We start from the raw sequence: 115,343 nt of genomic DNA, 5'->3' as shown, positions 1-115,343 counted from the left end.
CGGCGGCGACCGTCGTCCTGGGAATGATCTTCCTGCCCGAAACCTTCCGGCGCAATATCGACGCATGAGGCGTTTTCCCAGCAGACGGGATCATCTGCTGGCATGGAAAACGCGGTAAAGCAAAGGCCTGGAGGTTCCCTGCCGGCGCACCCTGATCCTTCCAGATTGTCGAGGATCAAGGTGCACCGCCGGTCCGACAGCTACTCTGGCGCCGTTGACAAGGGAGACAGTTTCATGACCGACGCCAAGACCATCCTCAGCCTGCCGACCCGGTCGGGCCTCCAGCTCCATGTCCGGCCTGCGGAGGAAAGCGACGAGACGCTGCTCGCGGCCTTTTTCGACAAGGTCAGCGACGAGGACCGACGCTTCCGCTTCTTTTCCGCCGTGCCCCATGTCGGTCATGAGCAGCTCGATCCGCTGATCCATGCCGATCATTTCCGCAGCGAAAGCATCCTGGCGTTCGATGGCGCCACGGGCGAACTCGTCGCCTCCGGCATCCTGGCCTGCGACAATGCGATGGACACGGCCGAAGTCGCCGTATCGGTGCGCGGGGATTATAAGGGCCGGGGCGTCGGCTGGGCGGTGCTCGACCATCTGGCCGGCGAGGCGCAGAAGCGCGGCGTGCGGCGGGTGATCTCGATCGAGAGCCGCGACAATCACGGCACCATAGAATTGGAGCGGGAAAAGGGCTTTGCGGTCGAACCGGTGGAAGGCGATCCGACGCTGGTCATCCTCGCCAGATCATTTCGCTGAACGGGCAAACCAGATGCCGCGGGAGCGGCGTCCCGATGGGGCGCCGCTCCCGCGTCCAAGTCAGAAGCGATAGCCGACGACCAGCGCAGCCTGGTGGCGCTCGGGCTTCACGTCGAAGACGCGCTCATAGCTCGAATAGCGATATTCGAGGCGGGCAAGGAAACCCATCACATTGGTTTCGACGCCAGCGCCCAGACGATAGCCCTGAAGGTTGCCCGAGGCGGTCTGGATCGTGGCGCCGTTCTGATAGGAACCCTTGGCGCGGGCGTTGGTGTAGCCGCCCTTGGCATAGAGCATCACATTTTCGGCAACCTGGCCGCCGATGCGAATGCCGGCATAGAGATCGCGGCCGGTGCGCGCGCTGACGCGATCGCCGGCGACGAAGACGTCGGTGCTCGAATCCTTGGTGTCGGAATCGGCATATTCGCCTTCAATGCCGAACACCGCGCCCCGCAGGTTGACGTCATAGCCGATGACGCCGCCATAGAGCAGCCCGGTGTCATGCGCGTCCGCGCCGAGATCGGCATGGTCGGCACCCACGACGGCGCCGACATAGGGGCCGGAGAAGTTGGAGCGCACCGCGTCCTGCGCGAAGGCGGGAGAGGCGAAAGAAGCCGCGACGGCGGCGATGGCGATGATCTTCTTCAAGTCAATATCCTTCGAGAAGCTTCGAAATCCTGAGGGTGCCGCACTTAGATTTCGAATAGTCCCGCGTAAACCGCCGGTCGGTCTTCATTGGTCGCAACAGCTTGTCCTTGTTGCACAATTGCACCAGCAACGTCGCCGATAAGCCCGTATGACGGACGATCCTTCTCATCGGATCGTGAGGCCGGGATTTTTTTATGAAAGGACGGAACCATTATTGCTGTTGTTCGTGCAGGCGGATTCCCATGCCGCGCTGACCCTGTTCGTGGGTCGCCCCGGACGTGCGCGCTATCGGGACGCTCTTTTCGTGGCGAACCAGATGACGTGCCGTGGCCCCTTGCCGTTGCTGCGGGCGCGCACGGCAACCTCTTCGACCGTCAGGCCAGCGCGGGAAAGGCGGCGGGTGAAGCTCGCATCGGGAGCGGCGGACCAGATCGCCAATATGCCGCCGGGCCTGAGCGCGGCGATCGCAGCCGCGATCCCCTGCGCCGAATAGAGACGGTCGTTCGCCTGGCGCACAAGGCCGTCCGGCCCATTGTCGACGTCGAGCAGGATGGCGTCGTACAGCCCCCGCGCCGCGCCGATCAGATCGGCCACATCAGCCTGGACCAGCCGCACGCGCGGATCGTCCAGGCAACCCGCGGCCAGTTCCGCCATCGGCCCGCGCGCCCACTGGATGATCTCCGGCACCAGTTCCGCCACGGTGACGGTTGCGGTGCCGTCGAGCGCCGCCAGCGCCGCCCGCAGCGTGAAGCCCATGCCATAGCCGCCGATCAGCAGATGCGGGCGCGCCCGGCCGCGCAGCCGTTCGCAGCTCAGATTGGCAAGCGCCTCCTCCGACCCGCTCATCCGGCTGCTCATCAGTTCGTTGCGGTCGAGCACGATCATGAAATCCCCGCCTCGCCGATAGAGGGTCAGTTCCTCCCCGCCGGGAACCTGCGCCGTTCCGATGAATTCGCGTGCCTGCATACCAACTACTCCCGGCGGGTCCGCCGCCAGCGGGGGCTTTACGGCAATGCGGCGCGGCGTCAAAGGAGCGAGATGCGATATTTCCTCGATACAGAATTCAACGGCTTCGGCGGCGACCTCATCAGCCTGGCGCTCGTCCCCGAAATTGGAGACCAGGATTTCTACGTCTCGCTTCCCCTGCCGGCCGAAATCCATCCCTGGGTGGAGAAGAATGTGATTCCCTATCTGCGCTTCGTGCCGCCGGGCGTCGACCATCAGTTGAACCGGGTGGAGGCCGCCCAGCATCTGGAAGCCTATCTGGCGCATGACCGCGATCCGCTGATCATCGCCGACTGGCCCGATGACCTCGCCCATTTCTGCGCCCTGCTCGTGACCGGCCCGGCCGAGATGATCAGGCTGGACGGGCTGCGCCTCGAACTCATCAACGGCGCGGGGTTCAGCGCCGCGTCCAACAGCCGGATGCCGCACAACGCCCTCCATGATGCGCACGCGCTCAAGGACTTCTACCTGAACTGGGCCGTCTGAACGGCGCGCTGGCGCGGTTCCTTTCTTTGACAGCGGGTGCAGGACGGCGCATGGGCGGGGCATGCACCTCGCCCGTTTCGACACCGACCTGTTCCTGCGTGACCATTGGCAGAAGCGCCCGCTGCTGATCCGCAACCCGTGGAGCGCGTGGCGCAATCCGCTGGAGCCGGACGAGCTGGCCGGCCTCGCCTGCGAGGAGGGCGTCGAATCGCGCCTCATCACCCGGCAGGCGGATCGGCTCGCCATGGAAAGCGGCCCGCTGCCGGAGGATCGTTTCACCGAACTCGGCGACGCCTGGACTCTTCTGGTGCAGGCGGTCGACCATCATGTGCCCGATGTCGCCGCGTTGATCCAACCCTTCCGCTTCATACCCGACTGGCGCATCGACGATGTGATGGTCAGCTATGCTACCGACGGGGGCGGCGTCGGGCCGCATTTCGACCAATATGACGTGTTCCTGGTGCAGGGCCTGGGCAGGAGGCGCTGGCGCGTCGGCCCGCGATGCGATTCCGCAACGCCGCTTCTGCCGCATGACGACCTGCGCCTGATTCCCGATTTCGAGGCGACGGGGGACTATGTCCTCGAACCCGGAGACATTCTCTATGTCCCGCCCTGCTTCGCGCATGACGGCGTGGCGGTGAGCGGGGACTGCATGACCTATTCCATCGGCTTCCGCGCGCCGTCCCGCGCCGAACTGATCGAAAACTGGTGCCGGCATCAGGCCGACGACATGGTGGACGAGGATCGCTATGCCGATCCCGACCTCATCATCCAGCCCAATGCCGGTGAGATCGCGGCGTCGGCCCTCGACCGGATGCATGCCATGGTGCTGGAGGCGCTGTCCGACCGCCGCGCCTTCGCCCGCTGGTTCGGCCTTTACAACAGCCTGCCCAAGTCGGCGGACATGGACTGGCGGCCGGATGAGCCGGCGGACGAAGCGACCGTGCGCGCCCTTCTGGCTCAGGGCGTGCCGCTCAGCCGCAATCCCGCCAGCCGCTTTTCCTTCATCCGCCAGGGTGAGCCGGAACTGCTGCTGTTCGTGGACGGCCATGGCTTCGATTGCGACGGCGACACGGCGCGACTGGCCGAGGGGCTGTGCATGGAACCGGCCATGGTCGTGGATGCGGAACTCGCGGCCTCCGCCGCCGTGGTCACGCTGCTTGCGGCGTTGATCGACCAGGGCAGCCTGGCGTTCGATGCGGACTGATCCGTCATGGCGCTGATCCTGTTCAACAAGCCTTATGGCGTGCTCTGCCAGTTCAGCGACGAACGGACGGGCCCGCCCCGTCCGACGCTGGCCGCCTATATCGACCGCCCCGGCTTCTATCCGGCGGGCCGGCTCGACCTCGACAGCGAGGGATTGTTGCTGCTGACCGACGACGGCCGCCTGCAGGCGCGGATAGCCGACCCGCGTTTCAAGGTGCCCAAGACCTATCTGGTGCAGGTGGAGGGCGACCCGGACGGGGCGGCGCTGGCGGCGCTGCGGCGTGGCGTGCGCCTGAAGGACGGCCTGACCCTGCCGGCTCAGGTCGAACGCATCGACGCGCCCCCCCTCTGGCCCCGCGATCCCCCGGTCCGGTTTCGCAAGAGCGTGCCGGATTGCTGGCTGAGCCTGACGATCCGCGAAGGACGCAATCGACAGGTCAGGCGCATGACGGCTGCCGTGGGGCACCCGACTTTGCGGCTGGTGCGGTGGCGGATCGGGGACTGGACGCTCAACGGCATCGCGCAGGGACAATGGCGCGAGGCGGCGGCCGAACAGGGCAAGGTCCGACCAGGCGCGCAATAGAGTGTCCCGCCCATCCGATATAACCGGATCGCCGCGCCAGCGCATATTCCAAGCAGGAGCAATCCTCTGCCGATGCGATCGGAGCGAAATCCGGTCTAGTTCAAGCTAAAGGGTATGCGCAACGTCGTGCGAATATCGCTGGCATCGTCGGTTGCGCCCATTTCGACCGTCCAGTTGATCGTCGTTCGTGCATTGACCCGATAGCCGACGCCGAAGAGGAAGCGTCCGATCTGCAGGTCGCGCGTCTTGCTGCTGATCGGCTCCCCGATCGTTTCGACCCCGTTGGAGATGGAGATCGGGCGAATGCGGCTTTTCGTCGCGAACTGCCATGTATGGGCATAGGCGAAACTCAGGGAAAGCTGTGGATTGAGGGCAATGCCGACGCCCAGCGTGGCATTGGGCGCGCCCCCTGGCTTCACCCGCTCGATCAGGGCATCGCTGATCCGCCGGCCTATATTCTTCCCGAAGTTGAAGGTGTAGCCGATGGAGGCGAAGAGTGTGGCGGGGTCGCTCGGCAGCAGCAGGGTCAGGTTCGGCGCCACTGCCCAGAAACCGGCGCCGGTGGCCGATTGCGTCGCGTTGCCCAGTGCGTTGCGGGAAACTTCGAACGGGTCTCTCCCGGTGGGGATGATGCCCTGCACCCCCGCGATCAGGAAGGGCCAGCCGCCCGATCCGTCGGTCAACTGATAGCGGGCGAACAATTCGATGTCGCCAAGGCCCGATCCGTCGGTCGAGCTATCGACGGTGCCAACGCCCGACTGCGGCGGATTCTGCACCAGCGGAACCAGCACGGCCGTGTCGTCGCGATAGACGAAGGGCAGCCGCGCGCCGACCTCCAGCCGATTGCTGAGGCCAAGGCGCGCCGTCATCGCCGCGGTCAGAACATCCTGCCGGCTTTCATTGATGTCGAACACGCCGACCAAAACCGACTGCGGCACCTCTATGCCGCGAAAGACGAAGCGGTTTCGGTCGGTACGGGCATATTCGACGCTGGGTTCGATGGTGATCCGGCCTGCCTTGGTCATGATGCTGCCCTGATCTGCCAGAACGGCGACTTCGGGCGGATCGGTCCTGTCCTCCGGCGGAGCGCCGACCTGCTCGACGGATTGGACGGAGGCTCCTGCATCGGTGGCCTGTGGCGCGCCATCCTGCGCACCGGGCCCCAGCCCCGTCCCCCGCATGCGGCCAAGCAACTGGTCCTCCAGCCGCTCCAGCCGCGCCCGCTGCTCGTTCAGCAGCCTCTCCTGCCGCGCAAGTTCCAGCCGCTGCGCCTGGAGCTGATCGCGCAGGGCGGCAAGATCGGGCGCACCGCCCTGCTGCGCCAGCGCAGGCGTCGCCGTCGCGGGCAACGCCAACACCAACGCCATCAAAAGCTTCGCGACGTTCCTTCGCATGCCCCCCTCCCTCAATAAGCTATATTCCCGCCCGCACGGCATCCAGGACGACGGATTCTATGCGCAACATCATGTTGCCGACCGGAACGGCGGCATCGCCCAACGCGATGTTGACGTTCGCGATGGTATCGATGGACCGGTTGTCGAGCGTGTTGGCGATCAGCACGCCGGTGTTGCTGCCGGCCAGATGCTGGATCTCCAGATCGGGGCCTTTCAGCATGACCGCCGCACCGCCTTCCGCCTGCGCCACCGAAACCGCGCCCAGAGCCGCCGAGCTCACCGGTACCGTCACCTGCACGCCCGAATGGCCCGGGTCCGTGACATGGAGGACGGTGCGCAGCGCCAGGCTGCTGTCGACAAAGGTCGCAATCTCCACGCCCAGCGACAATCTCATGCCGTTGGGCAGGTCGAAACCGCCGCGCATGTCGCTCAACGACTCGTCGCTGACCGGCGTCGCGCCGAAGGGATTGGCCAGCGCCTGGCCATGGATCGCCAGCGTCAGGGTGAAGGCCGACGCCGTCAGGAAGGGTCGGGAAAGCCAGCGGGGATGGTGGAGACGAGGTTCGGCCATCTCTATGCGTCCTTACAGTTCCGGCGGGAAGGCCTGGGGGCGCGTAAGCGCCAGCGCCTGAAGGCTGACCGGCTCCATCAAGGCGGTTGCGCGGGACCGGGCGACCAGCGCCCAGTCGCTGTCCTTGCCGAAACTTGCCTTTGCGGCTTCCGGCCGGTCGTTGACGACGAACAGTATCCGGTTCCACATCGCCTGGAACCTGCGCGCCGAGATAAGGCGGATGCCGAGCGACGGATCGCCCACCATCACCTGCCCGTTCTCCACACCCTTCACGACGACGAAATGCAGATAGCCGTTCATGTCGATGAGGGCGATGCCCGGAATGCGGGTCGCCGCAATCTGTTGCAGCGTCACCTGATAGCCGTCGGACCCGATGCCGCGCGCGGCCAGATAACGCTTCATGTCGAGCAGGGAGAAGCCCTGCTTGCGGATCTGTTCCCGGTCGCCGTCCCGCCACATGCCAAGGAAGATCGACTGTTCGGTCTGAACATCGCCATAGTGGAAATGCAGCAGCGTCGCGAGTGCCGCCGATCCGCAACTGAAGTCATAGCGTTGCCGGACCACCGTCAGGAAACGCCGTTCCACCATGCTGCGCACCGGCAGCACATAGTCGTTGCGCCCGAGACCAAGTCCGCTGCCCGCCCCCGGTGGCACGGCGCAGCCCGACAATGCGAGCAGGGCGGCGGCCCCGATCCTATTGCTGGATCGAGACATTGACGTTCATCGCCGTGTTGATCGACACATTGTTGCCGGTGTTGGCGGTCAGGATCGAAAGACCGGTCATATTCTGGAAGGATTGGCCGTCGATCGCGATCTGACCGGTCACGGACTGGCCGTTGACGCTGTTGCCGGCGACGATGCCGCTGTTGTTGGCGGTCGCGATCATATCCAGATTGGCCATGCCTGCGGCGGACCGGAGCGCGGCGCTGTCCACCGCCGGGACCTTGCCGAACGGCCCCTGTTCAGAAGCCGGCGCAGCGCCCGCCCGCTCCGCCAATGCGCCGGGCCCCGACCCCGCGGCCAAGCCGGCCCACAGCAGAGGCATAAGGAAAGTGCTGGGCATGACATCCTCCGTCGATCAGGAGAGCGGAGCGGGCGGCGGGGTCATGTTTCGCCGCCCGCTCCCGCCCCGGCGGAAAGCGGGCCGCCTTGGAAAGCCGGCCCGTCCTCCATCTTCCGGAACCTTATTGCAGGGTCAGCGTGCCGATCGATGCGCTGACGTTGATGCTCGCATTCTGCAAGGCGCCGACGCCCGTGTTGAGGTTCTGGGCATTGAGACCGGCGAAGTTCGACATCGCCCCATTGTCGAGCGAGATGCTGTTGTCGATCAGGGGGCTGCCGCCCGCGCCGCCGGAACCGGAATTACCGCCGCCCAGGCCGGAACTGCTGCCGGTGCCGGCGCCGCCATCGGCTGGCACATTATAGCTGACCGAATTGCCGGTCACGAGGCCCGCCAGCTTCGACTGCGCCACGACCGAGGAATAGCTCCAGCTCGCCGTCCCGCCATTATTGGCGGCGCTGCTGCCATATTTCGCCACGGCATATTGCGAATTGTCGGACTCGTCGTTGACGACATCGCCATTGGCGGCGATCGAACCCCATGCAGCGTTCGCATTGGTGCTGTTGTTGGAGTTGTCGCTATTGTCGCTATTGTCGACATCGCCGACGACGCCACCCTTGGTCGCGACATTGCTGCCGACGACATTGGTGCCGCCCTTCGATGCAAGATATGCGACGCTGCTGTTCGTCGAATTGTCCGATTCATCATTCGTGACCGTGCTGCCATTATTGGCGGCATTTGCCCCAAAGGCGGCATGAACCGATGAGGAGGAATCCGTCGAACTGTCGGATTCATCGTTGGTGACCGTGCTGCCGCCATTGGCCGCATTGCCGCCGAAGGCTGCTCCTGCAGCGGATGCCGTCAGATTATGCGTACTGTTGTCGGACGAATCGTTCGTCGTATTGCTGCCGTTGTTGGCGCTGCCGTGACTGACGACATTGCTGCCATTGTCGACGTCCGCCGGACTGTCCGCATGGGCGGGGGCCGCGAGCACGCAAAGCGACAAAGCGCCCGCCGATGCCGTCAATAGCAAGGCTTGTTTTACCATAGCATCCTCCTGTTCGATATTGCTTTGCTGAACCCGACGCGACGTTCCTGTAAGACAAGGGGTGAAGTCGGGAACGTCCAGACATGATGATCCCGATGCCGGAGACGCGCGTCTTCCAACAGGACTCATCATCATTTGGGCGTTAACCGGAAAATAAGATCAACGGTCGGCCAAGAACAGTGCGATTTGGCACAGCGTAAATTTACGGGAATGGAACATTCAGCCCTTTATTTCGATTTTTCATCGGCTAAACGGCGTTCGCCTCACCTCCACAGGCGGGAATATGTCCCTTCGACGATGATACCCCTTTTTGCTTAGGTAAAATTACGGGCAAATTGGGGGCCGCTTGCATAAGCTATTGCGATTGGCATACAACCAAGGTCGCAATAGGGGATTTGCGCACGGGGGCATCTGCTTCTTGTTCGGCTTCGCCGGTTGTGATTGCTGCGGGGACAGTTGCAAAGCCGGCTCCAACCCGCCAAGAAATCTTGGGTCGCGCCATGACCACTCCGCCGAAGAGCGGGGCAAGGAGGCGGAGATGAGAAAGGCAGACGATCACGACCTGCTCACACAGCGCGAGATCCAGATATTGAAGCTGGTCGCCCAGGGATTTTCCGCGAAGGAAGTCGCCCAGACCATCGAGATCGCACCCCGGACGGTCGAGGGATATATCGACATGATCCGCCTGAAGCTGCACGCACGCAATCGAACGCACATGGTGACCAAGGCCATCGCCGCGCGCCTGATCACAATCGATTTCGGAGCGGATGGAGAAAATTCAGGCGCGCCCAAAGGCGCAACCTTCCTCTACGGTCCGGAGCGGACTGTCCTTGATGTCGCGCTGGAAGGGGAATTCGACGCAGAGAGCGACCGACGCTTCGGACTGACAAGCACCGTTCCACCATCGCATAACCTGTCCTGCTGACCGGAAATTTTTAAACGGAGGGTAATCCAGCCTCCCCTGCGACGGCAATGGACGAACCGGAACAGTCCAATATCTCCCACAAGGTCCGCGCGGCGAAATAGCGCAGGCCGCTGCCCGGCTGCGACATCGCGCCAAGCAGGCGCATCGTGTTGGCGGCCGCATCCTGAAATTCGATACAGGCAGGATCGAAGCTGCATTCGACAAGACGCGGCGGTTCGCCACCACGATAGATCAACGCGGCATGGACGAAACTGCACCGGATGAAACTATTGCCATCCAGTTCGATCGATCCGGAAAGATGCTGTCCTTCGTAGATCATCCGCCTGCATCCGTGCCATCATGCATATTCCGAGATTTGGCAGGTTCGCCATGCGAAATGCATCCTGAAAACTGGCCATGAAAGCTTGAAAATGCTGCCGGTTGCCTTATCGGCAGGAAAGATAGCGTTTCACAGGCGTTCCTGGCTTGCAAGGGCGGAGGCGGGCATTCTTTATCGCAGCAATCCCGACCTGGGATCGATGGAAAAGAATATCTGCCATCCCAGCCTGTGCCGCAGCCACTTCCAATAGGCCGCGAACTTACCCATATGGCGCCAATTACCATCCCTTTGATAGGCAAGATATTGAGGTATGGCGACTTGCAAGACATGTCGTCGGCAATCTTCCGGACTTGGTGGCGCCGTCCTGAAATAATCGTCGACGAATTGCCACGCCAGAATCCGCAAGGATCTGTTCAGTGCGTCGGATATTCCGGGCGGTGGCTGATGGTCTTCGGGCATGCGCCGGTAAATGGACGCTTCGGTCACGAGCGCGACGAACCAGGACGACAATGCCGTCGGATGAACATCATCCACGAACAGCCTGCGCACAGTTTGCGCCGTGGCGTTCGTGCCGATGCCGGCGACTTCCTCATCGGCCGTCGCCCGCTGCACGAGCCAGGCCATGGCCGCCGCAGCCGGTATGAGTTGGATGCGGTCCGACCGCCCTTGTGCGGCGAGCAACCGGTTGATCCGCATCACGACGCAATACCAGACCGGCGCCATGGCCGCTTCGACATCGATCCACCGGCGCGGATCGGCCGGATCGTCAATATTCAACCAGGATGACAGGAGAAAGCTGCTTCCTTTCCCATTATGGGAGATGAAGCGGTCATGCACCTTCGTCAGATTGGCGATGCTGTCGTTCCAGACGATATTGCCCAATAGCGTATGTTGCTCTGTGACGATCAGCATATCGAAGGGCGATCCGGCATCTGCGGCATGGCGCAGATCGTCCAGCAATCCCTCGTCTATCCTCATGGCGATGGTCGATCCCGCCTTGTTGCGCGTCTCCACATGCATGCGCATGTCCGAGCGGTCCATGACGCGCCTCAGATGGGCGGGATAGGCTCCATCGGTAAGGCTGTGGCCGGAAAGGAGAATATGATGCGGAGCGGTGGGCATCATGAGGACGGCAGGCTGGGGCTTCCCCTCGCCATCATCACCAGAGCAGGCAGCCAGGAACAGGAGGCCGAGGAGGAGAGATCTCCTCCTCCATCGCGGCCCGTCATCACCCCGGGCCGTCACTGCCGTTCGCCAGGCGCCGGGACAACCATTTGCGGTAAATGGGCAGGATGACCGGTCCTTCGATCATATAGCGGCGCCACAAACGTCGTGGGTTGGACAGAAAGCGGAACAGCCATTCCAGGCTCATCGCCTGCATCCACCCTGGCGCGCGCACTTGTTCGCCGGTCAGGAATTCCAGGCTGGCGCCGACGCACAGCGCCGTCCCGACCGCTTTTCCCGTTCGCGCCACATGCCAGGCAAGCATTTCCTGCTGCGGCGAGCCGACCGCGATGATCGCGAACCGAGCCCGCGCCTGGACCAGAAAGTCGCGCGCCTCGGCAAAGGCGGACGGATTGGCGGCGAATCCCATGGGCGGGTTGAGATGCAGGAAATCGACCGCCGGAAGCTTTTCCCGCAGCCAGGCGATCAGGGACGTCGATCCACCGACGATGGCGATCCGGTCTCCGGGACAGAGCGCACCGGCCATAAGGGCCGCCGTCAGGTCGCTGCCCGGCGCGGCCGGCAGCTTCACGCCCGCATTGGCGGCAAGGCGGGACAGGATGCGGCTGTCGCACAGGCAGAGCCAGGCCGACCGATAGGCAGGCCAAAGATCGGACCGACGGCGCTGGATGCGCACGACATGATCCACATTGGGCGTCACCACATAGGCGAAGGGCGAGCCGGCGGGGCGTTCCAGGATCGCCGCCAGCGCATCCGCGACGGAAAGATCGCAGAAATCGAAGTCGAGAAAGCTGATCTTCCCGCTCGCCGCCGTCCGGGAACCGGTTGCCGGGAGGAGCGGCATATCCGTTGCAGATAATAGCGTCGCCATGACAGCCCCTTCCCTCATACGGCCGTTCGTCAACGCCAGCCGCGACAGTCCTTATGGGACACCACTATGCCCATGCCGCGCGCTGCAATGCTTTCCGGCCAACTACGTCCGGATTTTTAGGGGGGACGCTTGCCGAATATTCGCAACCCGACGAGCGGATTAGTCTCGTCGCAAGCTTGGCTGAAGGGGACAGATCATGAAATCGCCAGCCTCCCGGTCCCGCCTGATGCTGTGCGGCCTGACCCTGGCTGCCGCGGCGTCCGGCCACCGCCCTTCATGGGCGGCGTCCGAGGCCATCGATACCGCATCGGTGCGGGAGGACGCCCAATATCGGATCAATGCCGGCGACGAGCTGGACATCATGGTCTGGGGCGAGGAGCGGATGCAAAGGCTCGTCCGCGTCCAGCCCGACGGCTCTTTCTCCTTTCCGCTCGCCGGGCGGATCATGGCGGCGGGAAGCACGACGGGAACGGTCACGCAGGCGATACGCAGCCAACTGGCGGAAAAATACCGCAACGGCGCACCCGACGTCACCGTGTCGGTGCGCGATTCGGCCGGCATGCGATTCTATGTCATCGGCAAGGTCCGCAATGCCGGCAGCTATGCCGCCGGCAAGGGCGTCGACATCGTGCAGGCCCTCAGCCTGGCGGGCGGCCTGGCGGAATTCGCAGACGTCAAGGGCGCGGTCATCCTGCGACAGACGCCCGATGGCCAGGTCGTCGAACGCATCCGCATCGCGCAGATCCTGAAGGGCGGCAGGCGCCTGCGCGCGGGCGCCTTGCCCGAACCCATTCCCGTCCTGAAAAGCGGCGACACACTCGTCATCCCATGAGCGGCGCCGCGAAGTTGCTCCGCGCATCCCGCAAGGGCGCGGCGGCAGCTTGCATGTTCGCCGGCAGCCTGTCCTGTCCTTCGGGGGTGGTGGCCGATGTCCGACCCGGCCTTGCCATGGAGGGCAGCCTCGCCCTGGCGGACAATCCGCTGCTGATTGCAGGACCCGACCGGGGGGCGGCGGTCGTGGACGCGGGTATCAGGCCCGCCATCGAAATCAGCGACATGACGGGATTGAACGTCACGCTGAGCGGCTTGCTGGCCGGGCGGCATTACAGCCGCCGCTATGAGGATGTCGTCCACGGCAATGCGCAACTGGCGGCCGACTGGCGGAAGAATGAGTGGCTAACCCTGTCCGCCCTCGCCCTCTTCAGCCGCGAACCGCTGATCGATCGGCTCGCCACCGACATCGACGCTTCGGTGAAAAGCACCGGAGTACGGGAGGGCCGGCTGGGCAGGCTGTCGATGCGCTGGAATCCCGACAGCCACACCCGCATCCAACCGGAAATGACCTTCGAATCCGGGCATTATCCCGGCATGGCGACCCTGCGCGATACGCGATCGACGATATTCGCCCTCAGCGCAATCCGAAAGACCAGCGCCTATACCACGCTCGGCACGCGCTGGAGCTATATGCGCAGCAGCGTCGACGGAGCCCCTGACAGCAAGGTCTATTCCGGCTACGCCTCGCTGGAGCAGAGACTGAGCGCGGTCTGGCGTCTGCGGATGGAACTGGGGCTGGAACATGTTCGCACGCCAGCGCTCCAATCGGCGCCCGCCGACCGACGAAGCCAGGCGGCGGGACGCATCGAATTGTGCCGCGACTCCCCTCGGCTGAATCTGTGCGCCAGCGGAGCATTGACGTCCGAGGTCAGCGGCCTGGGGGGGCTGCAACGCCGGATCGACATCGGAGCGGCGGCGCAATGGCGGCTCGCGCCCCGTCTGAACCTGGCCCTTGACGGCCGCTACCAACGCGCGACCCAGCAACGCACCGCGCTGCCCGGCCTGGACGCAGCGCAGGCGAGCCTGCGCCTGGAACGGCGCATAAACCGCCGCATCACTGCTTCGGCCGTCGCGGAATATCGCCGTCGGGAACCGCCCAGGGAACGCGCCCTTTCTTCCACGACCATCGGTATCCAACTGAAATATGAGCCATTGCCTCTTTAGTCGGGCATGAGGTCGTGGGGATTTTTCTGACGTCATTTGCCATGGCACAATCATCGGAACCCGAAAGCAAGACTATCCAGATCGGCAAAGGCCGATCACCCTGTCCTGCAATGGATCGCGCCGGTCCCCTGCCGGACATGCGCCTGCCGCGATCTGCAAATGCACCGGCACCCGGGGAGATGATGACGATGCTGGTTGCACAAGAATTATGGGCAAATCGCTCCCGATGTCCCATGGAGCCATCGATCGCCAGGCCGCTTCGCGTTGCCTATCTCACCAATGTCTATCCCAAACCCAGTCACAGCTTCATCCGGCGGGAGATCCTCGCGCTGGAGCGCCAGGGTTTCGAAGTGACCCGACTTTCCGTTCGAGACGGCGGCTGCGCGCTGCCCGATCCCGCGGACCGGAGCGAATATGACCGCACGCATATCCTGCTGAACGGCAATTATCCGGAACTTGTCCTTGCTTTCCTGTCGCGGATGATCGCCCACCCGATCCGGCTGGCGCGCGGCGTCGCGACCGCATGGCGGATGCTGGGCCAGGGCATGTCCGATCCCATGCGGGTCGGCGCCTATCTGCTGGAGGCCTGCCTGCTGGCAAAATATATGGAAAGGGCCGGGATCAGGCATGTCCACGTCCATTTCGGGACCAATCCGGCGGCGGTAGCCCGGCTGGCAAGGGAATTGAGCCAGGTCACCTACAGCGTGACACTGCACGGCCCGGATGAGTTCGACGCTCCCAGGGCGCTGTTGCTGCGGGAAAAAGTATCAGGCGCCGCTTTCGTCATCGCCATATCCAGCTTCTGCCGGGGACAGTTGATCCGATGGACGAGAACGCAGGACTGGTCGAAGATCAAGGTCGTCCGATGCGGCATCGAACAGGAACAGCTCAGCTATGTCGAACAACTTGCCGGCTATATCACCGGGACTTCGGATCATCTGGTCTGCGTAGCCAGGCTGAGCGCGCAAAAGGGTCTTGGGCTGCTGCTGGAAGCGGTTGCCGTTGTTGCCCAGGACCATCGCTTCCAACTGCGGATCATTGGCGACGGCGAGTTGCGCGCTCAACTGGAAGACCAGATCGAACGGCTGGGACTGCACGACCACGTCGTCCTGCTGGGCTGGTGCAGCGCGGACCGCGTGCGTCAGGAAATGCTGAATGCCCGCGCCCTCATCCTACCGAGCCTCGCAGAAGGATTGCCGGTCGTGCTGATGGAGGCCATGGCGCTTGGCAAGCCCGTGGTCGCATCCTGCATTTCCGGCATCCCCGAGCTGGTCGACGACGCCTGCGGCTTCCTGTTGCCGGCGGGTTCGGCGGAGGCCATAGCCGAAGGGCTCCAAACCGTGCTGGAGACGGACGCCGACATATTGGCCGCCATGGGGGAGGTCGGACGCCAGCGCGTGCGCCGCTATCATGACGTGGATCGCAACACGGCCGCCCTGGCGGCGCTTTTCCGTCCCCTGGTGTAACGATGATGACGCTCTTCCTCTGGCTCGTCGCGCTCATGGTCGGAATTCCGCTCCTCATGGTCGGCCTGGAATGTCTTCTCGCCCTGTCGGACGCGGCAGCGTTCCCACCGGCCGCGACCTCACCCCGGATCGCCGTGCTGATCCCCGCGCACGACGAAGCCCTGGCTATCGCCGCAACGTTGAAAGCGGCACAGGCCCAGCTTGCCGCGACCGACCGGCTGGTCGTCGTCGCGGACAATTGCAGCGACGCCACGGCAGCCGTCGCCCGTGCCCATGGCGCAGAAGTGATCGAACGACAAGACCCGGACAATCGCGGCAAGGGCTTCGCCCTGGCCTTCGGCCGCGACGCCCTGCGCGGCGATCCGCCCGCGGTGGTTCTCGTGCTGGATGCCGATACGCTGCCCGCACCCGGCGCGATCCCCCTGATCGCTGCGCAGGCAGCGAGGAACGATGCCGCGCTTCAGGGCTGCTACCTGATCGAAAGCGGTTCGGCCGAACCGCGGATCGCCATGTCGAACCTGGCCTTCCGCCTCAAGAATTTCGTGCGTCAGAAGGGGCTGCAAAGACTGGCGGGCCATGCGCTGTTGCAGGGCAGCGGCATGGCCTTTCCCTGGACCATGTTCAGCACCGCGCCGCTCGCCACCTCCAGCCTGGTCGAAGACGTGCAACTGGGTGTGGATCTATATCTGCGCGGCGACAGGGTCCGCTTCGCGGAATATGCGCGCTTCACCAGCGCCGCCAGCACGCTCCGCGGCACCGTCTCGCAACGCACGCGCTGGGAACATGGCAGCATGGCGTCGGCGCCGGCCCATGCGGCGAGGCTGTTCGCGGCCGCGCTGCGCGGGCGCGTCGGCGCGTGGGCGCTGGCGCTGGACCTGCTGGTTCCACCCCTCGCCCTGCTGGCGATGCTGTCGACGGCGGCCATGCTGCTTCTGGGGATCAGCGCTCTGCTGGGGCAGAATATTGCGCCGTTGCTGTTCCTGACCATCAGCGGCGCGCTGTTCGGCCTGGGCCTTGTTGGCGTCTGGGTCAGATGGGGGCGCGACCTGCTTCCCGCCTCGACGGTCCATCGCCTGCTCCTCTACCTGCTGTGGAAAATGCCGGTCCTCGCCCGCTTTCTCATCCAGCGCCAACGCAAATGGGTCCGCACCGATCGCGGCCCGCTGAATTAAGAATCCACCCTCCGAATTTCCACGACGCAAAGGACAGGCTGAAAGCGACCCGACAGATCGAACATAGTGTCAGCCAGCCCAAAAGGGGGCTCGTCCGGGTCGCACCGCGAATGTCTCATGTCGTTTCGATTGCCGAGGAGCATGCGATGTCGTTCTGGTCGGTACAAGCTGTTCAAAGAGCAACCGCATTATTGGCGATGCTGTTCATATTCACCTGCCAGGTCGATGAGAACATCGATGCGCAGCCCGCCGTTTCGACGGAAACCGCCGTTACCGCCAGCGGCGCGTCCATGGCTGCGGCGCGCAGCGCGGACGAAGCGCAGGAGGAGAATGGCCCCAGCCTTGGCTCCTATCTCTGCCTGCTGGCCTGCGGCATCGTCGTCGCCCGCCAGATCCGCAAGCGTGGAACGACCCATATCACCCTTTCCTGAAACAGGGACGAAGCCGATCATGCATGCAATATCGAAGCCATGGAGATGCGTCCTCGTCGGTGATGAGCAGATTCTCATCGAATGCGCTCATATTCTTCTCGATCGCGGTCATGATGTCGTTGCCATTGTCACGGAAAGGGAATCCATAGCCAACTGGGCAGAGAAAAAAGATATTCCGTGGATCACGTCCGCAGGCCATATTGACGGCTCCGACATCGGAACCTTCGACTATCTCTTCAGTATCGCCAATCTCAACATCTTGTCCGAAGCGGTGCTGGCGCTCCCTTCCCAGGGCGCGATCAACTTCCACGACGGTCCCTTGCCGCGCTATCCGGGGCTCAACGCACCCGTAAGGGCGTTGCTGAATGCCGAGCCGCACCATGGCATAAGCTGGCACCGCATGACGCATGAAGTCGACCGGGGATCGATCCTGGCGGCACGGACATTCCCCATCGATCCCGGCGAGACGGCCTTTTCACTCAACACAAAATGCTTCGCCGCCGCCATGGAGAGTTTTGCGGAACTGGTCGATGCACTGGCCGCCGGGACGTTCATTGAAGTCGATCAGGCTGAATTCGCCGCGACGGAAGAGTTCCGCGCCGACCGCACGGCAAGCGCTGGCGCAATCCCATGGTCCCTTGGCGCGGAAAGGATCGAAGCCCTGGTCCGCGCGCTGGACTTCGGGACCCATGCCAATCCCGTCGCCCTGCCGAACATGCTGCTGGGCGACAGGCTGCTCTTCATAGCCAGCGCCACGGCGACGGACAGCCGATCGGACGCAGCGCCGGGAACGATCCTCCGCATCGATGCGCAGGGCATGACCGTCGCGACCGGCGATGGCGACCTGTCCATAGACCGGATCATGTCCGCCGAGGGCGTCACCCTCTCTGCGGCGGACGCGGCGGCCCGCTTCGGGCTGCGGCCGGGCCTGCGGTTCACCCTGCTGGAACCGGAGCGGCAGGATGCCCTGTCTCAACTGGCAGGGGCCTTCGCCGTTCATGAGAAATATTGGCGCAAGCGGTTGCGTCGACTGGACCTCCTGTCCCTCGATGGGATCGAAAGAAGCGCCGATGCTTCGGGCGCAGGACGGATCGACGCAGTGCTGGAGGAACCGGACGGTCCATATGCGGCTCAGTCGCTGCTGGCGTCGACCCTTGCCTATCTGGCCCGCATCCATGATCGCGCGTCATTCGATGTCGGCTATGCCGATCCAGTGCTCGGCATGCGGGTTGCGGGCGTGGAACCATGGTTCGCATCCGTGCTGCCAATGCCCGTCGCGATGGATTTCGACGCTGGCATGCAAAGATTCCGCGACAGGCTTTCGGCGTCTCTGCGTGAGGTTCACCGGCGGCTGGGCTATCGCGTCGACCTGCCCGCGCGCATGGCTGGCGATGGAGTCCCGGACCGGGCTTTCCCCGTCATCGTGCAGATCGTCGACGATCTCGAAGAAGGCAGGCTGCCCGCGGGTTCCCAATTGTCGATCGCCATTCGCTCCGACGGACGGGCATGGCGCTGGCTGTTCGACGGCGCCGCACTCGACGGTGCGGCGGTGCAGGCAATGCAACAGGGCGTCGCCACGCTTCACCGGCACGCGGTCGGCGCTCCGCATTGTCCCGTCGCTGATTTGCCGCTGCTCGATCCCGCCCTCCTGCAACAGGCGGCGTCATGGTCGAACGGCATTTCGCTGCCCTGCCGCCAGGACGCAACCGTCCATCAGCTCTTCAGCCAGCAGGCCGCGCGCACGCCGGAAAAAATCGCCCTGACCTGCCGGATGGAAAGCCTGACCTACCGGCAACTGGATGAACGTTCCAACCGGCTTGCCCGTCATCTCCGGCGGATGGGCATAGGTCCCGACGGCCTGGTGGGGCTGCATTGCGACCGGTCTACCGATCTGATGGTGGCGCTGCTCGGCATATGGAAGGCGGGGGGAGCCTATGTCCCGCTCGATCCGGCCTATCCGGCCGCGCGGATCAGCCAGATGATCGAGGATGCCGGGCTTCAAGCGATCGTCACCCGGTCACATCTTGCGCTGGACGCCCCAGCAACGCCGATGGTCCGGATCGATGCCGATTGGCATGATATTGCACGTGAGGACGGCGCATCCCTCCCTTCCTCCAGCGGGCCCGATCATCTGGCCTATGTGATCTTCACCTCCGGCTCCACCGGCCGGCCCAAAGGCGTCATGGTCGAACATCGCAATGTCGTGAACTTCTTCGCAGGCATGGATCGGCATATCGGGGCGCTGGGCACCTGGCTGGCGGTCACCAGCCTCAGCTTCGACATTTCCGTGCTGGAACTGTGCTGGACGCTGACGCGGGGGATGCATGTGGTGCTGACCACCGGCCATGAATTGAAGCCCGTGGCGCAGCCCCGTCGCCCCATCGCCTTCAGCCTGTTCTACTTCGCCAGCGACGAAGCCAGTTCGGGCAGCGACAAATATCGCCTGCTGCTGGAGGGTGCACGCTTTGCCGACACCCACGGCTTTGCTGCTCTATGGACGCCGGAGCGTCATTTCCATGCCTTTGGCGGCCTTTACCCCAATCCCGCCGTCACTGGCGCCGCCCTTGCCGCGATTACCAGCCGCGTGCAGATCAGGGGCGGCAGCGTCGTCCTGCCGCTGCACCATCCCGCGCGGGTGGCGGAGGAATGGTCGGTGGTCGACAATATCTCCAACGGCCGGGTCGGCATCGCCTTCGCCTCCGGCTGGCAGCCCAATGACTTCCTGCTGCGTCCCGAAGCCTATGCCGACCGCAATGCCGGGCTGCTGCGCGATATGGAAACCGTTCGTGCGCTGTGGCGGGGAGAAACGCGCCGTTTCGATGGGCCGGTCGGCCCGGCCGAGGTGCGGACTTTGCCGCGCCCGGTACAGCCGGAACTGCCCTGCTGGATCACCTCCGCCGGGAGCATCGAGACATTCGCGGCGGCAGGTCGCGCCGGCGCATCGATCCTGACCCATCTGCTGGGCCAGTCCATCGACGAGCTGGCAGGGAAGATCGCCACCTACCGGCAGGCGCGCCGGAACGCGGGACATGAAGGCGAGGGCCAGGTCGCGCTGATGCTGCACAGCTTCGTCGGCCCCGACGCCGCAGCGATCCGCAGCATCGTGCGCGAACCGCTGATCGCCTATCTGCGCACGGCCACCAGCCTGGTGAAGCAATATGCCTGGTCCTTCCCGGCGTTCAAGCGGCGGCCTGGCATGGCGGAAACGGTATCCGACATCGAGTTCGACAGCCTCAGCGCCGAAGAAACCGACATGCTGCTGGAGCATGCCTTCGACCGCTATTTCGAGAGCAGTGGGCTGTTCGGCACGCCCGAACAATGCATCGCCATGGTCGACAGGCTGCGCGCCATCGGTGTGGACGAGATCGCCAGCCTGATCGATTTCGGGGTCGATGGCGAACAGGTCCTGGCGCATCTGCCCCATCTCGACCGGTTGCGCCGACTGGCCGTGGAGGCGGACGAACCGGCTGGCGAACCGATGGCCGCGCTGATGGAACGGCACCGGGTGACGCACCTGCAATGCACGCCTTCCTTGATGCGCATGCTTCTGGCGGAACCGGGGGTACGGCCGCATATCGCCGCGCTGGACCATCTGATGATCGGGGGAGAGGCCTTTCCGCCCGATCTTGCCCAAGAGCTTCTGGGAACCGTCCGGGGCAAGATCACCAACATGTATGGCCCCACCGAGACAACCATCTGGTCCGCCCTCCATCCGGTGACGGAGGGGGGTGGGCCAGTGCCCCTGGGCACGCCGCTCGCCAATCAGTCCGTCACGATCATGGACAGCCGACAGCACGCTCTGCCCCCTGGCGTGCCGGGCGAGATCGTGATCGGAGGCAGCGGCGTGGTCAGGGGCTATCTGAACCGGCCGGAGCTTACCGCCGAACGCTTCGTGCCCGATCCCGCCGATCCGGGCGCCCGCCTTTACCGCACCGGCGATCTGGGACGCAGGCGGCGCGACGGCACGCTCGAATTTCTCGGCAGGCTCGATCACCAGGTCAAGATACGCGGCTATCGCATCGAACTGGGCGAGATCGAGGCGCTGCTCCACCGCATGGACGGTGTAGGGCAAGCCGTGGTCAACGCGATCCGGACCGAGGATGGCGAACAGATGCTGGTGGCCTATGCCGCGCCGCTCCCCGCCAATCATGATTTCAGCGGAATCCGGGAAAGGCTGCGCGCCGAACTGCCGGACTTCATGGTGCCGACCCATTATGTGGGGCTGGCGCGGCTGCCCCATACGCCCAATGGCAAGATCGACCGCGCCGCCCTGCCCCACCCGGAACGGGCGACGCCGGTTTCGCAGCAGGCCTTCGTCGCGCCGCAGGAGGGGGTCGAGGCAAGGATCGCCGCGATCTGGCGCGATGTGCTGAAGCTGGAATCAGTGGGATCGCTCGACAATTTCTTCGATGCGGGCGGCCATTCGCTGCTGGCGGTGCAGATGCATCGGCGCCTGACGACGGACCTGCGTTACGACCTGGCGCTGACCGATATTTTCCGCTTCCCGACCGTCCGGTCGCTGGCGGCGCATCTGTCGGACGGCGGGACGAATGACCGCGGGGCACGGGATGGCCTCGCCCGGGCGGAGGGGCGACGCGCCGCACTTGCCCGGCGTGTCGCCGCCAGGCCCCCGGTGCTGGCCGGTGAGCGGAGCCAGGCCTGATGGATCAGCATGCGACATGGCCGGACATGCGGTCCGACGATCCCGACCTGGACAATCATGTCGCCGTCGTCGGCATGGCCTGCCGCTTTGCCGGCGCCCCCGATCTGGAGAGCTATTGGGCCAATCTGCGCGAGGGACGGGAATCCATTGTCCGGCTGAGCGACGAGCAATTGCTGGCGGCCGGCGTCGATCCCCGCGCGCTGGCCGATCCGCATTATGTCCGGGCGGCCGCCCCGATGCCGGACATGGAGATGTTCGACGCGACACTGTTCGGACTCAGCGCGCGGGATGCCGCCATCATGGACCCGCAACATCGCCATTTCCTGCAATGCGCCTGGGCCGCGCTGGAAAATGCGGGTCACGCGCCCGACCGCTTCCGGGGCGCCATAGGCGTGTTCGCCGGGTCGGGGCATAATGCCTATCTGCCCTATAATCTGCTGACCAATCCCGATCTGGTGCGCCAGGTCGGCTTCTTCCTGATGCGCCACACCGGCAATGACAAGGATTTCCTGGCCACCCGCGCTTCCTACCTGCTCGACCTCAAGGGCCCCAGCGTCAGCGTCCAGACGGCCTGTTCGACATCGCTGGTCGCGATCCACATGGCCATGCAGAGCCTGCTCAACGGCGAAAGCGACATGGCGCTGGCCGGTGGCGTCACCATCGAACTGCCCCATGGCCGGGGCTATCGGTACGAGCCGGGCGAGATATTGTCGCCCGACGGCCATTGCCGCGCCTTCGACGCTGAGGCGGCGGGAACCGTCTTCGGCAGTGGCGCGGGCGTCGTCGTGCTGCGCCGCCTGCGCGACGCGATGGAGGACGGCGATCATATCCATGCCATCGTCCGCAGTTCGGCCGTCAACAATGACGGCATGGGGAAGGTCAGCTATCTCGCGCCCAGCGTCGACGGTCAGGCCCGCGCCATTGCCGAAGCGCTGAGCATCGCCAATGTGGATGCCGGATCGATCGGCTATGTCGAAACGCATGGCACCGGGACGCCGGTCGGGGACCCCATTGAAATCGCGGCGCTGACGCAAGCCTTCCGCGGGAATACCGACGCGGTGGGAATCTGCGCCATCGGATCGGTGAAGCCCAATATCGGCCATACCGATACGGCCGCGGGCGTCGCCAGCTTCATCAAGGTCGCGCTGGCGCTTCAGCATCGCGAACTGCCGCCGTCGCTGCACCACAGCCGGTCCAATCCCGCTTGCGGGTTCGAACGGTCGCCCTTTTTCGTCAATGGACGCCTGCGTCGCTGGGACAGTGTGGCGGGATCGCCCTTGCGCGCAGGCGTCAGTTCATTGGGGGTCGGCGGCACCAATTGCCATGTCGTGATGGAGGAGGCCCCTCCGCCCGCTCCCTCCGGCCCGTCCCGGAAATGGCAGTTGCTGGTGCAGTCCGCCGCTTCTCCCGCCGCGCTGGAGGCCAATGGCCTGGCGCTGGCCGATCATCTCGAACGACGGGGCGATCAGGCGCTGGCCGACATCGCCTTCACGCTCCAGAGGGGTCGAAAGCTTCTCCCCTTTCGCCGCATCGCCGTCGCCCAAAGCCATGAATCGGCGGCTGGCGCGATCAGGGACGGCGAATCCGTCTTCAGCGCGAACCGTCATTGCGTCCCGGCCAGCCGCAAGCTGGCCTTCCTGTTCGCGGGCGGCGGCGCGCAATATGCGGGCATGGCGCGCGATCTGTATGAGGCGGAACCGGTGTTCCGCGATGCCGTCGATGAATGTCTGGCGCTATTGGCCGATCTGACCCCGACCGACTTCCGCGCTGCCCTGTTTCCCGGTCCGGATGCGATCTCCACAGACGCCATGCAAAGGCCGGCCATCGGCCTGCCGCTGCTGTTCACCATTCAATATGCGACGGCGCGGCTGTGGATGAACTGGGGCGTCGAACCGGATGCGATGATCGGCCACAGCATGGGCGAATATGTGGTGGCGCATCTGGCTGGCGTCTTCGATCTGCAGTCGGCGCTCCGGCTGGCATGGGGACGGGCCCGGCTGTTCGAGTCCCTGCCGCCGGGAGGAATGCTGAGCGTCCCGCTGTCCGAAGAAGCGCTTCGTCCCCATATCGGCCCGGATCTGTCCATTGCCGCCGTCAACGGCGCTGCCTTGACAGTCGCTTCGGGACCGATCGAAGCCATAGAGCAGCTCCGCGCCACGTTGGAGAGCGCCGGCGTGTCCAGCCAGCAGGTCGCCATCGCCGTCGCGGCGCACAGCGCCATGCTCGATCCCATATTGGACGATTTCCGGCATTTGGTGAACGGCATCCGCATGGAACCGCCCAGCCGGGCTTTCCTGTCCAGCCTGACCGGCGACTGGGCACGGACGGAGGATGTCACCGATCCGGATTATTGGGTGCGCCATTTGCGCGAAACCGTCCGCTTCGATGCGGCGCTGGAAAAGCTGCTGCCCGGCGGCCATGTCCTGCTGGAAGTCGGCCCGGGACGGACGCTCGCCAGCCTTGCACGCCAACATCGGGCACGCGGATCGGACCAGCCGGTGTTCAACTCTCTCCGCCATGCCGACGAGCATTTCGACGACCAGGCCTATATGCTGAAGACATTGGGCTGCCTCTGGATGGCGGGCTATCCCGTCGCCTGGGAGAAGCTCCACGCCGGGGAGAAACGCCGTCGCGTACCTCTGCCCGGCTATCGCTTCGAACGCCAGCGGCACTGGATCGAGCCGGGGCGGATCCGCGCTGGCGACAGCGCTGACGATGTCGACATGATCGGTCATCCGGACAAGGCAGGCTGGTTCTACCGCCCCGCATGGCGCCTGGCGCCGCTTGCTTCGGATGTTCCGGAACCCGGCACGGCGCTGCTGTTCCTGGACGAGGCCGGGTTGGGCGATGTGCTGGCGGCTCGGCTCCAGAATGCGGGATGCGCCGTGACCACGGTTCGAGCCGGCAAGCGGTTCCGCGTGAAGGGCGACGACAGCCTGACGATCAATCCCGCCCGTCCGGAAGATTATGAAAGACTGGTCGCATATCTGGCGGACCGCGATCGCATGCCACGGCAAATCTTCCACCACTGGCTGGTGGGCGAAGGCCAAGACGTCATGCAACGCGGTTTCTGGTCCCTCTTTCACCTTTGCCGCGCCCTGGGGGAAGCGGCGGTCGAACAACCGATTACGATCGGCCTCATATCAACAGCCATGCAGCGCATCGGGGACGAGCCGGTGGATCCCGCAAAGGCAGCCGCATTGGGGCCCTGCCGCGTCATACCCGGCGAATATCCCGCCATGCGGACGGTGAGCGTCGATGTCGACCTGCCCGACGACGCCGGCCGCCGCGAAGAATTGGCGGCCTGCATCGTCGCGGAAGCGACGGCGGAGGACAGCGCTTCCGTCGTTGCCTATCGCCGGCTGGAACGCTGGGTCGAGACATTCGAACCGCAACGGCTCGCTCCAGCGGACAAAAGCCGCCTGAGGCCCGGCGGCACCTATCTGATCACCGGCGGCCTCGGCGGCATAGGACTCCGCCTTGCGGAGCATCTGTTCGAAACGCAGGGCGCCCGGCTGGTGCTGGTGGCGCGCGGCCCCGTCCCGCCAAGGAACCAATGGGCCGAGCTGCTGGCGACGCTTTCGCCCGGAGACATCATGTGCCGGCGCATTCGCAGGCTTCGCGCGCTGGAAGAGAAAGGCGCGGAAATCCTGCTGATAGAGGCGGACATCAGCGACAGCCGCCAGATGCGAAAGGCCGTCGCTTCCGCCCGGTCCCGCTTCGGGCCGATCCACGGCGTCTTCCATATGGCCGGCCTGTTGAACGACGGGCCGCTGGCGCTGAAGTCGATGGACGGCGCGGCGGCCGTTCTGGCGCCCAAGGTCCAGGGCACAATGGCGTTGGAAAGGGCGCTGGCGCATGAGGAACCGGATTTCCTGATGCTCTTCTCCTCCATCAGCGCGGTGGCGGGCATTGCGGGGCAGGCTGACTATGCCGCCGCCAACGCCTTTCTGGACAGCTATGCGCGGCATAAGGCAGGCCGGGGAAGAATGGCGGTCATCGCGGCGGGATGGCCGCGCTGGCAGGAAACGGGGATGGCCGCTTCCATCATGGTGCCTCCGCCTCGTCCGCTCCGCTCGCCCGAAAACGGGCGAGCGGCGGGCGCCGCTTTGCTCGACCGGATCCTGATCGACACACAGGACCGGCGCACCGTCTCCGCCCGTCTTTCGCCGCGGACCCACTGGCTGCTGGACGAACATCGGCTCACCGACGGCGCGGCCCTCCTACCCGGTTCCGGCCTGGTGGAACTGGTGCGGCAGGCCTTCCAGGATATTGCCGGGCAGCGGCCGTTCGAACTGCGCGAGATGCTGTTCCTCGAACCCTTTGCCGTGGCCGACGATGGCGATCGGGACCTGCAGATCGACCTGCTGCATCAGGGCGGCGAAGCATGGCGTTTCCACATCATGGGCCGTGACAGGACCGCGGAGCAAGGCGCGCCGTGGACCCAGCATGCGCGCGGCCATGCGCTGATCGGCACGCCGCAGGACGGCAGGCGGCTGGATCGGGAGACGATCGCAGCGCGATGCCCCCATAGGCTGGTCGGTGGCACGATCGGCTCGGCCGCCCATCTCTCCTTCGGTCCGCGCTGGCGGAACATCGAGGCCGTGCATATCGGCCACGACGAAGCGCTGATCGATCTGCGCCTGCCCGACGCTTTCGCTGCCGACCTGCCCGGTCTTGCCCTGCATCCGGCCCTCCTCGATTTCGCGACGGCTGGCGCCCAGATGCTGATCCCCGGCTTTGACGGCGCGACCGACTTCTACGCCCCGGCATCCTATGGCGCCCTGCGCCTGACCGCGCCGCTGCCTGCCCAGATCGTCAGCCATGTCCGCCTGCGGCCGGATGCGACGCAACCGGGCGAGATCGCGGTTTTCGACATCAGCATCGCTTCCCCGCAAGGACAGGTTCTGGCGGAAATCGAAGGCTTCGCCATGATGAGGCTGCGACAGCCGTCAAGCCTGACCGGCAGCAATTCAGCAAGCCCTGCAATGACCGATGCCGACGATCGGACGGGCCTGTCGTCGCTGGACGGGATGGAGGTCATCGACCGCCTGCTTGCGTCACGAGAGACCGGGCCGATCATCATTTCTCCGCAAAAGCTGAACCCCATGCTTGCGAAACTCCGCGCCCCGTCCCGACGAAAGCGGCAAGGCGCGGCCGCAACGGACGAGCTTCCGCCGGAAGAGAGTCCCCGGACCGAAACGGAGCGCATCATCGCCACCATGTGGCAGGACATGCTGGGCACGGCTGCGGTGCGGCGCAACGACGATTTCTTCGACCTGGGCGGCCATTCGCTGCTCGCAGTGCAGCTCATCAACCGCCTGCGCAAGCGGTTCGGGCAGAATCTGCCTCTTACCGCCCTGATAGAGGCGCCCACCCTGGCGCGGCTGGCGGCGCTCATCACCCCGGCGGAAGGGCCGCTGGATGAGGCGGACCGGCCGCCGCCGGCAGGTCCCGCACCCGGCATCCTGCTGCTGCGGCCGGGCGACGAGCCGGGCGCGCTGTTCCTGGTTCATGACGGCCTCGGCGAAACGCTGCTCTACCGCACGCTCGCCCTGCAGCTGGAGGGACCGCCCGTCTTTGCCATCCAACCCGAACGCCATCCGGACGGCAGCTTCGTTCATTCCAGCATCAGCGCCATGGCGAGAGGACATGTGGAAAGGATGAGGAAGGTGCAGCCCGCCGGTCCCTATATGCTGGCCGGGCTGTGCGCCGGGGGCGTGATCGCGGCGGAAATGGCGCGCCAGCTGGAGGATGCGGGCGAGGATGTCGCTTATCTCGGGATCATGGACGCCGCCGATGTGGAGGCTTCGGAGCGTCCCTTCCATGCGATGCGGATGCGATGGCGGCGGGTGAGGGAAGGTTTCGGCCGCAATCGCCGGTCGCTTTGGGGCTTGGCGGCACTGATTCCCGGCACGGTGCGGAAATTCGGCAATATGCTGGCCTATGAAATGGCTTCCCGGCGGGACCGTCGTCGGATGGATCAAGCCGTGGCGCGCGCCCGTCACGCGGGCGAGGCGGCTCCCGCCCACCTCTCCTTCCTCGAACTCTATCAGGCTGCGCACCGGATGCATCGGCCCAGCGGCCTGATCCAGTCGCAGAAGGTCGTTCTCTACAAGGCGACGGCGGGGAATGGCGCAGTGGACGATCACCCCTTTTCCGACCAGTTCGGTGACGTCGCCCTCGGGTGGGGGCGCCGGGTCGCACATTATATCGAAGTGGTGGAAATAGCAGGCGGCCATAGCAGCGCATTGCAAGAGCCGCATGTGACCTCCCTCGCGCGGCTGATGCAGGATGCTCTGGACGACGTGCTGATCGGGCGCAACCGGAACCCGGCGGCGGCTGAAGCGCCAGTGCCGCGGGACCTTGCCGAACCATCGCGGGAACAAGCGGGATGAACATGCCCCCTGCATCACGTCCCCGGCAATCGCCCGTGCTGATCGCTGTCGTGAACTACCGGACGGACGGCCTTGTCGTCGATTGCCTGTCAAGCCTTGCCGGAGAAATTGAGACCTATACCCAGGCGCGCGTGGTGATCGTCGACAATGCCTCCAGCGACGGTTCGGCGGAGCGGATCGGGGAAGCCATCCGCGACCGGGGATGGAGCGACTGGGCCAGCCTCGTCCGTTCGGAACGAAATGGCGGCTTTGCCTATGGCACCAACCTGGCGATCGCCTCCGCGCCCACGGGCTTCGTGCCGTCCTTCATATGGCTGCTCAATCCGGACACGCGGGTCCGCCCCGGCGCCCTTCATGCCCTGATCGGCTTCATGCGCGCGCATCCGCAAGCCGGCATTGCCGGCAGCCTGATCGAAGATGCGGACGGCATCGTCTGGCCCTATGCCTTCCGCTTTCCGAGCATCGCCGGTGAAATCGAACGAGGGGCGCGGCTCGGTCTGGTGAGCCGATTGCTGAGGCACGCGGCGGTCCTTCGCCGGGTCGGCGAACGGCCGACCCGCGTCGACTGGGTATCGGGCGCCAGCATGATGATCCGCGCAGGCGTGCTGGACGCGATAGGCGCCCTGGACGAAGATTATTTCCTTTATTTCGAGGAAACGGACTTCTGCCTGCGCGCCAATCGCGTGGGCTGGCAATGCTGGTATGTTCCCGACGCCCGCGTGCTGCATATCGCGGGCCAAAGTACGGGACTTACGGGCAAGGGCGCGGTCGTATCGCGGCTGCCGCGCTATTGGTTCGAATCCAGGCGGCATTATTTCGTCAAGAATCATGGCCGAGCCTATGCTGTCTGCGCCGATCTGGCCTGGATGACCGCGCATGCCGCATGGCGCCTGCGCCGCAAGCTGCAATCGCTGCCCGATCCTGATCCCGCTCATCTCCTCTCCGACTTCCTGGCCTGTTCGGCCTTACGCGCCAAGGCACGGAACCCGCGCCGCCCAAAAGACGATCCCGCCTCCATTCCTGCCGAGATGCAGGTCACATGATGCGCAAAGGCAGGCTGCTGCCCGCCGGAACGGATGTCGAGCTGCGCCTGGTCCACATCCATGACGTTCCGCAAGGCGCGCTCCTCCCCAGGTGCTGGAAGGAATGCGAACGCGCAGCCAGATTCCGCTTCGCCCGGCACCGCCATCGCTTTCTCGCCGGACGCGGCATGCTGCGCCATATGCTGGCCGACTGGTCGGGACTGGCGCCCGACGGCCTTCGTTTTGGGGAAACCGGCAATGGGAAGCCCATCCTGTTGGATCGGCCCGATCTGCATTTCAACCTCAGCTATTCGGACGACCATATCCTGATCGGCGTGACCCGGCGGAGCCCGCTGGGCGTGGACATCGAACGCCGCCGCCCGTTCCCGCAGGCTCTTGCCCTGGCGGAAGATTGCTTTGACGCGGAGGAACGGACCGCATTGTGCCAGGCCCGGCCCGGCATGTCGGAAAGCGACCTCTTCCTGTCGGGCTGGACCCGCAAGGAAGCCTGCCTCAAGGCTTGCGGGATCGGCCTGAGCCAGGACCCGGCGGAAATTCCGACCGGGCTGGATCACGGTGCACGAACGGTCAATATCGGGGCGTTCGTCCATGCCCGGGTCGAAACCCTGATTCAGAACGACAATGTCGTCTCCTGGGCGAGACTGGTATAGGCGATCGATGTCGCCGGCCTGACCGACGGACCTTCGAAGATCCTCCATAATGTACGGGTAGATGATGAATTTTCCATATTCGGTTTTCGGCGCTACAGGTTGAGTTTCAATACGCCCGTTGACCCCCGAACAGGACGAAGACCGTGCGCAGGATGATGTAGAGATCGAACCAGATCGACCAGTTTTCGATATAATAAAGGTCATGTTCGATCCGCCCGATCAGCTTGTCTTCGGTGTCGGTTTCGCCACGCCAGCCGCATATCTGCGCCCATCCCGTCAGACCCGGCTTCACCTTGTGTCGCGCGACATAGGATGTCAGGACGTCGCTGAACAATCTGCCGGCGGCCCGTGTCGACGGCGCATGCGGGCGTGGTCCGACCAGCGACATGTCGCCCGACAGCACGTTCAGGAGCTGCGGCAATTCATCAAGGCTGGTCTTCCGCAGGAAGGCGCCCACACGGGTCACTCGCTGATCGTCCCTTTTCGCCTGGACGATATGGTCCGCCTCGCACCTGTCGGCATGCATGCTGCGGAATTTCAGTATCCGGAAATCATGGCAGTTAAAGCCTTCGCGGCGCTGGACGAAGAAGACGGGTCCAGGGGATTCGATCTTGATGGCCAAGGCAATGAGCAGGAAAAGCGGAGAGGACAGGATCAGCAGCAACAAGGATAAAAGGCGGTCTTCCGCCCATTTCTCCATGACCCTGCTGCCGTGCATCGGCTTTTCGTGCAAGGTCATGACCGGCAAACCGCCCAGCAGCATCACGGGCATGCGGGCATAGGCGAACCCCGCTTTTTCAGGGGCCAGCCGAATTTGCACGGGCGTCACCGACAGCGCCGCCACGATCTGCCGCAGCCGCACTTCACCGGCCCAGGGAAGCGCCAGGATCACCTGATCGACCTCCCCCGCCCGGATTGCGGAGACAAGGTCTTCCATATCGCCCCGAAGCGGAAGCGGAAGACATTCGCCCAGCCGCTCATGATCGCGATCATCATAGAAACCGATGAGCGAAAGCGTCAGCTTGTCGTGGTTGATGATATAATGGGCCAGATCGCGCCCCTGTTCTCCAGCACCGTAGATCGCGCATCGACGATTGAAGCATCCTCGTCTCTTGAGATGTCGCGCGATCAGCACAAGCACTGCGCGGGACAGGGCCAACAGCGCAAGACCCGAGGCGAACCATAACAAAATGCCGCTGCGCGGAATGGCCGGCATCAGACGGAGCATGAAACCCAGCGACAGCAGCAACAGGGCCGTACCAAGCCAGGCGCTGAAAAGGCGCGACCAGTTCTTGCGCACGGAAAATAGGAGTTCGACTTCGTGAGCTCCTGTGAGTTGCGCGACGATGACGAAGATCGTGCCGCCCGCCAGGCCCAGCCTGCCGGCCTCCGCAAAGGATAATCCGGTCTCCGCGCCATCCACCCATGTCTTGAGGAATATGGCCGAAACATTGAACGCGATGAAATCGCACATCTGCGTTGTCAGCGGCAATATTCCCAGCGGAACTTCCCGGTGCGGACGCGCGACGGACCCGGCTTGTTCGCCCGGATTGTTCATCGCCTTCCATTCTGCATGGCCATTGCACGCCCGACGCTCCCGGGCGGCAAATCAGGTCCGGTTCCGGCCGATCCGATGGAAAGCCGTATCCATCCCCTTTCGATTGTCAGGATGATTCCTGCTGTATCGGTAACATTCCCGTGCGGATCACATAAGCGATCATATGGGCCCTGTTCCGTGTCCGCGTCTTCAGCCTTACATTTTCGATGTGGCGTTCGACCGTGCAGGTTGCGATAGCAAGTTCTCTCGCCACCCTCTTGGCCGACAGGCCGAAGGCGACAAGTTGCAGAACCTCGGTTTCCCGATTGGTAAGTTCAATAGCGCTTGAAGTGTTATAATGTGGCATGCTGGTCCCCCAAATACCGCGCCTGTGTACAAGCCTCATGGGGCTTCCCTGCCCCACCGACACATACAGTTACGCAGATCCAAAGTTGCAACCGCGACCACGGAATTATTCCGCCTGTAAAGCTTTATCCACAGGTTGAATAAGTTGGACATAACTACAGGGATTTACCCTGCTAGTTTCGATGCCGTAACCAAGATTATATATCTTTACGATTCGAGGCAATACCCCTTTTTGATTACGGGTTGATTTTCTTCCTGCCCGTAATCCATCCTGTTTCACTTTAAGTCTTTAAATTCATATGTTTGCTTCCGCCGCACTTGATCGGCAATGGAAAAATGCGGGTCATTTTCCCCCACGTAAAAAGGGCATCGCCTTGCATCATCAGACAGATGGAAACCCCATCAACATTGATGCTTTTCGAAAGCTGGAGCGTCTCATCTGGCAATGGGCGAAGTTGAACCGTAGAATCCGGATACCCCGGATTGGTAAAATCATATTTTGCGAAATTTAAGGGCACCCACCTATTAACTTCGGACATATTCCAGTGTAGAGTATTTACATATTTGATAAGCTTATCACAAAGCAGAAAAACTCAATCTCGGGCGAAACGGCGTTCACCTTATTGCATGGGGTAGCTCTATGGATGATGTCGATCCCGCTTGGGAGAGCTGGCTGACGCAGAGGGAAATGGAAGTTCTCACTCGCATCGCCAAGGGTCAGTCAGCAAAGGAAATCGCCCAGAATCTCAAGATCGCGCCCCGGACGGTGGAACGCCATATCGGGCGCGTTCGCCTTAAGACGCGGACGCGCAATCGATCGCATATGGTGGCATATGCCATTTCCAAGGGGCTTATCGGCTGCGCGCTGACATTATCCTTTTTCAGCGAAGCGCCACCGGCCGGCTTCTAGAGGGTGGCGTAATGATCCGGCGGGACGACTTCGCATGCATCCGTCGGCATAAGGTCCGGGATCTTGCGTACCCAGACTTTATCCTGTCGTTCGGCATCTGATTTCGGTAACGATCATTTATATTCGATAAGGCGTCGCCTGCTGCGCCAATAATCCATCTGGCCCTGGAGATGCGGCAATTTCCCTAACAAAAGGAAACTCGCTTCAAGCGCACCCCGGCGCGCGAAAATGCGGCACCAGAAAACAGGCCATAATGGCCAGCTAAGAGGAATGGCCCAGAATATATTGCTGACTACATTCCTCAGCAGTCCTCGGGCCTCCTTCCCGCGCAGGACGAAAGCCTGGGCCGTAGCATATCCGCTGCGACGATTACGCTGCCACCATTGCGCAAAGCGCGTCATGGCGGCGTCATGCACGGTCATTTCGGCATCGATGCGCCGGATGATCCATCCGCGCCGGCGGATCCTGTGGCAAAGATCGGGTTCCTCTCCGGCGATCAAGGTCTCGGAAAAGCCGCCCACCTCCCAAAATGGCTCAACGCGCAACAACGCATCTCCGCCACATGTGTCGACGATGCCGACATGCGTGTTCCATTCCTTGTCGCAGAGCCGGTTATAGGCGCTCCGATCCGGATGGCGCTCGCGGCGGCGGCCGCACACTGCGGCCAGTTGCGGCTCCGCTGCCATCGCCGCCAGGGCCCGGGCGAGCCAATCGGGCTGCAACTCGCAATCGCCGTCGATGAAATGGATATAGCGAAGGAGCAGAGCATGCTGGCGCATCCAGGCGGCGCCCGCATTGCGCGCCCGCGCGGCAGTGAAGGGCGCCTCATCGCTGAGCTCGATGACCGATATGCCAAGGCGCCGGGCAATATCGGGGCTCCCGTCATTCGATCCGGAGTCGACATAGACGATGCACCGCGTTTCACGAGCGACGCTTTCCAGGCAGCGCCTCAGACGCAGCCCTTCATTGCGGCCGATGACCACAAAGCCGACGGAGCCGTCATCGGCGCAAGGCATGTCCGGCATGCATCGCTCCTTCAACCGGGTCGGCGGCGCTGCAACACGGGCGGCAGCCAGTCCGCCTTGAGATGCTGCAGCATGATCCGCCAGTCGCGCTTGTCGCTGGTGCCGGGCCGCCTGCGGAAATCCGTGGTGCGCTCTGTCCGGAGGCGGGCGACTGCCGGCGCGGTGTAATAATAAGTGGCGATCGACCGGCGCGACCGTTCCGGCGGGCAGGGCAACGGATCGGGATGGCCATGGAAAGTATCCCGATCGGTGTTGAAGATGACCGCCCTGCCCAATATCGGCATGATCTTGCGCTCGGCGGCGCGCATCTTCCTGTCCCACAGTTCCAGCGATCCGCCATATCCAGCCTCCCAATCCTCGTTCAGATAGATGAGCAGGTTGAGTCGTCGGTCGAGCCCCATTTCCTCATGTCTGGGGAAATCGGCATGAATACTCAGATGCCCCCCGGACTTTATCTCATGGAGACCCGCGCCGGCATGATAAGGATCGGGGATCAGGCCGGCAATGCCCGTCAGTTCGGACAGAAATTGCAGGAAGGCGGAAGAGTTCAGTTCCGCGAACAGCATGCGGGTGGCGGCGCCGCTGCACTGATCGGGGCGATATTGGAACTTAAATCTTTCCTGATCGCGGTTGAAACTGCCATGTCCGCTGCTATCCGGAAATTCCGAGACAACCTTCCTAAGTATATCGGCATCTAGGAAATCGTCGATGACGACATGCGGAAAAGGCCTTTCAGACGCATATCGATTGAAAAGCGCCTTGCCCACCGCCCTGCACTGTTCCGGATCGAAGCATCTGTAGCCGCCAATATCCGCGAGATCGAGCAGTGCCATTCGTCCCTCTTAAATCCCGTTGCGGCGACTTGCGCCGGAAAGGATTAAGCGCCTTCGTCCTCTCCCGCACAAGCGCGGTAAAACACCCGGGGAGTTCTCATGATCGATTTGCTTGCGCTCCCACCGATAAGATAGGCGAACCGGAAGCAGGGAGGCCATGGGTGCATATCGGTTATTGTTCGCCCCATTGGCCGCCCGCCATGGCCGCCAACGGCATCGTGACCTATGTGGCGGCCATGCGCGACTATCTGCTGGCCCAGGGACATCGGGTGTCGATCATCGCGGACGGACAGGTGGTGGATGGCGATGGCCGCATCCACGATCTGCCCCTCGCATCCGGACGCGCCGGACCGGTCAACGCCCTGGCGCGGCACTGGCTTCGCCACAGGGAGCGTCACAGGGGGGACCTGCCCGCCATCGGCCGCGCCGTGGCCGCGCAGGTGCAGGCGGCCCATCGGATCATGCCGATGGACATCCTCGATATGGAGGAAAGTTTCGGCTGGAGCGACGCCGTCCGGCGCCTGTCGGGCGTTCCGGTCGTGACTCGGCTGCACGGTCCCTTCTTCCTGAAGGCGCCCGTACCGCGCACCGAACAGGAGATGCAGGCCTATCGCCACCGATGCGAGGCGGAAGGATGGGCGGTACGCCGGGCCGTTTCGCTGACGGCGCCGACCCGCGCCACGCTTCAGGCCGCTTGCGCGCGCTATCGGCGGCCCGCCCGCGGCATGAGCACCGCTATCCCCAATCCCGTCGGATTGCCCGCCCGCCAGTGGCGGCTGGATGACTGCGACCGGCAGCACATATTGATGGTCGGCCGGTTCGATTATGCCAAGGGCGCGGACACCATGTTGTTGGCGTTCGACCGCCTGATCGCGCGACGCCCGTCCGTCCGCCTGACGCTGGTCGGGCCGGATTGGGGCATGGCCCTGTCCCCCGGACGCGCCCTGTCATTCAAGGATTATGTCGCCACGCATCTGTCGCCGCGCGGACGGGAGGGGGTCCGCTTCATCGGCCGGCAGCCGCCGGACACCATCGCCCGGTTGCGCAGGAAGGCCTTTGTGACCGTTCAGGCATCCAGAAGCGAAACCTATTCCTACACGCTGGTGGAAAGCCTGGCAGCGGGATGCCCGGTCATCTCCACGGACTGGGCGGGGGCGGAGGAGATGTTTCAGGCAGGTCGGCAAGGGCTATTGACACCCATGGGCGATCCCGATGCCCTGGCGCGCAATCTGGAATGGCTGATGGATCATCCCGAAGAAGCGGCCTCTATGGCCGACAATGGCCGGCGGCATTGCCGGGAGCGTTTTTCGATGGAGGCCGTGGGCGGCAGGATGGTCGACTGGTATCGCGCGACGCTCGCGGAACGCAGGCGATGAATCAGAACAATCTGCAGCTACGCGACGCCGGCGCATTGGCGGGCCGCCAGATTTTGGCCCGGCTGATCGATTTCGCCACGCGCGACACCAATGTCGTTGTCGCATCGGTCATCCTCAACAATCTGTTGCGGGCGATCAGCAGCGTCGTGCTGACCCGCCTGCTGGTTCCGGAGGCATTCGGCATATCCGGCATCATCGCTTCAGTTTCCTTCACCGCGGCCATGATATCCGATCTGGGTTTCCAGGCATTTGTGGTGCGGCATGAAAAGGGCGATTCGGTACGTTTCCTCGACACAGTCTGGACAATCGCGCTTCTGCGCTCCGCCATTCTGACCGCCGCGCTGATCGCCCTGTCCGAGCCGATCGCGGCTTTCTTCGCCAAGCCGGAACTCGCGCCGATGATCGAAGCGTCCGCGCTCATCTTCATCCTGGAGGGGCTTGGGTCGCTCAGCCTGCTCACCGCGATCAGGAAAAGGATGATCCTTCGCCTTTCGCTGCTGGAACTGGGGGTGATGATCGTCCAGATCGCCGTCAGCGTGCTGCTCGCCATCCTGTGGCGCAATGTCTGGGCGGTTCTTACGGCCCTGATCGCCGCCAGCGCCTGCAAGAGCCTGCTGAGCTATGCGGTCTTCCCGGACGCGCGACGGCGGCTGGCCTTCGATCCCGTTTATGCCCGCGACCTGTGGCGCTTTGCGCGCTACGTCACCGGATCGAGCCTGATCACATTATTGCTGATGCAATGCGACAAGCTGATCCTGGCGCGTTTCATGACGCTGGACGCTTTCGGCCTGTACATATTGGCGGGTAATCTTGCCGCCGCGCCGATGGCCTTCACCACCGCCTATGCGAGCCGCGTGCTCTATCCCAGCTATGCGGAATATTGGCGCAGGGGCGAAGGCGACCTGCGCGCGATCTTCTATGCCAAGAGGTGGCTCCCGTCCCTGCTCTACAGCTTCGCCGCGGGCGGGCTGATCGGATCGGCGCCGTTGCTGATCGCGATCCTCTACGACCATCGCTATGCCGGGACCGCCATCTATCTGCAATTGCTGGCTATTACCCCCTTTTTCGCCCTGGCTTCCTACAGTTCGAATGAAACGCTGACCGCGACCGGCCGGATCGCCACCACCTTCCAGGCCGGCATCGCCAAGCTGGTCTGGCTGGGCGTGGCTGCGCCCCTTGCCTGGTTGGCGGAAGGACAGCTTGGCCTTGTGGCGGCCATCGGGCTGATGGAACTGCCGTCCGTCCTTTTCAAATGGGCCCGGATGCACCGGGCGCAGTTGCTGGACCTGCGGAAGGAACTGATCTTCATCGGGGCCGGCCTTGGCGGCATTCTGGTGGGCGGGATAGGGAGCGCCCTGCTGACGCCCTTGATGGCCTGATCATGATGCGACGGCCGCCCGCACAGGCCGGGCCGGACGACGACGGAACGGTTCGCCGGAAATCTTCAGATAGGTGGCGGCAAAGCCGAACAGGACGAAGATGAAGACGGCAGGCCGCGTGCCGAAGGAAGTGAAGAACAGCATTTCCATCGTCATGGCCAGACAGCAGAAGAGGAAAGCTGCGACTTCGCGGTCGGAACGATCCCTGCCGGTCGGTTTCCGGCATCGGTACAGGCCCATCATATATCGAAAAAAAGCGCCGACGAAGAGGATGAGGCCGATCCCGCCGGAAATCAGCATGATCCATATATAGGTGTTCACAAAGTCGATAATGCCTTCACCCTGCCGCAAGTCATGCAGCCTTATGTTGAGTTCGGGCATGGAAAAGCCGATGACCGGACTGTGCCAATATTCCTCCATCCCCCGGTCGAAAAGCTGCCGCCGATATTCGGACGTGTCGCTCGATCCTCCCGACAGGCCCAGCGATTCGGACAGGCTGGGGGAGGACAAGGCCGCCAGCAGCAGGACCGACAGGCCGCAGCCGGCCAGCATGGCGCGTTTCAGCAGCGGCCGGTAACGCCCCAGATATAGCTCGCCCAGCACCAGGGCGAAGCCCAGGCCGATCCAGGCGCCGCGCGACTGCGGCGCCACCAGGCCGGCAAAGGCGATCAGGAAGACCAGTCCATGATGCCGCCTCGACCGGAAGGCGTCTCCACATACCCATAGGGCGAGCATGCAGATGGCCAGCACCATCGCCGCCGACGTCGGCTCGATGAAGGGCCCTCCGGCACGCAACATGCCGCCGCGCGCCTTGATCAGAAAGGGCATCAATCCATATTGGCCGTTCAGCTCATTATAGATCGGCCATCCCCGCATGGCCTCATAGACCAGGATCGATCCCAGCGTCACGGCTCCGCACCCCATCCAGAGCAGGGCGCGCCGCAATTCGTCGATGTCGCGCACGCCCCGGCTGACGAGATAATAGGGGACTCCCAGATCGAGCACGACATTGGAGGTGAAGCGCAGAAAGTTGGAAAGGCTGGTTTCGCGCGACAGCGCCGCGGCGATCAGGAAGACAATGGCGAAGGCCGGAAGATCGAGCCGCCAGCCCGGCCGCATCTTGCGACGGTTACGGCATATGACGATTGTCGCGCCCACAGCCAGAGCGTCGTGCACGCCGAAGTCGAACAATTTGAGCGAGCCGATGGAGACCGTGCTGTCGAGGCCCGGCAAAAGCAGCAGGCTCAGCAGATAGACCGGGACGGCTCGGCCGGCATCGCCCGCGACAAGCGGCACCCATGCGAGCATGATCGCATAGAGCAGCCAGGGATTATGGATGGCCCAGGCGATCAGCGGCATCAGAATGACGGTCAGCAACGCGCGGACAGCCATTTCCCTGCGCGGCGTTGAGGACAGGCAATGAAGGTAAAGCACAGTGGCCGCCGCGCCGATCGACGCCACATGCAGGGCAGAGTTGATCTGCACATAGAGGAAGGCCAGGGCGGCGATGACCGAGGACGGGCCGGCCAGACGCCGGAGCACCGCCGCCATCAGGGCCGCCGCGCCAGAAACTGCTGCACCGCCCGCAGCTTGGGCGCCTCGCCCGGCGGCTGGCCTGCATATTCGCGCAACCCCCAGGACCCATAGTCGGCCACCGGCGCGGTGGACGCATAAAGAAGCAGTTCGCCGCCGATGCGGGAATCCCATTGCGCCAGATAGTCCCGATAAAGCCTGCCCATGCGCGGGTCGCGCTGCAGGGTTCGGGCGAGTTCGAGGTTCGCCGTCACGAAATGCTGCCCCCCCTCATAGCTCAGATACCGCTTGCCATAGCGGGCGGCGATGGCCTTGTGGGTCAGGGCGTCCGCGATGGTCGCTTCCACCGCAGCCGGTGCGCGGGCGAATATCCGGTCGACGTCGCCGACGCCATATCCGTCGAGCTCCATCCAGACATAAGGCGCTGTGGCCAGCGCATCGATCCAGCGCACGGTGTCTTCATCGTCCAGGACGATGGTGGCGAGGTCGGGCCAGGCATTCTGGCTGGCCGCCACGCGCACCAGCCGTCCCGGACGATCACGGAAGACATCGGTCCAAATCCGCATCGCATCGCGCAGCTTCTGCGCATAGCGCAACATCTGCGCACGCATCGGGTCGCCATCGCCCAGGCCAAGCGTCATCCCCTCCTGCTGGGCCTGACGCGCGGCATCGAACATGGAATTCCAGACCTCGTTGCCCAACTCGACATAGACCGTCCGGCCGGGGGCCAGACGGTCATGCACCATGCGGGCGAACTGACGGATATAGGCCTGGTCGGCCTGATAGGGCATGAGGAACCAGGGATCTGCCCCGGTCCGGTTGGCAAGGTCGACCATATCCTCGATCGATGCGCCGGCTGGCCCCACCTGCGTGGCGCTTTGCAGCGACGCCCGCGTCTCCCAGCGAGGAAGGGCGTTGTCGTTGGTGCGCTGCCAGTCGAGAAAACGGATGATCCCGAACTGCCTGACGAAGGACAGGAATTCCGGGCTGAAGCGCTCCGCGGCGGGCCGGCCGGACAAGCGGCAGTCGATATTGCGCACCGGGTCCTGCGGATCGGTCTCCGCCAGTTCGATCCATGCGCCTTCCTCCTCCGCTCCGGTCGGCGCCATATCGAGCATGAAGCCATGTGCCGTGCGGTCGCGCAGCCGGGCGAGGCCGCCCGCTTCGATCAGTCCCCGCCCTTCGAAGCGGCAACCTATCTCGACCGGATGAAAGGGCGCGGGCGGCAGGACGAGCGGCCGGGGAGCGGTCTGCCCCGGACGCAGGAAACGCACCCATCCTTGCGGATCGAGCTGCTCGGAGGGAAAGGCCGTCCACCCGTCGCCGCGTGAGGAAAACCATTCGCTCTGGAGGATAAGGTTGGAAAAGACCTGCTGGCGGTTGAACGTCGCCAGACCGAACAGGTTGATGCCGATGCGCGTCGGCGCGGGCGAGGGCAGGACTTCCGCCGTCAATCCCGGAGGGCGGCCTTCATGCGATGGGAAAGGAAGGGCGTAGACCGCGATCCCGACCAGCAGGGCGAGGGCAAGCAGGATGAAAGCAGCCTGGCCGGCCAAGCCGAGTCCGCGCCCACGCCAGCCAGCCATCAGGACCCTCCTTTCATCGCCCGGTCGTCATGCGCGCCGATCCGGCATCGCACGATCCCGTCCTGCAGCGTGCGTCCGTCGTCCGCGCGCCATCATCCGCGCATCGCGGCGACAACCGACCCCGGGCCTCGCGCCTGCGACCATCATGGCGGCAAATTCGGCACGCTTCTGCTCCCAGATGATCCTCCCGTCTTTTCGGACCATGATCCTCTGCCGGCAAAGCCCATGATCCCATTTTTCCCGACCGGCTAGGATGGACGTCAATCCGCCAATAGGACTGCCGCGCTTCACCCTTTAGCGTGTCGGCACTTGCGAGGGAGATGGATGCAAGATGATGCAGAATGCTCTTCATCGCCCCGTCCAGTGGCTGCGCGACATGCCTGCCAGGACAGCCCTGCGCATCTGCAACAACGTGCATTTCCGCGAATGGCTGGGGGCAAGACATGACGCGGCGCTCGTGCGCCATCGTCCCCGTCTTCCCCGGTTGAACGCGATCGGGCGGCAAATCGTCGATGCGCTGGAGGAAGACGGCGTCTTCGTGACGGAGATCGACGCGCTTGGCCTGCCCGGCAGCGAGGCGATGATCGATACCAGCGCCATGCTGGCCCATCGCTTTGCGGAGGAAGCACACAGCCGCGCAAGGGACGGCCAGACCTTTCTCTATGTTCCACCCGAACAGATCGTCGCCAATCCCCGCATTTTCCGATGGGGCCTGCACGAACGGCTGCTGGACATTGCGGAGGCCTATATCGGCCTGCCCGTCGCCTATGACGGGGCGATCATCAACTACACGGTCGCGGACGGGCGCGCCGTATCCACGCGCAAATGGCACAGGGATTGGGAAGACCGGCGGATGATGAAGGTCGCCGTCTATCTGCACGATGTCGACCATGCGGGCGGCCCGTTCCAGATCATCAGCCGCCACGGCGCCGTGCAGGACGACCGCAGCGGCTTTTCCTACGAACTGGCGGACGATGCGGAGCTGGAGGCGCGCCTGGACAAACCGATCGCCCCCTATCTGGTGAGTTGCGAGGGGTTGCGCGGAACCGTCATCTTCACCGACACCGCGCGCTTCTATCATCGCGGCAAGCCGGCGACGGGGCGCGACCGGGCGGCGATCTTCTACAGCTATTTCGCACGGCGGCCCCGCCATCCCTTCCTGTGCGAACGGACGGGGATGAAACGGCGGGACATCGCGCGGCTGGCCAGATATTTGCCGCAACGGCAACGCAACGCCGTCCTGTGGCATCGCCAGCTTTCGCCTCTGCTGCGGTTGATCCCGCCGGCCTCCCTATGATGCTGCCCGCAATCTTCCCTGCCGATTTTTCAGAAGCGGTTTTGCATGTCGCGATCCTGGCCCCTGCATCGGCGGGATACGATCTTTCATGCGGGCATGCGACTTTGCTCCTGCCCTGCCGGGAGGGGGCCGATCCTTGCGCATAGCATCCCACATGCATAGCTTCGAAGCACCGCCGGACGCACCGCCGCGCTGGTCGCGCCGCCCCACCTGGCGGCCGGGTGTGAACGGGCTGCACCGGCTCCTGGGCAAGCGCCCGCCCGACATCCTCACCGCCGCCGTCGATCGATGGCAGATCGCACCGGGCAATGTGGTGGAGGTCCGCCCCGCGAAGAAGCTCGGCGGCCAGCTCTACCGGATCAGGGGCGCCGAATTCGGCGGCGTCGCGGAGGTGGTAAGGGACTTTATCGGCGGCTTCGGCGCGATGCAGCCGCCCACCATGGGCTATCGTCTCAAGAACGTGCTGCTGACCGACGGCGTGCTCTATGCGGGGGATGCGGTGCGGCATTTGCAGCGGCGCTCGACGCGACTGCCTGTCCACCTCGTGCCGCATGACCTGTTGGATGCGGTCCTTTATGAAAGCTGGCTCGGCAACCGCTGGTTCGGCAACTGGCTGAGCGACGATTGCCTGACCCATGATCTGGCGGCATATTGCGGCCGGCCCTTTACCGCTCGGGCCGCCAGCGGCCATATGACCGCCTATGAGCGGGCGCTGGGCATGCATCCGCTGCGCAGGGCGTCGGCGCGCTTCGCGGAATTGATCCTGTTCGACGACCAGTCGCACAATGACCATAAGCGGCAGCGCGCGGACCTGCTCCGCCTGCGGCTGACCGGCGGGCGGATCGATCGGCATCCGGGCATATTCCTGTTGCGCAGGCGAAGCGGGGCGCCGCGGGTCCTGGCCAATGAGCAGGCCATTGCAGAGCGGCTCGCGGTCAAACGCGGTTTCACCATCCTGGACCCCTCCACCGCCAGCCTTGAGGAGATCGTGCGCCTGTGCGGCGGCGCGTCGGTGGTGGCGGGGGTAGAGGGAAGCCATCTGGTCCACGGGCTGGCGGTGATGCCGCCCGATGCCCGCGCCTTCGTCATCCAGCCGCCGGACCGGGCCGTCTCGGCACTTAAAAGGCTGACGGACCGGCAGGGCCAGGATTATTCAATGCTAGTCGGAGTGGGAACGCATGAAGCCTTCATCGTCGATGGCGACGAGGTCGAACGAACCCTCGATCTTGCATGACGGCGCCGCCGCGAACTGCGGGTCCATCCGGGATGAGGCGCGTTTCTCAGCCCTGCTGGCGGCGGTCGCGGCCGATTACCGGCGTCACGGCTCGACAGTCGCCAATGCCGCCTTCCTGTCGCTCTGCCTCTATCGCTTCGGGCGTTGGGGGCTTTACCGCCGCACCGCGCTTGGACGCAGGCTGGTGTCGCGCCTCTATGGTTTCACCAATATCATCGTCGCCAACATCACCAAGATATGGATACCGCCCCATGTCCAGATGGGACAGGGTTTCCACATCATTCATTGCGAGGGATCGTTGTCGATCCATCCCGACACCATTATCGGAGACAGGCTGGGCGTGATGCATAATGTCACCATCGGCACCAATATGGGCGAAGGCGTACCGATCATCGGCAACGACGTCTTCATCGGCGTCAATTCTACTGTACTTGGTCCCGTCAGGATTGGCGACCGCGTGCGGATCGCCGCCAATACGGCGGTGACGACGGATGTGCCATCGGACTCCATCGCCGTGGGATCGCCCGCACGGATACTGCCCCGGCTGGGCAAGCTGTCATGAGCGCGCTTTCCACCACCCTGTTCGAACTGTTCGCGGATAATCTTCCCGAGCGGGCAGACGCATGTTTCCTGATCGACCCCGACCGCTCCTACAACTATGGGGAGGTCGGCCGTGAAGTCGAACGAGCCGCCGCCTGCCTGCTTCACCATGATGTGAAACCGGGCGACCGGGTCATCGTCCAGTTGCGCAAGAGCATGCGGGAAGTCGCTGCCATGCTGGCCATAGCACGGACCAGGGGCGTGATCGTCAACGTCAACACCGCCTTCACGCTGGAGCAGCTTCTGTTTGTGGCGGAGGATTGCGGCGCGTCGGCGCTGATCGTGGAACCGCCGATCGCCGTCAGGCTGCACGATGTCGCAGCGACGGTGCTGACAGCCGACCTTTGGGCCGGCCAACCGGCGAACGAGGCGCCTCCCGCCGCAGGCCTCGACAGCGAACTGGCGGCGATCATCTATACTTCCGGCTCGACCGGCAAGCCCAAGGGCGTGATGCTCAGCCACCGGAACATATTGGCGGGCGCGCGGTCGGTGGCCCGCTATCTTGGCCTGCGCAGCGAGGACCGCCTGCTCAGCGTCCTGCCCTATAGTTTCGACTATGGGCTCAATCAGTTGATGACGATGATGCTGCTCGGCGGCGCCGTGGTTCACCAGCCGCTCGCCATGGCGACGGAAATCCTGCGCACCCTGGAACGCCACGCCGTCACCGGCATGGCCGCCGTGCCGCCGCTCTGGATACAGCTCGTCCGTCTGCTGGACGAAACACCGGTCATGCTCCCGTCGTTGCGCCTCATCACCAACTCCGGGGGGAAGATTCCACTGGACATCCTCCAGCGCATGCCCCGGCATTTCCCGAACACCCGTATCTTCCTGATGTACGGGCTGACGGAAGCCTTCCGCTCCACCTATCTCGACCCCCAGCGTTTCGACGCCAAAATGGGATCGATCGGCCGGGCCATTCCCGGTGCGCAGGTCTATGTCGTCAAGCCGGGCGAAGGCATCGCCGCTCCGGGGGAGGCCGGGGAACTGGTGCATCACGGCCCTCTGGTCAGCATGGGGTACTGGAACCGGCCCGAAGCGACGGCCGATAAGATCAGGCCGTGCCCCGAACTGGCCCATCTGATCGGCGATGAACCGGTCGTCCATAGCGGGGACATCGTGAAGCGGGATGAAGATGGCGACATCTGGTTCGTCGGCCGCAACGATGCCCTGATCAAGACCAGCGGCTTTCGCGTCAGCCCCGATGATGTGGAGGATCTGGTGCATCGCAGCGGGCTGGCCGCCGATGTTGTCGCATTCGGCGTCGAGGACGACCTTCTGGGCCAATGCGTGCATGTTGCGGCAAGCCTGCTCCCCGGCGCAACGCGGGAGGCGCTGGCGGCGCACTGCCGCAAGGTCATGCCCGCCTATATGGTGCCGCGCGTCATCCATATCTGGCCCGACGCCATGCCGCGCACCGCCAGCGGCAAGCTGGCCCGCACCGATGTCGTGCACCGATGCGAGGCGCAGATCATGGACAATCCACCGGTTGCCGAGGGAGCGACGCAATGGCCCTGACCGAAGCGATCCTGATCCAGACCATCAGCGGCTTTTCCGACATCGGCGCCGACGCCCATGGAGAAACGCCGCTATTTTCCTCCGGCGCGCTGGATTCTGTGGCGATGCTCAACCTGCTCGCCTTTATCGAGGAACAGGCCGGGATCGAAATCCGGGCCGACGAAGTGACGCTGGAAAATTTCGACACGCCTGCGCGCATCGTCCGCTTTGCCGGGGAACGAAGCCGATGACGGCGGCGCTGTCCGACGCCATGCTGGCGCAGGCCGCCGAACGGTTCGGAACCCCCTGCTTCATCTATGCCGCCGATGCGGTCGAGGAACGCATCGCCCGGCTGCACGAAGTCTTCCGCAGCCGCTTCACCCTCAGCTTCGCCGTGAAGAGCAATCCCAATCCAGCCATGTTGGCATGGCTGAACGGCCGCATCGGCCATCTCGACATCAGTTCCATCGGGGAGATGCGCCTGGCGCTGGGCGCTGGTTGGGACGCATCCAGGATCAGCTTCACCGGCCCCGCCAAGCGGGTGGAGGAACTACGCGAAGCCATGGCGGAGGGCCTTGGCCTGCTGGTCGTCGAATCCGTGCGGGAGGCGCGGGCCGCCGACGCGATAGCCAGATCCATGGGCAGGAAGCAGCCCGTCCTGGTCCGCATCGCGCCCGACAGCGTGCCTCGCGGCTTTGGCGACCATATGGCGGGCCGTCCCAGCCCCTTCGGCATCGATCAGGAGGATGCCGATCCAGCGCTGGCGGAGATTCGCGCCCTGCCCGCGCTCTCGGTCGTCGGCCTGCATATCTATTCGGGCACCCAATGCCTGAAGGCAGAGGCGGTGGTCGAAAATTACCGCGCTTTCCTCACCATTTTCCGAAGGCTTTGCGCGAACCACGACCTCATGCCGGAAAAACTGGTGTTCGGATCGGGCCTGGGTATCCCCTATCATGACGGCGACGCGCCGCTCGACCTGCCGGCCGTCGCGGATGCGATCAGGCCGGAACTGGATCGCCTTGTCATGGACCCGCGCTTTCGCCAGAGCGGCCTTATGCTGGAACTTGGCCGCTATCTGGTGGCGGAGGCCGGCTATTTCCTGACGCGCATCGTTTCCACCAAGGAGTCTCGCGGCACGCGCATCGCGATCTGCGACGGCGGGATGAACAATCATCTGCCCGCCTCCGGCCATTTCGGCATGGTCGTCCGCCGCAATTATCGCATGCACAAGCTGGGCGGCCAGGGACCGCGTGAGAAGATCGACATTGTCGGCCCACTCTGCACCTCCATCGACCGCCTGGCGAGCGCCGTGGAACTGCCGCATGTCGAGGAAGGCGACGTCATCGCCGTGCACCAGAGCGGCGCCTACGGGCTGACCGCCAGCCCCTTCCATTTCATCAGCCACGCGCCGCCCGCCGAACTGATGGTCGTCGATGGCCAAATCCGCGACATAACGTGCTTCTTCGCGGAGGGTGCGCGGGAAAGCGGCATGATGCGCCATCTGGCATAGGGAAGGAAGACAAGGCAATGGACTGCCCCGTCTGTCACCGCAACACGCGCCCCTGGATCGTCATGCCGATCGACGCGAAGAAGGACATGCCGACGCCCTTCGGGGATGTCCTGCGCTGCGACCATTGCGGCCTGGGAATGGCGGCGCGCATGCCCCGGCGGGACGAGATCGCCGACCTCTATGACCTTGCATCCTATTATACTCATGGTGAAAGCCATATGCCGGCGGTACAGGCCAATCTGCTGGACCGGCTGTTGATCCACCTCGCCTGGAAGGTCGACCGCGCGCACCCCTTCGACCCCGACAGCGTGGCCGGGCAACTGCCGCCCGGGGCCCGCATATTGGACATAGGCTCTGGCGACGGCGAGATATTGGAAGCTTTTCGCGACCGGGGGTTCGCGGCCCTGGGGGTCGATCCGGACGAGCGTTCACGGGATTTCTGTGCGGCGCGGGGGCTGGCGGTGCTCCCCGGCACCGCCGAAGAACCGCCTGCCGCGCTGGATGGGCAGCAATTCGATCTGGTCGTCATGTCGCATTCGCTGGAACATTGCCTGGACCCGGTCCGCGCGATCCGCACGATCGCCCGCCTGCTGGCCCCCGGCGGGCTGGCCTATATAGAGGTGCCCAATGCCGGCTGCCGCCATTTCGAGACTTTCCGCCAATGTTCCGAAATGTTCGATGCTCCGCGTCACCTCTGGTTCTTCAGCCAACAGGCCCTGCTGCGGTTGACGGAGGCGGGCGGCTTCACGGTCGCGGCCCTGCATTATAACGGCTTCACCCGCCTGTTCACGCCGGGCTGGCGGGGATGGGAGTGCGAAATCTTCGACCGGTTGGTCCGGCGCGGCCTGCACAAAGGCGCCACCCGCCATAGCTGGCCGCGTTCGCTGCTGCTGCTGTTGCAGACCGCCTTCGCGCGGCCGGAACGGAAATATGACTCCATCGGCGTGCTGATGCGGCGCGAAGGATCTCAGCCTGCCTGAGCCGCCTTCAGCCAAAGGGGCGGAACCGCGTCGGAAACCTTCGCCCGCCACCAGTCCGGCCTGTCCAGATACCATTGCAGCGTATCGGCAAAATGCCGGTCGAAACTGGATGCCGGCCGATAGCCGAGATCGTGCCGGATGCGGGCATCGTCAATGGCATAGCGGCGGTCATGGCCCGGCCGGTCCGGCACGAAGGCCTTGAGCTGCGCCGAGGGCCTGCCCTGCGCCGCCGGCGCGCCCGGAAAGCGCGCTGCCAGAAGCGGATCGCGGGCGAAGGCCGCGTCGATGCCGGCGCACAGCCGGTCGACCAGTTCGATATTGCTCATCTCGCTGCCGCCGCCCACCGTATAGACAGCGCCCGGTTGCGCGCCCTCCAGGATCAGCGCGATGGCATGGCAATGATCCTCCACGAACAGCCAGTCCCGGATATTGCCGCCGTCGCCATAGACTGGCAGCGGCCGCCCCTCCAGCGCATTGGCCAGGAACAGCGGGATCAGCTTTTCCGGATATTGATAGGGTCCGTAATTATTCGAACAATGGGACGTGGTGACATTCAGCCCATAGGTGCGGTGATAGGCCCGCACCAGATGATCGGCCCCCGCCTTGCTCGCGGAATAAGGGGAATTGGGCGCATGGGCCGTCCTTTCGTTGAAGGCGGGTTCGTCCGGTCCCAGGCTGCCGAACACTTCGTCCGTCGATACCTGATGAAAGCGACGGTCGGGATGCCGCTTTTCCTCCAGCCATAATTTCCACGCCGTGGCGAGCAGGCTGTGCGTGCCGGTCACATTGCTGCGGATGAAGGCGCCCGGGTCCGAAATCGACCGGTCCACATGGGTTTCCGCAGCGAAATTCACCACCATGTCGACATCGGCGGATCGCATCAGCCGCTCTACCAGGGCGCTGTCGCAAATGTCGCCCTGCACCAGTTCCACACGGGTCAGCCCGTCCAGATTGCCGCCATTGCCCGCATAGGTGAGGAGATCGAGCACGACGATCCGGTCCTGCGGGTGACGCCGATGCCAATAGCGCACGAAATTGGTGCCGATAAAGCCGGCTCCACCGGCCACCAACAGCGTCTTCATGTCGCCACCCTCTCCCATGTCATATGGTGCAATTCCTCGCGCCAGTGAAGCGGTGGTCGTTCCAGACAGGCCCAACTGTCGCTGCAATCGAGTTGGCTGAAGGCAGGCCGCCGCGCCAATGTAGGGAAATCCGCCGTCAAAACCGCTTCGATCCGAGCCGCACTGCGCAAGATGCCGGCCCTCAGCGCCTCTTGCCGGATGGCGCAGGCAAATTCGTGCCACGACGCCGCTCCCCCATCGGTCAGGTGGTGGATGCCATGGGCCCGATGTTCGATCAATCGCCAGATTCCCCTTGCCAGGCTGCGCACATGGGTGGGCGTGCCGATCTGGTCGGATACCACGCGCACCACCTCCCGCGTCGCGAGCAGGCGCAGCATGGTGTTGCGGAAATTCTTCCCCTCATGGCCGTAGAGCCAGGCGGTGCGGACGATCAGCGCCTCGGGCAGATATTGGGCGACGACCCTTTCTCCCGCCGCCTTGGAATGACCGTAGGCGTTGATCGGACTGGGCGGATCATCGGGCCGGTAAGGCCGGTCCGCCGCGCCGTCGAACAGGAAATCGGTCGAGATATGGGCAAGGCGGCTGCCATGACGCGCCGCCGCCTCGGCCAGTAGCCCCGCCGCCACGGCATTGATCGCATGGGCCATGTGCGGCTCGCGCTCGGCGCCTTCCACATCGGTCCAGGCAGCGGCATTCAGGATCAGGTCGGGCCGTATCTCTTCCATCCTGCGTTGGATCATCGATCTGTCGCCAATGTCGAGATCGGTGCGCGACAGGGCTGCCAGATGCGCCAGCCCGGACGGAACGGTCGCCGCCAGCGCGCGGCCGAGTTGCCCTCCCGCGCCCACCAGCATCACGCGCACCGCATCGCTCCCTGCCAGACCACGCCCCGGAACGCGGCATCGATCACGCGGCCATCCCCATATCCACCAGCCGCCCCGCCGCGGCGTCCCTGGCCGAAAGGCAAGGCATGTGGACGATCGGCCATTCAATGCCGATGTCCGGATCGTTCCAGATCAGGGCCCTCTCATCCGCGGGGGCGTAATAGTCCGTGCATTTGTACAGCAGATGCGTGTCGTCCGAGAGGCTGAGGAAGCCATGGGCAAAGCCGGGCGGCACCCAGAGCATGTGCCGGTTCTCCGCCGACAGCACATGCCCGGTCCACCGGCCGAAGGCCGCGCTGTCCGGACGCAGATCGACAGCGACGTCGAAGGCTGCGCCCTGCACCACCCGCACCAGCTTCCCCTGCGGCCTGTTCTGCTGATAATGCAGTCCCCGCAATATGTCGCGGTGGGACCGGCTGTGATTGTCCTGCACGAACCGCGCTTCGATCCCGGCCTCGGCCGCCGCCCGCTCATTCCATGTCTCCATGAAGTATCCGCGCTGATCCTCGAACAGCCGGGGTTCGACCAGCATCACGCCGGGCAACCGTGTCGGACTTATCTTCATGCCGCCAGACTCCCCGGAGAAGCAGGGCCGCTTTCCAACTGCCGCAGCAGATATTCGCCATAGCCGCTCTTGCGCAGTCGCGCCGCCAACGTCTCGAACTGCTTGCTGGAGATGAAGCCCATGCGCCAGGCGATTTCCTCGGGGCAGCAGATTTTCAGCCCCTGCCGCTGCTCCAGCACCCGGACATAAAGGCCCGCGTCCAGCAGGGAAGCGTGGGTTCCCGTGTCCAGCCAGGCGAAACCGCGCCCCATCAGTTCGACGTTCAGGTCGCCCGCCTCCAGAAACAGGCGATTGAGGTCGGTGATCTCATACTCGCCCCGGTCGGACGGACGCAGCCGCGCCGCGAAATCCACCGCCCGCTCGTCATAGAAATAAAGACCGGTCACGGCGTAGTTGGACCGGGGCGCCGCCGGTTTTTCCTCGATCGACACCACCCGCCCCTGCCGGTCGAAATCGACCACGCCATAGGCGCCGGGATCGTCGACATGATAGCCGAAGATGGTGACCCCCGAACGGCGGCCCTCCGCCCGGGCAAGCATGTCGGACAGCCCCTGCCCATAGAAGATATTGTCCCCCAGGATCAGCGCCGACGGCCTGCCCGCAAGAAAATCGGCGCCGATATGATAGGCCTGCGCCAACCCTTCGGGCTTGGGCTGCAATGCATATTGCAGGTTCAGGCCCCATTGCGAACCGTCACCCAGCAATTGTCGGAAATCGTCCGCATCATGCGGCGTGGTGATGATCAATACCTCCCTGATCCCCGCAAGCATCAATGTCGAGAGCGGATAATAGATCATCGGCTTGTCATAGACCGGCATCAATTGCTTGCTGATGCTGCGGGTCAGCGGATGCAGCCGCGTTCCCGATCCGCCCGCCAGGATGATCCCCGGCCTCACCGTTGCACCTCGCTGGGCAGGAGGAGGCGTTCGCCATAATAATAATTCTTCTTGCGCCGCCGGAAGAGGCCGCCGATCGACTTGTTGAGGACGGTGCCGATGATCGGCCTGGGTTCGAGCAGGGCCATGGCCTCCTGCAACTCGTCGGCATGGGTCTGCCCTTCCTCGACCACCATCAGCACTCCTTCCACGCTGGAACCGATCGCCAATATCTCGTCGATGGCCAGCGTCGGCGGGCTATCGACGATGAAGACCGGATCGCCTTCCGGATCGGCCAGCGCGGGAAAGAGCGTGGCGAACCGGTCGCCCGAAAGAAGGCCGGCCGGATCGAGCCGCCGCTGCCGCACCGGCAAAACGGAAAGGCGCAGTTCATCGACCTCCTGCCGACAGAGGGGGAGCGGGGCGGCGCCCGCCAGATAGTCGTCGACCCCCGCATGCGGTTCCAGGCCCAAGCGACTGCCCAAAGCGGGTTTCGCCAGGTCAAGATCGATCAGCACGACCGGATGCACGCGGCTGATCGCCATGGCGAGGTTCGTCGCGACGAACGTCTTGCCATTGCCCGGCTGGGTCGACGTGACCGCCATGATCCTGTCGCCCGACGCGAAAAAACCGTTCATGATCTGCGTCCGCAGCAGGATGAAGCTCCGCGACCGCGCATCCAGATGGTCCAGCGCGCATATGCCGTTCGCCGCCAGATGCGCCGGGTCGAGCGTCACCGGATCACATGGACGAACCCCCACCTTCGGTTCAGGGTGACGATAGCCAAGATCGCTGCCGACGACATCAAGCCCCGTAACCATCGCGACCCCCTTTCGGAAAGGCCAGCCCCGGCAGGGAAAGGCGCAACAATCCCGCCACGCCGCGATGCGGCAGGCCGGATGCTGGTATCACGGCAAGCGGCGCCACGCCGGTCAATCGCCCAATGGCGGCCTCCCCATGGATGAGGCCGGCGGACAATTCCATGGACGCCACCAGGACCAGGCCGAGAGCAAGCCCCGCCCCCGCGCCGGTCATGAGCAGTTTCTTCCGATCCGGAAAGACCGGGTCGGCGGGACGGCTGGCGGCGTCCACGACCGTGAAGCGCTCCCCCTTGTCCTCGGCCTGGAGATTGGCGGCAATCTGCGCGTCCATCTGCTTTTCGCGAATGTCCTGATATTGCGTGGTCAGATTGTCATAGTCCCGTTCCAGATTGTTCAGTTCATAGCTTGCCTGCGGCGCCTGCGCAGTGAGATGCTCCATCTGCGAAATCGCGCCCACCAGTTCGCCCCGCCTCTGGCCCAGCATGCCGATGCGCGCACGGCCCGATGCGATTTCGGCAGCAATTACCCCTCCGCCCGCTCTCAACGGCCCAAGCGCGGCGAGGCCGGCTTCCTGATTGGCGATGGCCGCCCGTGCCGCCACCACGTCGGGATGCGCGTCGGAATAAGTCGCGGTGAGCTGTACCAAACGGTTCTGCGCCAGGCGCAGCGCCTCCGCCTGGGGGTTGGGGGCGGCAGCCAGGTCCTGGCTCCGGGCTGCCAATATGCCGTTCTGCTGCGCGATCCCCTGCGTTTCGGCATCGATCCGCGAAACCTCCGCGCGCAGGGCTGAGGCCGACTGGGTGCTGAGCGCGACCTGATCGGGCAATGCGCCATTATAGCGCGCCTCGATTTCCCGCCGCCGCTTTTGCAGTTCCATCAGCCGGTCGCGGATTTCATTGCCCCGCCGCGACAGAAAGGCCGCCGTTCCGGAGGCCTGCTCGGTGCGAAGACGCTTGTCCTCTTCCAGGAACATGCGGGTCAGCCGCTCCGTCACCTGTTGCGCGATGGCGGGATCATCATAGGTGAAGGAAAGGCTGAACGCGATGGTCGTGCCGCCATTATGGCCGGGATTGGCGGTGTTGCCGGCGCCCACCAGCTCGACGCTGATCGCCTGGCGCATCAAGTTCTGCACGTCTTCCAGGCTCAGCGTGGCGCTCTGCCGGGGATAGAGCCGCATATCGCGGATGACCTGCACCAGGTTGGCGCGGCTCAATATCTGCTGTCGGATCTTCGCGATCCGTTCATCGGCATAGTTGGTGAGGGGGGATGCGACCAGCGTCGTCGGCACTTCCTGCGACGCGATCAGCAAAGTGGCTGTCGAACGATATTGCGGGTCGATCGTCAGTATCGCCGCGATCGCGGCGACGATGCCAAGGGCCAGCGGAAGGATGAGCCACCACCGTCGGCGACAGGCGATCGCCAGGATTTCCGGCACCGTCATCAGCGGGCCGTCGGCGGGAGCTTCGGCCGTCATGGGACCGGCCAGTCCGATCGGTCCGTTGCACCGCAGCTCTGCAACCAGAATGTCATCCCCTGTCCCCTGTGGCAGCCTGCGATCAGCATTCAATGTCCACCGCCGGGATGCTATTCCCTGGACTGTGTGGCGAGTCCTGGGTGGGGAATATTGCCCAAATCATTGCGCCGTGGGCAGAAAGGCGAACCACCCTCCCAAAAGTCAGTCTGTATTGCCCTTGCGGTCCGCCGTAATTTCGCCCCTCCTCTTGCTTTCAGCGGACAGGACAGATGATCGTCAGAGAGATCAGGGCAATGACCGGCGTTCGCGGCATGGCTGCGCTGATCGTGATGATCTACCATTTCGAACGGGGATTGCAGAGCACGAGCCCCTTATCCACCATGCTCAATCACGGCTATCTGTCGGTCGATCTCTTCTTCGTCCTCAGCGGCTTTGTTCTTTCCCATGTCTATGGACAGGCCCTGAAGGAGGGGTCGTTCACCCTGCGCGCCTTTCTGCTTCATCGGCTCGCCCGGATCTATCCGGTCTATATCGTCGCGACGTCCGCCATCCTCGCGATCGGCCTGTGGAAAAGGCATGATCCCGCCTTCGGCGCCGATGTGATCGTCTCCAATGTCTTCATGCTCCAGTCGATAAGGGATTGGCCCAGCATCGATCCTCCCGCATGGTCGGTGAGCGCTGAACTGATCGCCTATCTGCTCTTCCCGATACTGGCGAGGCTCTGCTTCAGAAGCAGGCCCGGCTTTGCGCTGATGACGGCCTTGGCCGCGCTTGCGACGATCATGGGCCTCAGCATCTCCGCATCCCTCCACTGGATCGGATCGCCCATAGCCAAGGGGCAACTGGACCTGTTCTATGCGCCATACACCCTGATCCGCTGCCTGGCGGGCTTCACCCTGGGCCAATTGATCTGGCGCCTCCACGCGCAGGGCGCCATTGCGCAATGGGCCGCGAACAACGCCGTTCAGGTCGGCATCGGCCTGTCCCTGCTCTGCCTGACGGCCTTTCGCGGAACGGATTTCTTCGTCTATCTTGCCATTATCGGGCTGATATTCTGCCTGAGCGCAAGCAGGGGCGCGCTTCCGGCGATCTTCGGTTCACGGCCCATGCATTTCCTGGGGCGCATTTCCTTTCCGGTTTATCTCACCCATTACAAGGCCATGGGGCTGTTGTCGGCCCTCCAATCCCGTCTGCCGGCCACCGGACCGTTCCACATCGTCAGACATCCCCTGGCCGTTCTGTCGGCCGGACTGGCCGTGATCTGCCTGTCCTGGCTGGTTCATGAAGGCATCGAACGTCCATGCCGGAAGTTTTTGAGACGGGCGCATTGGCTCGGAGGAGGATCGAAGGCGCTGCCGGCCTGAGCATCGCCGCCACTCCCATCAATATTCACCTCCGGAAAATCAGTGCTGGCAATGCAGACTGACGCCCGTTCGTCCGCGGCGATATTGTTTTCGTTCCATGATCCGGGGGATCGACAATGGAATTGCAACAGATCGCAGCCGACGGAAACTTCCCGCTCGACCATGGAAGCAGCGCCGACGGCAATGCCATTGCCGCCAGTCCCTCCCCCGCCCTGCGGCCACCACCGGTCGATCTCGACAATGCCCCCGTCACCCGCCCCTTCCTGCCGCCGCTGGAGGAATTCCAGCCCTATCTGGAACGGATATGGGCCAATCGCTGGCTGACCAATGCCGGCCCCTTCCACCAGCAGCTTGAGGAGGAAATGGCTGCTTTCCTGGGGGTAGAGCATGTCGCCCTGACGTCCAACGGCACCGCCGCGCTGGAACTCGCCATGCAGGCGCTCGACCTTCGGGGCGAGGTCATCACCACGCCCTTCACCTTCGTCGCCACTGCCCATGCGCTGCGGTCCTGCAACCTGACGCCCGTATTTGTCGACATCGATCCCAGGACGGGCAATCTCGACCCCGAAATGATCGAGCAGGCCATTTCGGGTGCCACTTGCGCGATCCTGCCGGTGCACTGCTTCGGTCACCCGTGCCGGACGGAGCGTATCGCCGGGATCGCGCAAGACCATGGCCTCAGGGTGATCTACGACGCCGCCCACGCCTTCCATGTCCGGCGCGACGGGGAAAGCCTGCTGCGCTCGGGCGACGCTTCGTGCCTCAGCTTCCATGCGACCAAGGTGTTCAATACTTTCGAAGGGGGTGCCGTGATATGCGCGGACGCAGCGATGAAGGCCCGGATCGCGCAGTTGCGCAATTTCGGCTTTTCCGATGCCTATTCTGTCGACGCGGCCGGCACCAACGCCAAGATGAGCGAGTTCCAGGCGGCCTTCGGCCTGCTCCAGTTGCGCCATGTCGATCAGGCGATCGCCCGGCGAGGCTTCATAGCCGCCAGCTATCGCGCGGGGCTGCGCGGCATGGCGGCTATAAGGCTGTTCGAAGCGGAACCCGGCTGGCAGCTCAACCACAGCTATTTCCCGATGCTGCTCGAAGACGGTCTGGCGCACCGGCGGGACGAACTTTGCGCCCGTCTTCTGGCGGCCGGCATTCACGCCCGCCCCTATTTCTGGCCTCTGGTCTGCGATCATTCCGTCTATCGCGGCCTGCCCTCCGCCGATCGGGACATGCCGGTCGCCCGCAGCTTTGCCAAACGGATATTGTGCCTGCCGCTTTATCCCGATCTGGCGCTCCATCATGTCGAAAGGGCGGTGGCGATCGTCCAGGAATTCTGCGCGGAAAGCCATTGAAGGGTGGCTGGTGGAACCGCTGATCACCCTCCCATTACTCCCCACGGGATAGGATGAATGGTGACGAAATGACGGCGCTGCTATCCTCCCCCCATCTTCCCGCATCATGCCGAGGGGTCGTGAAGGACGCGCCTTTTCCCGATGCCGCTGGGCTCAATATCCTGATGGTGGCGGAGAATGTCTCCCGCAACCTCAGCGGCGAGACCATCCTTCCCTATTATTATCTCCAGCAATTCCTCGCGCTCGGCCACAAGGTCGGCATCCTCTGTCACGAGCGGGTGAGAGACCAGCTCGCCGCGGACCTGGACCCGGCCAGCTTCGCGCATTTCACCTTCGTCAGCGACGGCCTTTGGCAGAAGCTGCTGTTCCGGATCGGCCGCTTCTTTCCGCATCGGGTCGAGGATCTTGTCTTCAACCAGTTGATCCAGTTGCTGACCCAATCGCGCATGAGAGCGATGGCAAGGGCGCGCGTCGAGGAAGGGAGCGTCGACGTCGTCTTCCAGCCCGCCCCCATCGCCGCGAAGGCGGTCAGCTTCATGTATGATCTCGGCGCGCCGGTGGTGATCGGCCCGATGAGCGGCGGGATGGACCTGCCCCCGGGCTTCCGGCGCATGGACGGTCCGCTCGTGCGGTGGGCCATAGCGGGTGCGCGCCGCGGGACGGAACTGCTGCACCGGTTGATTCCCGGCAAGCGGCAGGCGGCTGTGCTGCTCGTGGCGAACGACCGGACCCGCGCGGCGCTGCCCTCCGCTGTCCGCGGCGTCATCTGCGAAGTGATGGAAAGCGCGGTGGACCTTGGCCGCTGGCATCCCCGCGCCGCCGATCCGGCGCTCGACGGCCCCATGTCCTTCATCTTCTGCGGCCGTTTCGTGGATTGGAAGGGCATCGAATATCTGGTGCGCGCCTTCGCGCCCCTCGCGCGGGAGGGGGGCGCCAGGCTGGACCTGGTGGGTGACGGGGAACTGTTCGAAGAGATCGAGCGCCTGGTGCAGGCCGAGGGGATAGGCGACAGCGTCGTCCTGCACGGGCGCGTGCCGCTGGAGCGCTATATGGAGATGTTGCAAGAGGCGGGCGCCTTCGTCTCTCCTTCCCTTCGGGAATGCGGCGGGATCGCGATGATGGAGGCGATGGCGACCGGCGTGCCCGTCATCGCCGCGGACTGGGGCGGGGCGGCCCAATATGCCAGCCGCGATTGCGCCATATTGGTGCCGCCTTCGTCGGAAGCCGCCTTCGTCGACGGGCTGACCGCCGCCATGCGCCGCCTCGCAGCCTCGCCGGAACTGCGCCGCGAACTGGGCCGCGCCGGCCGCCGCCATCTGGAGCGCGAGGGGCATGACTGGACGGTGAAGGCCCGCGTCATAGCCGACATCCTGCGCGACATTTCACGTCCGCGCCCGGCCGCGCCGGCCCATGGGGCGGAGCGCGCATCCCTCATTCAGGCTGTCTGAAGGCTGACCCATGAACCATATCCCGAAAGCCGACATCGTCTTCTATGCGCGGTCGCTCTACAATGGCGGGGTCGACAGGGTCGTCTTCAACCTGGCGGAGGAATTTCTGGCGCGCGGCATCCGTCCGGTCATCCTGGTCGACCTCGACAATCCCTATTCGCCGTTCCGGGATCTGGTGCCGCAGGGCGTACCCTATGAAGTGCTGGGCGCGAACGGGGCAATCGCCCGGATCGCGAAGCTGCGCGCCTATCTCCGCAAGACCCGGCCTCAGGCGGTGATGTGCACAGGCTTTGGCTTTCCCAATCTCTGCGCCATCATGGTGCGCTGGATCGCGGGTTTCCCTTTTCGCCTGATGCTGACCGAACATTGTTTTCCGTCAGTGGATCATGATGCGGCAAAGCCCTGGCAATCGCGTTACTGGTTCTTCCGCCTGGCGCATCTGCTCTATCCGCGGGCGGACAATATCGTCGCCGTTTCCAAGGGGACGGCCCGCGACCTGGCCAATGTCATCGACATCGATCCGCAGAGCATCACCTGCATCTACAATCCCATCGTCAGCGATGCCCTGATCCAATCGAGCCGTGCCCCCGTCGATCATCCATGGTTCCGCGACAGCGACATACCCGTCATCATCGGCATCGGCCGTCTCGAACATCAAAAGGATTTCGCAACGCTCATCACCGCCTTTTCGCGGGTGAGGCAGAACATGCCTTGCCGGCTCCTGATATTGGGCGACGGGTCGGAGCGCGACCGGCTGACCGCGTTGGTCGGGAGCCTCGGCCTTTCCGACGACGTGGCCATGCCCGGCTTCGCTCCCAATCCGCACGCCTACACGGCCAGGGCCAGCCTGTTCGTCCTGTCTTCCCGGTTCGAAAGCCTGGCCAATGTGGTGATAGAAGCGATGGCGCTGGGAACGCCGGTGATCGCCACGGACTGTCCATCCGGACCGGCCGAAGCGCTGGACGGAGGGCGCTTCGGAAGGCTGGTCGAGGTCGGAAACGCCGAAATGCTGGCCGACGCCATGCTCGACCTGCTGCGCCGCAAGCCGGCGCCCGTGCCGCCGGGCTGGCTGGAGCAGTTCACGACCCGCGCCTCCGCCAGCCGCTATCTGGAGTTGCTGACGCCGGCGCTGAAATGCTGACGGCCGCTGCCCGGCCGGACTCGCTCGCGCAGCTCACCTCGCTGCGTTTCTGCGCGGCGTTGCTGGTTCTGCTTTCCCATCTCGTATTTCTGGAGCGCAGCGGAAGTCCCGTCCTCCGCGACCTTTACGATCTTTTCTTCCGGCAGGGTGCGTGCGGCGTCACCTTCTTCTTCATTCTTTCCGGCTTCATCCTGACCCACGCCTATGAGCGCGCCCTGAAGGAAGGAAGGGTTTCGGCCCTCACCTACTATCATCGGCGCGTCGCAAGGATTTTTCCGCTCCACCTGATGGTTGGCCTCGCCTTCCTCGCCTATCTGGCCTGGCGCGCCGATCTGCCGCCGCTGCCTGCGGTGCTGCTGAACCTGGCGCTGCTTCATAGCTGGTCTCCAGACCCGCTGGTCCATTATTCACTCAACGGCCCCTCCTGGAGCCTGTCCGACGAGCTGTTCTTCTATGCGCTTTTCCCATGGCTTGTGAAATGGCGCGAGCCGGTGCTGCGCGCGGTCTTCATCGCCGGCATGGTCCTGATCGTGGCGGGAAGCTGTTTTACCGCCCTTAGGGTCGCGGGTTATTCGCCCTGGGTGGACTGGATCTTCTATGTGTTCCCGCTTACGCGGCTGTTCGAATTCATAGCGGGCATCCTGCTGTGCCGGGCCTGGCGATCGGGCATCGGACGACGATGGGCGACGAGCGCAACGGAGACGCTTGCGGTCATTTCGCTGCCGGCGACCATGGTCGCCGTGGAATGGTTCGCAGTTCCGCTCGCTTTTCGCTACCAGCTCATCTTCCTGCCGCCGATGGCTGTCCTGATATTGATATTCGCTTATGGTCAAGGCGCATTATCGCATCTGCTCCGCCAGCCTGGGTTGCAGTCGCTGGGAGAGGCCTCCTTCGCTCTCTATCTCATTCACCGGCCGATGATCACATTCATGGAAAGGTGGTCAGGCGGCGGGGCCGCAAGCGACATTGCCTTGGCGATCGCCATGCTGCCGATGGCCATGCTTGCGTCCATCCTTGGCTTCGTCCTGCTGGACCGGCCGGTGCAGCATTGGCTCCGCCGTCGCGAGACATTCACGGTGAAGCGCAAGGCATTGGCCATTCGGCAATGAACAGGCCTGCTGCAAGCATCGATGCCCCGCGGCTTGGCCAAGCGGCAAATCGTTCCTCATGAAATCGGGCCTCAATCCGCTGGGCATCGATCTCTTCCCCATCGACTTAGGCGAGACGTCGGACGAATAGTCGCAGGAACTGCAACGCAACCTCGATACCGAGAGGAACAAGCTTGTCGTCGAGCCCTTCTACAGGCACGAGAAGATCGATGGCTCCATCAAGGGCCCTTCGACCTCCGCGCCGTGGGCGGCCCGGACCCGTTCATCCGGTGATTTAATTCGGATGGACGACTGAAGACTTACCCCGCGTTTTGGCAGCGTGGCCGACACGCCCCGCTGCCACGCCATAAATGGTCGGACCATGCCCGAATAATATTTCTCTTATAATATCATTGCTGAAAACAGGATGGAGGTGCAACAGCATCTTCGTCGACCCGTTCGGGCATGGTTCATAGCCTGACATGCTTCGTGGCAAACCCATCGAAAATTCGCGACACGCCGCAACAACTCAGCACCGCGCAGGTTCAACATCGATCAAGGCGCGGAGGCCCTTCCGCCATGGCCGCGGCGGCCATTGTCCGCGACGCCCAAGGCGCAGCTTGATCTGGGTGATTCCTTTTGCGGTTGCCGGAAGCAAACAGGGCCCGCATAGCGGTTGCATGGACGAGAAGACGACGAATCTGATCATGGCTATTCTCAGTCGGGCGCCGCAATGGATCAGGCACGACCTGCTGTCCAAGGATGCGGGCGTCAAGCAGCGGGCGGAGGAGACGCTGGCCGCCATGATCGCCAACGCCCTCGCCACAGGAACCGACGACTCGACGGCGAGTTAGGGAGGAAGTCCGTTCCAACAAGGCTCCAGCAATGACATGCCGCTCTCTCCCCGGCGCCCTCATGCCGATGGCCGCCATAGTGGCGGCCGCCGCGACCCTCGCGCCGGCAGGCGCACAACGGCCGGACGCCGACATGGAGGTCCAGTGCGCCGCCGGACGGCGCTTTTCCGTCCGCGCCGATGCCGACCGCGCCACGGTCGTCTGGAAGGACGGGCAGCTCACGCTCAAACGCGGGGCAATATCGCTGGGCCGATATTATCGAAGTCCCAGGGCGGCCCTCATCATCGACGGCGACTATGTGTCGTTCGTGCCCAGGGGCGACCGGAACTGGCGCGACTGCCGCCTCATGCCCAGGACCGATGTCATTGGGAAGGATTGATGCCCGATCACGCACGCCGATTTGACGATCATGGAACGGGATCGACTTTCCGACATTGGATCGATTGCCGGCAAATACAGGCATAGAAGACCATTTACTGGAAATCCGACATTTACAATCTGCGTCGATTTGCGCAAATAGCGCTAACATCCTCCTGAAACGGGTTCGCTCACATGGCCGACGAAGACAAGAACGACATCACTGCCCTTACCGTCCAGTTGCTCAGCGCTTATGTCTCGCGAAACAGCGTTCCGAGCGAAAGCCTGGCCGATCTGATCAAGACCACCCGCACGGCGCTGACGGAAAATGCCACGGCGACCATTGCCGAGCCCGCTGCCGAAACCTTCACGCCTGCGGTTTCGGTGCGCAAGAGCCTCGCCTCGCCCGATCATATCCTCAGCCTGATCGACGGCAGGCCGTACAAGACCTTGAAGCGCCATCTGGCCGCCCATGGCCTGACGCCGGAACAATATCGGGAACGCTACAAGCTGCCCAGCACCTATCCGCTGGTGGCGCAAAGCTATTCGCAGGCGCGTCGCGCCGTCGCGGAAAAGGCCGGCCTGGGCCGTAAGCCGGCCGTCGCTGCGAAGGCCGCAGCCCCTGCGAAGGCAGCGGCCACTCCGGCAAGCCCGGCCGCCGCGCCCAAGGCGGCAGCGCCCAAATCATCGGAAAGGGCTGCTCCCGCCGCCGGGTCCGATGCGCCGGCGAAGGCCGCGGCGCCTGCTAAGGCCGCAGCGCCAAAGACGAACAAGGCGAAGGATGCGCCCGCCCCCGTCATATCGAACCGCGGCAATCGCGCCGCGGCGCCGGCCTCCGCCAGTAAGGACAGGAAGGAGCCACGCCAGCGCCTTTCGATCGCCGCCGCCAAGGGCGACAAGGCGGACGGCAAGGCTGCCGCCGCTTCCAAGGCCCCTGCGCAGGAAAAGGCCCCGGTAAAGAAGGCCGCTCCTGCGAAGGCCAATGGAACCGCCAAGCCCAAGTCGCTGAAGGCGGCATTGGAAGCAGCCAGTTCGCATCTGGGCGGCGAGGAAAAAAAGCCCGAAGCCGCGACCGCCAAATCCTGATCATGGACGGGAAGCGAGCGATCACGATCTCGCTTCCCATCCGGCCATCCGGGCGTTCGTAGCAACGGAACGGCGGCAAGCCCGCTCAGGCCCGAGTGAAGCGCCAGCGATCGGGCTCGCTCTCCCCGGCATCGAAGCGATAGCCGTCGCTGTCGAAGCCGCGCATCGCATCGACGTCGGTTATGCGATGCTCGCACATCCATCGGGCCATCATGCCCCGGGCGCGCTTGGCATTGAAACTGACGAAGCGCGGTCCGTCGGGACCGGGCTCGCGAAAATCGACGTCGATGATGCGGATGCCCGCCAGCTTGCCTTCCACCGCCGCGAAATATTCCTGGCTGGCGAGGTTGAGGACCACGCCCGACCCCTCCTCCGCGATCTGCCCGCGGAGCAGTTCAGCGATGCGATCGCCCCACCAGTCGGTCAGCTTCTTGTGGCGCGGCGCCCAGCGCGTCCCCATCTCCAGCCGGTAGGGCCGGATCGCGTCCAGCGGCCGCAACAGGCCATAAAGGCCCGACAGCATCCGGACATGGTCCTGCGCGAAGGCGACCGCCGCTTCGTCCAGCGTAAAGGCTTCGAAACCTGTATAGACATCGCCGGCGAAGGCGAACAGAGCCTGCCGTTCGGGCAGGTCGGCAAAATCGCGGAAGCGGTCGGCATTGAGCTTCGCCAGGCGCGGCGAGATATGCATCAACTCCGACAACCGCTTCTGCGAAAGGTTGGCGGCCGATCTGGCCAGGCCGCGCGCCTCTTCGGCGAAATGCGGGGTGGTGACGGGCAGGGGCGGCAGCGCGCGTTCGAAATCAAGCGTCTTGGCGGGGGATAGCAATGCGATCATGCCAGCCTCCGTAGCGAGCGGCCGCCCATGCGTCAAAATGCCGTTGCACAGCATATTGCCGACGGCGTTCCATGACGCCGGATCGGCATTGCCGCGACCCTTGTCCACAATGGGGCTTGCCCCTATTGCCTGTCCGCTCCTAGGCTTGGGAAATGCGTTCGGGCGGAAGGGGTTGGGACAGTTGCGATCCTGCTTCTTCCATGGTCCGCCGCGCCATCCGGGCCAACCGCTGTTATGGAAAAATGCCTGATCCATGCTGAAGGTCGATCACGCCGCCATTATCGGAGGAGGGTTCAGCGGCACGCTGCTCGCCATCAACCTGCTTCGTCATGGTGCGTTGCGTGTGACGATGGTGGAACGCCATGAAGAACGGATGGGCCGGGGCCTCGCCTATGGAGCGGCGCATGCCGGCCATGTTCTCAACGTGCGCGCCGCCAATATGAGCGCCCTGCCCGACAGCCCCCATCATTTCACCGACTGGCTGAAGCAGCAGGGACTGGGCCAGGAAGGCAGCTTCGCCACCCGGCGCGACTATGGCGCCTATCTCAGCGCCATGCTGGACGAGGTGCGGGGGCAGGCCGCGGACAGGCTGACCATATTGAACGGCGATGCCGTCGACCTGCAACTGCGCGACGACGGCATATGCGTCGTCCTGCGTTCCGGGGGCGGGATCGAAGCCGACATCGTGGCGCTGGCGCCCGGCAATCTGCCGCCGCACGACCTGCCCGCCTTTGCCGGATTGCGCGACAGGGACGGCCCCGACAATGCCGTCTATGTGAACGATCCCTGGGCGGCGACCATCCCGGCGGGCTTGCAGGACAGCGATCGGGTGCTGCTGCTCGGCAGCGGGCTGACGGCGGTGGATTGCGCGCTCAGCCTGGATCGTGCCGGGTTCCGGGGGCGGATCGTCGCCCTATCCCGCCGTGGGCTGGCGCCGCAAAGCCATGCGCCGGCGCCCCCCTATGCGCCGCGCAGCGACCGGCCGAAGGGCGCCGCTTCCGCGCTGGTCCGGACGCTGCGCAGACGCAGCGCGGAAATCGGCTGGCGCAATGCCGTGGATGAGCTTCGCCGCTTCACCCAGGATATGTGGCGGGCCGCCAGCGCGGAGGAGCGCAGCCGCTTCCTGCGCCACCTGCGCCCCTATTGGGACGTGCACCGCCACCGCATCGCACCGCAGGTGGCGGAGCGGCTGGCGGCGATGCAGGCGGAAGGACGGCTGGAAATCCGCGCCGCGAAAGTCGTGCAGGCCGTTCCGGAGGGCGGCACGATCCATGTGCATCTGCGTCGTCGTGGCCGGGAAGAGGGCGAGACCGTCGCCTTCGCCAGGGTCGTCAATTGCACTGGTCCGCTGGGCGACCTGCGGCGCACCGACGATCCGTTGCTGCGTCGCCTGGCATCGCGGGGCGACATCCGCCCCGATCCGTTGGCGATCGGCATCGATGTCGACCGCCAATGCCATGCCATAGCCCGCGACGGATCGGCCCAGCCCCGCCTTTTCGTCGTCGGCCCGATGACCCGCGGCGCCCATTGGGAAATCGTCGCCGTTCCCGACATCCGCCGCCAGGTTTGGGAACTGGCGCGGGAGATCACTGGCGCCCATTGGGTCGAGGCCGAGGGTTTGTAGTAAAGCCCGATCCCCGTCTTGCGGGATCGGCCACCACTTCATGATATGGTCCTGATGAAGTCGCCTATCCGGCGATGATGCGCCAGTGATTCCAGCCTGTTTAACACTTGTCCGGGTCGCAAGGGAAATGACCGGCCTTTATCCGCCAGCCGCCCGATCATGATATTCCCTTTATAATCCAATCCGGTTCAGGTCGAAAAAATGCCATGAATCGAGCCGCACCTGTATCTCATTGGCACAAAACCGATCCTTGCTGCCCCGGATCGTTACGGATGAGGCATGACGGAAAAGCCCGCCGGGATGTATTTGCCGACATATACCGTTCAGAAACAGTCTATTAGCGAAACGATCGGCATATCTTTCTTGATCCACATCAGCTTTCAGTTTTTTGTCGCATCCCACTGTCATTCTATTAAGAAAGATATAGTAAATTAGCTATAAGCAACAAACTACTTACCGTTCACGCATATGGGGGGCCAATGCGCCGCGATGCTCGCAAACTGCTGGAGAAGCTGAACCGCAAGGACTTCGCCTATCGCGAATTTGAGGACCGGTTCTCGGAAACGGAATTATGGCCCATTTTCGCGGCCGTGCTGGGCGACCAGAAGGTGGTGGGCGATGACGCCGCACGGCTGCCCGTCCGGCAGGTCCAGCAGGACGAACGGCCCGCCCCCGCCGCCAGGACATCGCAGCCCCAGGCCGCGCCGAATCAGATCTTCGCCCAATATGGCGCGCCCCAGCGGCGGGCGGCGCCGAAGAACAATGTCGACCTCAAGGAATTCTTCAACCGCTTCTCGGAGCTGGATTGATGGCCGTCATCCTGCTTCAATCGCCCAAGGGGGGCACCGGCACGACTTTCCTGGCGGCCCAGCTCGCCCTGCACCTTGCCGGCAAAGGCTATGAGGTCAACGCGCTCGACTGCACCTTCCAGGATTCGCTGAAGATGCATTTCGGCTTCATGCCGGCGCAGGCCGTGCCGGAATGGGGCGCGGGCGGCGACGAACCGCTGGTGGCCTTCGGGGTCAGCGTCATGCAGGGCCATGGCCAGAGCCGCTCCGCCGCCTTCGCGGCGCGGGTGGACCGGGAGTTCGAGCGGATGTTCGATCCCGGCCATATCTGGATCGTCGACGTCGCATCGGAGGACCGGCACCTGCTGGAACTGCTGATGGCCCGCTGCGTGCTGCATATCTGTCCCCTTCTGCCCACCGCCGCGTCGCTCGCCACGCTGAACCGCCTGAGCGAGACGGCCCCGGCGATGAAGCTGGACCGCACCGTCTTCGTCCTCAACCAGCTGGACGACCGGCAGAAGCTGTCGCGCCACAGCCACAGCTTCGTCCGCGACCTGTTCGGGGACCAGTTGCTGGCCACCATCCGCCGCGACGAGGCCGTCAACGAAGCGCTCGCGCGGTTCGAACTCATCAGCAAATATGCGCCGCCGAGCGCCGCGTTGCAGGACCTGCGCCTGTTCGCCGACGCCGTGGAAGAGCGCATCGGACTGAAACCCGCCCCGGGAGAGGCGAACATCGAGGTTACAGGAGACGCCTGATGTCCCTCCCTTCCCAACTCGCCCCGCAGGCCCTTCTCAGGCTTGCGGCGGGGCTCTTCGTGGCTGCCGTCGTCATCGTCGTGGTGACGGTGCCGCTCGACCTGGAATCGCAGTGGATATTCGCGCTGACCACCATGGCGGGCGTGATCCTGTTCAACCGTTCGCCCGGCAAGCGGTCGACCATCGCCATCGGCATATTGTCGCTGCTGGTATCCACCCGCTATCTGTTCTGGCGCACGACGCACACGCTGGACTTCGACAGCCTGCCCGCGGCCCTGCTGGGCACCGGCCTTTATCTGGCGGAACTCTACGCCTGGGTCATCCTGGTCCTGGGCCTGTTGCAGACGAGCTGGCCGCTGGACCGCCCGGTCGTGGAGATCGAGGGTGAGCCCGATCAATGGCCGGTCATCGACGTCTATATCCCCACCTATAATGAGAGCCTGGCGATCGTCCAGAACACGGTTTTCGCGGCGATGGACATGGATTATCCGCGCGACCGCTTCCACGTCTATATCCTGGACGACGGCCGCCGCCCCGAATTCCGGGCCTTCGCGCGGCAGGCCGGCTGCGGCTACCTGACGCGGGCCGACAATCTGCACGCCAAGGCGGGCAATCTGAACGCCGCGATGAAGAAGACCGACGGGGAACTGATCGCGATCTTCGACTGCGACCACGTCCCCACCCGCGCCTTCCTGCAGATGACGGTCGGCTGGTTCCAGAAGGACGCGCGGCTGGCGCTGATGCAGACGCCGCACCATTTCTATTCGCCCGATCCGGTGCAGCGGAACCTGGGCAATGTGAAGGAACTGCCGGGCGAAGGCGACCTGTTCTACGGCGCGGTGCAGAAGGGCAACGACCTGTGGAACGCGACCTTCTTCTGCGGGTCGTGCGCGGTCATCCGCCGATCCGCGCTGGAGCAGACCAACGGCTTTGCCGGCGAGACGGTGACGGAGGACGCGCATACCGCGCTGAAACTGCAGCGCATGGGCTGGAACACCGCCTATATCGGCATCCGCCTGTCGGCGGGCCTCGCGACCGAGCGGCTGGTGCTGCATGTCGGCCAGCGCATCCGCTGGGCGCGCGGCATGACGCAGATCATGCGGATCGACAATCCGCTGTTCGGGCCGGGCCTGAACTGGCACCAGCGGCTTTGCTACCTGAACGCGATGCTGCATTTCCAGTTTCCGCTGCCGCGCATCGTGTTCCTGACGTCGCCGCTCGCCTATCTGATCGGCGGACAGAACATCATCCATGCGTCGGCCGCGCTGATCTTCGCCTATGCGCTGCCGCACCTGTTCATCTCCACCATGTCGAGCGAGCGCATCCAGGGCGGCGACCGGCGGCCCTTCTGGGGCGAGATCTACGAAACGCTGCTCGCCTTCCATCTGGTGAAGCCGACGCTGTTCACGCTGCTGAACCCGCGCAAGGGCAAGTTCAACGTGACCGACAAGGGCGGCCTGCTGGACCAGACCTATTTCGACGGCACCACGGTGCGGCCGCATGTCATCACCGCGCTGCTGCTGGTGTTCGGCGTGATCTTCGGCTTCGTGAAGCTGAACTTCCCCCTCCTGTTCGACGCTCAGTGGGACACGGTGCTGCTGAACACCGCATGGGCGAGCTTCAGCCTGCTGATCCTGATCGCGGCGATTTCGGTCGCACGGGAACAGCGGCAGGTGCGCGAGAATATCCGCATCACCGCGCAAATGCCCGTGACGCTCTATTTCGACGACGGCTATGTCGCGGACGGGACGACCGTGGACATTTCATTGGGCGGGCTGGCGGCGGAGCTGCCGGACGGTTTCGCGCTCCAGGGGCGCAAGGTCACGGACATCTCGCTGCCGATGGGCGACGAGACGCTGACCATTCCGGTCGACACGGTTCGCCTGGATAACGGCCGGGCCAAGCTGCGCTTCCAGCCGCTCGACATGGTGCATGCCCGTCATCTGGTGCGCGCCGTCATGGGCCGCGCCGATGCGTGGCAATCGGACAAGCCGCTGGCGCCGGTCGCCGGCCTCAAATCCATCAGGGATATTTTCAGCGTGGGCATCGACACGATCATCGACATATGGCGCCTGCCGCGCCGCCGGAAGAAGGCGATGCGCGCCATGGCCGCCGCAGCGGCCGCCGGGGCGCTCGCCACCACTTCGGCCAATGCGGTTCCCGCCGTGCCGGCGAGCACTCCCGCCGCGGCCACGCCGGTCCCGGCGGCGGGCGGCAAGCCGCAGCGGCTGCTGCTCAAGGACCTGCAGGTCAAGAACCCCATCCGCCTCGCCGGAACGCGCGGCGAATATGGCATTCCCTTCGGCCTGCGCAGCAACCAGGTCGTGACCGGCGCCTCTCTGACCCTGGCCTTCAACTTCTCGCCCTCGCTGCTGGGCGACCTCAGCCAGATCGTCGTCCTGCTGAACGGAGAAGTGGTCAACGCCCTGCCGCTTCGGCCTTCGGACGGCACGACGCAGACGGTGACCGTGCCGATCAACCCGGCGCTGTTCCTGCCGGGCGACAATTCGCTCAACCTGCGCTTCATCGGCCATTACACCCGCGACTGCGAAGACCCCTTCCACAGCTCGCTCTGGGCCAATGTCAGCAACACGCGGTCGGTGCTGAACATCACCACCCAGTCGCTGCCGCTGAGGCCCGACCTCGCGCGCCTGCCCGCGCCCTTTTTCGACCGCAACGACAATGTGGCGCTGAAACTGCCCTTCGTCTTCGCGGGCAAGCCCACCAATGGCGAGCTGGAGGCGGCGGCCAGCACCGCATCCTGGTTCGGCGGCATGGCCAGCTATCGCGGCTATTCCTTCAAGCCCAGCTTTGGCCAGATCCCCGCCGGCAACGCCGTGCTGTTCGTGACGCCGGGCCGCCGCATCCCCGGCATCACCCTTCCCGCCGGTCCCGCCGCCACCATCATCACCAATCCGGTGGACAGCGAAGGCCAGTTGCTGGTCGTCAGCGGCAGCGACGAGAAGCAGTTGAAGCAGGCCGCCGCGGCGCTCGCCATCGGACGGGGCATGCTGGGCGGGGCGAGCGCGTCGCTGGACGGTGTGCGCCTGCCCTCCTTCCCCCGCTATTCCGCGCCGCGCTGGCTGCGGACCGACCGGCCGGTGCGCCTGGGCGAGATCGTGCCGCGCTATGCCCTGCAGGGCATCGGCCTGCCGCCCGGCCCGCTCAGCGCCGGTTTCCATGTCGCGCCCGACCTGTTCTTCTGGCCGCGCCAGGGGGCCAAGCTCGACCTGCGCTACCGCTATCCGTCCGCCCCCTGGCTGGACAAGTCCCGCTCGCGCCTCGACCTGTCGATGAACGGCCAATATCTGACCACCCTGCCGCTGACCGGCGAACATTGGTGGGACAAATGGTTCGGCGGCGGACGGCCCACGGCCTATACGTCGCGCGCCGACGTCGTGCTGCCGCGCTACGACCTGTTCGGCCAGAACTCGCTGGTGTTCGACTATAATCTGCTGGTTCAGTCCAAGCAGCGCTGCGAGGGGATGCTGCCCGACAATGTGCGCGTCAGCATCTTGCCGGAAAGCTCGATCGACCTCAGCCACGCCTATCATGCGCTGCACATGCCCAATCTGGCGAGCTTCGCGGGCGGGGGCTATCCCTTCACCGTGCGGCCCGACATGGCGGAGACGGTCGTCCTGCTGCCCGGCGATCCGACGGCCGCCGTGGTGGAGGCCTTCCTGAACGTCATGGGCCGTTTCGGGGACGCGACCGGCGCACCCGCGATCCGGGCCAGCGTCACCCGGTCGGTCGATGCCGCGCGCATGGCGGGCAAGGACATATTGGTCATCGGCCCGGTCCAGATCGCCCAGTCGGAATCGCTCTTTTCCGGCGCGCCCGTCTTTTACCAGGACGGCCGGCTGCGCGTCACCGAACGCACGCCGGTGGAACGGGCCTTCGACCTCTTCTCCCCCTATGAGCGCAGCGACAGCGGCACGGTCGACGGCTTCTTCTCCGGGTCCGACAGCTTCAGCGGCATCGTCGGCTTCCAGTCGCCCTTCGACACCGGCCGCAGCGTCGTCGCGCTGCTGGCCAGCGATCCCGAAGCGCTGCCGGCGCTGGTCAACGGCCTCAACGACACCAGGATCAACGCGCAGGTGCAGGGCGATCTTTCGGTGGTGGACGGCGAAGGCATGGCGAGCTTTGCGGTGGGCGACGGCTATTGGGTCGGATCGCTGCCGGTCTGGATGAAGATCGCCTATTGGATGAGCCAGCGGCCGTTCCTGATCGCCCTGGGTGGCCTGCTGGTCGCCTTCCTCATCTCCGCACCGGTCTATCTGCTGTTCAAGCGGCAGGAAACCAAGCGCCTCGAAGCGGTGAAATGATCATGAAGAAGACGATCTCCATCCTCGGCCTGCCGCTGCTGGCCATCGCGACGATGCCCCTGGCGCAGGCGGAGGTGCAGGGTGTCGCCCCGCTGCTCAAGCAGGCGCGCTACTGGCAGTCCAAGGGACGCGGCGACCTGGCGCGACAGGCCTATAACCGGGTGCTGGCCATCGATCCCGCCAATGCCGAAGCGCGGCGCGGCCTTGCCGGCAATGCGCCCCAGCCCAAGGCCGCGGCGAGGCCGCAGCCTGCGCAAGCCGCCCGCCCTGCCCCTCCCGCCCAGGCGGCGGCGCAGGCCCCGGCGCGCACCGCGACCGCGCGCCCCACCCGTACGGACCGGGGCGGCGACGCCCGTGCCGCCGGCTTCCGCGCGCTGGAGGCCGGACAGCTCGATGCCGCGGCCGCCCGATTCCGCGCAGCGCTTTCCGCCAATCCCAACGACGCGGACGCGCTGGGCGGCATGGGGATCGTGCGGCTGCGCAAGTCCGAATTCGCGCAGGCCCGCGACCTGCTGACCCGCGCCTCGCGCATCGGCGGCGCGGGCAAATGGGCGGAGGCGTTGCAGTCCGCCCGCTTCTATGCCGATCTCGACTCTGCCCGGACGGCGCTCGACAAGGGCGATCTGGCGCAGGCGGAGCGGATCGCCACGGCGCTCACCCAGTCGGACTTCCGCGACAAGGGGCCTGCCGTGTCGGTGCTGGCCAGCGTCTATGAACGGCAGGGCCGCTATAATGAGGCGGCCGAACTCTATCGCCAATTGGGCAAGGCCGGCGCTGGAGCCGCCACCGCCCAGGCCAGCGCCACCCGCAACGAGGCGCGCGCCGCCCTGGACGCGGGCGACGCCGCCCGCGCCGAACAGTTGCTGCGCGCCGCCATGGGCAATGCGCCCGACGACCCCTGGGTCGCCTACGACCTTGCCGGGCTGCTCCAGCAGCAGGGCCGCGTGGCGGAGCAGGACGCGCTCGTCCGCCAGCTTTCCTATTCGGAAAAGGCCGAACCGCTCTACGCCGCCGCGCTGATCCTCGACCGGGCGGGCCGCACCGGCGATGCGCAGGCCGTCGCCGCGCGCATCCCGGAAGGGCAGCGCACGGCGGAGATGCGCAATTTCATCGCCGGCCTCGGCATATCCGCCACCATCGCGCAGGCGAAGGCCGCAGGGGCGCGGGGCGCGCAGGGCCAGGGGCTCGCCATGTTGCGCCAGGCGTCGGAGATGCGCGGCCTGTCCGCTGACCGCATGGGCGCGCTGGCGCAGGGCATGCTGGAACTGGGCGATGCGCGCGGCGCGGGCCAGCTGGCGGCGCAGGCGCTGGACGCCCCCGCCAATGACGCGGGCGCCTATGACGCGGCGGTGCGCGTGCTGGCGCAGACCGGGCAGGATGGCCTCGCCATGAGCGCCGTGCAGAAGGCATCGGCGCTGGCCGGCCCCTCGCTTCAGGGCCAACGCAGCCTCGGCAATCTGAAGGCGACGCTGGCCGCCGCGCAGGCGGACCGGATGCGGCAGGCGGGCCAGTTCGCCCCCGCCTTCGACCTGTTGCAGGCGGCGTGGAACGATGCGCCGGGCAATGAGGAAATCCTTTCCGCCCTGGCGCGGCTGTACCAGTCGGGCGGCCTCAACGCGCAGGCGGCGCAGACCTTCCGCATGCTGCTGGCGCAGAAGCCGGCGGATCGCGACGCGATGGTGGGCCTGATCGACACGGCCAGCGCATCGGGCGACATGGAAACGGCGCGCGCCGTCACCCAGCAGGCGATCCAGATGCATCCGGCCGATTACCGGGTCTATATGGCGGCCGCGCGCATGGCCCGCACGCGCGGCAATGACGGGGACGCGGCGCGTTACCTCAAGACCGCCCGTGCGCTCTACATGCGCGAAACCGGCATGGCGCCCGGCGCCGTCATGGCGAACGGCAATCCCTTCGCGGCGGCGCCCCAATCGGCCAACCCCTTCCGCGCCATGGCCGCGCCGCAGCCGGTCAATCCGTTCGCGCTCGGCAGCAATCCCACGGCCCTGTCGGCGCCCTATGCGCCGCCCATGGGCTTTGCCCCTCAGCCGCCCGTGGGGTCAGGCTTTGGCGTGCCCGCCCCGGCTGCCATGCCCGCCTACCCGCCCGCGCCGGGCTATGCTGCCCCCGCCGGCTTTCCCGGAATGGCGGCCCCGGCGCCTTCCTACGGCAACCCGGTCTATGCCGATCAGGCCTATGCCGATCGGAACAGCGGCGTAACGAACGTCCCCGCCGATCCGGTGCTGGCGGAGATCGACCAGCAATTGCAGCAATCGGCCGACGAAAGCGGCCCGCGCGTCGACGTCGACACAGGCTATCGGTCGCGCTCGGGCGAAACGGGCCTCAGCAAATTGCGCGAAATGACTGGCAGCGCTTCCCTCTCCGCCCCCGTCGCGGGGGGCCGGGTCGGCGTCAAGGCGACGGCGGTCGTGCTGGATTCGGGCCGCCCGACCGGGTCGGGCCTCGCCCGCTTCGGCACCAACGCCACGCCCGAGGCGCAGGGGATCGTGGACGAGCAGCCGTCCCAGCTCACCAGCGCCGAAACGCAGCATCAGTCAGGCGTCGCCGTCACCGCCAGCTATGTCAGCAAGCTGCTGAAGCTGGAAGCGGGCGTCACGCCGCTGGGTTTCCCCAAGGAGCATGTCACCGGCAGGATCGAGGTGGCGCCCCGCCTGTCCACCAACGCCACCGCCCGCATCTGGGCCGACCGCAAGCCCGTGACCGACAGCATCATCGCCTATGCGGGCACGGACGACCCACGCACCGGCGCCTTCTGGGGCGCTGTGATGAAGAGCGGCGGCGGCCTGTCCCTGTCCTATGACCGCAACGGCAATGGCGTCTATGCCGACGGCTCCTTCTATCATTATGACGGCACGGCGGTGCGCGACAATGACAGCGTGGAGATCAATGCCGGCGGCTATTTGCGGGCGTGGCAGAATGCGCGCTCGGGCGTTTCCGTGGGCTTCAACGTCAATTACCAGAATTACGACAACAACCAGAATTACTTCACCTACGGCCATGGCGGCTATTTCAGCCCGCAGAGCTTCCTCAGCGTCAATTTCCCGATCCGTTACTGGACGAATGACGGCCCGATGAGCATCCAGGCCAGCGTCGCGCCCGGCTATCAGAGCTACGATCAGCAGGGTGAGCCCGTCTATCCGACGGAGCCGGGCGCGCAGGGCGTGCTGGATTTCCTCAAGAGCCAGAACAGCGACGTCCGTTCCCGTTACGACAGCATCAGCAAGACCGGCTTCGGCCTGTCGGCGGCCGGCGCGATTTCCTATCGGGTCAGCCCGAACACGCGGCTGGGCGGGGAACTGAATATCAACACTTTCGGTGAATATAAGGAGTTCAAGACACTGATCGGGCTCAAGCAGAATATCGGAGGCAATTGATGTTGTTCGTGAAGGATTTCCCGATGGCGGGCAATCAGGACATCGCCATGCTCGCATCCGGCGGGGAGGCCGCCCAGCGCTTCGTCAGCCTGATCCTCGGCGAAATCGCCTCCGCCGCCACGGCGGAACAGATGCAGGGCTTTTTCCGCGCGGTCGGCGCGCGGCTTGCCAAAAGCCATCCGATCGTCAATGCCAAGGATATGGACAGGCTGACCCAGCACGGCAACATGGTCTGGGACAGGCTGCATTGGGGCAGCGTCCGATTCGAACTGGACGATGAAGGAATCGACATCTTCCATGACGGCCTGCCCGAAAGGCTGGAGGGCGATGCCGACGGCATATGGGCCGGAGTCGCCCCCTTCATCCTGGAGGGAGCCTATGACGCATGGTTCCGGCAGATGGGCAGCGGCGAACGGCTCAGCACCCGGATTTCACGCAGCCAGGGCGGGCATATCGAACTGCGTCATGGGATTTGAACGGCGGACGGTCCTGACCGCCCTCGCCTTTGCCCTGACGACCGGCTGCGCCCGCGCCAAGTCCTCCGCCAAGTCCATGGATGGCCTGATGCTCGATCCCGCGCTCTGGCAGGGCTACAAGGCCCGCTTCCTGGCGCCAGAAGGCCGGATCGTCGACAATGGCAATGGCGGCGTCAGCCATAGCGAGGGTCAGGGCTATGGCATGGCGCTGGCGCAGGCGGCGGGCGACAGCGCGGCCTTCGACGTCATGGCGCGCTGGACCGCCCAGACGCTGTTGCGCAAGGACATGGCGCTGCATAGCTGGCGCTACACGCCCGGCCGCCCCGATCCGGTGGCCGATCCCAACAATGCGACCGACGGCGACCTGCTGATCGCCTGGGCGCTGCTGATGGCGGGCCGCCGCTGGGGCAAGGCGGATTATCTCCAGCAGTCGGCAGCGGTCCGGGGCGCGGTCGCGCAGAAGCTGATCGTGCAGCGCCACGGCTTCACCCTGCTGCTGCCCGGCCTTGTCGGCTTCGCCAAGGCGGATCGGGTGATCGTCAACCCCTCTTATTATGTCTGGCCGGCGATCGACGCCTTCGCCCGGCTGGAACCGCGCGTCTGGGGTCCGTTGGCCGCCGATGGGCTGAAGATCCTGAAGGCCGCGCGCTTCGGCCCCTCCGGCCTTCCCGCCGACTGGCTCGACATCAAGGGCAAGGGCGTGGTCGAACCGGCGGAGGGACGCGATCCGGTCTTCGGCTTCGAAGGCATCCGCGTGCCGCTCTACTGCCTGATGAGCGGGCGGCGGAGCGCTTGCGACTCGATCGCGCGCTATTGGCTCGCCCTCGTGCGCGCGGGCAAGCCGCTGCCCGCCTGGGTGAATGTGGTCACGGGCGAAACCGCGCCCTATGCGCTCTCCGCCGGCGCCACCGCCATCGCCGGACGCCTGCTGAACCGCAACCTGCCGGCCGCCGCCGCCGATCAGGACTATTATGCCGCGACGCTGGGACTGATGAACCAGATGCGGATTTGAGCGGCTTTTCGGGGGTGGGGGGGGAATCAGGACATTCCCCCTCCCGCAGGCGGGAGGGGAATGTCTTAAACTGGCCATTTCCGGTCAAGAATCCTAAAGCCGCCCGATGACGACATCCCCCGACCTTGCCATCCGCATGCGCCGCGCCGATTTCAACCGCGCCCTGGCGGAGGCGGACCTGAACGCCATCGGCCCCCTGCTCGCGCCCCAGGCCATGCTCGTCACCGGATCGGACAGCGCGGTGATCTCCGGCCGCAAGGCGCAGCTTCAGGCGTGGAAGCGGGAATTCACGGCAGCGGAGCGCACCGTCTACACCCGCACGCCGGAGAATGTCGTCGTCTCGCCGGTCGAACCCATCGCGATGGAGCATGGCCGATGGCAGGGCGTGACCGCCGGTTCGGACTGTCCCCTCGCATCCGGCACCTACAGCGCCAAATGGCGGCAGGTCGGCGCGGACTGGGTCATCGAAGCGGAAATCTATCTGACGCTCGCCTGACCGGAAACGCTTGAACAGCCGCTCGCCCGCGCCCAATTAAAGGCTGTTCCTCCTGCCACGGAGGCCCGCAAGCCACGAGTAGCCATGACCACCGCCAATCCCCTCCTTGCCGACAGCGACCTGCCCGATTTCGCCGCCATCCGGCCTGCCCATGTCGTCCCCGCCATGGAGGAAGCGATCGCGGCCCATCGCGCGGCCATCGAAGGGATCACCGCCAGCGGGAAGGATGATTTCGACGCGGTCATCCTGGCCGCCGAGCGCGCCGATTTCCTGCTGTCGCGGGTCTGGTCGCCGGTGGGGCATCTCGCCTCCGTCGCCGACACGCCCGAATTGCGGGAAGCGCACGCCGCAGCGCAGGCGCTGATGACCGCCTATCTGATGGAGGCGGGCCAGAACCGGGCCCATCACGATGCCGTCGCCCGCCTCGCCGCCCGGTCGGATTTCGCCAGCCTGCCCCCTGCCGCCCGGCGCGCGGTCGATCTTGCCCTGCGCGGCTTCCGCCTGGCGGGCGTCGCGCTGGAGGGGGAGGCGCGGCAGCGTTTCCTGGACATCGGCGTGGAGTTGAGCGACCTCAGCACCAAATTCGGCAATGCGGTGCTCGACGCCACCGAAGCCTGGAGCGAGCATGTCACCGACGAGGCGGCGCTGGCGGGCGTTCCCGACAGCGACCGGGCGATACTGGCCGCCTATGCGCAGGAAAAGGGGCTGACCGGCTGGCTGATCACGCTGCGCCAGCCGAGCGTGCTGGCGATCCTCTATCATGCGCAGGACCGGGCGCTGCGGGAGCGGGTCTATCGCGCCTACAACAGCCGCGCCTCCGATCAGGCGGAGGACAGGAGCCACGACAATAGCGAACGGATCGACGCGATCATGGCGCTGCGTCATGAAGCCGCGCAGATATTGGGCTTTGCCGATTCCGCCGCCCATTCGCTGGAAACCAAGATGGCGGCCGACGCCGACGAGGCGCTGGCATTCCTGGCCGACCTCGCCAAGCGGGCGCGGCCGGTCGGGGAACGGGAACTGGCGGAGGCGCGCGCCTTCGCGGCCGAGCATCTGGGGCTGGACGATGTGCAGCCATGGGACCTTTCCTATGTGGCCGAAGCAATGCGCCGCACGCTGCATGGCGTGGATCAGGAGGCGCTGAAGGCCTATTTTCCCCTGCCCCGCGTGCTTGCGGGAACGCAGGCGCTGATCGAGAGGCTGTTCGGCGTCCGCCTCGTCGCCCGGCAGGGCGTGCCGACCTGGCATCCGGACGTGCTGTTCTACGACGTGCTGGACGCGGACGACAGCGTGGTGGCGGGCGTCTATCTCGACCTGTTCGCGCGGGCGGGCAAAAGGGGCGGGGCGTGGATGGACGTGTGCCGTTCGCGCTTCCGCGACGCTGACCGGCTGCATCTGCCCATCGCCTACCTCACCACCAATTTCGCGCCGCCCGCGGGCGACCGGCCTTCGCTGGCGACGCATAATGACGTGGTGACGCTGTTCCACGAATTCGGCCATGTGCTGCATCACCTGCTGACCGAGGTGGACCTGCCGTCGATCGGCGGCATCAGCGGCGTGGAATGGGACGCGGTGGAACTGCCCAGCCAGTTCATGGAGAATTTCGCCTGGGACGGGGACACGCTGATCGGGCTGTCAGGCCATGTCGACAGCGGCGAGCCGCTGCCGCAGGCGATGTTCGACCGGCTGCTGGCGGCGCGCCAGTTTCAGGCGGGCCTTGCCATATTGCGGCAGATCGAATTCGCGACCTTCGACCTGCTGCTCCACCGCGACTATGACCCGGCACAGGGCGCGCGGGTCAACGCCGTGCTGGATCAGGTGCGCAAGGCGGTGGCCGTGGTGCATCCGCCGGAATGGAACCGCTTTGCCCATGCGTTCAGCCATATCTTCGCGGGCGGCTATGCGGCGGGCTATTATTCCTATCTCTGGGCGGAACTGCTGTCGGCCGATGCGTTCGAGATTTTCGCCCATGCCGACATTCCGGGCGGCGGGGCGACCGCTTTCCGGCGCGAAATCCTGGCCGCCGGGGCGAGCCGCCCCGCCGCCGAGAATTTCCGGGCCTTCGCCGGGCGCGCGCCGGAGGTCGACGCGCTGCTGCGGATGCGGGGGTTGGCTGCCTGAATCGCTTCAGAAGTGGGCGGTGTAGCCGCCGTCCACCGCCAACACCTGTCCGGTGACGTAGGATGCCGCGTCCGACGCCAGGAACAGGACCGGGCCGACAATCTCCTGCGGCCGGCCCCATCGCCCCAGCGATGTGCGGCGGGCGAGGTGATCCGCTATGGCGGGGTCGGCGGTCATCTCCCCATTGGCCTCGGTCGCGAAATAGCCGGGGGCGACGGCGTTCACGGTGATGCCGCGACTGCCCAGTTCCGCCGCCAGCGCCCGCGTCAGCGCGTCCAGCCCGCCCTTCGCCATGGTGTAGGCCGCGTCGCCGGACCGGGCGATCTGGCCCGCGATGGACGTGACGTTGACGATCCGCCCGCCCTCCTTCATCCCGGCCGCGATGGTGCGGGCGAGGTCGAAGGGCGCGACCAGATTGACCTCCAGCATCTGCCGCACCGCGGGCCGGTCCAGCGCTCCAATCGGTCTGCGGTCGCGATGGCCGGCATTGTTGACCAATATGTCGATGGGGCCGCAGGGGCTGAGCGCCGCCCGCAGCGCTTCGCCATCCTCCAGGTCGAAGATCAGCGGCGCGCTCGTCCCGCCCGAGGCGGCGATGGCGGCGGCGGTCGCCTCAAGCTGCGGGACATTCCGGCCATGGAGCAGGACATGCGCGCCGGCCCCGGCCAGGCCCAGCGCGATCTCGCGCCCCAGGCCGCGTCCGGCTCCGGTGACGAGGGCGATTTTTCCTTGCAGCATCCAAGCCTCTCCATACAGCCGGTCAGGCGAGGACGAAGGTCTTGCTCCGCCCGCGATTGATCAGCAGCACCAGCCCCGCGCCGATCAGGCACAATATCCCCGCCGCGACGAAGGCGGGCATATAGCTTTGCCAGACGGTGCGGGAAAGGCCGCCCGCCAGCGCCGCGCTCGCCGCGCCGAGCTGATGCCCGGCGAAGATCCAGCCGAACACGACATTGGCCCGCTCCGGTCCGAAACGCTGCGCCGTGAGCTTGACCGTCGGCGGCACGGTCGCGACCCAGTCCAGGCCGTAGAACATCGCGAAGACCGACAGGCTGTAGAGCGAGAAGTCGCTGAACGGCAGATAGAGCAGCGAAAGGCCGCGCAGCCCATAATACCAGAACAGCAGCCAGCGATTGTCGAACCGGTCCGACAGCCAGCCCGACGCCAGCGTGCCCGCGAAATCGAACAGCCCCATCATCGCCAGCATCGACGCCGCGCCCACCGCCGCCAGCCCATAGTCGCCGCAAAGCGCGATGAAATGCGTCTGGACCAGGCCGTTGGTGCTGGCGCCGCAGATGTAGAAGGAAAAGAACAATATCCAGAAGCTGGGCACCCGCGCGGCATCGGCCAAGATGCGGAGCGGGCTCATCAGCAGGGCGCCGAAGCTGGCGGGCTGCGGCGGGGCGGGATGCACCTCGCTCTCGCCATAGGGCGGCAGGCCGAGGTCGGCGGGGCGGTCGCGCATCAGCAGCAGCACGACCATCGCCGCCAGCAGGATCGCGCCGCACACCAGCAGGACCGAGGCGCGCCAGCCGAACCGCTCCGTCAGCGCGGCGAGCAGCGGCAGGAAAGCCAGCTGACCCGTGGCGGTGCTGGCCGACAGCAGCCCCATGACCAGCCCGCGCCTGTGCGCGAACCAGCGCGTGGCGACGGTGGCGCCCAGCACCATGGCGGTGAGCCCGGTGCCGATGCCGATGACGACGCCCCACAGCAGGACGAGATGCCACAATCGGGTCATGCCCATCGACAGCAGCAGCCCGCCGACGATGATGGACAGCGAGATCAGCATCATCCGCCGCACGCCGAAGCGGTTCATGAAGGCGGCGGCGAACGGGCCCATCCCGCCGAACAGCAGGAAACGGATCGCCAGCGCCCCGGAAATATCCGCCGAACTCCAGCCGAATTCCTTTTGCAGGGGGATGATGAACACGCCGGGCGCGCCCACGGCCCCGGCGACGACCAGCATGGTGAAGAAGGTCGCGGCCAGCACCGCCCATCCATAATGGATTTGCCGCGTGCCCATTTGGCGGGCGAGAGTCGCTGACAGCATGAAGGCCTTCCTCCCGGATCGATCGACCGGCGTTAGATGACGATCGTCATCAGATGGTCAAGGGGCCAATTGACGGAATATGGACGTGGAAGGCCGCGAACAGGCGGGGCGGGCCGGCCGTCAGGCGGAAGCGCGCGGCTGGACCAGGGCGTCCTCCCGCTTTTCCGGACGGATATAGATGGAGGTGAGTTCGGGAATCGCCCGCTTCATCTCGCTTTCCATCTCCTCGATCAGGCTTTCGGCCCGGCCCATGCGCAGATCGTCGGCGAAATCGGCGCTGATCGCCACGAACACCGCGTCGGGCGCGGTGTGGATGGTGCGGATGTGATTGACGGCGGTGATTTCCGGCCGCCGGTCGAGCAGCGCCCAGACCGCGTCGATGATGGCCCGGTCGGCGCTCTCCCCGATCAGCAGGCCCTTGGCCTCCCGCGCCAGCAGCACCGCCACCGCGCCCAGCACCAGCCCAATGACGATGGAGGCGACGCCGTCCAGCCGCGCATTGCCGAAATAATGGCTGGCCCAGACGCCGATGGCCGCCACGATCAGCCCGATCAGCGCGGCGCTGTCCTCGAACAGGACGATGAAGCCGGCGGGGTCCTTCGACCGGCGGATCGATTGCCACCAACTGCTGGGGCCGCGTTTGCGTCCGAATTCCCGCACGGCGATGGTCCAGGATGCGCCCTCCATCAGGAAGGCGATGGCCAGGACGATGTAGTTGACGGCGGGGTCGCGCAGCGGCTCCGGCTGCCGGATATGGAGCCAGCCTTCATAAATGGATACGCCCGCGCCGACCGCGAAGATCAGGATAGCGACGACGAAGGCCCAGAAATACAGCTCCCGCCCATAGCCGAAGGGATGGGCGGCGTCGGCGGGCTTCTTCGCCCTGGCCTGACCATAGAGCAGCAGCAACTGGTTGCCGCTGTCGACCATCGAATGCACCCCCTCCGTCAGCATGGAGGAGGAGCCGGTCAGGGCCGAGGCGACGAACTTGGCGACCGCAATGCCGATATTGGCCAGCAGCGCGCCGTAAAGGACGATATTTTCCCGGATATGCGCGACGCGGCCGGTTTTCGCCACCTGGGTTCAGCCCGGATAGGGGGAGGACCGGAGCAGGCCGGCCAGATGCGCCGCATTGCCCGCCACCATCTTCGCGGTCTTCTCCACCTTCTCCGGCACCTGCCCCAGATCCTTGAAATCGATCGAGCCCATGGCTTCCCCCACCCAATAGCAGGCGGCCGTGGCCGGAACCGTCCAGCCGACATCGTTCAGCGCCTGAAACCATTGCGCGGTCGAAAAATGCGCCCCGTCTTCATTGCCGACAATCGCCGCGACCGCAACCTTGCCATAGCTCGGCATGCGGCCCCGGTCATCGGTTTCGCCCAGAAAGGCGTCCATGCGTTCCAGCACCCGCTTGGCGACGCTGCTGATCTGCCCCAGCCAGATCGGGCCGCCGAAGATCACTATGTCATGGTCCAATATCCTGCGGCGCAACGCCGGCCAGGCGTCGCCCTCTCCTTCATCGGACGTCACGCCCGGCCTGATGTCGAGCGCCGCGACCCGCACCGTGCCGGTGAGTTCGACATCATGGGCGGCAAGGGCCTTCGCCAGCACCGCGATCATCGCGTCGGTCGAGCTGGATTCGCCGTCCCCCGCCTTGAGGGTGCAGTTGAGGGCCAGGGCTTTCAGAACCATCGCATGTCTCCATCCGCCCCATCCACGCGCCGAACCGGGCTCCAGCCAATGAACTCCCCAGCAGGCAATGTGTTCTTCGGGGAAAGGAGATTTGCGATGCCCGATACCGAAGGGATGATCCATGAGGATGGCCTGCCCGGCCATGAAAGCCGGCTGGAGCCCAAGCCCGAATGGGAACCGCGCTATCCCGGCTCCGGCCGGCTGGCGGGCAAGGTGGCGATCGTCACCGGCGCCGACAGCGGAATCGGGCGGGCGGTCGCGGCGCTCTATGCCCGCGAAGGGGCCGATGTCGCGATCTTCTACCTCTGCGAACATGACGACGCGGAAAAGACCGCCGGGATCGTCCGGGCGGAAGGGCGGCGGGCGCTCACGATCGCGGGCGACCTGGGCGACCGGGACTTCTGCCAGCGGGCCGTGGCGCAGGTGGTGGAGCAGTTCGGGCGGATCGACATCCTCGTCAACAATGCGGGCGAGCAGCATCCCGACAGCGACATCACCGACATCAGCGAGGAACAGCTCCGCCGCACCTTCCAGACCAACATCTTCGCCATGTTCTTCCTGACGCAGGCGGTGCGGCCGCATCTGAAGCGCGGGGCGGCGATCGTCAACTGCACCTCCGTCACCATGTATCAGGGGTCGAAGGAACTGCTCGACTATTCCAGCACCAAGGGGGCGATCACCGCCTTCACCCGGTCGCTGTCCGAAAATCTGGTGGGCGACGGCATCAGGGTGAACGCCGTCGCGCCGGGGCCGATCTGGACCCCGCTCAACCCCAGCGGCGGGGCAAGTCCGGAAAAGCTGGAGCATTTCGGGGAAAGCACGCCCATGGGCAGGCCGGGCCAGCCCAATGAAGTCGCCCCGTCGTTCCTTTTCCTCGCCTGCGATGACGCCAGCTACATGTCGGGGCAGGTGCTGCATCCCAATGGGGGCACCATCGTCAACGGCTAGAGCCAATCGTGCGGAAAAGCTGCCCTGAGCCTGTCGACGGGTTGGAACCGGTTTTCCGCCTGAAAGGATCGGACAACAGAAAGCTGGAGCACGCGACCCGCGTCCGATCTGGCGCAGCGTGCTCCAGGGGCGAGCGGATTGAAGCCGCACCACGTCCCTGCGCCTCATCTGACCGGGATCTGGTCTTCCCTCAGGCGGTCAGCGAGTCCGCGCGACCTTCCCCGCGCATCCCGCGCGGAGGCCAGGGCGCGGCCCGCCGGTTCAGGGTGATGATGGCGCTATTCTCGCTCCACGACTGGATCAGCGCGGGAATATTCTCCGACGGCGCGGGGCGGCCGAAATAGAAACCCTGGGCATAGTCGCAGCCCAGTTCGCGCAGCTTGACCGACTGGTCCGCTTCCTCGACGCCTTCCGCCACCACCTTCATGTTGAGCGCGCGGCCCAGCGTGATCAGCGCGGAAACGATGGCGGCGTCGCTTTCGCGCGCCGTCACGCCGCTGACGAAGGAACGGTCGATCTTCAGCGTGCTGACGGGCAGCGACCGCAAATGGGAAAGCGAGGCGAAGCCGGTCCCGAAATCGTCCAGCGCCAGCGGGATGTTGCACATGTGCAGTTCGTCGATGGAACGGCGCACCGTATCCGACCCCGCGCCCAGGAACACTCCTTCGGTGATCTCGATCTCTATGGAATCGGGCGCGATGGAGAAGCGGTCCATGGTCTCGATCAAGCGTCCGGCAAAGCGTTCCCGCCGCAATTCGGCCGAGGACACGTTGATGGCGACATGCCCCAGCGTCAGCCCGCGCGCGCGCCATGCGGCCATGTCGGCGAACACCTGGCTGGTCATCGTCTGGCCGATCATGTCGGCGACGTCATGATCGTCGAACGCCGCGTAGATTTCGGCGGGCGAGCGGATGGTGCCGCAACTGTCGCGCCACCGCAGCAGCGCTTCGAACCCGACCAGTTCGCCCGTCTGCAACGACACCTTGGGCTGATAATAGCTGATGATCGTGCCGTCGCGCACGGCGGTCCGCGCCCGGTTGATCATGGCCACGCGCTCCTGCATATCCTCCAGCAGCGACTGCTCGAACATCTGCATGCGCCCCCGGCCCAGCGACTTGGCGCGATAAAGCGCCAGGTCGGCATGGCGCAGCAGTTCCGTCGCGACCCGGCCATCCTCGGGGAATGCGGCCACGCCGATGCTGCCGCGGCATTCGAGCGAGCGCCCGGCGGCGAACAGCGTCTCCCGAATGGTGAGGACGCGATTGGCGAGATCGGCAAGCTGCTGCCGGCTTTCGACATTCTCGATCAATATGGCGAACTCGTCGCCGCCCAGCCGCGCCACCACCCCGTCGCCGGCGAAGATTTCCTTGAGGCGGGAGGCAAAGCTCTTCAACAGCTCGTCACCGGCATGATGGCCCATCAGGTCGTTGACGTCCTTGAAATTGTCGATGTCGAGCAGGAAGACGCCGACCTTCTTGAAGTCGGTCATGGCGCTCGCCAGCGCCTTGTCCAGGCAGGCGTTGAACATCGCCCGGTTGGGCAGCTGCGTCAGCGAATCATGCTCGGCGTTCCAGCGTATCTGCTCCTCGATCAGCACGCTTTCATGGATGTCCTCGGTATAGCCGTACCAGCGGATGATCCGGCCTTCCTCGTCGCGCCGGGGATAGGCCTGCGCCCGCATCCAGCGATACTGGTCGTTGACCATGAGCCGCACGCGCACGTCGAAGGGCTCGCCGGTGGTCAGCGAATGGGTGATCCGGTGGGTCAGCGGGCCGATGTCATCCGGATGCGTCGCCGCCAGCCAGCCATTGCCCTCCGCCTCCTCCCGGTCCAGGCCGGAACTTTCCAGCCAGCGATCGGTGAAGTCGATGATCCGGCCGTCGGGATCGGCCAGCCAGGGAAGCTGAGGATTATATTCGACGATCAGGCGCAGATTTTCCGTGCTGCGGCGCAGCCGTCCGATTTCGGCATGTTCGGTCGTGACGTCGATCATCACCAGGTCGGCCGCGGGCCGGCCCGCCCCGTCACGACGGATGCGCGCGACGACACGCATATTCCTCATGATGCCTTCACGATCCTCCAGCGTCAGCGTCGCTTCGGCCCTGCCCATGCGCAGAACGGCGCGGGCAAGCTGGAGGACGGGCTTGCGAAAAATCCGGTGCACGCCGCGGAACCAGCGAAGCAGCGGCTGGCCGTCCCGCACGCCGAAACGGCTCGCGGTGGCGGCATCGGGATGGCATAGCCCATCCCCGTCAACCGACCACCGCAAGACCCCTGCCGACGCCAGTATCTGCTGGTCGCCATCCATCGGGTCCTGCCTGCCTTGAAATTCATCAGGTGACCGCGATGAAATCTGGTCCGCCATTCTACTCCTGCTGTCCCGGCGCCGCGGCCCTTAAGAAGGTTTCACCATTTGCTGGCTAAGATTTCCTTAATGGCCGCCATATGGGCCATAGCCAGCACGCCCAAGCGCGACGTCCTAAAATGCCGCCGAAAGGCTGACGCCATAGGTGCGCGGCGGCCCGTATGCCGCCGTTCGGTACACGCCCAGACCGGACCGGTCGTCGGCATAGGTCTTGTAGATCCTGTCGGTCAGGTTCTGGACCCAGGCGGCGATGTCCCACTGCCCGCGACGCAGGCCGAAACGCAGGTTGACCAGCGTGCGCGGCCCGGCCTTGAAGGCGTCCGAATTGGTCGGCTCGAAATAGACGGTCGACCGGTGATCCACGTCCGCGCGGGCGAAGATCGTGCCGATCCGCACCGGAACCTCATAGCTGACGGCGCCATAGCCGGTGAAATGGGGCGCCAGCACCAGGTCGTTGCCGGTGCAGTCGGTGCTGGGGCTGCCGACAGAGGGAATGACCGATGCGGGAACGCCGCAATTGTCGAACCTCTTATAATGTGCGTCCAGAATGGCGGCATTACCCTCCAGCCGCAGCCGGGACGTCAGCTGCAGCGACAGCTCGCCTTCCACGCCCTCCACCTGCGCGCGGCCGGCATTGGTGAGCGCCAGCCCGCTGCCCAGCACCTGCGACACCTGCAACCGGTCGTAATCGGTGTGGAACGCGGCAAGGTTCAGCCGCATCCGCCGGTCCAGCGTCAGCATCTTGAAGCCGACCTCATAGCTGGTCGCCTTTTCCGGGCTGGCGGTCAGCCCGCCCAGCGAAGAGGCGAGGTCGACATTGTAAGCCGCGCTCTTGAAGCCGCGGGAGAAGCGCGCATAGACATTGGCGTCCGGCACGACCTCATAGGAAATGGTCGCGCTGGGCGACAGGTCGTCATCGGTCGACCGGCCGTCGAAGGTGAGGTTCGGGAAGCCCAGATAGGTGAAGATGCCCGTCCCGCTGGCGTCATCCTGGACGAAATGGGCGCGCTTCTTCTCCCTGGTGTAGCGCAGGCCGGCGGAAAGCGACAGGCGATCGGTCAGTTCATAGTCGAGCCGCCCGAACAGCGCCCCGCTCTCCGTCTTGACGCTGCCCTTGGTGGTCAGCATCGGTTCGCCCGGCACGCCGGTATCGGCGCCCAGACCCAGGCCCCGGTCGGTGCGCACCATCTGGTCGAAATAATAGGCGCCCAGCAGATAGCGCAGCTTGCCGGTGCCGCCCGCCAGCCGCAGTTCCTGGCTGAAGAAATGGGAATCGTCGCTGAAATTGTCCGCGGAGACGAAGTCGACCTGCTCCTGATCGTCGTCCAGCGAGGCATGATAGGAGGAATCGCGATAGGCGGTGATGGCCGTCAGCGTGATCGCGTCCGATGCCCATTCCGTCCTCAGCGAAACGCCCTGGCTGTCGCGGTGCAGCCGGTTGGGCCGGTTGTTGTTGATGTGCAGCGGCTCCCGCGAAGGGAAATCCGCCGGATAGCCGGCCAGCGCGTCCGCCTGGAAGAAGGCGGGCGTGCCGCGGTCGCGCAGCCCCTCCCACCGGGCGATGAAGGACAGTTGGTCGGTCGGCGCATATTTGGCCGACAGCCGCCAGGTCAGCAGGTCGGTCGATCCCGCATCCCTGCCGCCGGACAGATGCTTGTAGAAGCCGTCCTGCCGGGCATAGGCGACCGCGCCGCGCACCGAAAGCCGTTCATTGAGGCGCGTGCCCAGCACCGCCTCGCCCCGCCTGTAATCGTAATTGCCCGCGTCCAGCCGGATGGAGGCGCCGGGATCGGCGTCGGGCTGCTTCGTCTGGACGTTGACGACGCCGGCGATGGTGTTCTTGCCATATTCCGTCCCTTGCGGGCCGCGCACGATTTCCACCCGGTCGACATCCAGAAGATGCTGGACGAAATTTTCCGGCCGGCCGACATAGACATCGTCCACATAGATGCCGACGCCGGTTTCCAGCCCGATATTGCGGACCAGGGTGGAGATGCCGCGGATCGAGATCTGCCCCTGCAACTGGCCTGCAATGCCCCCGCCGATGTCGACATTGGGGGCCATGCGGGTCAGGTCGGTGATGGTCTGCAAACCCGCCGCCACGATCGAATCGCCCGAAATGCTGGTGACCGCCAGCGGCGCCTTCAGCAGCGGTTCCGGCACCTTGCGCGCCGTCACCGTGATGTCGGCGCCCGTGTCCACATCGGCCGGGGCCTGCGCCCGGGCCGTGCCGGAAGCTGCCAGTTCGATCGTCGCGGAAACCAGAAGTGCCCACTTCCATCGCCGCCTGTATCCAAAATTCGTCATCGCCCACGAAACCCGCTATATTTTTTCAATCCGCCGATCATAGGCGGACTTGGTAAACCGCTGGTTAAACTCTTCCTGCGTCCGGCTCCGGATCGGACGAGCTTGCGGTCTGCGGCCGGCGGCCCCGCATCCCGGCGAACGCTCGTTCCGCCGCAAACAGGAAGCAGGCGGCAGGAAGGCACGCTTAACCCGCTTTTAAGACCTGACGCGGCATGACGGCAGGCATATGCCGCGTGAGGAACCATGAGCGAATATATCCCCAGCACCCAGCTTCGCGCCGGAAGTTCGACCACCGCCGCCGATTTCATCGCGGGGGTCGACAGCACGCTCAGCATCGAGAGCCTCGTCACCCGCTTCAGCCAGGCCCTGGGCCTTCAGGCGGCGAGCCATGCCTGCTACGCTGTCGGCGATGGGGAGCGGCGCTTCCTGTTCGGTGAGACCGGCTGGTGCGGGCCGATCGCACAGCCGGAGGTCCTGCCGCAGATCTGCTTTCCGATCACCGGCTGGGACGAACGGCAATATGAGGTGGAAATCCGCCTGCTGAGCATGCTGGAAAGCCCGGAGGAACGCGCGAACCTGCACGCCATGGCGACGCTCTACCTGTGCCGCGGCATCGCCCTGCTCGACGCGCGCGACGATCTGGCCGCTTCGTCCCTGACCGAGACCGAGCTGTTCTGCCTCGACCAGCGGCAGGCCGGGTGGTGCGACCTCGACATTGCCGAGGCGCTCGACCGCTCCGTCCAGGCGGTGAAGGTGCATGTCCAGCGCGCCCGGCAGAAGCAGGCCGCCTGAACCCCCTTTATCGACCGGGTTTTTTGCGGGGAACATGGATTGCACCCTGCAACTTTCCGATGACCTCCCCTGTATAATATGTTACAGGCGCTGCCGCTGCATGCGGGGGACGAACGGATTTGATTCATCTGATTTCGAAGAACAATTCCGCACTGTACCAGGACGAGATCAGAGATTTGCACCAGGCCCGCGCGGAGGTGTTCGTCAACCAGCTCGGCTGGGATCTCAGGGTCGAGGACGGATTGGAATATGACGAATATGATGATGCGCGCGCGAGCAACATCATAGGCTTTTCGACCGAGAACCGGGTCGTCATGGGGCTGCGTTTCCGCCCCACCGACGACTGTTCCATGCTGCTCGATCATTTTTCGCATGTCCTGCCGGCCGGCATCCGCCCCATCGACGACGGGCGCACCTGGGAACTGAGCCGCGGATTCTGCATTGAGCGGGGCATGCGCCGCCACAATCTGCGACGGAAGGCCGCGTGCATGATCGCGCCGCTGGAACTGGCCTATGAGGCCGGGATCGACCGTTGCGTGGGCTTCACCGATGTCCGCATGCTCAGCTTCTGCTACGGCGTCGGCTGGAAGCTGACCCTGCTCGGTTCCGCCATGGACTATGGCCAGGGGGAGGCCGTCGCCTATGAGGTGGAGGTGTCGCAGGCCGCGCTCGACGAGATGCGCCAGATGTGGGGCCTGCCCCGGCCTTCGCACATCACCATCGACCAGCTTCTTCCGGAGGAGGAGAATGTGCACGTCGCGGCGGCCCGGCTGGCGCGCGAGCATCCGGAACTGCAGAAGATCGCCGCCCAGCCGGAGATCGGTTCCGTCACACACCCGTCCGCCACGACCGGGGCGGACGTCTATTATGGCAGATTCGGGGCGACCCGTTCGGCTTCAGGGGGACATTGATGAATTCCGACCTTATTCGACAGGCATCGGCAGAGGAAATCGAAAGCTGGATCATTGCCCGCATCGCTGAAATCGTGAATGTGGCGCCCGCCGCCGTCTCTCCCGATGCGCCGTTCGACAGTTTCGGGATCGATTCCGCCAAGGCGATCTCGCTGATGGTGGAGCTGGAGAACTGGCTGAACCTGCCCGACGAACTGCCGCTGGAACTGTTGTTCGAGGCGGAGGCGATCCGCGACGCGGCGACGGGCATCGCCGCGGCGGTCAGCGACATGGCGGCGCAGCAGGGCGGCGTCCGGCCATGATCCAGGACGAACAGATCGAATTTGGCGGATCGGCCGCCGCCATCCGCCACCATTATGATGTCGGCAACGACTTCTATTCGGCGTGGCTCGACCCCAGCATGACCTATTCCAGCGCGATGTGGGACGGCCTGCCCAAGGACGCCCCGCTGGAGGAGGCGCAGCAGCGCAAGCTCGACTATCATGCGGAATCGGTCGGCGCCGGCGAGGGCATGCGCATATTGGACGTCGGTTGCGGCTGGGGCGGCATGATGCGCAACCTGCGGCGCAGGCATGGCGCCGCCGAATGCGTCGGCCTGACGCTGAGCGAGGAACAGCTCGCCTATATCGAGCAATCGGGCGATCCCGGCATCGGCGCGGTCCTTTCCAACTGGCACGACTATCGTCCCGACAGGCCGTTCGACGCGATCATCTCCGTCGGCGCGTTCGAGCATTTCGCCCATCCGCAGCAGAGCGTGGACGAGCGCCGCGGCGTGTACCGCGAATTCTTCCAGGCCTGCCGCGACTGGATGGAAGGGAAGGGCCGTCTGTCGCTCCAGACCATCGCCTATGGCAGGATGTCGCCGGAGGACGCCAATCCCTTCATTGCGAACGAGATCTTCCCGGCGGCGGAACTGCCGACGCTGGAGGACATCGTGGTCGCCTGCAAGGGTCTGTTCCGCGTCGAGCGGCTGCGCGACGACGGGCTGGACTATGCGCGCACCTGCGAGATGTGGAGCAACCGGCTGCGCGGCGCGGTCCGCAGCGGGGTGGTCGATCCGGCCATCCATCCGGTCGAGAAATATTCCCGTTATCTGCGCATGTCGGCCGCCGGTTTCCGCATGCGGAAGATCGGCCTGCTCCGGATAGCCTTCGCGACGGAATGACCGGAATATCCCCAAGCCGGGCGGAATCGCCTGGCGACCGGGACCATGCGGCATCAAAGGACTGGGCGTTTTCGCTCTATGTGAAAAGGCTCCAAAGCATCGGGTTCGCAAAAAAGATGCAGATAGACTTCAGCCGGTCGATCGTCGACATCGTACTGGACCATGGGAACAGCGTCCCGGACCGGCCGGCGCTGATATTCGACCAGGGCGACGGTCCGCAGAGCAGCCTGACCTATGCGCAGGTGGCGGCGCAGGTCGGGCAGCTTGCCGGCGCCATGGCGGCACGGGGGTTGGCGGCGGGGGGGCTGGCCGGTCCCCGGATCGCCCTCCTCTTCTCGGCGGGGACCGACTTCGCGCTCGCGCTGCTTGCCTGCCTCGCGGTCGGCGGCGTCGCCATTCCGCTCGCCCCGGTCGGCCGGCGCAAGGCGCGGCTTCGGAATATCCTGAACATGCTGGACGACATCCGGCCCGACTGCATCCTGCTGGACGACGGCATGGCCGGCCTGTTCGGGGAGGAACTGTCCGCCGCCCTGTCCGCCGGCCCGGTGCGCTATCTGGAATTTGCCGCGCTCGCGGCGGAATCGCACGCCTTCTCGCCGCTGGCGCTCGCGCCGGACCGGCTCGCCGTGCTCCAGTTCACCTCCGGCACCACGTCGAACCCGAAGGGGGTGATGATCAGCCATGGCAACATCATCGCCAACGAGACAATGATCCGCGCCGCCTTCGGCCACGACCGGGATTCCCATTTCGTCGGCTGGGTGCCGCATTATCACGATCAGGGGCTGTTCGGGAACATCCTGCAACCGCTGTTCCTGGGCTCGACCTGCGTGATCACCTCGCCCGCCGCGTTCATCAACAGGCCGATGTCCTGGCTGCAACTCATTTCCCGCTATCGCGCGCATACCAGCGGCGGGCCCAATTTCGGCTACGACCTCTGCGTCGACCATGCCACGCGGCGGGGCATGCCGGACGGTCTCGACCTGTCGGGCTGGCGCGTCGCGTTCAACGGGGCGGAGCGGGTGCGGCCCGCCACGCTCGACCGCTTTGCCGAATGCTTTGCCGGTGCCGGTTTCGACAGGCGCGCCTTCCTGCCCTGCTATGGGCTGGCTGAATCCACCCTCGTGACCATTGCGGTTCCGCCCCGGAGCGACCCCATCGTCAAGAGCTACGACAGCCGCGCTCTCGCGGCAGGTCGGGCGGAGGAGAGCGCCGGCGGGGACGCCGTGCTGGACCTCGCCTGCTGCGGCCCCGCCATGGCCGGGGCGGAGGCGCGGATCGTCGATCCCGAAACCGGCGAGGCGCTGCCCGATGGCGCGGTGGGCGAAATCTGGCTGCGCGGCCCGCACATCACCGCCGGCTATATCGACAATCCCGCCGCGACGGAGGCCAGCTTCGGCCGGCTGGACGAAGGCAGGCCATTCCTGCGCACCGGCGATCTCGGCTTTTCCACGGCCGATGGATTTTTCATCGTCAGCCGCCTCAAGGACCTGATCATCGTCCGGGGCCGCAACCATGCGCCCAGCGATGTCGAACAGATCTGGTCGGAACTTTCCGGCACGGTGGGACAGGCAAGCGCCGCCGCCGTGGAGATCGAGATGGGCGATGCGCAGCATATCGTCCTGATCGCGGAGATGAAGCGCGACGACGCCCGGTCCCTGTCGGACGAGAAACTACAGGACCTTGCCGCCCGGCTGCGCGCCACGGCCATGGAGCGGCTGGAACTGGCCATCACCGATCTGGTGATGGTGCCCGCCAGCGCGATCCCGCGCACGACCAGCGGCAAGGTGCAGCGCAAGCAGGCCGGCAGGATGCTGATGGACAGGGAATTGACGGTGCTGGGCATGGCGGGACCGCTGGCGCAGGCGTTCGCGCCGTCCGGGCAAAGGGCATCCGCCTGAGTTCGTCCTGACAGGGTGGAACGCGGTTCGGCCCGACAGGTGAAACCCTGAGGGCCGGGATCGGCCGGCGTCCGCCCGACCGTCTCCCGCATCGGCATCCGCGCGAAGGCGCGACCTGCGCCCGATTGAACGCGGCGCTCTGGCTGACGGTCGGCACAGCGGAAGGTCGTCGCGGCAATGGCTGCGCCGTTCGCCCGCGCCAGGCCCGACTCGTTCCTTGATGCCCTGGCCCCGGAAGCGTAAATTGCACGGCGGTCGGGGGCGTGGCCGCCGAAGCGGAGAGGATGGACCGATGATTCGCCTGTCATTGCCGATGCGCTCTGCCATCCCCCTGCTGCTGGCGGCGAGCGCCGGTCCCGCCCTTGCCCAATCGACGATCCTTCCCGAAGGCATGGCCATCCAACTGGAAACCCGGCAGGAGATTTCCTCCAAATCCGCCCGCGTCGGCGACAGGATCGAACTGGCCGTGGCCAAGCCCGTGACGATCGGCGGCGTGACGCTCATCCCCGCCGGCAGCCCGGCGGTGGGGGAAGTGAGCCGCGTCAGGGACAATGGCCTGCTCGGCCGATCGGGCAAGCTCGACATCAAGGTCAGCACGGTCAGGGCGGGCGGGATGGACGTGCCGGTGCGCGGCCAGCGCAATTCCCAGGGCAAGTCCGGCACCCTGGGCGCGGTGGGCGCGGGCATCGTCTTCCTGCCGCTGGCGGTGATCGTCCGCGGAAAGGACGTCAAGCTGCCCGCCGGCACGCTGTTCGAGGTCTATGTCGACAAGGAGGTTTCCCTGGGATCGGGCGTGGCGCCGGGCGGCCCGGCCGCCGCCACTCCGGCCGAAAGCCGCGACATGCCCGGCAGCATAAGGACCGTCGATCCCAATCAGGCGCTGGGTTCCTGAAGCCCGTCCCGGCAGCGGTCAGCCCTCGCCCTCCGGCCCCAGCCGCAGCGCGCTCGCCTGCTCGAAAATGGCGGCGATCACCGGATCATTGTCCGAAATACGCCTGGCCACATGAAACTCGATGGGCGACAGGGCCGGCATGCCCTCCAGTTTCACGAGGGCTCCGCTCATCAGGTCGGCGCGGGCCATGGGTTCCGGGAAGATGCCGATCCCGCCACCCGCCTTGGCGATGTCGATCATCATCCGCGCATTGTTGCACAGGTTGAGCGATTTACGGGCGATCTGCGAAGCGGCGATCGCGTCGCGCATCCGCCCATAGATCGGGGAATGGCTGGCCAGCGACCAGATCGGAATGGTGCGGTCCCCCGCATCGCCGTGGAATGACGCGGCAATGGCGGGACTGGCGAGCCAGACCAGGCTCACCCCGCCGATGGGACGCGACTGGAGCGCCGGATGCGCGATGGGCCCGGCCGCGAAGGAAATATCGGCGCGCCCGACCAGCAATTGCTGGATCAGGTTGGCGGTCAGGTCGATTTCCAGTTCCAGGCTGACATGCGGCATTGCCCCCTTCAATTGCGACACGAAGTCCGGAAGGCAGCTTGCCGCGGCGATTTCGCCTGCGCCGATGCGGACCACGCCGCTCGCTTCCGCCAATCCGCCGCAACGCAGCAGCATGCTCTGCAGATCGCTCCAGAGAGGCCCGCAATCGCGCACCAGTTGCCGCCCGGCGGGGGTGAAGGACATGGTCCGGCCTTCGCGGCGGAACAGGCGGGCGCCCAGATGGCTCTCCAGTTCCCTTACCCGCGCCGAAATCGCCGGCTGGGTGGTGTTCAACCGCTCCGCCGCCGCAGCGAACGTGCCGAGCCGGTCGATCCAGAGCAGGGTTTCCAGATGGAAGAGGCCGATGCGATTGATAGACATGGCTTTTGGCTAGAGCAAAAAACAAATCATTAGAAATGATAATTGGCCTCCGCCAGAATGGCGATCCGAAGGAGAGGCATGCTTATGGTCAAAAAGCTTTATTCGGATGCGGCGAGTGCGTTGGAGGGTTTGCTGTTCGACGGCATGCATCTGTGCGCTGGCGGGTTCGGTCTGTGCGGGATACCCGAGCGGCTGATCGATGCGATCCGGGATTCGGGNTTGGAGGGTTTGCTGTTCGACGGCATGCATCTGTGCGCTGGCGGGTTCGGTCTGTGCGGGATACCCGAGCGGCTGATCGATGCGATCCGGGATTCGGGCGTCAGGGATCTGACCATCGCCTCCAACAATGCGGGGGTAGATGGCGAAGGGCTGGGCAAGCTGCTGCGCACGCGTCAGGTCAGGAAGATGATCTCCAGCTATGTGGGCGAGAACAAGGAGTTCGAGCGGCAATATCTGGCCGGGGAGCTGNGGGCTGGGCAAGCTGCTGCGCACGCGTCAGGTCAGGAAGATGATCTCCAGCTATGTGGGCGAGAACAAGGAGTTCGAGCGGCAATATCTGGCCGGGGAGCTGGAGGTGGAGTTCTGCCCGCAGGGCACGCTGGCCGAACGCTGCCGGGCGGGCGGCGCGGGCATTCCGGGCTTCTACACCAGGACGGGCGTGGGCACGGCGGTGGCCGAGGGCAAGGAAGTGAAGAGCTTCGACGGGCAGGATTATATATTGGAGCGCGGCATCTTCGCCGATGTGGCGGTCATCAAGGGCTGGAAGGCCGATGAGAGCGGCAACCTCATCTTCCGYAAGACGGCGCGCAACTTCAACCAGCCCATGGCGACGGCGGCGAAGATCTGCGTCGCGGAAGTGGAGGAGGTGGTGCCCACCGGCAGCCTCGACCCCGATGCGATCCATCTGCCCGGCATCTACGTCAAGCGCATGATCGTCGGAGCGCCTTACGACAAGAAAATCGAATTCCGCACCGTCCGCCAGAGGGAGGCGGATGCGATCCATCTGCCCGGCATCTACGTCAAGCGCATGATCGTCGGAGCGCCTTACGACAAGAAAATCGAATTCCGCACCGTCCGCCAGAGGGAGGCCGCATAATGGCATGGACTCGTGACGAAATGGCCGCGCGGGCGGCGAAGGAATTGCAGGACGGTTTCTACGTGAACCTGGGCATCGGCATCCCGACGTTGGTGGCGAACCATATTCCCGACGGCGTGGAGGTGACGCTGCAGTCGGAGAACGGCATGCTGGGCATCGGCCCCTTCCCCTATGAGGGGGAGGAGGATGCCGACCTGATCAATGCGGGCAAGCAGACGATCAGCGAATTGCCGCAGAGCTGCTATTTTTCCAGCGCCGACAGCNTTCCCCTATGAGGGGGAGGAGGATGCCGACCTGATCAATGCGGGCAAGCAGACGATCAGCGAATTGCCGCAGAGCTGCTATTTTTCCAGCGCCGACAGCTTCGCGATGATCCGGGGCGGGCATATCGACCTGACCGTGCTGGGCGCGATGGAGGTTTCGGAACATGGCGACATCGCCAACTGGATGATCCCGGGCAAGATGATCAAGGGCATGGGCGGCGCGATGGACCTGGTCGCGGGCGTCAAGAAGATCATCGTCGTCATGGARCACACGTCCAAGGAYGGCAGYCCCAAGTTCATCCCGGCCTGCACCCTGCCGCTGACGGGCAGGAATGTGGTCGACATGATCGTCACCGACCTCTGCGTGTTCCAGCGGCCCGACCATGACAGCCCNCCCAAGTTCATCCCGGCCTGCACCCTGCCGCTGACGGGCAGGAATGTGGTCGACATGATCGTCACCGACCTCTGCGTGTTCCAGCGGCCCGACCATGACAGCCCGTTCCGCCTCATCGAATGCGCGCCGGGCGTGACGGCCGAGGAAGTCGCCGCCAAGACCAGTGCGCATTACACGGTGGACGTCGCTCAACCGGCCTGAGGAAAGAGGGCGAGGCCCGTCCCGTCAATGGGCCTCGCCGCCTCAGGCATGAAAGCGAATGCGCCCTGGGTCGCGTCGTCCGATCCACGGCAAAGTCATCCCGTTCAGGGATGGCCTGAATAGAATGAAGCGAAGCGCCACAGGACATATCCGGGCCAGGCCGGCGCCAAGCTTTTCTCCGCAGAGGGGCCATGACCCCGAAACAGGATGCGGATCAGGCTGCCTGCGCCCGCGCCGCGGCTATGCAGGCCTGCAAGTGATTATGCCGGAAGGGCTTGGACAGGCGCGTGATGTCGGGCGCGATCAGGTCCACCCCCTCATAGCCCGATATGATCAGCAACGCGATGTGCGGATGATCGGCCCGCAGGCGCAGCGCCAGTTCCACCCCCGTCATGCCCGGCATGATATGGTCGGTGATCAGGATGTCCGGCCGGTCGCCGGATTCGATCATGCTGAGCGCGCGTTCGGCCCGGTCGGTGTCCACCACCTCATAGCCCATGTCGATCAGCATCTCCCGCGTGCTGTTCCGGACGAGATCGTTGTCGTCCACCAGCAGCACCTTGCCCGAACGCTCTTTCGGCCCCTCCTCGACTGCTGGGGAAGCCGCCTTCACGGCAGGCGCCCGCTCGACGGGCAGCCATAGCCGGACGCTGGTGCCCTGCCCCACGGCGCTGTCGATCTCCACCGTGCCGCCAAGCTGGGCGGCAAGGCCATGGACCATGGAAAGGCCAAGCCCCGTGCCATGGCCGGACGGCTTGGTCGTGAAGAAGGGCTCCATGGCCGCCGCCTTGACCGCCGGGGTCATGCCGGTGCCGGTGTCGCTGACGGTCAGGCAGACATAGGGACCGGGCGTCAGCGCGGCGGGCAGGCGGCTTTGGCGCGCCTGCGCCTTTATGCTGAGGGCGCCGCCATCGGGCATGGCGTCGCGGCCGTTGACGGCCAGGTTGAGCAGCGCGACCTCAAGCTGATGGGCGTCCGCGCGCACCGGCGGCAACATCGGCTGGAGATCGACCGTCAGCGCGATACGCGGTCCCAGCGTGCTGGTCAGCAAGGCCTGCATCCCGCCAAGCAGGTCCGACAGGTCGACCGCCTTTGCGGTCAGGGGCTGGCGGCGGGCAAAGGTCAAGAGCCGCTGCACCAGCGTCTGCGCGCTCTCCGCCGCCTGCATCGCGATGGTCGCATGCCGCTCGATCGATTCGGGCGTCCGCTTGCCCGACAGGATCAGGTCCAGCCCGCCGACGATCGGCATCAGCAGATTGTTGAAGTCATGGGCGACATGGCCCGTCAACTGGCCGAGCATGTCCAGCTTCTGGACCTGGCGCAGGCTGTCCTGCGACCGCTCCAGTTCCGTGGTGCGTTCCCGGACGCGGCGTTCGAGCTGGTCGTTCAGCGCTTCCAGAGACGCGAACAGCCGCCCGTTCTCCAGCGCGGTGGACGCGGCGCGGGCCAGCGCCTCCAGCAGCGCGATCTCATTGTCGGTGGGCTGCGCGAATTCGGACCAATAGGCGCCCAGAGCGGCCATGGGTTCGATGCGGCCGATCGGCACCATCACCATCGACCGCACGAATGTGGTGCGATAGGCCTCCACCGGCACGCGGGGATCGTCGAAGACGTCCGGGATCACCGCCGTCCGATGATGCTCCATCGCCCATCCGGACACGCAACTCGATGCCGGGAAGCGCTGTCCCGCCCAAAGCGGTTCCATCGAATCTTCAGCGATATAATGACACTGGTCCTCGTCGCGCAGGACGACCGCGATGCCGTCCGCCCCCACCGCGCGGCGCGCAAAGGCCCGCAGGACATTTATGATCGCTTCCATCGACCGCGCGCCGGCCAGCGCCTCCATGGCTTCGGCGGCTATGGTCCATCGTGCCGCCAGCGCCTTTTGTTCGGCACCCCGTTCGCTTGCCAATTTCCTGTCCATCGACAACCTTCTGCATCGGAACCGCGCGTCTTTCTAACATCGGACGGCGTCGATCACAAAGCGATTATGATCAATGGCTTAGAGGCGGCCTGGGTTTGCGGCCCGTCAACTCATCCTTAACCCTGTTCATCCGCCGGTCCGCCGGCGCGGGCGCCGGGCGCGCAAGCCCGCGACGCCCGCTCCGCAGGAACCGTCACAATGCCTCGACGATGGTCACGTTGGCGATGCCGCCGCCTTCGCACATGGCTTGCAGCCCATAGCGCTTGCCCCGCGCCCTCAATCCATGGACAAGGGTCGCCATCAGCTTCGTCCCGCTCGCGCCGAGAGGGTGGCCCAGCGCGATCGCACCGCCATGGACGTTCAGCTTGCCCGGATCGGCGCCCAGCACCTTCAGCCAGGCCATGGGAATGGAAGCGAAAGCTTCGTTCACTTCGAACAGGTCGATCTCGTCCAGGCCCAGCCCCGCCCGGCGCAGCGCCCTTTCCGTGGCCGCAATCGGTTCCTCCAGCATGATGACGGGGTCGCCCGCCGTCACCGTCAGATTATGGATGCGCGCCAGCGGCCTCAGGTCGAACCGCTTCAGCGCCTCCTCATTCGCGACCAGCACGGCGGAGGCGCCATCGGTCATCTGGCTCGCATTGCCGGCGGTGATCGTGCCGCCTTCGGTCAGCGTCTTGAGCCCGGCCAGCGCCTCCATCGATCCATTGGCGCGCACGCCCTCATCCTGCGCGAAGCGGCCGTCCGGCGTGTCGACCGGCACGATCTCGCGCTCGAAAGCGCCCGCGGCGATGGCCGCCGCGGCCTTGCGATGGCTCTCCAGCGCGTAGGCGTCCATGTCTTCGCGGCTGAAGCCATATTTGTCGGCAATCGCCTGCCCGCCATGGTACTGGCTGAACTCGTCGACGCCGTAGCGCTCGCGGATGCTGGCGGGCCATGGCCCTTCCCCAATTCCCGCCTGCGCATGCAGATTGAAGTTGGAGCCCATCGGCACGCGCGTCATGCTTTCCACGCCGGCCGCGATCACCAGGTCCTGCGTGCCGGACATCACCGCCTGCGCCGCGAAATGCAGCGCCTGCTGCGACGATCCGCACTGCCGGTCGATGGTGACGGCGGGAACGCTGTCGGGCAGCTTCGACGCCAGCACGACATTGCGGCCGAAGGCGAAGGATTGTTCGCCGCCCTGGGTGACGCAGCCCAATATGACATCCTCGACCGCGGCGGGATCGATGCCGCTGCGGTCGACCAATGCGTTCAGCACCACGGCGCCCAGATCCGCCGGATGAACGCCCGACAGCGCGCCCTTGCGCTTGCCGCCGGCAGTACGCAGCGCCTCGACAATATAGGCTTCGGCCATTTTCAGCTTCCTTCGACATGAGGAGGAGCGGCGGACCGAACCGGTTCCCCGCTCCAGAAGGCGGCAGGCGCGCGCGTGGAACCAGCGCTTCGTCTGCCGGGGCCGCTCAACGCGGCGCCATTCGGATCGCGCCGTCCAGTCGGATGACCTCGCCGTTCAGCATGGGATTGGCGATGATGCTGTCGACGAGCTGCGCATATTCGTCGGGCTTCCCAAGGCGGCTGGGATGCGGCACCTGCGCGCCCAGCGCATCCTGCACATGCTGGGGGAACGCCTCCAGCATGGGCGTCAGGAAGATACCCGGCGCGATGGTCATCACACGGATCCTGTGCTGCGCCAGGTCGCGGGCGATGGGCAGGGTCATGCCGACGACGCCGCCCTTGGAGGCGCTATAGGCGGCCTGGCCGATCTGGCCGTCGAACGCCGCAACCGACGCCGTGTTGACGATGACGCCCCGCTCACCCTCGATCTCGTCCGCCTTCGCCAGGGAAGCCGCGAAGCGGGCGATCATGCAGAATGTCCCGATCAGGTTCACTTCGACGGTCCGCCTGAACACGTCCAGCGGATGGGGCGCATGCTCCTTGCCGACGGTCTTGATCGCCGGCGCGATCCCCGCGCAGTTGACCAGGATGCGCGCGACGCCGTGCAGCGCCTCGGCCTGTTCGAACGCTGCCGCGACGGCGCCCTCGTCCGTCACGTCGACCTTCATGAACTGGCCGCCAATGGCGTCGGCATGGGCCGTCCCCAATTCGGCGTTCAGGTCGAACAGCGTCACCCTGGCGCCGCCCCGGGCCAGACGCGCGGCGGTGGCGCCGCCCAATCCCGACGCGCCGCCGGTGACGATGGCAGCCATTCCCTTCAGATCCATTTCAGCCTCCGGAAACTCATGAGTGGCTCATGCACTTTTGGGTGTATTGCGTCGCGCCGGGTTTCCTGTCAACGCTTCGATGGAGAAAAAGAGGACATTGATGCACGCCGCTTCACCATTCCGCACCCCCGCCCAGAAAGAAGCCGAGCGCCTTGCCAAGCGCGAGGCCGTGCTGCGCGCGGCGGTGCGGATGTTCAACGAACGCGGGTTTCACGCGACGTCGCTGGACGACGTCGCCGCCAGCCTGGGCATATCCAAGCGCACCATCTACCACTATCTGGCCAACAAGGATCAGGTGCTGCTGGAATGCGTCACCATCGGCCTGCAGCAATTGCTGGAAGCGGCCGATCAGGCCCGGCGGGAGCCCGGTGACGGCCGCCATCGGCTGACGCGCTTCCTGCGCCGCTATGCCGAGGTCAACATGGACGATTTCGGGCGATGCGTGATCCGGACCGGGGACGAAGTCCTCTCGCCGGAAAGCCGGCCGCGCTATCGCGCGCTGAAGCGGGAGATCGACAATGCCTTGCGCAGGTTGATCGAAGACGCCGTTGCCGATGGTTCGATCGCGCGGATCGACGTGAAGATGGCTGCTTTCGCGCTGGCTGGGGCGCTCAACTGGCCGGGGCGCTGGTACGATCCGGAAGGGGCGATGCCGGCCGGGACCGTGGCGGAAAAGCTGGTCGACATTCTGGTTTCGGGACTCGATCCGCGCGATTGACTTGGGTAGAGCGTGCGCCAAGGCGGCTTGCCCTCCTTCCAACGTCGATCCCGATCACGGCGGCAGGGCAGGATGCCGGGGGACACGGGCACGCTTCCGCTTCACGGCTGCAATTTGGAGGCTCAATGGCAGAGACAAACCGCAAAAAGGCCCCGGACGAAAGCGCCGCCGCGAAACAGCCCGGACAGCGGCGGAAGACCAACCGGCGCGAACAGCAGCGGTCCGTCGAAACGCGCCAGGCGATATTGGAGGCGGCGCTCAACGAATTTGCCGAGCGCGGGTTCGACGGCAGCAGCGTGCGCCGCATCGGGGAACGCGCGGGCCTGGAATATACGCTGATCACCTATCATTACCGCACCAAGGAGGCGCTGTGGAAGGCGGTGGCCGAATATGCCTTCGAGCAGATCGAGACCATGTGGGACGAGGCCATTCCCCCCGATTCCCGAATGTCCGCGTCAGAGCGCGTGCGGGCCGAGTTCCGGACCTTCCTGCGCTTCACGGTCGAACATACCGCGTTCCACCATTTCATGCTGCGCGAGAATCAGGGATCGAGTCCGAGAATCGGTTGGCTGGTCGAGAAGGTTCTCAGCAAGACCCGCGACCGCATCCTGCCCCAGATCCGGGTGGCGCAGGCGGAGGGCCAGCTCCTGCAGGGCGATCCCGATCATGTCTATTACATGCTCATCGGCATGACCTCCACCCTGTCGTCGCTCAACCGCGAAATGGCGGAAACCATTGGCTTTTCCATCAGGAATGAGGAGGCCGTCGAACGCTATTGGAACCTCGTCGAACGCGCTGTCTTCAAATAAACTCCACGACTGTAGAGTTTTTATGGACTCCTGTGGCAGGGCATGTTAGCCCTGCTCTCCAGACGGCAATGACCGTGATGGAGAAGATGCCCCGTGGATGTTCCAGTCATCGTAGCGGGTGGGGGGCCTGTCGGCCTTACCACCGCATTTGAGCTTCAAAGCCGCGGCGTTCGCACGCTGCTGCTCGAACGCAATCCCTCGACCACGCGCCATCCGAAGATGGACGTGACCAATGGCCGCAGCATGGAGCTGTTCCGCCGCATGGGCATTGCGGAGAAGATACGCGACGTCGCCGTGCCGCGCGGCAATCCGATGGACGTTTCCTGGGTGACGCGGCTGAACGAGTGGGAACTGGCCCGCTTCCGCTATCCCGACGTCGAAAGCTGGCGGGAAGACATTCGCGCCAACAATGACGGGTCGCAGCCGCTGGAACCCTATATGCGGTTGAGCCAGGTCGTCCTGGAACCGCTGCTGCGCGGGTTGCTGGAAGAATCTCCGCTGGTCGAAATGCGGTTCGGCTGGGCGCTCGAGGGCTTCGACGACGATGGCGAAGGGGTGACGGTCCATCTGCGCGAAGTCGCGACGGGGCGCACCGAACGGCAGCGCTGCGCCCTGCTCGCGGGCTGCGACGGCGGCGGCAGCATCGTCCGCGAGAAGCTGGGCTTTGCCTGGGACGGGCAATATAATGTCGCCCGCTTCTTCATGGTGCATTTCCGGTCGGAGGCGCGCGACCTGCTCCAGCGCTTCGGCATCGCCTGGCATTATCAGTCGCCCGCCGGCAGCACGCTGATTGCGCAGGACGACGCGGAAATCTGGACGCTCCACTGCATGCTGCCCGAAGGGGCGGACGCGGCGGCCATCGATCCCCGGCAACTCGCCTTCGATGCGTTGGGCCGGGAATTCCCGATCGAGGTGATCCAGGCGAACCCCTGGTCGCCGCATCTGGTGCTGGCGAACGGATATGGGCGCGGGCGGGTGTGGATGGCGGGCGATGCCGTGCATCAGGTGATCCCGACCGGCGGTTACGGCATGAACACCGGGATAGGCGACGCCGTCGACCTCGCCTGGAAATATGCCGCCATCCTGCAAGGCTGGGGCGGCCCCGCCCTGCTCGACAGCATAGAGGCGGAGCGCCGGCCGGTGGGCCGCGCCATCGTCGACGCGTCGCGCCTGCACATGGGCGTGCGCCTGAAGATCGCGGAAGCCTATGACCCGATCATCCATGACGACACGCCGGAGGGGGCCGCCGCGCGCGACGCCTATGGCGCGCTGATCGCGGAACTCGGCAATGCGGAGAATGAATCGCGCGGCATCGAACTCGACCATCGCTATCGCCAGTCGCCGATCGTCTGCCATGAATGCGAAGAACCGGAATGGCGGCTGCGCGATTATGTGCCCAGCACCTGGCCGGGCATGCGGGCGCCGCATCTGTTCCTGGAGGATGGCAGCGCCATCTTCGACCGGCTGGGGCCCTGGTTCACTTTGGTCCGCTTCACCGACGCCTCGGCCCAACCGCTGCTCGACGCCGCGCGCGAGCGGGGCGTGCCGGTCGACCTGCTCGACATCCGCGACGCGCATGCCCGGCGGATCTACGAGCGCGATTTCGTGCTGATCCGCCCCGACCAGCATGTCGCCTGGCGCGGCGACGCCATGCCGGAAGACCCGATGGCGGTGATCGACCGGATCAGGGGAGCAAGGTCATGATGGACCGGGTCGATCCCATCGTCCGGGCGGACGCCGTCGTCCATGTGAGCTTCGAGCGGCGCGACGTCGACGCCATGGCCCGCTTCCTGGAGGATTTCGGTTTCGTGCCGGTCGCGGGCGGCAGCAGTGGATCGCGCCATTTCCGGGGCTATGGGCCGCAACCCTATTGCGTCGAGCTGATCGCGTCGGATCGGGACGCCTTCGTCGGCTTCGGCCTTGCCGCCAGGGACCGTGCCGATCTCGATCGGCTGTCCGCCGCCACCCAGTCGTCGGTCGAAGCGACGAATGCGCCGGGCGGCGGCGAGCGGGTGCGCCTCTTCGATCCGGAGGGCGTGCGCGTCGACCTGCTCTGGGGCGCGGCGCCGCTGGAGCCGCTGCCGGTGCGGGAGCCGCTGACCGAGGTCAACTCGCCTGTGGCCAGCCGCCGCATCGACAGGCCGGTCCGGACGCCGACCGCGCCCGCGCCGGTGTTCCGCATCGGCCATGTCGTCCTCCAGACGCCGGACTTCGAACGGACCGCCGGCTGGTACCGGCGTCATTTCGGCTATCTCCCGACCGACGTCGCGACCGTGGGCGAGGATACGCCGGTGCTGGGCTTCTTCCGCTTCGACCGGGGCGCGGAGCCCGCCGACCATCACAGCCTCGCGCTGCTCGCCGGGCCGGAATCGCGCCTGCTGCACATCTCGACCGAGACGATCGACGTCGATGCGGTGGGGCAGGGCCAGCAATATCTGCGCGGCAGGGGCTGGAACCATTATTGGGGCATCGGCCGCCATGTGCTCGGCAGTCAGGTCTTCGATTATTGGAAGGACTCGGCCGGGGACGAGTGGGAACATTATGCGGACGGCGACCTGATGACCGCCGACTATCCGACCGGTTTCCATCCGCTGTCCCGCGGCGACCTCTGGTCCTGGGGCGACGACCTGCCCGATTCCATGCGGCCGCCCGCCCCCGCCCCGGCCGACGCGCCCCCGCTCGTCCGCAATATCGTCGACGCCTTGCTGGCGCCCCCGCGCCCCTGGCTTCGCTGACATCCCCATTGGAATGCAGGAGTAGAATGATGGCATTGATGATCGTCCGCTATGATGAAGGCGCGGGCCCGCGCTGGGCCGTGCTGACCGGCGATGCGCCCGAGGGACCGGCCGGCCGGGTCGAGGGGCGGGGCATTGCGAGCGGCGCGAGGACCCTGGGCGAACTGATCGGCGCGATCGAAGCCGCGCCGGACCTGACCGCCACGGGCGAGGCGGTGCGCTTCGCCGCGAGCGCCCTTCTGAGCCCCGTCACCCCCGATGCGACGCTGATCTGCCAGGGGCTCAACTATGATGAGCATGCGGCGGAGGCCGGTCATCATGTGCGCAAGGAGAATCTCCTTTTCGCCAAGGCCAGTTCGTCGCTCTGCGGCGCCTATGCCGACATCGTCCGTCCCAAGGGGGTCGAGCTTCTGGATTATGAGGTGGAGGTCGGCATCGTCCTGCGCCGTCCGCTGGAGGCGGGAACCACCGTGACGGCCGGCAATCTGGGTTCCTATCTTGCCGGCGTGGTCCTGTGCAACGACGTGTCGGCGCGCGACACCATGTTCGGCGCGTCCTTCATGCAATGGTTCCAGGGCAAGAGCTATCGCACCTTCTGCCCGGCCGGGCCGGTCTTCTATCTGCTCGAACCCGAAGAGGTCGCGGCGACGGTCGACAATCTGGAACTTTCGCTGACCTATGACGGAAAGGTCCGCCAGTCCGCCAACACCGGACAGCTGATCTACAAGCCCGCCGAAACGCTGACCCAGATCGCGGCGATCATGGACCTGAAGCCCGGCGACATGGTGCTGACCGGAACGCCGGGCGGCGTCATCGCGCAAGGCACGCCGGGCCTGATCGAACTGCTCAAGACCAACCTGCTGAACGACGCCGCGCGCCGCGATGGCATGCGCGTCGAAATGAAGACGCTGGGCCGGTTCCTGCAACCGGGCGACGAGCTCAATCTGACGCTGCGCGACGGGGTCAGCGGCATGTCGCTGGGCGGGCAAAGAAGCCGGATAACAGGCGTGTAAATCGGAGGTTGAGAAATACTCCACATATGTAGAGTTTTATATTGACACAGCCCGCCGGCATGGCATTCTACGGTCACAGAAACCCGAAAAGAAAAGCCGAGCCGACAGGGCGAGCCGGCGGCGCCGAGATTGTCCACGACATCAAGGCGCCGCATCGAAAGACCGCCAACCGCTCCTGACCCCCACGATCGATGCGGGGCGGGGCGGCAGGGCAACAGGGCTTTCCGGAGAGGAAATGCGATGTTCATCGAGAGCATTTGGTATGTCGCCGCCCGCTCGCGGACAATCGGCGCGCCGCGATCATGCGCCCCACTTCCGTCCGACCGTCCCGGCCCCGCCGGTCTGGCGCCTTGCCCGGCGGCTGTGGAAGCGCGCCCGCCGCTGACCTGAACGAAGGGCATGCGGCCCGGGAAGACGCCGCGCCAAGGAATGAACAAACAACCCGGCTGCCCCACCAGATCAGGCAGTCAGGGCTTGAACGAGGGAGAGGAAAAATGAGGAAGCCCATATGCGTCCTGCTCGCGACCAGCGCGCTCGTCGCGCCGCTGTGCAGCCATGCGCAATCCCCGGCCGAACAGGCCGAGGCCGCACCGCAACGCGACCTTGCCGTGGGCGAGATCATCGTCACCGCGCAAAAGCGCGAGGAACGGCTGAACGACGTGCCGGTCTCCATCACCGCCGCTTCGGCTGGCCAGCTCGCCAATGCGGGCGTGACCCAGCCGTCGGACCTGGTGAAGATCGTCCCCGGCTTCACCTATCAGCCGAGCGCCTATGGCACGCCGGTCTTCACGATGCGCGGCATCGGCTTCTATGACGTCGCCGTCGCCGTGGCCCCGGCGGTCAGCGTCTATGTCGACCAGGTGCCCCTGCCCTATCTCGCCATGACGGAGGGGGCGTCGCTCGACGTGGAGCGCGTCGAGGCGCTGAAAGGGCCGCAGGGCACGTTGTTCGGCCAGAATTCGACCGGCGGCGCGATCAACTATATCGCGGCCAAGCCGACCGACCACCTCGCCGCCGGCATCGACCTCAGCTATGGCCGGTTCGACCAGGTGGATGCGCAGGGCTTTGTCAGCGGCCCGATCGCGAACAATCTGAAGGCGCGGCTCGCGGTGCGCCACGAATATCGCGACGGTTGGCAGATCAGCCAGACCCGCCCGTCCGACCGCCTCGGCCGCCGGGATTATTCCACCGCCCGTCTGCTGCTCGATTGGGAACCCACCGACACGCTGCGCTTCGAATTCAACGCCAATGGCTGGATCGACCGGAGCGAGACGCAGGCGGCGCAGTTCGTGAAATACGCCCCGACCGTGGCTCCGTCGGCAGGCGGCTATACCGACATCACGGCAGAACTGGAAGCCGCCGTCCCGGCCCCCAACCGCAGCCGCATCGCGGACTGGGACCCCGGCGCCGACCTTCGCCGCGACGACAGCTTCTATCAATTCTCGCTGCGCGGCGACCTGGACGTCAGCGATGCCGTGACCCTGACCTCGATCAGCGCCTATTCGCGGTTCAGGCAGCGTTCGCCCAGCGACACTGACGGCGTGCCGCAGAATAATTTCCTGCTGACGATCAACGCCGACATAGAGACGGTGTCGCAGGAATTGCGGCTCGCGGGCACGGCGGGTCCGATCCGCTGGATGCTGGGCGGCAATTACAGCCACGACACCACCGGGGACGACCAGCGCGGCGACTATATCGCCAGCAACAGCGGGGTGGGGCCGTTCCGCTACACCTCCTTCATCAACAGCAACCATCAGAAGATCACGACCAAGGCGGTGTTCGGCAGCCTCGACTATGAGCTGACGGACAGGGTGACGGCGCAGGTTTCGGCGCGCTACAGCGATCAGCGCAACCGGTTCAGCGGCTGCCTGCTGGACGTGGGGGATGGTTTGATCTCCAACGCGTTCAGCTTCCTGTCGAACCTGTCGCGCAATTTCGATCCGCCGACGGTGGCGCTCGCGCCGGGCGCGTGCGCGACGCTCGGCGAAGTCGGCTATGGCACGCCCTTCATCCCGGTGCCCAGCGTCGAAAAGTCGCTGAAGGAGGATAATATTTCCTGGCGCGCCAGCCTCAACTGGAAACCGAATCCCGACAGCCTGCTCTACGCCAACGTCACGCGCGGCTATAAGGCGGGCAGCTTCCCGACGGTGCCCGGCCTTTTCCCCAGCCAGTTCGACCCGGTGACGCAGGAATCGGTGCTCGCCTATGAGGCCGGCTTCAAGCTTTCGCTGCTCGACCGGCGGCTGCAACTGACGGGCGCGGGCTTCTATTACAAATATGACGACAAGCAGATCATCGGCTACATCACCACCGCCTTCGGCAATCTGCCCGGGCTGGTGCAGGTTCCGAGGTCGAGCGTCCGCGGCGCGGAGCTGAGCGTCAACTGGCGGCCGGTCGACGGGCTGACCTTCAATGGCGGCGCGACCTATGTCGACTCGCGCGTCGACCGGAGCTTCCTCGCCAACGATCCCTATGCCGCCGTCGTCGACATCAAGGGCGAACCCTTTCCCAGCACGCCCAAATGGCAGCTCAACGGCGATCTCGACTATCGTTTCGCGCTGACCGGCAATCTCGACCTCTCGCTGGGCGGCAATGTCCGCTACCGCTCGCGCAGCGTGGCGGCGTTCGGGGGAGCGCCCGAATTCGCCCTGCCCGGCTATGCCGTGCTCGACCTGCGGATCGGCCTCGAAAGCCCGGACAGCGGATGGAAGTTCCAGCTCTGGGGCCGCAACGTCACCAACAAATTCTACGTCACCACCGTCACCCATGTGGTCGATACGGTGGCGCGCACCACCGGCATGCCCGCCACTTACGGCGCGACGCTCAGCTACAGCTATTGATGCGATGAACCGGGCCGTCATCCTTGCGCGCCGTCCGCAGGCCATTCCCCAGAGCGAGCATTTCGCGCTGGAGGAACGCCCCATGCCCGTTCCCGCCGATGGACAGATATGGGTGCGCAACCATTATCTGTCCGTCGAGCCCGCCATGCGGGGCTGGCTGAGCGATGCGAGCAACTATTCCGACCCCATCCATGTCGGGGACGTCATGCGCGCCTTCGCCGTCGGGGAGGTGGTGGAATCGCGGCACGGCGATTTCGCGCCGGGCGACAGGGTGATGGGCCTGTTCGGCTGGCAGGAGCATGCGGCGGTCGACCCGTCCGCCATATTGCTGCGCGTCCCGGACACCGATCTGCCGCTGTCGCTCTATCTGGGCATATTGGGGCTGAACGGCGTCACCGCCTATTTCGGGCTGCTCGACATCTGCGCCCCTCGTCCCGGCGAGACGGTGCTCGTCTCGACGGCGGCGGGTTCGGTGGGGTCGTGCGTGGGCCAGATCGCCGCCATATCGGGCTGCCGCACGGTCGGCCTGGCGGGCGGGCCGGAAAAGCGGCGCCAGTGCCTGGACGAGTTCGGCTATGACGCCGCGATCGACTATCGCGGCGAGCCCGATCTGGATGCCGCCATTGCCCGCGCCTGTCCCGACGGGGTCGACATTTATTTCGACAATATAGCCGGGCCGATCAGCGACGCGGTGCTGCGCCATTTGCGCCTGCATGCGCGGATCGCCGTCTGCGGCACCGCCTCCATCGCAAGCTGGGACCCCTGGCCGCAGGGCGCCCGGCCCGAGCGTCACCTGCTGGTGAAGCGGGCGACGATGCGCGGATTCCTGACGTTCGACTATGCCGATCGCTTCGATGAGGCCGTCGCCCAATTGTCGGCCTGGCTGCGCGAGGGACGGCTGCGCTACCGCGAGCACATATTGGAGGGGCTTGGCGAGGCCCCCGGCGCGATAGCGCGCCTCTATTCCGGGCAGAATCAGGGGAAGCTGCTGATCCGGCTTCCCGCAGCGAAGGATTGAACCGCGTGTCGAAGGTCATCATCAGTTGCGCCCTGACCGGCGCCGTCCACACCCCCACCATGTCCCCCCATCTGCCGGTGACGCCCGACGAGATCGCGCAACAGGCGATCGAGGCGGCCGAGGCGGGCGCATCCGTCCTCCACCTTCATGCGCGGGACCCGGAAACGGGCAGGCCGACGCCCGATCCCGATGTGTTCATGCAGTTCCTGCCGCGCATCAAGCAGGCGACCGACGCCGTGGTCAACATCACGACGGGCGGCGGCCAGGGCATGTCGCTCGACGAGCGGCTCGCCGCGCCGCTGCGCGCATCGCCGGAGCTCTGCTCGCTCAACATGGGGTCGATGAATTTCGGCATGTATCCCATGCTGGAGCGTTACAAGAGCTTCCAACATGACTGGGAAGCGGCGCATCTGGAGGCGTCGCGCGACTGGATCTTCAAGAACACCTTCAGGGATATAGAGCTGATCCTGGAGCGGCTGGGCAAGGGTCATGGCACCAAGTTCGAGTTCGAATGCTACGACACCGCCCATCTCTATACGCTCGCCCATTTCCTGGACCGCAAGCTGGTGACGCCGCCGCTGTTCGTGCAATCCATCTTCGGCCTGCTCGGCGGCACCGGCGCGGATACGGAAAATCTGCTCCACGCCAGGCGCATAGCGGACAAGCTGTTCGGGGACGATTATCGCTGGTCGGTCATGGCGGCGGGCAAGCATCAGATCCCCTTCGTCACCATGGGCGCGATCAATGGCGCGAACGTCCGCGTCGGGCTGGAGGATTCGCTCTATGCAGGCAAGGGACGGCTCGCCCGGTCCAATGCCGAACAGGTGCGGCTGATCCGGTCGATCCTGGAGCCCTTGTCGCTGGAGGTGGCGACACCGGCGGAGACGCGTGAGATACTGGCGCTGAAGGGCGGCGACAATGTCACCTTCTAGAGCAATCGACAGGGAGGGAGAGCCCATGGCCGAGCAGCAGGACCATTCGCCCCGCATCATGGCGGTGATCGACTATTTCCGGCGGGGCGACGCGGGCCGGCCCGACATGCTCGACGGGTTCACGGACGATTTCGAATTTTTCTTTCCCAAATTCGGCATCGGCCGGGGCCGCGAGGACTTCATGGCCTTCGCCGCCGGCCTTGTGGGTTCGTTCAAGGCGTTCGGGCACGATATTGACGGGCTGCGCTTCATCGAGAGCGGCGACAACGTGGTGGTCGAAGGGACAACCCGCGGCGAAGACAAGGAAGGCGCGACATGGGAAGGCGGCACGACGCCGGGCGGGCGCTTTTGCAGCGTCTTCGAATTTCGCGGCGCGCTGATCGCCCGCATGCACATCTATCTCGACCCCGATTACACCAGCCGGGACGAGGCGCGGTTCCTGTGGGGCAGAGACCGGCGCTGGTGATCGCCATGAAGGAGGAGAGGTTCGCATGAGCAGGCTGCAAGGCAAGGTCGCCCTGATCACGGGCGCGGCAAGCGGCCAGGGCGCGGCGGAGGCGCGGCTGTTCGCGGCGGAAGGCGCGAAGGTGGTCGTCACCGACCTCAACGAAGCCGGAGCGGCGGTCGCCGCCGAACTGGGCCCCAACGGCCATTTCGTTCGCCATGACGTGGCGGAACAGGCCGATTGGGCGCGGGTCGTGCGCGAGGCGGAGGAGCGCTTCGGGAAGATCGACATTCTGGTCAACAATGCGGGCGTCTACAAGCCCGCGCCCTTGCTGGAGACGGACGCCGCGCTGTGGGACCTGCATTATCGCGTCAACCAGCTCAGCGTCGTCCTGGGGATGCGCGCCGCCGCGGAGGCGATGGCGAAGGCCGGCGGCGGCGCCATCGTCAATATCTCGTCGGGCGCGGGCCTGGGCAATGTTCCCGGCATCTTCGCCTATGCCACCAGCAAATGGGCCGTGCGCGGCATGAGCAAGCTGGCGGCGTCGGAACTCGCGCCGCTCGGCATTCGCGTCAATTCGATCCATCCCGGCATCATCGACACGCCGATGCTGGGCGAGAACACGCCCGAACGGCTTAAATTCTACGAGGACATGATCCCCATGAAGCGCATCGGAACCACCGACGAGGTGGCCCGGCTGGTGCTGTTCCTCGCCTCCGACGAGGCGAGCTACGTCACCGGCGCGGAAATCACCGTCGACGGCGGGATCGGCTGAAGGATCGAAAGGACATATTATGGGACGGTTGCAGGGCAAGGTTGCCATCATCACCGGCGGGGGCCGCGGCATCGGCCGCGCCACCGCGGAACTCTTCGCCCGCGAGGGCGCGCAGGTTCATGTCACCGACGTCAACCCGCCCGACGCGCCCTATGACGATCCGGCGATCCGCTTTTCCATCATGGACGTGGCGAACGAAGGGCAATGGGCGGAGCTGGTGGAGGGCATCGTGGCGCGTCATGGCGCCGTCGACATCCTCGTCAACAATGCGGGCATCGGCGGGTCGCAACTGCCGCTTGCCGATGAGAATCTGGCCGACTGGGACCGGGTGATCGCGGTCAACCAGACCGGCGTCTTCCTGGGCATGCGCGCCGTGCTGCCGGGGATGCGCGCCAAAAGGGCGGGGTCGATCGTCAATTTCTCGTCGATCTGGGGGATCGCGGCGGTCCCCGGCGCGGCTGCCTATCATGCGTCCAAGGCGGCCGTCCGGCACCTGACCAAACATGCCGCCGTCACCTATGCGCCGGACAATGTCCGGGTGAACTCCATCCATCCCGGCATCATCGCCACCCCCATGGTGCTGGAGGATCAGGCGGAGGAAACCAGCGCCGGGGTGGTGGCGGCGACGCCGCTGGGACGCATGGGCCAGCCGATCGAACTGGCCAATGGCGTGCTGTTCCTCGCCAGCGACGAGTCCAGCTTCATGACCGGCGCCGAACTGGTGATCGATGGCGGCTATCTTGCGCAGTGACGAGGCTATCGCATCCATGACGCGGGATAGTCTGGACGAACTGCTCGCGCGAACGGACGCCTTCATCCGCGACGTGGTGATCCCCTTCGAAACCGACCCCCGGATCGGCGGTCACGGCCCTTCGGACGCGCTGGTCGAGGATTTGCGGGCGCAGGCGCGCCATGCTGGCCTCATCGCCCCCCATCTGCCGCCGGAACTGGGGGGCCAGGGGCTAGACCATGCCGCGACGGCGCGGCTGTTCCGGTCGGCCGGCTATTCGCCGCTCGGCCCGCTGGCGATGAACCTGGCGGCTCCGGACGAAGGCAATATGCACCTGCTCGCCCGCGTGGCCACCCCGGCGCAGATCGACCGCTTCCTCCGGCCGCTCGCCGCCGGGACGACGCGGTCGGCCTTCCTGATGACCGAACCGGCGGACGAGGATGGGGCGGGTTCCGACCCCTCGATGCTCAGGACCGTGGCGCGCCTTGATGGCGACCATTGGATCATCGACGGGCGCAAGAGCTTCGCGACAGGCGCGGAGGGCGCTGCCTTCGCGATCGTCATGGCGCGTACCGGAGAGTCGGCCACCATGTTCCTTGTCGACATGGACAGCCCCGGCATCACGGTCGAGCGGCTGCTCGACACGATCGATGGGACCATGCCGGGCGGCCATGCCGTCGTGCGGCTCGACGGTGTGCGGGTGCCCGCAACCCGGATACTCGGGGAGGTCGATCAGGGCTTCCGCTATGCGCAGGTGCGTCTGGCTCCGGCGCGCCTCACCCATTGCATGCGCTGGTGGGGCAGCGCGAGGCGCGCGCACGACATCGCGCGCGGCTATGCCGTCAAGCGGCAGGCGTTCGGCAAGCCGCTGATCGACCATGAGGGCGTGGGCTTCATGCTGGCGGACAATCTGATCGACCTGAAACAGGCGGAACTGATGATCGACTGGTGCGCGGGCATACTGGACTCCGGCGCGCCCGGCATCATCGAAAGCTCGATGACGAAGGTGGCGGTTTCCGAAGCGCTGTGGCGGATCGCGGACTGCTGCGTGCAGGTCATGGGCGGAACCGGGGTGAGCGGCGACACGGTGGTCGAGCAGATATTCCGCGAAATCCGGGCCTTCCGCATCTATGACGGACCGACGGAGGTGCACAAATGGTCGCTCGCCAAGGCCATCGGGCGCGCCCATCCGGGGGACGTGCCATGAGCACCGGTGAAGCGGAAAACGCCGGCACCGTCGCCGTTCGGGAGGCGCACCGGTTCGATGAAGCCAGTCTGGCGCGATGGATGGCGGATCATGTCGACGGCTATTCGGGACCGCTGAACGTCGAACAGTTCAAGGGCGGGCAGAGCAACCCCACCTATAAGCTCGTCACGCCAGGACGCAGCTATGTCCTGCGCCGGAAACCGCCGGGCCGGCTGGTCAAGGGCGCGCATGACGTCGAGCGGGAGGCGCGCGTGCTGTCCGCGCTGGGATCGGCGGAATTTCCGGTCGCCCATGTCCACGCCCTCTGCGTCGATGAAGGGGTCATCGGCACCCCCTTCTATGTCATGGACATGGTCGAGGGGCGGATATTCTGGGACGCAAGCTTCCCGCAGGTCGCAAGCCACGAGCGCGCGGCCTATTTCGACGCGATGAACGAGACGCTGGCCCGGCTGCACAGCCTGGATTATGCAGCGATCGGACTGGCCGATTATGGCCGTCCCGGCAATTATTTTCAGCGCCAGATCGGTCGCTGGTCCAGGCAATATCTGGAAGACGCCGATGCCGGGCGCGATCGGAACATGGACCGGCTGGTCGAATGGCTGCCGGCGCATATCCCGCCGGACGACCAGACGTCGATCGTCCATGGCGACTTCCGTTGCGACAATATGATCTTCCATCCCACCGAACCCCGCGTCCTGGCGGTGCTCGACTGGGAATTGTCGACGCTCGGCCATCCGCTCGCGGACTTCGCCTATCATGCGATGATGTACCGGATGCCGCCCCACATCGTCGCGGGACTGGGCGGCATGGACATCGCGGCGCTCAACATTCCCACCGAGGCGGAGTATGTGGCCTCCTATTGCCGTCGAACCGGTCGGGAGGCGATTCCCGACTATGATTTCTACGTCGCCTTCAATTTCTTCCGGCTGGCGGCGATCTTCCACGGCATCAAGGGCCGGGCGCTGCGCGGCACCGCCGCCTCGGCTCAGGCGCGCGAACGGGCAAAGGCGTTCCCCGAACTGGCCGAACTCGCCTGGATGCAGGCGGAAAGGGCGGCGGCAGGGTGACGCGCCGGGCGATCGTTCCGGATATGGCAACGATGCTTTGAGGAAATGGGCCTGGCAACCCGATTCCCGCCACCATAAATCATCGTCTCTACCGCTGCGGAGCAGGAACAGGAAGCATCATGGCAACCCTTCATGGAATGATGGCCGGCACGGCGGCCCCCCGCCCGGTCGTTCATCGCACGCGCGGCAGCGGACATGGTTCGATCGTCCGGCTGATGAGCCCGTCCGATCTGGGCCGCTATCTGAAGCCGTTCGTGTTCCTCGACCTGTTTGCAGGCGACATGCGGCAGCTTTCCGCCGCCATGCCGCTGCATCCCCATTCGGGCATCGCGACCGTCACCGTCTTCACCGAAGGGGACGTGACCTATGACGATCCGCAGGCGGGCACCGGCACGCTGGCCTTCGGCGGCGTGGAATGGATGCGCGCGGGCGGCGGCGTCTGGCACGGGAAGGAACTGTCCGCCGGGCGCTCGGCGCTGATGCAGGGCTTCCAGCTCTGGATCGCCCTGCCCCCCGAACTGGAGAACGGACCGGTCGACAGCCAATATATAGAGGCGGACCATATGCCCATGGCCGGCCCCGCTTATGTGATCCTGGGCCGGCATGCGGGCGCGCAGAGCCCGGTCCGCGCGCCTGACGGGATCACCTATCTGCTGGTCCGCCTGCAAGCCGGGGAAAACTGGACCTACGCACCGCCCTCCGGCCATTCGGTCGCCTGGGCGGCGGTGGCGAAGGGCGGTCTTTCCGGCTCCGCCCCGATAGCCCAGGGCGAGATGGCGCTGTTCGAGCCGGGAGAGGAGGCGATCACGCTCCAGGCAGGCGATGCGGGCGCGACCTTCGTCCTGGGGTCCGCACGGCCGCATCCCCATCCGCTTCACCTCGGTTCCTATTCGGTGCACACGACAGCCGCCGCCCTTGCGGAGGGCGAAGGGCGGATCGCGGAGATCGCCCAGCGGCTGAGGCAGGAGGGCCCTGCAAGGACGGCATCGGGAAGCGTGCCGGTCTTCCGCTAGAGCGATTTCCAGACGACCGGAACCCACCAAGGCGGCGGGCTTCGATGAGACCCGGGGGCCGAAAGCATCACCGGGCCCGGTTCCGGATCAATTCCTCCACAATGGCCGGCTCGGCCAGCGTCGATATGTCCCCCAGCGCATGGGGCGACACCTCGCCCTCCGCGATCTTGCGCAGGATGCGGCGCATGATCTTGCCCGACCGGGTCTTGGGCAGGCCGGGGGCGAACTGGATCACGTCGGGCGT

Annotated in this window: 97 protein-coding genes and 3 pseudogenes (1 of these 100 running past the window's edge); 66 read left to right on the top strand and 34 right to left on the bottom strand. The window is 65.2% G+C overall.

The features are described 5' to 3' along the window. Positions 1-68: the end of an MFS transporter gene (locus A0J57_RS08960; RefSeq protein WP_061935156.1), read on the top strand. The gene continues 1,681 nt to the left of window position 1, outside the view; the window shows 68 of its 1,749 coding nt (coding positions 1,682-1,749); its start codon lies beyond the left edge, outside the window; it ends in the stop codon at positions 66-68. A 166-nt stretch (positions 69-234) separates the two neighbouring features. Continuing rightward, the gene (locus tag A0J57_RS08955; protein ID WP_044661061.1) at positions 235-753 is read left to right on the top strand and encodes a GNAT family N-acetyltransferase; all 519 of its coding nucleotides are present in this window, start codon (positions 235-237) and stop codon (positions 751-753) included. A gap of 60 nt (positions 754-813) precedes the next feature. Here A0J57_RS08955 and A0J57_RS08950 read toward each other — a convergent pair whose 3' ends face one another. Next, on the bottom strand, positions 814-1,401 hold the full coding sequence (locus tag A0J57_RS08950; RefSeq protein WP_061935154.1) for an outer membrane protein: 588 nt from the start codon (positions 1,399-1,401) through the stop codon (positions 814-816). A 285-nt stretch (positions 1,402-1,686) separates the two neighbouring features. After that, on the bottom strand, positions 1,687-2,367 hold the full coding sequence (locus tag A0J57_RS08945; RefSeq protein WP_061935152.1) for a spermidine synthase: 681 nt from the start codon (positions 2,365-2,367) through the stop codon (positions 1,687-1,689). Positions 2,368-2,439: 72 nt separating this feature from the next. On the opposite strand from A0J57_RS08945, the gene A0J57_RS08940 reads away from it, so the two are divergent. From A0J57_RS08940 to A0J57_RS08930, 3 genes are all read left to right on the top strand, one after another. Further along, the gene (locus tag A0J57_RS08940; protein WP_007686433.1) at positions 2,440-2,892 is read left to right on the top strand and encodes a hypothetical protein; all 453 of its coding nucleotides are present in this window, start codon (positions 2,440-2,442) and stop codon (positions 2,890-2,892) included. A gap of 61 nt (positions 2,893-2,953) precedes the next feature. Beyond that, entirely contained in the window at positions 2,954-4,099 is a 1,146-nt protein-coding gene (locus A0J57_RS08935; RefSeq protein WP_061935150.1) for a cupin domain-containing protein, read from the top strand. 6 nt (positions 4,100-4,105) lie between these two features. Next, the gene (locus A0J57_RS08930) at positions 4,106-4,681 is read left to right on the top strand and encodes a pseudouridine synthase (protein WP_061935148.1); all 576 of its coding nucleotides are present in this window, start codon (positions 4,106-4,108) and stop codon (positions 4,679-4,681) included. A gap of 95 nt (positions 4,682-4,776) precedes the next feature. On the opposite strand, the gene A0J57_RS08925 is transcribed toward A0J57_RS08930, so the two are convergent. The 5 genes from A0J57_RS08925 to A0J57_RS08905 all read right to left on the bottom strand — a co-directional run bounded on the left by A0J57_RS08925 (position 4,777) and on the right by A0J57_RS08905 (position 8,754). Then, positions 4,777-6,075: a transporter gene (locus A0J57_RS08925; protein ID WP_153017814.1), complete on the bottom strand. Its 1,299-nt coding sequence runs from the start codon at positions 6,073-6,075 to the stop codon at positions 4,777-4,779. Between the two features lie 19 nt (positions 6,076-6,094). Continuing rightward, positions 6,095-6,646, bottom strand: a complete 552-nt coding sequence (locus tag A0J57_RS08920) for a hypothetical protein (protein ID WP_061935143.1) — start codon at positions 6,644-6,646, stop codon at positions 6,095-6,097. A 12-nt stretch (positions 6,647-6,658) separates the two neighbouring features. After that, the gene (locus tag A0J57_RS08915; protein WP_061935141.1) at positions 6,659-7,360 is read right to left on the bottom strand and encodes a C39 family peptidase; all 702 of its coding nucleotides are present in this window, start codon (positions 7,358-7,360) and stop codon (positions 6,659-6,661) included. Further along, positions 7,341-7,709: a hypothetical protein gene (locus tag A0J57_RS08910; RefSeq protein WP_153017813.1), complete on the bottom strand. Its 369-nt coding sequence runs from the start codon at positions 7,707-7,709 to the stop codon at positions 7,341-7,343. The genes A0J57_RS08915 and A0J57_RS08910 overlap by 20 nt, the downstream gene beginning before the upstream one ends. 121 nt (positions 7,710-7,830) lie before the next feature. Then, entirely contained in the window at positions 7,831-8,754 is a 924-nt protein-coding gene (locus A0J57_RS08905; protein WP_153017812.1) for a hypothetical protein, read from the bottom strand. 538 nt (positions 8,755-9,292) lie between these two features. Here A0J57_RS08905 and A0J57_RS08900 point away from each other — a divergent pair. Further along, entirely contained in the window at positions 9,293-9,679 is a 387-nt protein-coding gene (locus A0J57_RS08900; protein WP_061935134.1) for a response regulator transcription factor, read from the top strand. A 10-nt stretch (positions 9,680-9,689) separates the two neighbouring features. Here A0J57_RS08900 and A0J57_RS08895 read toward each other — a convergent pair whose 3' ends face one another. From A0J57_RS08895 to A0J57_RS08885, 3 genes are all read right to left on the bottom strand, one after another. Continuing rightward, positions 9,690-9,998: a hypothetical protein gene (locus tag A0J57_RS08895; protein WP_061935133.1), complete on the bottom strand. Its 309-nt coding sequence runs from the start codon at positions 9,996-9,998 to the stop codon at positions 9,690-9,692. Between the two features lie 171 nt (positions 9,999-10,169). Continuing rightward, positions 10,170-11,123, bottom strand: coding sequence for a hypothetical protein (locus tag A0J57_RS08890; protein WP_061935131.1), 954 nt, complete (start codon positions 11,121-11,123; stop codon positions 10,170-10,172). 103 nt (positions 11,124-11,226) lie between these two features. Then, a complete protein-coding gene (locus tag A0J57_RS08885) occupies positions 11,227-12,054 on the bottom strand; it encodes a WecB/TagA/CpsF family glycosyltransferase (protein WP_235600823.1) in 828 nt (275 codons plus the stop codon). Between the two features lie 196 nt (positions 12,055-12,250). Between A0J57_RS08885 and A0J57_RS08880 the strand changes: the two genes are divergently transcribed. The 5 genes from A0J57_RS08880 (at position 12,251) to A0J57_RS08860 (ending at position 17,121) form a co-directional block, all read left to right on the top strand. Then, the gene (locus A0J57_RS08880) at positions 12,251-12,886 is read left to right on the top strand and encodes a polysaccharide biosynthesis/export family protein (RefSeq protein WP_061935129.1); all 636 of its coding nucleotides are present in this window, start codon (positions 12,251-12,253) and stop codon (positions 12,884-12,886) included. After that, positions 12,883-14,052, top strand: coding sequence for a hypothetical protein (locus tag A0J57_RS08875; RefSeq protein WP_061935127.1), 1,170 nt, complete (start codon positions 12,883-12,885; stop codon positions 14,050-14,052). Before A0J57_RS08880 ends, A0J57_RS08875 begins: the two co-directional genes overlap by 4 nt. Before the next feature lie 233 nt (positions 14,053-14,285). Further along, a complete protein-coding gene (locus A0J57_RS08870; RefSeq protein WP_061935125.1) occupies positions 14,286-15,518 on the top strand; it encodes a glycosyltransferase family 4 protein in 1,233 nt (410 codons plus the stop codon). Positions 15,519-15,520: 2 nt separating this feature from the next. Beyond that, on the top strand, positions 15,521-16,690 hold the full coding sequence (locus A0J57_RS08865; protein WP_061935123.1) for a glycosyltransferase family 2 protein: 1,170 nt from the start codon (positions 15,521-15,523) through the stop codon (positions 16,688-16,690). A 146-nt stretch (positions 16,691-16,836) separates the two neighbouring features. Then, the gene (locus A0J57_RS08860; RefSeq protein WP_153017810.1) at positions 16,837-17,121 is read left to right on the top strand and encodes a hypothetical protein; all 285 of its coding nucleotides are present in this window, start codon (positions 16,837-16,839) and stop codon (positions 17,119-17,121) included. Here A0J57_RS08860 and A0J57_RS26850 read toward each other — a convergent pair. Beyond that, on the bottom strand, positions 17,108-17,431 hold the full coding sequence (locus A0J57_RS26850) for a hypothetical protein (RefSeq protein WP_235600831.1): 324 nt from the start codon (positions 17,429-17,431) through the stop codon (positions 17,108-17,110). The two genes, A0J57_RS08860 and A0J57_RS26850, sit on opposite strands and share 14 nt — an antisense overlap. On the opposite strand from A0J57_RS26850, the gene A0J57_RS08855 reads away from it, so the two are divergent. The 4 genes from A0J57_RS08855 to A0J57_RS08840 are packed head-to-tail and all read left to right on the top strand — an operon-like array spanning position 17,393 to position 29,875. Continuing rightward, positions 17,393-21,784, top strand: coding sequence for a MupA/Atu3671 family FMN-dependent luciferase-like monooxygenase (locus A0J57_RS08855; RefSeq protein WP_235600830.1), 4,392 nt, complete (start codon positions 17,393-17,395; stop codon positions 21,782-21,784). The two genes, A0J57_RS26850 and A0J57_RS08855, sit on opposite strands and share 39 nt — an antisense overlap. Beyond that, positions 21,784-28,182, top strand: a complete 6,399-nt coding sequence (locus tag A0J57_RS08850; RefSeq protein WP_061935117.1) for a type I polyketide synthase — start codon at positions 21,784-21,786, stop codon at positions 28,180-28,182. The genes A0J57_RS08855 and A0J57_RS08850 overlap by 1 nt, the downstream gene beginning before the upstream one ends. Then, positions 28,179-29,225, top strand: coding sequence for a glycosyltransferase family 2 protein (locus A0J57_RS08845; protein WP_235600822.1), 1,047 nt, complete (start codon positions 28,179-28,181; stop codon positions 29,223-29,225). Before A0J57_RS08850 ends, A0J57_RS08845 begins: the two co-directional genes overlap by 4 nt. After that, entirely contained in the window at positions 29,222-29,875 is a 654-nt protein-coding gene (locus A0J57_RS08840; protein WP_061935115.1) for a 4'-phosphopantetheinyl transferase superfamily protein, read from the top strand. The genes A0J57_RS08845 and A0J57_RS08840 overlap by 4 nt, the downstream gene beginning before the upstream one ends. Positions 29,876-29,981: 106 nt before the next feature. On the opposite strand, the gene A0J57_RS08835 is transcribed toward A0J57_RS08840, so the two are convergent. Together A0J57_RS08835 and A0J57_RS08830 are read right to left on the bottom strand one after the other, a co-directional pair. Then, the gene (locus A0J57_RS08835) at positions 29,982-31,433 is read right to left on the bottom strand and encodes an undecaprenyl-phosphate glucose phosphotransferase (protein ID WP_061935113.1); all 1,452 of its coding nucleotides are present in this window, start codon (positions 31,431-31,433) and stop codon (positions 29,982-29,984) included. Between the two features lie 106 nt (positions 31,434-31,539). Further along, the gene (locus tag A0J57_RS08830; RefSeq protein ID WP_062017071.1) at positions 31,540-31,779 is read right to left on the bottom strand and encodes a response regulator transcription factor; all 240 of its coding nucleotides are present in this window, start codon (positions 31,777-31,779) and stop codon (positions 31,540-31,542) included. 639 nt (positions 31,780-32,418) lie between these two features. Between A0J57_RS08830 and A0J57_RS08825 the strand changes: the two genes are divergently transcribed. Further along, positions 32,419-32,688, top strand: a complete 270-nt coding sequence (locus tag A0J57_RS08825) for a response regulator transcription factor (RefSeq protein WP_061935111.1) — start codon at positions 32,419-32,421, stop codon at positions 32,686-32,688. Between the two features lie 113 nt (positions 32,689-32,801). On the opposite strand, the gene A0J57_RS08820 is transcribed toward A0J57_RS08825, so the two are convergent. Both A0J57_RS08820 and A0J57_RS08815 read right to left on the bottom strand, forming a co-directional pair. Beyond that, positions 32,802-33,713, bottom strand: coding sequence for a glycosyltransferase family 2 protein (locus tag A0J57_RS08820; RefSeq protein WP_201030928.1), 912 nt, complete (start codon positions 33,711-33,713; stop codon positions 32,802-32,804). Between the two features lie 11 nt (positions 33,714-33,724). Beyond that, complete coding sequence (locus A0J57_RS08815; protein ID WP_061935109.1) at positions 33,725-34,546, bottom strand: 2OG-Fe(II) oxygenase; 822 nt, start codon at positions 34,544-34,546, stop codon at positions 33,725-33,727. Positions 34,547-34,707: 161 nt separating this feature from the next. On the opposite strand from A0J57_RS08815, the gene A0J57_RS08810 reads away from it, so the two are divergent. Together A0J57_RS08810 and A0J57_RS08805 are read left to right on the top strand one after the other, a co-directional pair. Beyond that, positions 34,708-35,922, top strand: coding sequence for a glycosyltransferase family 4 protein (locus A0J57_RS08810; protein ID WP_061935107.1), 1,215 nt, complete (start codon positions 34,708-34,710; stop codon positions 35,920-35,922). Beyond that, positions 35,919-37,301, top strand: coding sequence for an oligosaccharide flippase family protein (locus A0J57_RS08805; protein WP_101756464.1), 1,383 nt, complete (start codon positions 35,919-35,921; stop codon positions 37,299-37,301). Before A0J57_RS08810 ends, A0J57_RS08805 begins: the two co-directional genes overlap by 4 nt. Here A0J57_RS08805 and A0J57_RS08800 read toward each other — a convergent pair whose 3' ends face one another. Together A0J57_RS08800 and A0J57_RS26330 are read right to left on the bottom strand one after the other, a co-directional pair. Beyond that, entirely contained in the window at positions 37,302-38,852 is a 1,551-nt protein-coding gene (locus A0J57_RS08800) for an O-antigen ligase (protein WP_061935105.1), read from the bottom strand. Further along, positions 38,852-40,420, bottom strand: a complete 1,569-nt coding sequence (locus tag A0J57_RS26330) for a hypothetical protein (protein ID WP_158298514.1) — start codon at positions 40,418-40,420, stop codon at positions 38,852-38,854. Before A0J57_RS26330 ends, A0J57_RS08800 begins: the two co-directional genes overlap by 1 nt. Positions 40,421-40,751: 331 nt before the next feature. Between A0J57_RS26330 and A0J57_RS08785 the strand changes: the two genes are divergently transcribed. The 7 genes from A0J57_RS08785 to A0J57_RS08755 all read left to right on the top strand — a co-directional run bounded on the left by A0J57_RS08785 (position 40,752) and on the right by A0J57_RS08755 (position 47,535). Then, a complete protein-coding gene (locus A0J57_RS08785; protein WP_235600821.1) occupies positions 40,752-41,717 on the top strand; it encodes a hypothetical protein in 966 nt (321 codons plus the stop codon). 154 nt (positions 41,718-41,871) lie between these two features. Continuing rightward, positions 41,872-42,951: a glycosyltransferase family 61 protein gene (locus A0J57_RS08780; protein ID WP_061935099.1), complete on the top strand. Its 1,080-nt coding sequence runs from the start codon at positions 41,872-41,874 to the stop codon at positions 42,949-42,951. After that, positions 42,914-43,513, top strand: coding sequence for a serine O-acetyltransferase (locus A0J57_RS08775; protein ID WP_082718635.1), 600 nt, complete (start codon positions 42,914-42,916; stop codon positions 43,511-43,513). The genes A0J57_RS08780 and A0J57_RS08775 overlap by 38 nt, the downstream gene beginning before the upstream one ends. Beyond that, complete coding sequence (locus A0J57_RS08770; RefSeq protein WP_061935097.1) at positions 43,510-45,066, top strand: AMP-binding protein; 1,557 nt, start codon at positions 43,510-43,512, stop codon at positions 45,064-45,066. Before A0J57_RS08775 ends, A0J57_RS08770 begins: the two co-directional genes overlap by 4 nt. Continuing rightward, the gene (locus A0J57_RS08765; RefSeq protein WP_061935094.1) at positions 45,057-45,296 is read left to right on the top strand and encodes an acyl carrier protein; all 240 of its coding nucleotides are present in this window, start codon (positions 45,057-45,059) and stop codon (positions 45,294-45,296) included. Before A0J57_RS08770 ends, A0J57_RS08765 begins: the two co-directional genes overlap by 10 nt. Next, positions 45,293-46,555 carry a decarboxylase gene (locus A0J57_RS08760; protein WP_061935093.1) on the top strand — a complete coding sequence of 421 codons (1,263 nt, stop codon included), beginning with the start codon at positions 45,293-45,295 and terminating at the stop codon, positions 46,553-46,555. Before A0J57_RS08765 ends, A0J57_RS08760 begins: the two co-directional genes overlap by 4 nt. A gap of 17 nt (positions 46,556-46,572) precedes the next feature. Beyond that, complete coding sequence (locus A0J57_RS08755; protein WP_061935091.1) at positions 46,573-47,535, top strand: bifunctional 2-polyprenyl-6-hydroxyphenol methylase/3-demethylubiquinol 3-O-methyltransferase UbiG; 963 nt, start codon at positions 46,573-46,575, stop codon at positions 47,533-47,535. Here the strand turns inward: A0J57_RS08755 and rfbB are convergent. Genes rfbB through A0J57_RS08725 form a run of 6 tightly spaced genes read right to left on the bottom strand, consistent with a single transcriptional unit; the run spans position 47,523 to position 53,236 of the window. Then, positions 47,523-48,617, bottom strand: a complete 1,095-nt coding sequence (gene rfbB / locus A0J57_RS08750) for a dTDP-glucose 4,6-dehydratase (protein WP_061935089.1) — start codon at positions 48,615-48,617, stop codon at positions 47,523-47,525. The two genes, A0J57_RS08755 and rfbB, sit on opposite strands and share 13 nt — an antisense overlap. Continuing rightward, a complete protein-coding gene (gene rfbD / locus A0J57_RS08745) occupies positions 48,614-49,471 on the bottom strand; it encodes a dTDP-4-dehydrorhamnose reductase (RefSeq protein ID WP_235600829.1) in 858 nt (285 codons plus the stop codon). The genes rfbB and rfbD overlap by 4 nt, the downstream gene beginning before the upstream one ends. A gap of 52 nt (positions 49,472-49,523) precedes the next feature. Next, positions 49,524-50,066, bottom strand: a complete 543-nt coding sequence (rfbC, locus tag A0J57_RS08740; RefSeq protein WP_061935085.1) for a dTDP-4-dehydrorhamnose 3,5-epimerase — start codon at positions 50,064-50,066, stop codon at positions 49,524-49,526. Then, on the bottom strand, positions 50,063-50,962 hold the full coding sequence (rfbA, locus tag A0J57_RS08735) for a glucose-1-phosphate thymidylyltransferase RfbA (RefSeq protein ID WP_061935083.1): 900 nt from the start codon (positions 50,960-50,962) through the stop codon (positions 50,063-50,065). Before rfbA ends, rfbC begins: the two co-directional genes overlap by 4 nt. Continuing rightward, entirely contained in the window at positions 50,959-51,762 is an 804-nt protein-coding gene (locus A0J57_RS08730) for a CpsD/CapB family tyrosine-protein kinase (RefSeq protein ID WP_061935081.1), read from the bottom strand. The genes rfbA and A0J57_RS08730 overlap by 4 nt, the downstream gene beginning before the upstream one ends. Next, positions 51,746-53,236: a hypothetical protein gene (locus A0J57_RS08725; RefSeq protein WP_061935079.1), complete on the bottom strand. Its 1,491-nt coding sequence runs from the start codon at positions 53,234-53,236 to the stop codon at positions 51,746-51,748. The genes A0J57_RS08730 and A0J57_RS08725 overlap by 17 nt, the downstream gene beginning before the upstream one ends. Positions 53,237-53,505: 269 nt before the next feature. Between A0J57_RS08725 and A0J57_RS08720 the strand changes: the two genes are divergently transcribed. The 8 genes from A0J57_RS08720 (at position 53,506) to A0J57_RS08685 (ending at position 61,923) form a co-directional block, all read left to right on the top strand. Beyond that, on the top strand, positions 53,506-54,600 hold the full coding sequence (locus A0J57_RS08720; protein WP_082718634.1) for an acyltransferase: 1,095 nt from the start codon (positions 53,506-53,508) through the stop codon (positions 54,598-54,600). Between the two features lie 116 nt (positions 54,601-54,716). Continuing rightward, positions 54,717-55,949, top strand: coding sequence for a DegT/DnrJ/EryC1/StrS aminotransferase family protein (locus tag A0J57_RS08715; RefSeq protein ID WP_082718633.1), 1,233 nt, complete (start codon positions 54,717-54,719; stop codon positions 55,947-55,949). Positions 55,950-56,017: 68 nt separating this feature from the next. Next, positions 56,018-57,397, top strand: a complete 1,380-nt coding sequence (locus A0J57_RS08710) for a glycosyltransferase family 4 protein (protein ID WP_161942144.1) — start codon at positions 56,018-56,020, stop codon at positions 57,395-57,397. 10 nt (positions 57,398-57,407) lie between these two features. After that, positions 57,408-58,538: a glycosyltransferase gene (locus A0J57_RS08705; protein ID WP_061935072.1), complete on the top strand. Its 1,131-nt coding sequence runs from the start codon at positions 57,408-57,410 to the stop codon at positions 58,536-58,538. After that, complete coding sequence (locus tag A0J57_RS08700) at positions 58,532-59,647, top strand: acyltransferase (protein ID WP_061935070.1); 1,116 nt, start codon at positions 58,532-58,534, stop codon at positions 59,645-59,647. The genes A0J57_RS08705 and A0J57_RS08700 overlap by 7 nt, the downstream gene beginning before the upstream one ends. A 659-nt stretch (positions 59,648-60,306) precedes the next feature. Next, on the top strand, positions 60,307-60,480 hold the full coding sequence (locus A0J57_RS26570; protein WP_170825604.1) for a hypothetical protein: 174 nt from the start codon (positions 60,307-60,309) through the stop codon (positions 60,478-60,480). A 31-nt stretch (positions 60,481-60,511) separates the two neighbouring features. Further along, positions 60,512-60,859, top strand: a complete 348-nt coding sequence (locus A0J57_RS08690) for a hypothetical protein (protein WP_061935068.1) — start codon at positions 60,512-60,514, stop codon at positions 60,857-60,859. Between the two features lie 173 nt (positions 60,860-61,032). Next, positions 61,033-61,923, top strand: a complete 891-nt coding sequence (locus tag A0J57_RS08685) for a MucR family transcriptional regulator (RefSeq protein ID WP_061935067.1) — start codon at positions 61,033-61,035, stop codon at positions 61,921-61,923. An 85-nt stretch (positions 61,924-62,008) separates the two neighbouring features. On the opposite strand, the gene yaaA is transcribed toward A0J57_RS08685, so the two are convergent. Continuing rightward, positions 62,009-62,761, bottom strand: a complete 753-nt coding sequence (yaaA, locus tag A0J57_RS08680) for a peroxide stress protein YaaA (protein ID WP_061935222.1) — start codon at positions 62,759-62,761, stop codon at positions 62,009-62,011. A 253-nt stretch (positions 62,762-63,014) separates the two neighbouring features. On the opposite strand from yaaA, the gene A0J57_RS08675 reads away from it, so the two are divergent. From A0J57_RS08675 to A0J57_RS08635, 9 genes are all read left to right on the top strand, one after another. After that, positions 63,015-64,385, top strand: coding sequence for an FAD/NAD(P)-binding protein (locus A0J57_RS08675; protein ID WP_061935065.1), 1,371 nt, complete (start codon positions 63,015-63,017; stop codon positions 64,383-64,385). 479 nt (positions 64,386-64,864) lie between these two features. Next, a complete protein-coding gene (locus A0J57_RS08670; RefSeq protein WP_061935063.1) occupies positions 64,865-65,194 on the top strand; it encodes a hypothetical protein in 330 nt (109 codons plus the stop codon). Continuing rightward, positions 65,194-65,931 (top strand): cellulose synthase operon protein YhjQ/BcsQ, encoded by a 738-nt coding sequence (locus A0J57_RS08665; protein ID WP_061935061.1) that lies wholly within the window; start codon positions 65,194-65,196, stop codon positions 65,929-65,931. The genes A0J57_RS08670 and A0J57_RS08665 overlap by 1 nt, the downstream gene beginning before the upstream one ends. Continuing rightward, positions 65,931-70,256, top strand: a complete 4,326-nt coding sequence (bcsA, locus tag A0J57_RS08660) for a UDP-forming cellulose synthase catalytic subunit (protein WP_061935059.1) — start codon at positions 65,931-65,933, stop codon at positions 70,254-70,256. Before A0J57_RS08665 ends, bcsA begins: the two co-directional genes overlap by 1 nt. 2 nt (positions 70,257-70,258) lie before the next feature. Next, a complete protein-coding gene (locus A0J57_RS08655) occupies positions 70,259-73,651 on the top strand; it encodes a cellulose biosynthesis protein BcsC (RefSeq protein ID WP_061935220.1) in 3,393 nt (1,130 codons plus the stop codon). Further along, positions 73,651-74,127: a hypothetical protein gene (locus A0J57_RS08650; protein WP_025549999.1), complete on the top strand. Its 477-nt coding sequence runs from the start codon at positions 73,651-73,653 to the stop codon at positions 74,125-74,127. Before A0J57_RS08655 ends, A0J57_RS08650 begins: the two co-directional genes overlap by 1 nt. Continuing rightward, the gene (locus A0J57_RS08645; RefSeq protein WP_061935057.1) at positions 74,117-75,139 is read left to right on the top strand and encodes a glycosyl hydrolase family 8; all 1,023 of its coding nucleotides are present in this window, start codon (positions 74,117-74,119) and stop codon (positions 75,137-75,139) included. Before A0J57_RS08650 ends, A0J57_RS08645 begins: the two co-directional genes overlap by 11 nt. A gap of 106 nt (positions 75,140-75,245) precedes the next feature. Further along, positions 75,246-75,635, top strand: a complete 390-nt coding sequence (locus tag A0J57_RS08640; protein WP_061935055.1) for a nuclear transport factor 2 family protein — start codon at positions 75,246-75,248, stop codon at positions 75,633-75,635. Positions 75,636-75,719: 84 nt separating this feature from the next. Continuing rightward, the gene (locus A0J57_RS08635; RefSeq protein WP_061935053.1) at positions 75,720-77,756 is read left to right on the top strand and encodes a M3 family metallopeptidase; all 2,037 of its coding nucleotides are present in this window, start codon (positions 75,720-75,722) and stop codon (positions 77,754-77,756) included. A gap of 6 nt (positions 77,757-77,762) precedes the next feature. Here A0J57_RS08635 and A0J57_RS08630 read toward each other — a convergent pair whose 3' ends face one another. From A0J57_RS08630 to A0J57_RS08615, 4 genes are all read right to left on the bottom strand, one after another. Further along, on the bottom strand, positions 77,763-78,494 hold the full coding sequence (locus tag A0J57_RS08630) for an SDR family oxidoreductase (RefSeq protein WP_061935051.1): 732 nt from the start codon (positions 78,492-78,494) through the stop codon (positions 77,763-77,765). A gap of 22 nt (positions 78,495-78,516) precedes the next feature. Next, positions 78,517-79,806 carry an MFS transporter gene (locus A0J57_RS08625; protein WP_061935049.1) on the bottom strand — a complete coding sequence of 430 codons (1,290 nt, stop codon included), beginning with the start codon at positions 79,804-79,806 and terminating at the stop codon, positions 78,517-78,519. 120 nt (positions 79,807-79,926) lie between these two features. Then, the gene (locus A0J57_RS08620) at positions 79,927-80,883 is read right to left on the bottom strand and encodes a cation diffusion facilitator family transporter (RefSeq protein WP_025551316.1); all 957 of its coding nucleotides are present in this window, start codon (positions 80,881-80,883) and stop codon (positions 79,927-79,929) included. A gap of 6 nt (positions 80,884-80,889) precedes the next feature. Further along, complete coding sequence (locus A0J57_RS08615; RefSeq protein ID WP_061935047.1) at positions 80,890-81,498, bottom strand: flavodoxin family protein; 609 nt, start codon at positions 81,496-81,498, stop codon at positions 80,890-80,892. Between the two features lie 96 nt (positions 81,499-81,594). Here A0J57_RS08615 and A0J57_RS08610 point away from each other — a divergent pair, with 96 nt between their 5' ends. Then, positions 81,595-82,446, top strand: coding sequence for a glucose 1-dehydrogenase (locus tag A0J57_RS08610; RefSeq protein ID WP_061935045.1), 852 nt, complete (start codon positions 81,595-81,597; stop codon positions 82,444-82,446). Positions 82,447-82,636: 190 nt separating this feature from the next. On the opposite strand, the gene A0J57_RS08605 is transcribed toward A0J57_RS08610, so the two are convergent. After that, positions 82,637-84,754, bottom strand: coding sequence for a bifunctional diguanylate cyclase/phosphodiesterase (locus A0J57_RS08605; RefSeq protein ID WP_044661048.1), 2,118 nt, complete (start codon positions 84,752-84,754; stop codon positions 82,637-82,639). Between the two features lie 171 nt (positions 84,755-84,925). After that, positions 84,926-87,118, bottom strand: coding sequence for a TonB-dependent receptor (locus A0J57_RS08600; RefSeq protein WP_061935043.1), 2,193 nt, complete (start codon positions 87,116-87,118; stop codon positions 84,926-84,928). A gap of 243 nt (positions 87,119-87,361) precedes the next feature. Here A0J57_RS08600 and A0J57_RS08595 point away from each other — a divergent pair, with 243 nt between their 5' ends. The 6 genes from A0J57_RS08595 (at position 87,362) to A0J57_RS08570 (ending at position 92,776) form a co-directional block, all read left to right on the top strand. After that, positions 87,362-87,910 (top strand): hypothetical protein, encoded by a 549-nt coding sequence (locus A0J57_RS08595; RefSeq protein WP_061935041.1) that lies wholly within the window; start codon positions 87,362-87,364, stop codon positions 87,908-87,910. Between the two features lie 119 nt (positions 87,911-88,029). Further along, positions 88,030-88,821, top strand: a complete 792-nt coding sequence (locus A0J57_RS08590; protein ID WP_025551308.1) for an acyl-homoserine-lactone synthase — start codon at positions 88,030-88,032, stop codon at positions 88,819-88,821. Next, positions 88,821-89,123 carry an acyl carrier protein gene (locus A0J57_RS08585; RefSeq protein ID WP_025551306.1) on the top strand — a complete coding sequence of 101 codons (303 nt, stop codon included), beginning with the start codon at positions 88,821-88,823 and terminating at the stop codon, positions 89,121-89,123. Before A0J57_RS08590 ends, A0J57_RS08585 begins: the two co-directional genes overlap by 1 nt. Beyond that, complete coding sequence (locus A0J57_RS08580; protein ID WP_025551304.1) at positions 89,120-89,986, top strand: cyclopropane-fatty-acyl-phospholipid synthase family protein; 867 nt, start codon at positions 89,120-89,122, stop codon at positions 89,984-89,986. Before A0J57_RS08585 ends, A0J57_RS08580 begins: the two co-directional genes overlap by 4 nt. A 116-nt stretch (positions 89,987-90,102) precedes the next feature. After that, on the top strand, positions 90,103-91,884 hold the full coding sequence (locus A0J57_RS08575; protein WP_061935218.1) for a fatty acyl-AMP ligase: 1,782 nt from the start codon (positions 90,103-90,105) through the stop codon (positions 91,882-91,884). Between the two features lie 292 nt (positions 91,885-92,176). Then, on the top strand, positions 92,177-92,776 hold the full coding sequence (locus A0J57_RS08570; RefSeq protein WP_025549430.1) for a hypothetical protein: 600 nt from the start codon (positions 92,177-92,179) through the stop codon (positions 92,774-92,776). An 18-nt stretch (positions 92,777-92,794) separates the two neighbouring features. On the opposite strand, the gene A0J57_RS08565 is transcribed toward A0J57_RS08570, so the two are convergent. Beyond that, the gene (locus A0J57_RS08565; RefSeq protein WP_061935039.1) at positions 92,795-93,697 is read right to left on the bottom strand and encodes a LysR family transcriptional regulator; all 903 of its coding nucleotides are present in this window, start codon (positions 93,695-93,697) and stop codon (positions 92,795-92,797) included. Positions 93,698-93,754: 57 nt separating this feature from the next. Between A0J57_RS08565 and A0J57_RS26325 the strand changes: the two are divergent. The 3 pseudogenes from A0J57_RS26325 to A0J57_RS08555 form a co-directional block, all read left to right on the top strand. Continuing rightward, a pseudogene (locus tag A0J57_RS26325) lies at positions 93,755-94,108 on the top strand (CoA-transferase); the annotation flags it as partial. A gap of 58 nt (positions 94,109-94,166) precedes the next feature. Then, positions 94,167-94,685: pseudogene (locus tag A0J57_RS08560) on the top strand (CoA transferase subunit A); the annotation flags it as partial. Between the two features lie 107 nt (positions 94,686-94,792). Further along, a pseudogene (locus tag A0J57_RS08555) lies at positions 94,793-95,651 on the top strand (CoA-transferase). Positions 95,652-95,865: 214 nt separating this feature from the next. On the opposite strand, the gene A0J57_RS08550 reads toward A0J57_RS08555, so the two are convergent. The 3 genes from A0J57_RS08550 to A0J57_RS08540 form a co-directional block, all read right to left on the bottom strand. Beyond that, on the bottom strand, positions 95,866-97,575 hold the full coding sequence (locus A0J57_RS08550) for an ATP-binding protein (RefSeq protein WP_061940912.1): 1,710 nt from the start codon (positions 97,573-97,575) through the stop codon (positions 95,866-95,868). A gap of 193 nt (positions 97,576-97,768) precedes the next feature. Beyond that, positions 97,769-98,929, bottom strand: a complete 1,161-nt coding sequence (locus A0J57_RS08545; protein ID WP_048575641.1) for an acetyl-CoA C-acetyltransferase — start codon at positions 98,927-98,929, stop codon at positions 97,769-97,771. A gap of 106 nt (positions 98,930-99,035) precedes the next feature. Continuing rightward, a complete protein-coding gene (locus A0J57_RS08540) occupies positions 99,036-99,797 on the bottom strand; it encodes an SDR family NAD(P)-dependent oxidoreductase (protein WP_061940914.1) in 762 nt (253 codons plus the stop codon). A 100-nt stretch (positions 99,798-99,897) separates the two neighbouring features. Between A0J57_RS08540 and A0J57_RS08535 the strand changes: the two genes are divergently transcribed. The 14 genes from A0J57_RS08535 to A0J57_RS08470 all read left to right on the top strand — a co-directional run bounded on the left by A0J57_RS08535 (position 99,898) and on the right by A0J57_RS08470 (position 115,099). Then, positions 99,898-100,515, top strand: a complete 618-nt coding sequence (locus A0J57_RS08535; RefSeq protein WP_025549436.1) for a TetR/AcrR family transcriptional regulator — start codon at positions 99,898-99,900, stop codon at positions 100,513-100,515. A 125-nt stretch (positions 100,516-100,640) separates the two neighbouring features. Beyond that, positions 100,641-101,324, top strand: a complete 684-nt coding sequence (locus tag A0J57_RS08530) for a TetR/AcrR family transcriptional regulator (RefSeq protein WP_061940916.1) — start codon at positions 100,641-100,643, stop codon at positions 101,322-101,324. Positions 101,325-101,417: 93 nt separating this feature from the next. Then, a complete protein-coding gene (locus A0J57_RS08525; protein ID WP_061940918.1) occupies positions 101,418-103,028 on the top strand; it encodes an FAD-dependent monooxygenase in 1,611 nt (536 codons plus the stop codon). Next, complete coding sequence (locus tag A0J57_RS08520; protein ID WP_061940920.1) at positions 103,025-104,059, top strand: VOC family protein; 1,035 nt, start codon at positions 103,025-103,027, stop codon at positions 104,057-104,059. Before A0J57_RS08525 ends, A0J57_RS08520 begins: the two co-directional genes overlap by 4 nt. A gap of 26 nt (positions 104,060-104,085) precedes the next feature. Continuing rightward, positions 104,086-105,072: a fumarylacetoacetate hydrolase family protein gene (locus tag A0J57_RS08515; protein WP_062017065.1), complete on the top strand. Its 987-nt coding sequence runs from the start codon at positions 104,086-104,088 to the stop codon at positions 105,070-105,072. Positions 105,073-105,566: 494 nt separating this feature from the next. Further along, the gene (locus tag A0J57_RS08510) at positions 105,567-107,912 is read left to right on the top strand and encodes a TonB-dependent receptor (RefSeq protein ID WP_064232764.1); all 2,346 of its coding nucleotides are present in this window, start codon (positions 105,567-105,569) and stop codon (positions 107,910-107,912) included. 4 nt (positions 107,913-107,916) lie between these two features. Further along, the gene (locus A0J57_RS08505) at positions 107,917-108,930 is read left to right on the top strand and encodes an NADP-dependent oxidoreductase (RefSeq protein WP_061940173.1); all 1,014 of its coding nucleotides are present in this window, start codon (positions 107,917-107,919) and stop codon (positions 108,928-108,930) included. Positions 108,931-108,935: 5 nt separating this feature from the next. Continuing rightward, a complete protein-coding gene (locus tag A0J57_RS08500; protein ID WP_025549441.1) occupies positions 108,936-109,862 on the top strand; it encodes a 3-keto-5-aminohexanoate cleavage protein in 927 nt (308 codons plus the stop codon). A gap of 25 nt (positions 109,863-109,887) precedes the next feature. Next, positions 109,888-110,328, top strand: a complete 441-nt coding sequence (locus A0J57_RS08495; protein WP_061940175.1) for a nuclear transport factor 2 family protein — start codon at positions 109,888-109,890, stop codon at positions 110,326-110,328. Positions 110,329-110,353: 25 nt separating this feature from the next. After that, on the top strand, positions 110,354-111,082 hold the full coding sequence (locus A0J57_RS08490) for an SDR family NAD(P)-dependent oxidoreductase (protein WP_061940177.1): 729 nt from the start codon (positions 110,354-110,356) through the stop codon (positions 111,080-111,082). 19 nt (positions 111,083-111,101) lie between these two features. Continuing rightward, positions 111,102-111,833 (top strand): glucose 1-dehydrogenase, encoded by a 732-nt coding sequence (locus A0J57_RS08485; RefSeq protein ID WP_025549444.1) that lies wholly within the window; start codon positions 111,102-111,104, stop codon positions 111,831-111,833. Positions 111,834-111,849: 16 nt separating this feature from the next. After that, positions 111,850-113,019 carry an acyl-CoA dehydrogenase family protein gene (locus A0J57_RS08480; protein ID WP_061940212.1) on the top strand — a complete coding sequence of 390 codons (1,170 nt, stop codon included), beginning with the start codon at positions 111,850-111,852 and terminating at the stop codon, positions 113,017-113,019. Then, complete coding sequence (locus A0J57_RS08475; protein ID WP_061940179.1) at positions 113,016-114,086, top strand: phosphotransferase; 1,071 nt, start codon at positions 113,016-113,018, stop codon at positions 114,084-114,086. Before A0J57_RS08480 ends, A0J57_RS08475 begins: the two co-directional genes overlap by 4 nt. Positions 114,087-114,205: 119 nt before the next feature. Next, entirely contained in the window at positions 114,206-115,099 is an 894-nt protein-coding gene (locus tag A0J57_RS08470; RefSeq protein ID WP_061940180.1) for a pirin family protein, read from the top strand. Positions 115,100-115,343: the final 244 nt, after the last annotated feature.

This window comes from Sphingobium sp. 22B, from assembly GCF_001580035.1.
Classification (GTDB): Bacteria; Pseudomonadota; Alphaproteobacteria; order Sphingomonadales; family Sphingomonadaceae; genus Sphingobium; species Sphingobium fuliginis.
The sequence above is the reverse complement of the archived record's forward strand: the minus strand, read 5'-3'. Positions and strand labels throughout refer to the sequence as shown.

Coding starts and splice junctions, on each gene's coding strand:
- A0J57_RS08955 (WP_044661061.1), top strand. CDS start 235: ATGACCGACGCCAAGACCATCCTCAGCCTGCCGACCCGGTCGGGCCTC.
- A0J57_RS08945 (WP_061935152.1), bottom strand. CDS start 2,367: ATGCAGGCACGCGAATTCATCGGAACGGCGCAGGTTCCCGGCGGGGAG.
- A0J57_RS08940 (WP_007686433.1), top strand. CDS start 2,440: ATGCGATATTTCCTCGATACAGAATTCAACGGCTTCGGCGGCGACCTC.
- A0J57_RS08935 (WP_061935150.1), top strand. CDS start 2,954: ATGCACCTCGCCCGTTTCGACACCGACCTGTTCCTGCGTGACCATTGG.
- A0J57_RS08930 (WP_061935148.1), top strand. CDS start 4,106: ATGGCGCTGATCCTGTTCAACAAGCCTTATGGCGTGCTCTGCCAGTTC.
- A0J57_RS08925 (WP_153017814.1), bottom strand. CDS start 6,075: ATGCGAAGGAACGTCGCGAAGCTTTTGATGGCGTTGGTGTTGGCGTTG.
- A0J57_RS08920 (WP_061935143.1), bottom strand. CDS start 6,646: ATGGCCGAACCTCGTCTCCACCATCCCCGCTGGCTTTCCCGACCCTTC.
- A0J57_RS08915 (WP_061935141.1), bottom strand. CDS start 7,360: ATGTCTCGATCCAGCAATAGGATCGGGGCCGCCGCCCTGCTCGCATTG.
- A0J57_RS08910 (WP_153017813.1), bottom strand. CDS start 7,709: ATGCCCAGCACTTTCCTTATGCCTCTGCTGTGGGCCGGCTTGGCCGCG.
- A0J57_RS08905 (WP_153017812.1), bottom strand. CDS start 8,754: ATGGTAAAACAAGCCTTGCTATTGACGGCATCGGCGGGCGCTTTGTCG.
- A0J57_RS08900 (WP_061935134.1), top strand. CDS start 9,293: ATGAGAAAGGCAGACGATCACGACCTGCTCACACAGCGCGAGATCCAG.
- A0J57_RS08895 (WP_061935133.1), bottom strand. CDS start 9,998: ATGATCTACGAAGGACAGCATCTTTCCGGATCGATCGAACTGGATGGC.
- A0J57_RS08890 (WP_061935131.1), bottom strand. CDS start 11,123: ATGATGCCCACCGCTCCGCATCATATTCTCCTTTCCGGCCACAGCCTT.
- A0J57_RS08885 (WP_235600823.1), bottom strand. CDS start 12,054: ATGGCGACGCTATTATCTGCAACGGATATGCCGCTCCTCCCGGCAACC.
- A0J57_RS08880 (WP_061935129.1), top strand. CDS start 12,251: ATGAAATCGCCAGCCTCCCGGTCCCGCCTGATGCTGTGCGGCCTGACC.
- A0J57_RS08875 (WP_061935127.1), top strand. CDS start 12,883: ATGAGCGGCGCCGCGAAGTTGCTCCGCGCATCCCGCAAGGGCGCGGCG.
- A0J57_RS08870 (WP_061935125.1), top strand. CDS start 14,286: ATGGAGCCATCGATCGCCAGGCCGCTTCGCGTTGCCTATCTCACCAAT.
- A0J57_RS08865 (WP_061935123.1), top strand. CDS start 15,521: ATGATGACGCTCTTCCTCTGGCTCGTCGCGCTCATGGTCGGAATTCCG.
- A0J57_RS08860 (WP_153017810.1), top strand. CDS start 16,837: ATGTCGTTCTGGTCGGTACAAGCTGTTCAAAGAGCAACCGCATTATTG.
- A0J57_RS08850 (WP_061935117.1), top strand. CDS start 21,784: ATGGATCAGCATGCGACATGGCCGGACATGCGGTCCGACGATCCCGAC.
- A0J57_RS08845 (WP_235600822.1), top strand. CDS start 28,179: ATGAACATGCCCCCTGCATCACGTCCCCGGCAATCGCCCGTGCTGATC.
- A0J57_RS08840 (WP_061935115.1), top strand. CDS start 29,222: ATGATGCGCAAAGGCAGGCTGCTGCCCGCCGGAACGGATGTCGAGCTG.
- A0J57_RS08835 (WP_061935113.1), bottom strand. CDS start 31,433: ATGAACAATCCGGGCGAACAAGCCGGGTCCGTCGCGCGTCCGCACCGG.
- A0J57_RS08830 (WP_062017071.1), bottom strand. CDS start 31,779: ATGCCACATTATAACACTTCAAGCGCTATTGAACTTACCAATCGGGAA.
- A0J57_RS08825 (WP_061935111.1), top strand. CDS start 32,419: ATGGATGATGTCGATCCCGCTTGGGAGAGCTGGCTGACGCAGAGGGAA.
- A0J57_RS08820 (WP_201030928.1), bottom strand. CDS start 33,713: ATGCCGGACATGCCTTGCGCCGATGACGGCTCCGTCGGCTTTGTGGTC.
- A0J57_RS08815 (WP_061935109.1), bottom strand. CDS start 34,546: ATGGCACTGCTCGATCTCGCGGATATTGGCGGCTACAGATGCTTCGAT.
- A0J57_RS08805 (WP_101756464.1), top strand. CDS start 35,919: ATGAATCAGAACAATCTGCAGCTACGCGACGCCGGCGCATTGGCGGGC.
- A0J57_RS08800 (WP_061935105.1), bottom strand. CDS start 38,852: ATGGCGGCGGTGCTCCGGCGTCTGGCCGGCCCGTCCTCGGTCATCGCC.
- A0J57_RS26330 (WP_158298514.1), bottom strand. CDS start 40,420: ATGGCTGGCTGGCGTGGGCGCGGACTCGGCTTGGCCGGCCAGGCTGCT.
- A0J57_RS08785 (WP_235600821.1), top strand. CDS start 40,752: ATGATGCAGAATGCTCTTCATCGCCCCGTCCAGTGGCTGCGCGACATG.
- A0J57_RS08780 (WP_061935099.1), top strand. CDS start 41,872: ATGCATAGCTTCGAAGCACCGCCGGACGCACCGCCGCGCTGGTCGCGC.
- A0J57_RS08775 (WP_082718635.1), top strand. CDS start 42,914: ATGGCGACGAGGTCGAACGAACCCTCGATCTTGCATGACGGCGCCGCC.
- A0J57_RS08770 (WP_061935097.1), top strand. CDS start 43,510: ATGAGCGCGCTTTCCACCACCCTGTTCGAACTGTTCGCGGATAATCTT.
- A0J57_RS08765 (WP_061935094.1), top strand. CDS start 45,057: ATGGCCCTGACCGAAGCGATCCTGATCCAGACCATCAGCGGCTTTTCC.
- A0J57_RS08760 (WP_061935093.1), top strand. CDS start 45,293: ATGACGGCGGCGCTGTCCGACGCCATGCTGGCGCAGGCCGCCGAACGG.
- A0J57_RS08755 (WP_061935091.1), top strand. CDS start 46,573: ATGGACTGCCCCGTCTGTCACCGCAACACGCGCCCCTGGATCGTCATG.
- rfbB (WP_061935089.1), bottom strand. CDS start 48,617: ATGAAGACGCTGTTGGTGGCCGGTGGAGCCGGCTTTATCGGCACCAAT.
- rfbD (WP_235600829.1), bottom strand. CDS start 49,471: ATGCTGGTGGGCGCGGGAGGGCAACTCGGCCGCGCGCTGGCGGCGACC.
- rfbC (WP_061935085.1), bottom strand. CDS start 50,066: ATGAAGATAAGTCCGACACGGTTGCCCGGCGTGATGCTGGTCGAACCC.
- A0J57_RS08730 (WP_061935081.1), bottom strand. CDS start 51,762: ATGGTTACGGGGCTTGATGTCGTCGGCAGCGATCTTGGCTATCGTCAC.
- A0J57_RS08725 (WP_061935079.1), bottom strand. CDS start 53,236: ATGACGGCCGAAGCTCCCGCCGACGGCCCGCTGATGACGGTGCCGGAA.
- A0J57_RS08720 (WP_082718634.1), top strand. CDS start 53,506: ATGATCGTCAGAGAGATCAGGGCAATGACCGGCGTTCGCGGCATGGCT.
- A0J57_RS08715 (WP_082718633.1), top strand. CDS start 54,717: ATGGAATTGCAACAGATCGCAGCCGACGGAAACTTCCCGCTCGACCAT.
- A0J57_RS08710 (WP_161942144.1), top strand. CDS start 56,018: ATGACGGCGCTGCTATCCTCCCCCCATCTTCCCGCATCATGCCGAGGG.
- A0J57_RS08705 (WP_061935072.1), top strand. CDS start 57,408: ATGAACCATATCCCGAAAGCCGACATCGTCTTCTATGCGCGGTCGCTC.
- A0J57_RS08700 (WP_061935070.1), top strand. CDS start 58,532: ATGCTGACGGCCGCTGCCCGGCCGGACTCGCTCGCGCAGCTCACCTCG.
- A0J57_RS26570 (WP_170825604.1), top strand. CDS start 60,307: ATGGACGAGAAGACGACGAATCTGATCATGGCTATTCTCAGTCGGGCG.
- A0J57_RS08690 (WP_061935068.1), top strand. CDS start 60,512: ATGACATGCCGCTCTCTCCCCGGCGCCCTCATGCCGATGGCCGCCATA.
- A0J57_RS08685 (WP_061935067.1), top strand. CDS start 61,033: ATGGCCGACGAAGACAAGAACGACATCACTGCCCTTACCGTCCAGTTG.
- yaaA (WP_061935222.1), bottom strand. CDS start 62,761: ATGATCGCATTGCTATCCCCCGCCAAGACGCTTGATTTCGAACGCGCG.
- A0J57_RS08675 (WP_061935065.1), top strand. CDS start 63,015: ATGCTGAAGGTCGATCACGCCGCCATTATCGGAGGAGGGTTCAGCGGC.
- A0J57_RS08670 (WP_061935063.1), top strand. CDS start 64,865: ATGCGCCGCGATGCTCGCAAACTGCTGGAGAAGCTGAACCGCAAGGAC.
- A0J57_RS08665 (WP_061935061.1), top strand. CDS start 65,194: ATGGCCGTCATCCTGCTTCAATCGCCCAAGGGGGGCACCGGCACGACT.
- bcsA (WP_061935059.1), top strand. CDS start 65,931: ATGTCCCTCCCTTCCCAACTCGCCCCGCAGGCCCTTCTCAGGCTTGCG.
- A0J57_RS08655 (WP_061935220.1), top strand. CDS start 70,259: ATGAAGAAGACGATCTCCATCCTCGGCCTGCCGCTGCTGGCCATCGCG.
- A0J57_RS08650 (WP_025549999.1), top strand. CDS start 73,651: ATGTTGTTCGTGAAGGATTTCCCGATGGCGGGCAATCAGGACATCGCC.
- A0J57_RS08645 (WP_061935057.1), top strand. CDS start 74,117: ATGGGATTTGAACGGCGGACGGTCCTGACCGCCCTCGCCTTTGCCCTG.
- A0J57_RS08640 (WP_061935055.1), top strand. CDS start 75,246: ATGACGACATCCCCCGACCTTGCCATCCGCATGCGCCGCGCCGATTTC.
- A0J57_RS08635 (WP_061935053.1), top strand. CDS start 75,720: ATGACCACCGCCAATCCCCTCCTTGCCGACAGCGACCTGCCCGATTTC.
- A0J57_RS08630 (WP_061935051.1), bottom strand. CDS start 78,494: ATGCTGCAAGGAAAAATCGCCCTCGTCACCGGAGCCGGACGCGGCCTG.
- A0J57_RS08625 (WP_061935049.1), bottom strand. CDS start 79,806: ATGCTGTCAGCGACTCTCGCCCGCCAAATGGGCACGCGGCAAATCCAT.
- A0J57_RS08615 (WP_061935047.1), bottom strand. CDS start 81,498: ATGGTTCTGAAAGCCCTGGCCCTCAACTGCACCCTCAAGGCGGGGGAC.
- A0J57_RS08610 (WP_061935045.1), top strand. CDS start 81,595: ATGCCCGATACCGAAGGGATGATCCATGAGGATGGCCTGCCCGGCCAT.
- A0J57_RS08605 (WP_044661048.1), bottom strand. CDS start 84,754: ATGGATGGCGACCAGCAGATACTGGCGTCGGCAGGGGTCTTGCGGTGG.
- A0J57_RS08600 (WP_061935043.1), bottom strand. CDS start 87,118: ATGACGAATTTTGGATACAGGCGGCGATGGAAGTGGGCACTTCTGGTT.
- A0J57_RS08595 (WP_061935041.1), top strand. CDS start 87,362: ATGAGCGAATATATCCCCAGCACCCAGCTTCGCGCCGGAAGTTCGACC.
- A0J57_RS08585 (WP_025551306.1), top strand. CDS start 88,821: ATGAATTCCGACCTTATTCGACAGGCATCGGCAGAGGAAATCGAAAGC.
- A0J57_RS08580 (WP_025551304.1), top strand. CDS start 89,120: ATGATCCAGGACGAACAGATCGAATTTGGCGGATCGGCCGCCGCCATC.
- A0J57_RS08575 (WP_061935218.1), top strand. CDS start 90,103: ATGCAGATAGACTTCAGCCGGTCGATCGTCGACATCGTACTGGACCAT.
- A0J57_RS08570 (WP_025549430.1), top strand. CDS start 92,177: ATGATTCGCCTGTCATTGCCGATGCGCTCTGCCATCCCCCTGCTGCTG.
- A0J57_RS08565 (WP_061935039.1), bottom strand. CDS start 93,697: ATGTCTATCAATCGCATCGGCCTCTTCCATCTGGAAACCCTGCTCTGG.
- A0J57_RS08550 (WP_061940912.1), bottom strand. CDS start 97,575: ATGGACAGGAAATTGGCAAGCGAACGGGGTGCCGAACAAAAGGCGCTG.
- A0J57_RS08545 (WP_048575641.1), bottom strand. CDS start 98,929: ATGGCCGAAGCCTATATTGTCGAGGCGCTGCGTACTGCCGGCGGCAAG.
- A0J57_RS08540 (WP_061940914.1), bottom strand. CDS start 99,797: ATGGATCTGAAGGGAATGGCTGCCATCGTCACCGGCGGCGCGTCGGGA.
- A0J57_RS08535 (WP_025549436.1), top strand. CDS start 99,898: ATGCACGCCGCTTCACCATTCCGCACCCCCGCCCAGAAAGAAGCCGAG.
- A0J57_RS08530 (WP_061940916.1), top strand. CDS start 100,641: ATGGCAGAGACAAACCGCAAAAAGGCCCCGGACGAAAGCGCCGCCGCG.
- A0J57_RS08520 (WP_061940920.1), top strand. CDS start 103,025: ATGATGGACCGGGTCGATCCCATCGTCCGGGCGGACGCCGTCGTCCAT.
- A0J57_RS08515 (WP_062017065.1), top strand. CDS start 104,086: ATGATGGCATTGATGATCGTCCGCTATGATGAAGGCGCGGGCCCGCGC.
- A0J57_RS08510 (WP_064232764.1), top strand. CDS start 105,567: ATGAGGAAGCCCATATGCGTCCTGCTCGCGACCAGCGCGCTCGTCGCG.
- A0J57_RS08505 (WP_061940173.1), top strand. CDS start 107,917: ATGAACCGGGCCGTCATCCTTGCGCGCCGTCCGCAGGCCATTCCCCAG.
- A0J57_RS08495 (WP_061940175.1), top strand. CDS start 109,888: ATGGCCGAGCAGCAGGACCATTCGCCCCGCATCATGGCGGTGATCGAC.
- A0J57_RS08490 (WP_061940177.1), top strand. CDS start 110,354: ATGAGCAGGCTGCAAGGCAAGGTCGCCCTGATCACGGGCGCGGCAAGC.
- A0J57_RS08485 (WP_025549444.1), top strand. CDS start 111,102: ATGGGACGGTTGCAGGGCAAGGTTGCCATCATCACCGGCGGGGGCCGC.
- A0J57_RS08480 (WP_061940212.1), top strand. CDS start 111,850: ATGACGCGGGATAGTCTGGACGAACTGCTCGCGCGAACGGACGCCTTC.
- A0J57_RS08475 (WP_061940179.1), top strand. CDS start 113,016: ATGAGCACCGGTGAAGCGGAAAACGCCGGCACCGTCGCCGTTCGGGAG.
- A0J57_RS08470 (WP_061940180.1), top strand. CDS start 114,206: ATGGCAACCCTTCATGGAATGATGGCCGGCACGGCGGCCCCCCGCCCG.